The organism is Pseudomonas bubulae, from assembly GCF_037023725.1.
GTDB classification, from domain to species: domain Bacteria; phylum Pseudomonadota; class Gammaproteobacteria; order Pseudomonadales; family Pseudomonadaceae; genus Aquipseudomonas; species Aquipseudomonas bubulae.
The window spans coordinates 4539511-4654853 of record NZ_CP146077.1; the positions used below are offsets into that span (position 1 = coordinate 4539511).

Annotated in this window: 104 protein-coding genes, 1 tRNA gene and 1 pseudogene; 48 read left to right on the plus strand and 58 right to left on the minus strand. The window is 58.6% G+C overall.

What is annotated here, in order from left to right:
* The first annotated feature begins 291 nt into the window (after positions 1-291).
* From arcD to V6L81_RS20925, 12 genes are all read left to right on the plus strand, one after another.
* Positions 292-1719: an arginine-ornithine antiporter gene (arcD, locus tag V6L81_RS20870; RefSeq protein WP_029611554.1), complete on the plus strand. Its 1428-nt coding sequence runs from the start codon at positions 292-294 to the stop codon at positions 1717-1719.
* Positions 1720-1752: 33 nt separating this feature from the next.
* Entirely contained in the window at positions 1753-3009 is a 1257-nt protein-coding gene (arcA, locus tag V6L81_RS20875) for an arginine deiminase (RefSeq protein WP_088377977.1), read from the plus strand.
* Between the two features lie 78 nt (positions 3010-3087).
* Positions 3088-4098, plus strand: coding sequence for an ornithine carbamoyltransferase (locus V6L81_RS20880; protein WP_095001376.1), 1011 nt, complete (start codon positions 3088-3090; stop codon positions 4096-4098).
* 124 nt (positions 4099-4222) lie between these two features.
* Positions 4223-5152 (plus strand): carbamate kinase, encoded by a 930-nt coding sequence (arcC, locus tag V6L81_RS20885; RefSeq protein WP_095001375.1) that lies wholly within the window; start codon positions 4223-4225, stop codon positions 5150-5152.
* Positions 5153-5206: 54 nt separating this feature from the next.
* The gene (locus V6L81_RS20890; RefSeq protein ID WP_095001374.1) at positions 5207-5566 is read left to right on the plus strand and encodes a DUF5064 family protein; all 360 of its coding nucleotides are present in this window, start codon (positions 5207-5209) and stop codon (positions 5564-5566) included.
* Between the two features lie 184 nt (positions 5567-5750).
* Entirely contained in the window at positions 5751-7259 is a 1509-nt protein-coding gene (locus V6L81_RS20895; protein WP_095019742.1) for a sigma-54-dependent transcriptional regulator, read from the plus strand.
* A 464-nt stretch (positions 7260-7723) separates the two neighbouring features.
* Positions 7724-8107 (plus strand): glycine cleavage system protein GcvH, encoded by a 384-nt coding sequence (gene gcvH / locus V6L81_RS20900; RefSeq protein WP_095001372.1) that lies wholly within the window; start codon positions 7724-7726, stop codon positions 8105-8107.
* 10 nt (positions 8108-8117) lie between these two features.
* Positions 8118-10976: an aminomethyl-transferring glycine dehydrogenase gene (gcvP, locus tag V6L81_RS20905; protein ID WP_095024518.1), complete on the plus strand. Its 2859-nt coding sequence runs from the start codon at positions 8118-8120 to the stop codon at positions 10974-10976.
* 154 nt (positions 10977-11130) lie between these two features.
* Complete coding sequence (locus V6L81_RS20910; protein ID WP_338660306.1) at positions 11131-12507, plus strand: L-serine ammonia-lyase; 1377 nt, start codon at positions 11131-11133, stop codon at positions 12505-12507.
* Positions 12508-12524: 17 nt separating this feature from the next.
* Positions 12525-13649, plus strand: a complete 1125-nt coding sequence (gene gcvT / locus V6L81_RS20915; protein ID WP_095001369.1) for a glycine cleavage system aminomethyltransferase GcvT — start codon at positions 12525-12527, stop codon at positions 13647-13649.
* Between the two features lie 380 nt (positions 13650-14029).
* Positions 14030-14242, plus strand: a complete 213-nt coding sequence (locus V6L81_RS20920) for a cold-shock protein (RefSeq protein ID WP_016782052.1) — start codon at positions 14030-14032, stop codon at positions 14240-14242.
* 93 nt (positions 14243-14335) lie between these two features.
* A complete protein-coding gene (locus tag V6L81_RS20925; RefSeq protein WP_338660307.1) occupies positions 14336-14824 on the plus strand; it encodes an RDD family protein in 489 nt (162 codons plus the stop codon).
* 141 nt (positions 14825-14965) lie between these two features.
* On the opposite strand, the gene V6L81_RS20930 is transcribed toward V6L81_RS20925, so the two are convergent.
* From V6L81_RS20930 to rpoE, 4 genes are all read right to left on the minus strand, one after another.
* A complete protein-coding gene (locus tag V6L81_RS20930; protein WP_370688609.1) occupies positions 14966-16387 on the minus strand; it encodes a DegQ family serine endoprotease in 1422 nt (473 codons plus the stop codon).
* A 185-nt stretch (positions 16388-16572) separates the two neighbouring features.
* Positions 16573-17535 carry a MucB/RseB C-terminal domain-containing protein gene (locus tag V6L81_RS20935; protein ID WP_095020847.1) on the minus strand — a complete coding sequence of 321 codons (963 nt, stop codon included), beginning with the start codon at positions 17533-17535 and terminating at the stop codon, positions 16573-16575.
* Between the two features lie 8 nt (positions 17536-17543).
* A complete protein-coding gene (locus tag V6L81_RS20940; RefSeq protein WP_095019735.1) occupies positions 17544-18134 on the minus strand; it encodes a sigma-E factor negative regulatory protein in 591 nt (196 codons plus the stop codon).
* Positions 18135-18165: 31 nt separating this feature from the next.
* The gene (gene rpoE, locus V6L81_RS20945) at positions 18166-18747 is read right to left on the minus strand and encodes an RNA polymerase sigma factor RpoE (RefSeq protein WP_016782046.1); all 582 of its coding nucleotides are present in this window, start codon (positions 18745-18747) and stop codon (positions 18166-18168) included.
* Positions 18748-19271: 524 nt separating this feature from the next.
* On the opposite strand from rpoE, the gene nadB reads away from it, so the two are divergent.
* Positions 19272-20888, plus strand: a complete 1617-nt coding sequence (gene nadB, locus V6L81_RS20950) for an L-aspartate oxidase (RefSeq protein WP_095024516.1) — start codon at positions 19272-19274, stop codon at positions 20886-20888.
* On the opposite strand, the gene V6L81_RS20955 is transcribed toward nadB, so the two are convergent.
* Complete coding sequence (locus V6L81_RS20955) at positions 20857-21309, minus strand: protein YgfX (protein ID WP_338660308.1); 453 nt, start codon at positions 21307-21309, stop codon at positions 20857-20859. The genes nadB and V6L81_RS20955 overlap by 32 nt on opposite strands.
* A complete protein-coding gene (locus tag V6L81_RS20960) occupies positions 21293-21547 on the minus strand; it encodes a succinate dehydrogenase assembly factor 2 (protein ID WP_048363403.1) in 255 nt (84 codons plus the stop codon). Before V6L81_RS20960 ends, V6L81_RS20955 begins: the two co-directional genes overlap by 17 nt.
* A gap of 148 nt (positions 21548-21695) precedes the next feature.
* On the opposite strand from V6L81_RS20960, the gene V6L81_RS20965 reads away from it, so the two are divergent.
* A complete protein-coding gene (locus tag V6L81_RS20965; protein ID WP_095001355.1) occupies positions 21696-22640 on the plus strand; it encodes a folate-binding protein YgfZ in 945 nt (314 codons plus the stop codon).
* A 32-nt stretch (positions 22641-22672) separates the two neighbouring features.
* Complete coding sequence (locus tag V6L81_RS20970) at positions 22673-23476, plus strand: HDOD domain-containing protein (protein ID WP_095001354.1); 804 nt, start codon at positions 22673-22675, stop codon at positions 23474-23476.
* A 153-nt stretch (positions 23477-23629) separates the two neighbouring features.
* Here V6L81_RS20970 and V6L81_RS20975 read toward each other — a convergent pair whose 3' ends face one another.
* On the minus strand, positions 23630-25024 hold the full coding sequence (locus V6L81_RS20975) for a sensor histidine kinase (protein WP_095001353.1): 1395 nt from the start codon (positions 25022-25024) through the stop codon (positions 23630-23632).
* A complete protein-coding gene (locus V6L81_RS20980; protein WP_095001352.1) occupies positions 25017-25688 on the minus strand; it encodes a response regulator in 672 nt (223 codons plus the stop codon). Before V6L81_RS20980 ends, V6L81_RS20975 begins: the two co-directional genes overlap by 8 nt.
* Positions 25689-26112: 424 nt before the next feature.
* Between V6L81_RS20980 and V6L81_RS20985 the strand changes: the two genes are divergently transcribed.
* From V6L81_RS20985 to V6L81_RS21000, 4 genes are read left to right on the plus strand one after another with little or no spacing between them, the layout of a single operon-like run.
* Entirely contained in the window at positions 26113-27090 is a 978-nt protein-coding gene (locus V6L81_RS20985; protein WP_095001351.1) for a tripartite tricarboxylate transporter substrate binding protein, read from the plus strand.
* A gap of 57 nt (positions 27091-27147) precedes the next feature.
* Positions 27148-27606 (plus strand): tripartite tricarboxylate transporter TctB family protein, encoded by a 459-nt coding sequence (locus tag V6L81_RS20990; protein WP_095019724.1) that lies wholly within the window; start codon positions 27148-27150, stop codon positions 27604-27606.
* 1 nt (position 27607) lies between these two features.
* Positions 27608-29122, plus strand: coding sequence for a tripartite tricarboxylate transporter permease (locus tag V6L81_RS20995; protein ID WP_095001349.1), 1515 nt, complete (start codon positions 27608-27610; stop codon positions 29120-29122).
* Positions 29115-30158, plus strand: coding sequence for an AbrB family transcriptional regulator (locus V6L81_RS21000; protein WP_095031503.1), 1044 nt, complete (start codon positions 29115-29117; stop codon positions 30156-30158). The genes V6L81_RS20995 and V6L81_RS21000 overlap by 8 nt, the downstream gene beginning before the upstream one ends.
* Positions 30159-30218: 60 nt before the next feature.
* Here the strand turns inward: V6L81_RS21000 and ung are convergent, their stop codons facing one another.
* On the minus strand, positions 30219-30911 hold the full coding sequence (gene ung / locus V6L81_RS21005) for a uracil-DNA glycosylase (RefSeq protein WP_095001347.1): 693 nt from the start codon (positions 30909-30911) through the stop codon (positions 30219-30221).
* Positions 30912-31041: 130 nt separating this feature from the next.
* Between ung and V6L81_RS21010 the strand changes: the two genes are divergently transcribed.
* The gene (locus tag V6L81_RS21010) at positions 31042-31419 is read left to right on the plus strand and encodes a hypothetical protein (RefSeq protein ID WP_133144263.1); all 378 of its coding nucleotides are present in this window, start codon (positions 31042-31044) and stop codon (positions 31417-31419) included.
* Between the two features lie 302 nt (positions 31420-31721).
* Here V6L81_RS21010 and V6L81_RS21015 read toward each other — a convergent pair whose 3' ends face one another.
* Positions 31722-32159: a DUF3757 domain-containing protein gene (locus tag V6L81_RS21015; protein ID WP_095001345.1), complete on the minus strand. Its 438-nt coding sequence runs from the start codon at positions 32157-32159 to the stop codon at positions 31722-31724.
* A 249-nt stretch (positions 32160-32408) separates the two neighbouring features.
* On the opposite strand from V6L81_RS21015, the gene V6L81_RS21020 reads away from it, so the two are divergent.
* From V6L81_RS21020 to V6L81_RS21035, 4 genes are all read left to right on the plus strand, one after another.
* Complete coding sequence (locus V6L81_RS21020) at positions 32409-32630, plus strand: cysteine-rich CWC family protein (protein WP_095019719.1); 222 nt, start codon at positions 32409-32411, stop codon at positions 32628-32630.
* A 33-nt stretch (positions 32631-32663) separates the two neighbouring features.
* A complete protein-coding gene (locus tag V6L81_RS21025) occupies positions 32664-33374 on the plus strand; it encodes a pseudouridine synthase (RefSeq protein ID WP_317757147.1) in 711 nt (236 codons plus the stop codon).
* Between the two features lie 87 nt (positions 33375-33461).
* Positions 33462-34316: an alpha/beta hydrolase gene (locus V6L81_RS21030; protein WP_338660702.1), complete on the plus strand. Its 855-nt coding sequence runs from the start codon at positions 33462-33464 to the stop codon at positions 34314-34316.
* Positions 34317-34422: 106 nt separating this feature from the next.
* Positions 34423-34496, plus strand: a tRNA-Gly gene (locus V6L81_RS21035).
* Between the two features lie 137 nt (positions 34497-34633).
* Here V6L81_RS21035 and V6L81_RS21040 read toward each other — a convergent pair.
* The 3 genes from V6L81_RS21040 to V6L81_RS21050 form a co-directional block, all read right to left on the minus strand.
* The gene (locus tag V6L81_RS21040) at positions 34634-35269 is read right to left on the minus strand and encodes a LysE family translocator (protein ID WP_095001341.1); all 636 of its coding nucleotides are present in this window, start codon (positions 35267-35269) and stop codon (positions 34634-34636) included.
* Between the two features lie 102 nt (positions 35270-35371).
* On the minus strand, positions 35372-36529 hold the full coding sequence (locus V6L81_RS21045; RefSeq protein ID WP_095001340.1) for a phosphatidylserine/phosphatidylglycerophosphate/cardiolipin synthase family protein: 1158 nt from the start codon (positions 36527-36529) through the stop codon (positions 35372-35374).
* Position 36530: 1 nt separating this feature from the next.
* Positions 36531-37121: a YceI family protein gene (locus V6L81_RS21050; RefSeq protein WP_095001339.1), complete on the minus strand. Its 591-nt coding sequence runs from the start codon at positions 37119-37121 to the stop codon at positions 36531-36533.
* A gap of 238 nt (positions 37122-37359) precedes the next feature.
* Here V6L81_RS21050 and olsB point away from each other — a divergent pair, with 238 nt between their 5' ends.
* Positions 37360-38115, plus strand: coding sequence for an L-ornithine N(alpha)-acyltransferase (gene olsB, locus V6L81_RS21055; protein WP_095001338.1), 756 nt, complete (start codon positions 37360-37362; stop codon positions 38113-38115).
* Entirely contained in the window at positions 38115-38906 is a 792-nt protein-coding gene (locus V6L81_RS21060) for a lysophospholipid acyltransferase family protein (protein ID WP_338660309.1), read from the plus strand. The genes olsB and V6L81_RS21060 overlap by 1 nt, the downstream gene beginning before the upstream one ends.
* A gap of 530 nt (positions 38907-39436) precedes the next feature.
* Here V6L81_RS21060 and V6L81_RS21065 read toward each other — a convergent pair.
* The 3 genes from V6L81_RS21065 to V6L81_RS21075 all read right to left on the minus strand — a co-directional run bounded on the left by V6L81_RS21065 (position 39437) and on the right by V6L81_RS21075 (position 42798).
* Positions 39437-39706, minus strand: a complete 270-nt coding sequence (locus tag V6L81_RS21065; RefSeq protein WP_338660310.1) for a short-chain dehydrogenase — start codon at positions 39704-39706, stop codon at positions 39437-39439.
* 788 nt (positions 39707-40494) lie between these two features.
* Positions 40495-40764 carry a short-chain dehydrogenase gene (locus V6L81_RS21070; RefSeq protein ID WP_338660311.1) on the minus strand — a complete coding sequence of 90 codons (270 nt, stop codon included), beginning with the start codon at positions 40762-40764 and terminating at the stop codon, positions 40495-40497.
* Positions 40765-42210: 1446 nt separating this feature from the next.
* Positions 42211-42798 carry an ACP phosphodiesterase gene (locus V6L81_RS21075; protein WP_095020574.1) on the minus strand — a complete coding sequence of 196 codons (588 nt, stop codon included), beginning with the start codon at positions 42796-42798 and terminating at the stop codon, positions 42211-42213.
* A gap of 154 nt (positions 42799-42952) precedes the next feature.
* On the opposite strand from V6L81_RS21075, the gene V6L81_RS21080 reads away from it, so the two are divergent.
* The 3 genes from V6L81_RS21080 to V6L81_RS21090 are packed head-to-tail and all read left to right on the plus strand — an operon-like array spanning position 42953 to position 45502.
* Positions 42953-43255, plus strand: a complete 303-nt coding sequence (locus V6L81_RS21080) for a helix-turn-helix transcriptional regulator (protein WP_095001333.1) — start codon at positions 42953-42955, stop codon at positions 43253-43255.
* Between the two features lie 10 nt (positions 43256-43265).
* Positions 43266-44432, plus strand: coding sequence for an MFS transporter (locus V6L81_RS21085; RefSeq protein ID WP_095001332.1), 1167 nt, complete (start codon positions 43266-43268; stop codon positions 44430-44432).
* Positions 44433-44452: 20 nt separating this feature from the next.
* Positions 44453-45502 (plus strand): alkene reductase, encoded by a 1050-nt coding sequence (locus V6L81_RS21090; RefSeq protein WP_338660312.1) that lies wholly within the window; start codon positions 44453-44455, stop codon positions 45500-45502.
* Positions 45503-46131: 629 nt separating this feature from the next.
* Here V6L81_RS21090 and rpoS read toward each other — a convergent pair.
* The 8 genes from rpoS to V6L81_RS21130 form a co-directional block, all read right to left on the minus strand.
* On the minus strand, positions 46132-47136 hold the full coding sequence (gene rpoS, locus V6L81_RS21095; RefSeq protein WP_095001330.1) for an RNA polymerase sigma factor RpoS: 1005 nt from the start codon (positions 47134-47136) through the stop codon (positions 46132-46134).
* A gap of 106 nt (positions 47137-47242) precedes the next feature.
* Positions 47243-48070, minus strand: a complete 828-nt coding sequence (locus V6L81_RS21100) for a peptidoglycan DD-metalloendopeptidase family protein (protein WP_095001329.1) — start codon at positions 48068-48070, stop codon at positions 47243-47245.
* 209 nt (positions 48071-48279) lie between these two features.
* Positions 48280-48915 carry a protein-L-isoaspartate(D-aspartate) O-methyltransferase gene (locus V6L81_RS21105; RefSeq protein ID WP_169916772.1) on the minus strand — a complete coding sequence of 212 codons (636 nt, stop codon included), beginning with the start codon at positions 48913-48915 and terminating at the stop codon, positions 48280-48282.
* A gap of 41 nt (positions 48916-48956) precedes the next feature.
* Positions 48957-49706, minus strand: coding sequence for a 5'/3'-nucleotidase SurE (surE, locus tag V6L81_RS21110; protein ID WP_095001327.1), 750 nt, complete (start codon positions 49704-49706; stop codon positions 48957-48959).
* Positions 49694-50752: a tRNA pseudouridine(13) synthase TruD gene (truD, locus tag V6L81_RS21115; RefSeq protein WP_338660313.1), complete on the minus strand. Its 1059-nt coding sequence runs from the start codon at positions 50750-50752 to the stop codon at positions 49694-49696. Before truD ends, surE begins: the two co-directional genes overlap by 13 nt.
* A complete protein-coding gene (gene ispF / locus V6L81_RS21120; RefSeq protein WP_095001325.1) occupies positions 50749-51222 on the minus strand; it encodes a 2-C-methyl-D-erythritol 2,4-cyclodiphosphate synthase in 474 nt (157 codons plus the stop codon). Before ispF ends, truD begins: the two co-directional genes overlap by 4 nt.
* 43 nt (positions 51223-51265) lie before the next feature.
* On the minus strand, positions 51266-52117 hold the full coding sequence (gene fghA / locus V6L81_RS21125) for an S-formylglutathione hydrolase (protein WP_170943723.1): 852 nt from the start codon (positions 52115-52117) through the stop codon (positions 51266-51268).
* An 84-nt stretch (positions 52118-52201) separates the two neighbouring features.
* Positions 52202-53314 (minus strand): S-(hydroxymethyl)glutathione dehydrogenase/class III alcohol dehydrogenase, encoded by a 1113-nt coding sequence (locus V6L81_RS21130; RefSeq protein ID WP_016782003.1) that lies wholly within the window; start codon positions 53312-53314, stop codon positions 52202-52204.
* A gap of 108 nt (positions 53315-53422) precedes the next feature.
* Between V6L81_RS21130 and V6L81_RS21135 the strand changes: the two genes are divergently transcribed.
* Positions 53423-54328 carry a LysR substrate-binding domain-containing protein gene (locus tag V6L81_RS21135; protein WP_095038748.1) on the plus strand — a complete coding sequence of 302 codons (906 nt, stop codon included), beginning with the start codon at positions 53423-53425 and terminating at the stop codon, positions 54326-54328.
* Positions 54329-54443: 115 nt separating this feature from the next.
* Here V6L81_RS21135 and ispD read toward each other — a convergent pair whose 3' ends face one another.
* The 23 genes and pseudogenes from ispD to rpsB all read right to left on the minus strand — a co-directional run bounded on the left by ispD (position 54444) and on the right by rpsB (position 80568).
* Entirely contained in the window at positions 54444-55148 is a 705-nt protein-coding gene (gene ispD, locus V6L81_RS21140) for a 2-C-methyl-D-erythritol 4-phosphate cytidylyltransferase (RefSeq protein WP_095001322.1), read from the minus strand.
* The gene (ftsB, locus tag V6L81_RS21145) at positions 55145-55423 is read right to left on the minus strand and encodes a cell division protein FtsB (RefSeq protein WP_016782000.1); all 279 of its coding nucleotides are present in this window, start codon (positions 55421-55423) and stop codon (positions 55145-55147) included. Before ftsB ends, ispD begins: the two co-directional genes overlap by 4 nt.
* 168 nt (positions 55424-55591) lie before the next feature.
* Positions 55592-56881: a phosphopyruvate hydratase gene (gene eno, locus V6L81_RS21150; RefSeq protein ID WP_095001321.1), complete on the minus strand. Its 1290-nt coding sequence runs from the start codon at positions 56879-56881 to the stop codon at positions 55592-55594.
* 153 nt (positions 56882-57034) lie between these two features.
* Complete coding sequence (gene kdsA / locus V6L81_RS21155; RefSeq protein ID WP_016781998.1) at positions 57035-57880, minus strand: 3-deoxy-8-phosphooctulonate synthase; 846 nt, start codon at positions 57878-57880, stop codon at positions 57035-57037.
* Between the two features lie 5 nt (positions 57881-57885).
* On the minus strand, positions 57886-59517 hold the full coding sequence (locus tag V6L81_RS21160; RefSeq protein ID WP_029611550.1) for a CTP synthase: 1632 nt from the start codon (positions 59515-59517) through the stop codon (positions 57886-57888).
* 272 nt (positions 59518-59789) lie between these two features.
* The gene (tilS, locus tag V6L81_RS21165; protein WP_095023029.1) at positions 59790-61106 is read right to left on the minus strand and encodes a tRNA lysidine(34) synthetase TilS; all 1317 of its coding nucleotides are present in this window, start codon (positions 61104-61106) and stop codon (positions 59790-59792) included.
* A 130-nt stretch (positions 61107-61236) separates the two neighbouring features.
* A complete protein-coding gene (locus tag V6L81_RS21170; RefSeq protein WP_016781995.1) occupies positions 61237-62184 on the minus strand; it encodes an acetyl-CoA carboxylase carboxyltransferase subunit alpha in 948 nt (315 codons plus the stop codon).
* Between the two features lie 184 nt (positions 62185-62368).
* Complete coding sequence (gene dnaE, locus V6L81_RS21175) at positions 62369-65890, minus strand: DNA polymerase III subunit alpha (protein ID WP_338661109.1); 3522 nt, start codon at positions 65888-65890, stop codon at positions 62369-62371.
* A 78-nt stretch (positions 65891-65968) separates the two neighbouring features.
* Positions 65969-66577 carry a ribonuclease HII gene (gene rnhB, locus V6L81_RS21180; RefSeq protein ID WP_095001317.1) on the minus strand — a complete coding sequence of 203 codons (609 nt, stop codon included), beginning with the start codon at positions 66575-66577 and terminating at the stop codon, positions 65969-65971.
* An 11-nt stretch (positions 66578-66588) separates the two neighbouring features.
* Complete coding sequence (gene lpxB / locus V6L81_RS21185; protein WP_095020568.1) at positions 66589-67719, minus strand: lipid-A-disaccharide synthase; 1131 nt, start codon at positions 67717-67719, stop codon at positions 66589-66591.
* Between the two features lie 2 nt (positions 67720-67721).
* Positions 67722-68498 (minus strand): acyl-ACP--UDP-N-acetylglucosamine O-acyltransferase, encoded by a 777-nt coding sequence (gene lpxA / locus V6L81_RS21190; RefSeq protein WP_095001315.1) that lies wholly within the window; start codon positions 68496-68498, stop codon positions 67722-67724.
* The gene (gene fabZ, locus V6L81_RS21195; protein WP_016781990.1) at positions 68495-68935 is read right to left on the minus strand and encodes a 3-hydroxyacyl-ACP dehydratase FabZ; all 441 of its coding nucleotides are present in this window, start codon (positions 68933-68935) and stop codon (positions 68495-68497) included. Before fabZ ends, lpxA begins: the two co-directional genes overlap by 4 nt.
* Positions 68936-69044: 109 nt before the next feature.
* Positions 69045-70099, minus strand: a pseudogene (gene lpxD, locus V6L81_RS21200) (UDP-3-O-(3-hydroxymyristoyl)glucosamine N-acyltransferase).
* Positions 70100-70101: 2 nt separating this feature from the next.
* Positions 70102-70605 (minus strand): OmpH family outer membrane protein, encoded by a 504-nt coding sequence (locus V6L81_RS21205; RefSeq protein ID WP_003440444.1) that lies wholly within the window; start codon positions 70603-70605, stop codon positions 70102-70104.
* A gap of 44 nt (positions 70606-70649) precedes the next feature.
* A complete protein-coding gene (gene bamA / locus V6L81_RS21210) occupies positions 70650-73010 on the minus strand; it encodes an outer membrane protein assembly factor BamA (RefSeq protein WP_095001313.1) in 2361 nt (786 codons plus the stop codon).
* Between the two features lie 75 nt (positions 73011-73085).
* Complete coding sequence (gene rseP, locus V6L81_RS21215; protein WP_095018172.1) at positions 73086-74438, minus strand: sigma E protease regulator RseP; 1353 nt, start codon at positions 74436-74438, stop codon at positions 73086-73088.
* Between the two features lie 43 nt (positions 74439-74481).
* Positions 74482-75669 carry a 1-deoxy-D-xylulose-5-phosphate reductoisomerase gene (gene ispC / locus V6L81_RS21220; protein WP_095023030.1) on the minus strand — a complete coding sequence of 396 codons (1188 nt, stop codon included), beginning with the start codon at positions 75667-75669 and terminating at the stop codon, positions 74482-74484.
* Positions 75666-76472 carry a phosphatidate cytidylyltransferase gene (locus V6L81_RS21225; RefSeq protein ID WP_130872020.1) on the minus strand — a complete coding sequence of 269 codons (807 nt, stop codon included), beginning with the start codon at positions 76470-76472 and terminating at the stop codon, positions 75666-75668. The genes ispC and V6L81_RS21225 overlap by 4 nt, the downstream gene beginning before the upstream one ends.
* Entirely contained in the window at positions 76472-77227 is a 756-nt protein-coding gene (uppS, locus tag V6L81_RS21230; protein ID WP_095001309.1) for a polyprenyl diphosphate synthase, read from the minus strand. The genes V6L81_RS21225 and uppS overlap by 1 nt, the downstream gene beginning before the upstream one ends.
* Positions 77228-77242: 15 nt before the next feature.
* Positions 77243-77800 (minus strand): ribosome recycling factor, encoded by a 558-nt coding sequence (gene frr / locus V6L81_RS21235; protein WP_016781983.1) that lies wholly within the window; start codon positions 77798-77800, stop codon positions 77243-77245.
* A complete protein-coding gene (gene pyrH / locus V6L81_RS21240) occupies positions 77797-78540 on the minus strand; it encodes a UMP kinase (RefSeq protein ID WP_003440426.1) in 744 nt (247 codons plus the stop codon). The genes frr and pyrH overlap by 4 nt, the downstream gene beginning before the upstream one ends.
* Positions 78541-78748: 208 nt before the next feature.
* On the minus strand, positions 78749-79618 hold the full coding sequence (gene tsf, locus V6L81_RS21245) for a translation elongation factor Ts (RefSeq protein WP_095001308.1): 870 nt from the start codon (positions 79616-79618) through the stop codon (positions 78749-78751).
* A 206-nt stretch (positions 79619-79824) separates the two neighbouring features.
* Positions 79825-80568 carry a 30S ribosomal protein S2 gene (gene rpsB, locus V6L81_RS21250; RefSeq protein ID WP_016781981.1) on the minus strand — a complete coding sequence of 248 codons (744 nt, stop codon included), beginning with the start codon at positions 80566-80568 and terminating at the stop codon, positions 79825-79827.
* Positions 80569-81435: 867 nt separating this feature from the next.
* On the opposite strand from rpsB, the gene map reads away from it, so the two are divergent.
* Genes map through dapC form a run of 3 tightly spaced genes read left to right on the plus strand, consistent with a single transcriptional unit; the run spans position 81436 to position 86274 of the window.
* A complete protein-coding gene (gene map / locus V6L81_RS21255) occupies positions 81436-82290 on the plus strand; it encodes a type I methionyl aminopeptidase (RefSeq protein ID WP_095001307.1) in 855 nt (284 codons plus the stop codon).
* Positions 82291-82345: 55 nt separating this feature from the next.
* A complete protein-coding gene (locus tag V6L81_RS21260; protein ID WP_095001306.1) occupies positions 82346-85048 on the plus strand; it encodes a [protein-PII] uridylyltransferase in 2703 nt (900 codons plus the stop codon).
* A gap of 26 nt (positions 85049-85074) precedes the next feature.
* Complete coding sequence (gene dapC, locus V6L81_RS21265; RefSeq protein ID WP_338660314.1) at positions 85075-86274, plus strand: succinyldiaminopimelate transaminase; 1200 nt, start codon at positions 85075-85077, stop codon at positions 86272-86274.
* Positions 86275-86379: 105 nt separating this feature from the next.
* Here the strand turns inward: dapC and V6L81_RS21270 are convergent, their stop codons facing one another.
* A complete protein-coding gene (locus tag V6L81_RS21270) occupies positions 86380-88026 on the minus strand; it encodes a Na+/H+ antiporter (protein WP_095001304.1) in 1647 nt (548 codons plus the stop codon).
* A 229-nt stretch (positions 88027-88255) separates the two neighbouring features.
* On the opposite strand from V6L81_RS21270, the gene V6L81_RS21275 reads away from it, so the two are divergent.
* Genes V6L81_RS21275 through V6L81_RS21290 form a run of 4 tightly spaced genes read left to right on the plus strand, consistent with a single transcriptional unit; the run spans position 88256 to position 91353 of the window.
* A complete protein-coding gene (locus V6L81_RS21275) occupies positions 88256-88618 on the plus strand; it encodes an ArsC family reductase (protein ID WP_338660315.1) in 363 nt (120 codons plus the stop codon).
* 35 nt (positions 88619-88653) lie between these two features.
* Positions 88654-89688 (plus strand): 2,3,4,5-tetrahydropyridine-2,6-dicarboxylate N-succinyltransferase, encoded by a 1035-nt coding sequence (gene dapD, locus V6L81_RS21280; protein WP_095001303.1) that lies wholly within the window; start codon positions 88654-88656, stop codon positions 89686-89688.
* A 58-nt stretch (positions 89689-89746) separates the two neighbouring features.
* Positions 89747-90952 (plus strand): aminotransferase class V-fold PLP-dependent enzyme, encoded by a 1206-nt coding sequence (locus tag V6L81_RS21285; RefSeq protein WP_095038751.1) that lies wholly within the window; start codon positions 89747-89749, stop codon positions 90950-90952.
* Positions 90949-91353, plus strand: a complete 405-nt coding sequence (locus tag V6L81_RS21290) for a SufE family protein (RefSeq protein ID WP_095001301.1) — start codon at positions 90949-90951, stop codon at positions 91351-91353. The genes V6L81_RS21285 and V6L81_RS21290 overlap by 4 nt, the downstream gene beginning before the upstream one ends.
* A gap of 121 nt (positions 91354-91474) precedes the next feature.
* Here the strand turns inward: V6L81_RS21290 and tcdA are convergent, their stop codons facing one another.
* Positions 91475-92293 (minus strand): tRNA cyclic N6-threonylcarbamoyladenosine(37) synthase TcdA, encoded by an 819-nt coding sequence (gene tcdA / locus V6L81_RS21295; RefSeq protein WP_095001300.1) that lies wholly within the window; start codon positions 92291-92293, stop codon positions 91475-91477.
* A gap of 276 nt (positions 92294-92569) precedes the next feature.
* Between tcdA and V6L81_RS21300 the strand changes: the two genes are divergently transcribed.
* The 4 genes from V6L81_RS21300 (at position 92570) to V6L81_RS21315 (ending at position 97675) form a co-directional block, all read left to right on the plus strand.
* Positions 92570-95161, plus strand: coding sequence for a glycosyltransferase (locus V6L81_RS21300; RefSeq protein WP_095001299.1), 2592 nt, complete (start codon positions 92570-92572; stop codon positions 95159-95161).
* Positions 95162-95256: 95 nt separating this feature from the next.
* Positions 95257-96408 (plus strand): succinyl-diaminopimelate desuccinylase, encoded by a 1152-nt coding sequence (dapE, locus tag V6L81_RS21305; protein WP_095001298.1) that lies wholly within the window; start codon positions 95257-95259, stop codon positions 96406-96408.
* Entirely contained in the window at positions 96408-97217 is an 810-nt protein-coding gene (locus V6L81_RS21310) for a putative RNA methyltransferase (protein ID WP_095018175.1), read from the plus strand. Before dapE ends, V6L81_RS21310 begins: the two co-directional genes overlap by 1 nt.
* A gap of 80 nt (positions 97218-97297) precedes the next feature.
* The gene (locus tag V6L81_RS21315) at positions 97298-97675 is read left to right on the plus strand and encodes a hypothetical protein (protein ID WP_095001296.1); all 378 of its coding nucleotides are present in this window, start codon (positions 97298-97300) and stop codon (positions 97673-97675) included.
* 127 nt (positions 97676-97802) lie between these two features.
* Here V6L81_RS21315 and V6L81_RS21320 read toward each other — a convergent pair whose 3' ends face one another.
* A complete protein-coding gene (locus V6L81_RS21320; RefSeq protein ID WP_095001295.1) occupies positions 97803-98012 on the minus strand; it encodes a cold shock domain-containing protein in 210 nt (69 codons plus the stop codon).
* A gap of 239 nt (positions 98013-98251) precedes the next feature.
* On the opposite strand from V6L81_RS21320, the gene plsB reads away from it, so the two are divergent.
* The 3 genes from plsB (at position 98252) to V6L81_RS21335 (ending at position 101573) form a co-directional block, all read left to right on the plus strand.
* Entirely contained in the window at positions 98252-100750 is a 2499-nt protein-coding gene (gene plsB, locus V6L81_RS21325; RefSeq protein WP_095018176.1) for a glycerol-3-phosphate 1-O-acyltransferase PlsB, read from the plus strand.
* A gap of 123 nt (positions 100751-100873) precedes the next feature.
* Positions 100874-101050 (plus strand): hypothetical protein, encoded by a 177-nt coding sequence (locus tag V6L81_RS21330; protein WP_338660316.1) that lies wholly within the window; start codon positions 100874-100876, stop codon positions 101048-101050.
* Between the two features lie 124 nt (positions 101051-101174).
* Positions 101175-101573 (plus strand): YbaY family lipoprotein, encoded by a 399-nt coding sequence (locus tag V6L81_RS21335; RefSeq protein WP_095001293.1) that lies wholly within the window; start codon positions 101175-101177, stop codon positions 101571-101573.
* Between the two features lie 66 nt (positions 101574-101639).
* On the opposite strand, the gene V6L81_RS21340 is transcribed toward V6L81_RS21335, so the two are convergent.
* Both V6L81_RS21340 and V6L81_RS21345 read right to left on the minus strand, forming a co-directional pair.
* Positions 101640-104705 (minus strand): efflux RND transporter permease subunit, encoded by a 3066-nt coding sequence (locus V6L81_RS21340; RefSeq protein WP_095001292.1) that lies wholly within the window; start codon positions 104703-104705, stop codon positions 101640-101642.
* A 5-nt stretch (positions 104706-104710) separates the two neighbouring features.
* A complete protein-coding gene (locus V6L81_RS21345; RefSeq protein WP_338660317.1) occupies positions 104711-105811 on the minus strand; it encodes an efflux RND transporter periplasmic adaptor subunit in 1101 nt (366 codons plus the stop codon).
* Positions 105812-105900: 89 nt separating this feature from the next.
* Between V6L81_RS21345 and V6L81_RS21350 the strand changes: the two genes are divergently transcribed.
* A complete protein-coding gene (locus tag V6L81_RS21350) occupies positions 105901-106542 on the plus strand; it encodes a TetR/AcrR family transcriptional regulator (protein ID WP_095001290.1) in 642 nt (213 codons plus the stop codon).
* A gap of 131 nt (positions 106543-106673) precedes the next feature.
* Here V6L81_RS21350 and V6L81_RS21355 read toward each other — a convergent pair whose 3' ends face one another.
* Positions 106674-107456, minus strand: coding sequence for a class I SAM-dependent methyltransferase (locus tag V6L81_RS21355; protein ID WP_095001289.1), 783 nt, complete (start codon positions 107454-107456; stop codon positions 106674-106676).
* 93 nt (positions 107457-107549) lie between these two features.
* Between V6L81_RS21355 and V6L81_RS21360 the strand changes: the two genes are divergently transcribed.
* The gene (locus V6L81_RS21360) at positions 107550-108170 is read left to right on the plus strand and encodes an energy transducer TonB (RefSeq protein WP_338660318.1); all 621 of its coding nucleotides are present in this window, start codon (positions 107550-107552) and stop codon (positions 108168-108170) included.
* On the opposite strand, the gene V6L81_RS21365 is transcribed toward V6L81_RS21360, so the two are convergent.
* From V6L81_RS21365 to ppc, 5 genes are all read right to left on the minus strand, one after another.
* Positions 108167-109030, minus strand: a complete 864-nt coding sequence (locus V6L81_RS21365) for a DUF72 domain-containing protein (RefSeq protein ID WP_095018180.1) — start codon at positions 109028-109030, stop codon at positions 108167-108169. The genes V6L81_RS21360 and V6L81_RS21365 overlap by 4 nt on opposite strands.
* 4 nt (positions 109031-109034) lie before the next feature.
* Positions 109035-109322 (minus strand): hypothetical protein, encoded by a 288-nt coding sequence (locus V6L81_RS21370; protein ID WP_095018181.1) that lies wholly within the window; start codon positions 109320-109322, stop codon positions 109035-109037.
* A gap of 116 nt (positions 109323-109438) precedes the next feature.
* A complete protein-coding gene (gene tsaB / locus V6L81_RS21375) occupies positions 109439-110122 on the minus strand; it encodes a tRNA (adenosine(37)-N6)-threonylcarbamoyltransferase complex dimerization subunit type 1 TsaB (protein ID WP_095018182.1) in 684 nt (227 codons plus the stop codon).
* A gap of 95 nt (positions 110123-110217) precedes the next feature.
* Complete coding sequence (gene adk, locus V6L81_RS21380; RefSeq protein WP_095001284.1) at positions 110218-110865, minus strand: adenylate kinase; 648 nt, start codon at positions 110863-110865, stop codon at positions 110218-110220.
* A 286-nt stretch (positions 110866-111151) separates the two neighbouring features.
* Complete coding sequence (gene ppc, locus V6L81_RS21385; RefSeq protein ID WP_095001283.1) at positions 111152-113782, minus strand: phosphoenolpyruvate carboxylase; 2631 nt, start codon at positions 113780-113782, stop codon at positions 111152-111154.
* 270 nt (positions 113783-114052) lie between these two features.
* Between ppc and V6L81_RS21390 the strand changes: the two genes are divergently transcribed.
* Positions 114053-114466 carry a DUF4398 domain-containing protein gene (locus tag V6L81_RS21390; protein WP_019822131.1) on the plus strand — a complete coding sequence of 138 codons (414 nt, stop codon included), beginning with the start codon at positions 114053-114055 and terminating at the stop codon, positions 114464-114466.
* A 66-nt stretch (positions 114467-114532) separates the two neighbouring features.
* Positions 114533-115312, plus strand: a complete 780-nt coding sequence (locus V6L81_RS21395; RefSeq protein WP_095001282.1) for an OmpA family protein — start codon at positions 114533-114535, stop codon at positions 115310-115312.
* The last annotated feature ends 31 nt before the right edge of the window (positions 115313-115343 follow it).

Below are 115343 nucleotides of genomic sequence, written 5' to 3' on the forward strand. Positions count from 1 at the left end.
AGATGACGATTTAATTTCATGGAGGGGTTCATGAAACTTGAAGATGACATTTGCAAATCTGGAAATACTGGCTAGCTTCAATCCCCACGACACCGTGGGTAACGAACGTATTAATACCTGAAAACATCTCTGGAGTAAGGCTTTCAGGAAGCGTCATAAAAATGCGTGATCGCGACCTTCCCCGCTCTATCAACAATGGAATGTAGTAATGCCCTGATCTATGTCAAACGGCTTGAATATCAATGGACTTAACTTTGAAGCCTCACTTCTCCTAGATTGGAGTCACTACAAATGTCTGATACTCCTGGAAAACTGCGACTGGGTGCGTTGGTTGCTCTGGTAGTCGGCTCAATGATTGGCGGCGGGATTTTTTCGCTGCCTCAAAACATGGCCGCCAGCGCTGATGTCGGCGCAATCCTGATCGGTTGGGCAATTACCGCTGTCGGTATGTTGACCCTCGCTTTTGTGTTCCAGACCCTCGCCAATCGCAAACCTGACCTTGACGGCGGCGTGTATGCCTACGCCAAGGCAGGCTTCGGCGATTACATGGGTTTCTCGTCAGCCTGGGGCTACTGGATCAGCGCCTGGCTGGGTAACGTCGGCTACTTCGTGTTGCTGTTCAGCACCCTGGGTTACTTCTTCCCGATCTTCGGCGAAGGCAATACCCCCGCCGCCATCATCGGCGCCTCGATCCTGCTCTGGGCCGTGCATTTCCTGGTACTGCGCGGCATCAAGGAAGCAGCGTTCATCAACCTGGTAACCACCGTTGCCAAGGTCGTACCGCTGGTTCTGTTTATCCTGATTGCCCTCTTCGCGTTCAAACTGGACATCTTTACCAGTGACATCTGGGGCGTAAAAAACCCGGACCTGGGCAGCGTGATGGATCAGGTGCGCAACATGATGCTGGTCACCGTTTGGGTGTTCATCGGTATCGAAGGCGCAAGCATCTTCTCTTCCCGTGCCGAAAAACGTTCGGACGTGGGTCGGGCCACCGTGATCGGCTTTATCACCGTGCTGCTGTTGCTGGTACTGGTGAACGTGCTGTCGCTGGGCATCATGACTCAGCCTGAACTGGCAAAACTGCAAAACCCTTCGATGGCGGCCGTGCTTGAGCATGTGGTCGGTCACTGGGGTGCAGTACTGATCAGCGTCGGCTTGATCATCTCCCTGCTGGGTGCCCTGCTCTCCTGGGTACTGCTGTGCGCAGAGATCATGTTCTCGGCGGCCAAGGACCACACCATGCCGGCCTTCCTGAAAAAGGAAAACGCCAACCATGTACCGGTCAACGCCCTGTGGCTGACCAACGCCATGGTGCAACTGTTCCTGATCATCACCCTGTTCTCGGCCAGTACTTATCTGTCGCTGATCTACCTGGCGACCTCGATGATCCTGGTGCCTTACCTCTGGTCTGCAGCCTACGGCTTCCTGCTGGCGGTACGTGCCGAGACTTACGAGAACGCCCTGGCAGAACGCAAGAAAGATCTGATCATCGGCGGTATCGCGCTGATCTACGCGATCTGGCTGATCTATGCCGGCGGCCTCAAGTACCTGCTGTTGTCGGCCCTGCTCTATGCACCTGGCGCCATTCTGTTCGCCAAGGCCAAGCGTGAAAGCGGCCAGCCCGTGTTCACCAACATCGAGAAAGTGATTTTTGCCGCAGTAGTGATCGGCGCCCTGGTGGCTGCCTATGGTCTCTACGACGGTTTCCTGACCCTGTAACAACCTGTTTGTGTACTTTGGAGGATGACTGTAATGACCACGGAAAAAGTGAAATACGGCGTGCATTCCGAAGCCGGTAAGCTGCATAAGGTTATGGTGTGTTCCCCAGGCCTGGCTCACCAGCGCCTGACCCCAAGCAACTGCGATGAATTGCTGTTCGATGACGTACTGTGGGTCAACCAGGCCAAGCGTGACCACTTCGACTTCGTCACCAAAATGCGCGACCGCGGCATTGATGTGTTGGAAATGCACAACCTGCTGACCGATATCGTTGCCATCCCGGAAGCCCTGGACTGGATTCTGGACCACAAAGTGACCCCCAATCAGGTGGGTGTGGGCCTGGTCAACGAAGTCAAATCCTGGCTTAAAAGCCTTGAGCCACGCCAAATTGCCGAGTACCTGATCGGCGGCGTGTCGGCAGACGATCTGCCAGACAGCTTTGGTGGCAAGACCATCCAGATGTTCCGTGACTTCCTCGGTCACACCAGCTTTATCCTGCCACCGCTGCCCAACACCCAGTTCACCCGTGACACCACTTGCTGGATCTACGGTGGCGTGACGCTGAACCCTATGTACTGGCCGGCGCGTCGTCAGGAAACCCTGCTGACCACCGCGATCTACAAGTTCCACCCTGAGTTCACCAACGCCGACTTCCAGATCTGGTACGGCGACCCGACAGTCGACCATGGCAACGCCAGCCTTGAAGGCGGCGACGTGATGCCAATCGGCAACGGCGTAGTCCTGATCGGTATGGGCGAGCGCACGTCACGTCAGGCCATTGGCCAACTGGCACAAAACCTGTTCAAGAACGGCGCTGTAGAACGAGTGATCGTTGCCGGTATGCCCAAGTCCCGCGCGGCGATGCACCTGGACACCGTGTTCAGCTTCTGCGACCGCGACCTGGTGACCATCTTCCCTGAAGTCGTGAACCAGATCGTTGCGTTCTCGGTGTACCCGGACGACAAGAAACAAGGCGGCGTGGACGTACGACGCGAAGAAGGCCACTTCCTCGACGTAGTGGCCAAGGCCCTGGGCGTGAAAAAACTGCGTGTGGTCGAAACCGGCGGCAACTCGTTCGCAGCAGAACGCGAGCAGTGGGATGACGGTAACAACGTGGTGGCCCTGGAGCCTGGCGTGGTGATCGGTTACGACCGCAACACCTACACCAACACCCTGCTGCGCAAGGCTGGCGTTGAAGTCATCACCATCAGCGCCTCCGAACTGGGCCGCGGCCGTGGCGGCGGTCACTGCATGACCTGCCCGATCGTGCGTGACCCTGTCGACTATTAATCTACCCATTTGATTGCTTGCCCCGGCCCCAACACGGGGCCGGTGCAAGCCGGTTAACCCGAAACCAAGGAGATCACCATGGCTTTTAACATGAAAAACCGCAGCCTTCTGAGCCTGATGCACCACACTCCACGTGAGTTGCATTTCCTGCTCGATCTGTCCCGCGATCTCAAGCGCGCCAAGTACACCGGTACTGAAGAGCCGCACTTGAAAGGCAAAAACATCGCCCTGATCTTCGAAAAAACGTCGACCCGCACCCGTTGCGCATTTGAAGTAGCAGCCCACGACCAGGGCGCGCACGTTACCTACATCGACCCGGTTTCTTCACAGATCGGTCACAAAGAAAGCATGAAAGACACCGCCCGCGTTCTGGGCCGCATGTTTGACGCCATCGAATACCGTGGCTTTGAACAGGCTGTTGTCGAAGAGCTGGCCAAATACGCAGGCGTGCCGGTGTTCAACGGCCTGACCGCTGAGTTCCACCCGACGCAAATGATCGCCGACGTGCTGACCATGCGCGAACACAGCGACAAGCCGCTGCACAACATCAGCTACGCGTACCTGGGCGACGCCCGCAACAACATGGGTAACTCGCTGCTGCTGATCGGTGCCAAACTGGGCATGGACGTGCGTATTGCCGCACCAAAAAGCCTGTGGCCGGAAGAGTCGTTCGTTAAACAGTGCCAGGAATTCGCCAAGGAAAGCGGTGCCAAAATCACCCTGACCGAAGACCCTAAAGCTGCCGTCAAAGGCGTGGACTTTATCCACACCGACGTCTGGGTATCGATGGGCGAGCCGGTTGAAGCCTGGAACGACCGTATCAAGCTGCTGCTGCCTTACCAGGTCAACAGCGACATGATCAAGGCGGCAGAAAATCCACGCGTGAAGTTCATGCACTGTCTGCCTGCGTTCCACAACTGTGAAACCAAGGTCGGCAAAGACGTGGCCGAGCACCATCCAAACCTGAAAAACGGCATTGAAGTGACCGAGGAAGTGTTCGAGTCCCCTGTCAACATCGCCTTTGAGCAAGCTGAAAACCGCATGCACACCATCAAGGCGATTTTGGTCGCGGCATTGGCTGATATCTAAGCCTGGCTCACAGTCGTTATGTGAATGCATAACGACTGTGGGAGCGAGCCTGCTCGCGAACGAGCTTCGCGAGCAGGCTCGCTCCCACACAAGGCGCTCTCATATTTCTAAAAGGACATCTTCTATGCGTATCGTCGTTGCACTGGGCGGTAACGCCCTCTTGCGTCGCGGCCAGCCCATGACCGCCGAGAACCAGCGCGAAAACATCCAGACCGCTACCGCCCAGATTGCCCGCATTGCCCATGGCAACGAGCTGGTAGTGGCCCACGGTAACGGTCCGCAAGTCGGCCTGCTGTCCCTGCAAGCCGCCGCCTACACTGCAGTCGCCCCTTACCCGCTGGACGTGCTCGGTGCTGAAACCGAAGGCATGATCGGCTACATGATCGAGCAGGAACTGGGCAACCTGCTGCCACAGGAGGCCGCGTTTGCCACCCTGCTGACTCAGGTTGAAGTCGACCCCAAGGACCCCGCGTTCCAGAAGCCGACCAAGCCGATCGGCCCGGTCTACACCGAAAGCGAAGCCAAGAGCCTGGCCGCCGAAAAAGGCTGGAGCATTGCTCCGGACGGCGACAAGTTCCGTCGCGTAGTGCCTAGCCCGAAACCCAAACGCATCTTCGAAATTCGCCCGATCAAGTGGCTGCTGGAAAAAGGCACCATCGTGATCTGTGCGGGCGGCGGCGGCATTCCCACCATGTACGGCGAAGACGGCAAGCTGCGCGGCATCGAAGCGGTGATCGACAAGGACCTGGCGTCCTCGCTGCTGGCCCAGCAACTGGACAGCGACCTGCTGGTGATCGCCACTGACGTGAATGCGGCCTTTATCGACTGGGGCAAGCCAACCCAGAAGGGCATTGCTCAGGCCCACCCGGACGAGCTGGAAAAACTCGGCTTTGCCTCGGGCTCCATGGGCCCTAAAGTGGAAGCGGCCTGCGAGTTTGCCCGCAAAACCGGCAAGACTGCCGTGATCGGCGCACTGGCGGATATCGAAGCAATCGTTCAAGGTAAGGCCGGTACTCGGGTCAGCACCGAAAAACCGGGTATCACCTACTTCTGAACCTCGGGGCAGGCCCCGGGGCCTGCCCTTTCCCATAGCCTCAAGGAGTACCCTATGGCCTCGTTCGAACCCGGTCACCTGCATATCCACCGCGAACCGCTGCAACCGAGCGACTTTGGGTATGACATCAAGATCGATTACCAGGTCGTTCAGGATCCCAAGGAAGGCAAGTCGATGCAGTTCGACATGCACGGCCAGATCAACAAGAAGGAGTTCAAGGAGTCCTTCACACTACCCAAGGACATGGCCTACAACTTTGCCCATGACGCTTTCCAGATTGCCGTGAAGCACGGCATTCCCAAAACCGCCGACATCCGCTCGATGCACGGTTACTACGACAAGATGTTCGCCGACGTGATGGCCCAGCTCAACCACAAGCCGGGCGACCCGATCAAGCTCGACCATCTGGACTGATTCAGCCACTGGCCGAGGGCTGCATTTTTGTGGGAGCGGGCTTGCTCGCGATGCAGGCAACACGGTTTAACGACTAGACCGCGCTGATGCCATCGCGAGCAAGCCCGCTCCCACGGAATTTCACCTATCCCCCCCGCCAAGGCATACTGGCCGTCCCTGCTGGCCAGAAGTGTTTGCCGTTCCCATGCGTATCCATGTCAGTTTTATCGACCGAGTTGGCATCACCCAGGAAGTCCTGGCATTGCTGGGCGGGCGCAACCTCAATCTGGATGCGGTGGAAATGGTTCCGCCCAACGTTTACATCGACGCCCCGACCCTCAGCCCGCAAGTGCTCGACGAGCTGCGCGAGGCCCTGTTTGGTGTCCGCGGTGTGCAAACGGTAACGGTCGTCGATATCCTTCCCGGCCAGCGCCGTCACCTGCAACTGGACGCCTTGCTCGCCGCCATGACCGACCCGGTACTGGCGCTCGACAGCGAAGGCCATGTGCTGCTGGCCAACCCGGCGCTGGTTGCACTGTACGGCCACGAGCCGACCGGCGAAAGTATCGGCCAACTGTTCAGCGACCCCGGGCTGCTCGACGTGCTGCTGGAAAACGGCTTTCGCCTGCCACTGCGCGAAGTCACGCTCAACGGCCATCCGCTGATGCTCGACGCTACGCCGATCACCGATGCCGGCGCCCTGCTCACCCTGTACCAGCCAAGCCGCATCGGCGAGCGCCTGGCAGCCCTGCATCACGATCACGCAGAAGGCTTTGACGCCCTGCTCGGCGACTCACCTGCCATCCGCACGCTGAAAGCCCGGGCGCAGCGCGTAGCGGCCCTGGACGCGCCCTTGCTGATCCAGGGGGAGACCGGCACCGGCAAAGAACTGGTGGCCCGCGCCTGCCATGCCATCAGCGATCGGTTTGGCGCACCGTTCCTGGCCCTGAACTGCGCTGCGCTCCCGGAGAACCTGGCTGAAAGCGAACTGTTCGGCTATGCCCCCGGCGCTTTTACCGGCGCCCAGCGTGGCGGCAAACCGGGGCTGATGGAACTGGCCAACAACGGCACGGTATTTCTCGACGAAATCGCCGAAATGTCACCCTACCTGCAAGCCAAGCTGCTGCGCTTTCTCAACGACGGCAGCTTTCGCCGGGTGGGCGGCGAACGCGAGGTCAAGGTCAATGTGCGCATCCTCAGCGCCACACACCGCAACCTCGAAAAAATGGTCAACGAAGGCAGCTTTCGCGAAGACCTGTTCTACCGTCTGAACGTGCTCAATATCGAAGTACCGCCCCTGCGTGAACGTGGCCAGGATATTTTGTTGCTGGCACGCGCGTTCATGCAGCAGGCCTGTACCCAGATCCAGCGTCCGGCGTGTCGCCTGGCACCCGGTACCTACCCGGCCCTGCTGGGCAACCGCTGGCCCGGCAACGTACGCCAGTTGCAGAACGTGATTTTTCGCGCAGCGGCCATCTGCGAGGGTTCGCTGGTGGACATTGGCGACCTGGATATCGCCGGCACCTCGGTGGCACGCCAAAACGACAGCGAGATCGAGACCCTCGAGCACGCTGTCGAAACATTCGAGAAGGCGCTGCTGGAGAAGCTCTACGTCAGTTACCCCTCCACCCGCCAACTGGCCAGCCGCCTGCAAACCAGTCACACCGCCATCGCCCATCGACTGCGCAAATACGGCATCCCGGGCAAGGCCTGACGGACACAGAGCCCTGTAGATACTCTGTTGCCTGTCAACCCTCCCTGTGGGAGCGAGCCTGCTCGCGAAAGTCGTTCGCGAGCAGGCTCGCTCCCACAGTTAAAATTCCCTTCAGACCTTGCAGCTGCCGAAGGCTGAGTTCGGCAGCCGCCACAGAATTTGTGCTCCCGCTCATTGGCAACCCAAGCCTTGTATCGAATTCACTCCACCGGAACGAATTCGATACACACCCTCTCTACCCATGCCACGCAAGGCTTTGATCCCCTTGGATTTTTTTATGGCCTTCAGGCTGTATCGAATTCGCTACAGTCTTGCTCTTCGAATACCTCTTTTAAAATCTTAAGCCATTGATAAATAAGGATATTTTTAAACTGGCAACCATCTTGCAGAGAACTCCTCATAAGCTCGACCTGCACGAGCATTTACCTGTGACCACCAGACCTGTCTGGCCTTGAGGAGTTTCCATGAGCGAATTGCGTTTTACTGAAGACCACGAATGGCTGCGCGCCGAAGCTGACGGCAGCGTAACCGTGGGGATTACCGCGTTTGCGCAAAACGCTCTGGGTGACGTGGTGTTTGTGCAATTGCCCGAGCTGCAGGCCTACGACAAGGGCGCCGAAGCCGCGACTGTCGAGTCGGTCAAGGCGGCCAGCGGCGTGTATATGCCCCTGGACGGCGAAGTGATCGCAGTCAACCCGGCGCTCGACAGCAGCCCGGAACTGGTCAACGAAGACCCGCTGGGCGAAGGCTGGTTCTTCCGCTTCAAGCCCGCCGACGCCAACGCTGTTGGCCAACTGCTCGATCAGGACGCCTATGACCGCCTGATCAAAGCCCAAGACGACAACTGAGAGCCCAGCCATGACCATCAATCTCAGCACCGCCAATGAATTTATCGCGCGCCATATCGGCCCGCGTCAGGCCGATGAACAGGCCATGCTCGCCACCCTGGGCTTTGATTCCCTTGAAGGTCTCAGCGCCAGCGTGATCCCGGAAAGCATCAAGGGCACCAGCGTGCTCAACTTGCCGGCCGGGCAAAGTGAAGCCGACGCCCTGGCCTCGATCAAGGCCATCGCAGCCAGGAACCAGCTGTGCAAAACCTATATCGGCCAAGGCTATTACAACTGCCACACGCCTTCGCCGATCCTGCGCAACCTGCTGGAAAACCCGGCCTGGTACACCGCCTACACACCGTACCAGCCGGAAATCTCCCAGGGCCGTCTCGAAGCGCTGCTCAACTTCCAGACCCTGATCAGCGACCTTAGCGGCCTGCCGATTGCCAACGCTTCGCTGCTCGACGAAGCCACCGCTGCTGCAGAAGCCATGACCTTCTGCAAACGCCTGAGCAAGAACAAAACCAGCCACCGCTTTTTCGCCTCCAGCCACTGCCACCCGCAAACCCTCGACGTGCTGCGCACCCGTGCCGAGCCGCTGGGCATTGAAGTGTTTGTGGCCGACGAGCGCGAACTGACTGACGTGACAGCCTTCTTCGGCGCGTTGCTGCAATACCCGGCCAGCAACGGCGATGTATTCGACTATCGCGAACTGGTCGAGCGTTTCCACGCCGCCAACGCCCTGGTGGCTGTTGCCGCCGACCTGCTGGCGCTGACCCTGCTGACCCCGCCGGGCGAGTTCGGCGCGGACGTCGCCATCGGCAGCGCCCAGCGCTTTGGCGTACCACTGGGCTTCGGCGGCCCGCACGCGGCCTACTTCGCCACCCGCGATGCGTTCAAGCGCGACATGCCGGGCCGCTTGGTCGGTGTTTCGGTTGACCGTCACGGTAAACCGGCGCTGCGCCTGGCCATGCAAACCCGCGAGCAGCATATCCGCCGCGAGAAGGCCACGAGCAACATCTGTACCGCTCAGGTGCTGCTGGCCAACATCGCCAGCATGTATGCCGTTTACCACGGCCCTAAAGGCCTGACGCAAATCGCCCAACGCACTCACCAGTTGACCGCGATCCTGGCCCGTGGCCTCAGCGATCTGGGGCTGAAGGTCGAGCAGGAACAGTTCTTCGACACCCTGACCCTCAACACCGGCACCCACACCGCCGCGCTGCACGCCAAGGCCCATGCGCAGAACATCAATCTGCGCGTGATCGACGACCAGCGCCTGGGCCTGTCGCTGGATGAAACCAGCAGCCAGTCCGACGTCACTGCACTGTGGGCATTGCTCGCCACAGACGGCCAGGCCCTGCCTGACTTCGACGCACTGGCCACCAGCGTAACGGGCACCCTGCCCGCCGCCCTGCTGCGCCAGTCGCCGATCCTCAGCCACCCGGTGTTCAACCGCTACCACTCTGAAACCGAGCTGATGCGCTACCTGCGTCGCCTGGCCGACAAGGACCTGGCGCTGGACCGCACCATGATCCCGCTGGGCTCGTGCACCATGAAGCTCAACGCCGCCAGCGAAATGATCCCGGTTACCTGGGCCGAGTTCGGCAACCTGCACCCGTTTGCACCTGCCGAACAAAGCCTGGGCTACCAGCAATTGACCACCGAACTGGAAGCCATGCTCTGCGCGGCTACCGGCTACGATGCTATTTCCCTTCAACCAAACGCCGGTTCCCAGGGCGAATACGCCGGCTTGCTGGCCATTCGTGCCTACCACCAGAGCCGTGGCGACGAGCGCCGCGATATCTGCCTGATCCCGTCCTCGGCCCACGGCACCAACCCGGCCACCGCCAACATGGCCGGCATGCGCGTGGTGGTCACCGCCTGTGACGCCCGCGGCAACGTTGATATCGAAGACCTGCGTGCCAAGGCCATCGAGCACCGCGACCACCTCGCCGCGCTGATGATCACCTACCCCTCCACCCACGGCGTGTTCGAAGAAGGCATCCGCGAAATCTGCGGCATCATTCATGACAACGGCGGCCAGGTGTACATCGACGGCGCCAACATGAACGCGATGGTGGGCCTGTGCGCTCCGGGCAAGTTCGGCGGCGACGTGTCCCACCTCAACCTGCACAAAACCTTCTGCATCCCTCACGGCGGTGGCGGCCCGGGTGTAGGCCCGATTGGCGTCAAATCGCACCTGACGCCGTTCCTGCCGGGTCACGCGGCCATGGAACGCAAGGAAGGCGCGGTCTGCGCGGCGCCGTTTGGCAGCGCCAGCATCCTGCCGATCACCTGGATGTACATCCGCATGATGGGCGGTGAAGGCCTCAAGCGTGCATCGCAACTGGCCATCCTCAACGCCAACTACATCGCCCGCCGTCTCGAAGAGCACTACCCGGTGCTGTACTCGGGCAGCAACGGCCTGGTCGCCCACGAATGCATCCTCGACCTGCGCCCGCTCAAGGAAACCAGCGGTATCAGCGTCGATGACGTGGCCAAGCGCCTGATCGATTTTGGCTTCCACGCCCCGACCATGTCGTTCCCGGTGGCCGGCACGTTGATGATCGAACCGACCGAAAGCGAGTCCAAGGAAGAGCTGGATCGCTTCTGTGAAGCGATGATCTGCATCCGCGAAGAAATCCGCGAAGTCGAGAGCGGTGGCCTGGACAAGGAAGACAACCCGCTGAAAAACGCCCCGCACACCGCCGCTGAAATGGTCGGCGAATGGACTCACCCCTACAGCCGCGAACAGGCGGTGTACCCGGTGGCGTCCTTGATCGAAGGCAAGTACTGGCCACCGGTCGGTCGTGTCGACAACGTATTTGGCGACCGCAACCTGGTGTGTGCGTGCCCGTCGATCGAGAACTATCAGGAGGCATAAGTCAAAAACTGTAGCCGCTGCCGAAGGCTGCGATGGGCTGCGAGGCGGCCCCGCTTTCGGGCACAACGGCGAAGGCCCTGCGGGCTTTATCGCAGCCTGCGGCAGCGGCTACAGATGATTTGCCTACCCACACAATAAGAAACCGGAGAACCCCATGTCGTTAAGCGTGTTCGACCTGTTCAAGATTGGCATCGGCCCCTCCAGTTCCCATACCGTCGGCCCCATGCGTGCTGCTGCGCGTTTTGTCGAAGGTCTGCGCCGTGATGAGCTGTTGCAACAAACAGCCTGCGTAAAAGTTGAACTCTACGGTTCCCTCGGCGCCACCGGCAAAGGCCACGGCAGCGACAAAGCCGTGCTGCTGGGGCTGGAAGGTGAACATCCGGATACCGTCAACACCGAAACCGTGGCCGAACGACTGGCCGCGATTCGCAGCAGCGGGCGCCTGAACCTGCTGGGCGAACACCCCATCGAATTCATCGAAAAATCACACCTGGCGATGATTCGCAAACCCCTGCCCTATCACCCCAACGGCATGATTTTTCGGGCACTGGATGCCGCCGGCATTCAGATCCGCAGCCGCGAGTATTACTCGATCGGCGGTGGTTTTGTGGTGGACGAAGGCGCGGCAGGTGCCGACCGAATTGTCGAAGACAGTACTGTGCTGCAATACCCCTTCAAAACCGCCAAAGACCTGTTGCGCCAATGCGTAACCCATCACCTGTCGATCAGTGAAGTGATGATGGCCAATGAAGGCGCCTGGCGCCCGGAAGCCGAGACCCGCAGCGGCCTGTTGAAAATCTGGCAGGTCATGCAGGACTGCGTAAGTGCCGGCTGTCGCAATGAAGGGATTTTACCCGGCGGTTTGAAGGTCAAGCGCCGTGCCCCGGCCTTGCACCGTCAGCTCTGTGCCAACCCGGAAGCCGCGCTGCGCGATGCCTTGTCAGTACTGGACTGGGTGAACCTGTACGCCATGGCCGTCAATGAAGAAAACGCCAACGGCGGGCGCGTGGTCACAGCGCCTACCAACGGTGCGGCGGGAATTATCCCGGCCGTTTTGCATTACTACATGCGCTTTATCGGCGGCGCCAATGAAGACGGCGTGGTGCGTTTTCTGCTCACTGCCGCCGCCATCGGCATTCTGTACAAGGAAAACGCCTCGATTTCGGGGGCCGAAGTCGGCTGCCAGGGTGAAGTCGGCGTGGCCTGTTCAATGGCGGCCGGCGCGTTGTGTGAAGTGCTGGGCGGCAGCGTGCAGCAAGTCGAGAACGCCGCCGAGATCGGCATGGAGCACAACCTCGGCCTGACCTGCGATCCGATTGGCGGGCTGGTGCAAGTGCCGTGCATCGAACGTAACGCGATGGGCTCGGTCAAGGCCATCAACGCAGTGCGCATGGCCCTGCGAGGTGATGGTCAGCACTTTGTCTCGCTCGACAAGGTGATCCGCACCATGCGCCAGACCGGCGCCGACATGAAAAGCAAATACAAGGAGACCGCCCGCGGCGGTCTCGCCGTCAACATTATTGAGTGCTGATTTTCAAGGAGTCTCGAATGTCCACCGAACAACTGCTTAAAACCCCGCTGCATGCACTGCACCTTGAACTCGGCGCCCGCATGGTGCCGTTTGCGGGCTACGACATGCCCGTGCAGTACCCGCTAGGGGTGATGAAAGAGCACCAGCACACCCGTGAACAGGCCGGGTTATTCGATGTATCGCACATGGGCCAGATCCGTCTGACCGGTGCTGACGCGGCCAAAGCCCTGGAAGCACTGGTGCCGGTGGATATCATCGACCTGCCGGTGGGTATGCAGCGCTATGCCATGTTCACCAACGAACAGGGCGGCATCCTCGATGACCTGATGGTCGCCAACCTGGGCAATGACGAGCTGTTCCTGGTGGTCAACGCCGCCTGCAAGGATCAGGACCTGGCCCACCTGCGCAAGCATTTGAGCGCCCACTGCCAGATCCAGCCGCTGTTTGAAGAGCGCGCCCTGCTTGCCCTGCAAGGCCCGGCTGCAGTCAGCGTACTGCAACGCCTGGCACCGCAAGTGGCGAACATGACCTTTATGCAATTTGCCCCGGTGACCTTACTGGGCGCGGATTGCTACGTCAGCCGCTCGGGTTATACCGGCGAAGACGGTTTTGAGATTTCAGTGCCGGCCGAGCACGCCGAAGCACTGGCCCGCCGCCTGCTGGCCGAGCCAGAGGTTCAGGCCATCGGCCTGGGCGCACGGGATTCGCTGCGCCTGGAAGCGGGCCTGTGCCTGTACGGCCACGACATGAACGACACCACGACGCCTATCGAAGCCAGCCTGCTCTGGGCCATCTCCAAGGCCCGTCGCGCTGACGGCCCGCGGGCCGGTGGTTTCCCGGGTGCCGAGAGCATCTTTGCCCAGCAGCAAAACGGCGTAGCGCGTAAACGAGTGGGCTTGCTGCCCCAGGAACGTACCCCGGTGCGTGAAGGCGCACAAATCGTCGATGCCGACGGCACCGAGATCGGCACCGTATGCAGCGGCGGCTTTGGGCCAACGTTGGGCGCACCCTTGGCAATGGGTTATCTGGATATCGCATTCACGCCTGTGGACACTGAAGTCTGGGCCATCGTGCGGGGCAAGCGCGTGCCGATGAAAGTGTCGAAAATGCCGTTTGTAGCGCAACGTTATTACAGGGGTTAAACAGTAAGTTATACAGTTGCATGTTCACGGTGCGTACGTGTCATGCAACTGCTACATAACAGTGCAAACTTTCGATAGCGAAAACAGTCTTTATTACACGAAAATAATTGAACACCTCTATAACGATCCGCTCTTTGACTCTGCGTTTAGAGTATTAAAAACAGCGGCCCTGCGGCGTATTTAAAGGGGCTTGTTTTTTCAATTACAGTTTCGTAGAGTTTGCCCACTGTGTTTGCATGGGTCGCTGGAATCGTGACCTGGGCAGTAGCTCAATGCTTGCTACATCCCGTTCTGCGTCTCTTACTTTCCTGCAACCCAGCACCAGTACTCTTTCATGTGAAAGAGGCTGTCATTAATTGTTAGCGTCAAGGAATTAAGAAATGTCTCAACGTCAGAGCGGTACGGTCAAGTGGTTCAACGACGAGAAGGGGTTTGGTTTCATCACCCCTGAAAGCGGCCCGGACCTGTTTGTGCACTTCCGTGCCATCCAGGGCAACGGCTTCAAAAGCCTGAAGGAAGGCCAGAAAGTGACCTTCATCTCGGTACAGGGCCAAAAAGGCCTGCAGGCTGACGAAGTTCAAGCAGAAGCTTAAATCTCGTGCACAAAAGCCTCTGATGGTGACATCAGAGGCTTTTTTATGGCCGTTATTCCGTAAGATGGCTGTTTTCCTTCACGAGACCCTGCCATGTCGAAACAACCGCTTAGCCCTCAAGGCGACTTTCCCGCCGTTGGCCTGGGGCGCCGCCTGTCAGCCATGTTCTACGACTTTCTGCTGTGTACCGCCCTGCTGATCGTCACGACCTTTATCTACAAGCTGATCATGATGGGCTTTATTGGCGAAGCCAAAATGCGCGAACTGTCAGAAGCAGGCGCCCTGGATGGTGACCCGCTGCTGTCGACCCTCCTGTTTTTCGTCCTGTTCGGTTTCTTTGCCAAGTTCTGGACCCACTCCGGGCAAACCCTGGGCATGCAGGTCTGGGGAGTTCGCGTACAGAACGCCGACGGCACGGCAATCAGCCTGTGGCAGGCCCTTCTGCGTTTTATCGTGTCCATAGGCTCGTGGTTGTGCCTGGGGCTGGGGTTTGTCTGGTCGATCTTCGACAAGCAAAAACGCACCTGGCATGACATGTATTCCAATACGCAGTTGGTACGCGTCCCCAAGCAGAAGAAATAAAAAAAAGCCCGTATCTCGCGATACGGGCTTTTTTATTGCCCTTGTGGGAGCGGGCTTGCTCTCGATGAAGGCAACGCGGTTTCGCCGTTGAACCGCGCCGATGCTATCGCAAGCAAGCCCGCTCCCTCACGGCTGTGCGGCTTACTCCGCCAGCTTGAACGTGATAAAGCTGGCACGCCCCTGACGCAGAACCCGCATCGACACCGAACGGTTCTTCGGCAATGCCTTGGCGATCTCGGTGAACTCCTTGCCATTGGTGATGGCCTGATTGTTCAAGTGCGTAATCACGTCGCCAGGCTGCAGGCCGATCAAGGCCGCAGGACCGTCCTGAACGTCAGTAATGATCACACCGCCCTTGATGTCGTTGGCTTTCTTCTGCTCTTCACTCAAGTCCGCTACGGACACGCCCAGGCGGTTGCTGCTTTGTTCAGCGCCGCCACCCGAAGCGATGTCTTTTGCATCATCAGGGATAGCGCCCACAGTCAGCTCCAGATTCTGACGCTTGCCGTTACGAATAACTTCAAGGTTGGCCTTGCTGCCGGCCTTGAGTGCGCCAACCAGGTGCGGCAAATCTGCCGACATGACGATCGGCTGACCATTCATGCTCAGAATCACGTCGCCCACTTGCAGACCGCCTTTGGCAGCCGGGCCGTCATCCAGTACCTGCGCCACCAGTGCACCGGCAGGTTTTTCCAGACCGAAAGACTCGGCCAGGTCCTTGTTGACCTCCTGGATCACCACACCCAACCAGCCACGGCTGACCTTGCCGCCAGCCTTGAGCTGATTGGCAACGTCCATCGCCACATCGATCGGGATTGCAAAGGACACGCCCATGAAACCGCCCGAACGGGTATAGATTTGCGAGTTGATGCCCACGACTTCGCCCGCCAGGTTGAACAGCGGACCACCCGAGTTGCCCGGGTTGATCGGCACGTCAGTCTGGATAAATGGCACATAGCTTTCATTCGGCAGGCTGCGGCCCATGGCGCTGATGATGCCCTGGGTCACGGTGTGGTCGAAACCAAATGGCGAACCGATCGCAACCACCCACTGGCCGGCCTTGAGGTCCTGGGACTTGCCCAGTTTGAGCACCGGCAGGTTCTTGCCATCGATTTTCAGCAAGGCCACGTCAGAGCGCGGGTCAGTGCCCACCAGCTTGGCTTTCATTTCACTGCGATCGGACAGCCGCACAATGATTTCATCGGCATCTGCAACCACGTGGTTGTTGGTCAGGATGTAGCCATCGGGCGAGATGATAAAGCCCGAGCCCAGGGACTGGGCCTCGCGCTGACGCCCGCCTTTGCCACCGGGTGCAGGTGGCAGGCTGCGCTCAAAAAAGTCGCGCAGGCCAGGCGGCAGGCCTTCCAGGTCGGGCATTTGGCCCATGCTGGAAACCCGACGCTCAGGCAGCTTTTGCGTGGTACTGATATTCACTACGGCTGGCGAAGCCTGTTCAACCAGTTGGGTGAAATCAGGCAACTGCGCTTCAGCCATCACCGGCACTGCCTGCCCGAGCATCAGCACGGCTGCAAAAATGGGTAGATAAGATTTCAATCGCGGCATCGACATACAGCTCCCGTTAATAACAGCAGAGTTAAGCGACAGGCACCTAAAAACAAGTCAAAAGCATAGACCGTTTTTCAGACCCCGGAAAACAAACAAGGCCAAAGCCCTTTGGGGCTCTGACCTTTATAAAAAGAGATAAAAATGGCAAATCGAAAATTGTCACCCGCCATGTCGATGCAACCCTATGGTTTGGCCTGAGCATCGTTTTCACCGACACGCATCGACAGGGCAATTCGTTCAGCAGTGCCCATGGGAATTTCACCCACCACCGTGGCCATCATGTCTCCCTGAGGCGTGCTCAGGTGGCGCGTGACCGCAGCTGTGGGCCCGAGCTGGACGCGGGCATCTGGAACAGCAGCGCCCTTGACCGGCTCGATAAACACCGAAAAACGGGCAAGGCCATCGTCATACAGAAGGCTGGTGACTTCGGATTTGCTCCGCGGATCACGGCGCACCGTACTGCTGACCTGCTCAAAACCGGAGGGCAGCCAGTCAGAGTGCCAGGCCTGAACCGAATTGACCTGCCCGGCCCCTTTGTCGGCAGGGGCAACAGCACGGCACTGCCCCGCAGGCGTGAGCTGGCTGTCATCAGGAGGCGTGGTGGCAAAGGTCGTAAACTGGTAGCGCTCAAGCAACTGCCCCTTGTCATTGAGCAACAAGGACTTGAGAGGCAAACCGGTTTCACGGTCCAGATACAGCTCAAAACCGTAGCGATGCTGATCACGCGGAGCAAACGATATGACCACTACCGGGCGACCGGCGACCCTGGAGTTGCCCTCGATTGCCACGGCATACAGGTCATTGAACTTCTGGACATCGAATTGACGCGCCGCGACAGCCGTGACATCGCCCAACCCGGAGGCCTGTTTGCCAGTGACACATTCAGTGCGCCCATCCGAGCGGATCACCTCTTGCGCAGTGCCATCAAGCTGCATCAACCGCTCACGAACCTTGCCATCCTGCACGCGGTGCCAGATGCTGTGGGTAGAAAAACTACCGTTACGCTCGTAAACGAAAGTACCCTGATAGCTATGCTGTTGCTCGGCCTGCCCAAGACGTTTTAACCAGTCCTGGGCTTCATCGGCGTGGGCCGGTACTGCAAACCAGCCACTGAGCAGAAGAGGTAGCAAAGGTAGGACGCGCATGATGGTCCTTAACGGTTTTCGAGGCTCGCAGCACGAGCATAAGGCAGAGGGCTTTCAGCCCCTTTCAGCGCTGCTTGCTCTGCGTGCTGGCGCAGGTAGCCAGGCAAACGCTGATCTTGCCAGCCCGGCTGACCTTGCAGGACACCGTTGGCCATCGGGCCGGTGGCCTGATCGGCACTCTCGCTGTAGTTGGCCAGTACTGCCGGACCTTTGGCCATCGGTGCACTCAGGCTCTGCGCAGGGTTCTGCTGGGCGAGCTGGTTGCCAACGATGTCATCCTGGTTGTACAGCCGCACACCCGCCAGAACAGCGACGGTAACCGACGCGGCTACGGCCAGGCGACCAATGCTGCGCCACGGCCCGCGGACAACCTTGGCCGGGGTTTGCTCTTCAGCCAGCGCGGCCGAAACGGCAGATGCGATGTCCAGGCGCGGAATCAACAGGTCCTTGTGCATCACAGCACGGGCCACCTGATAACGGGACCAGGTGTCACGGGTTTGTGTGTCGTCGAAGGCATTCAATACCCGACGTAGTTCCAGTTCGTCCGCTTCGTTATCCATCACTGCGGACAGCGATTCCTGCAGGGCTTCACGACTCATGGCGGTTCCTCTCTTGGCTGTCGCCGCTGTCTCAGTTTTCCTGCAACAACGGCTGCAGGGCTTTATCTATGGCTTCCCGGGCGCGGAAAATCCGGGAGCGCACGGTACCCACCGGGCATTGCATGACGCTCGCAATGTCCTCGTAACTCAGACCATCAAATTCACGTAAAGTTAAAGCCGTACGCAAATCTTCTGGCAGTAGCTGAATAGTGCGATGAACGGTGCCTTCGATCTCGTCTCGGAGCAAAGCGCGCTCCGGCGACTCGAGGTCCTTGAGACCGTGATCACCATCATAAAACTCGGCATCTTCCGAACTCACATCGCTGTCAGGCGGACGTCGACCGCGTGACACCAGATAGTTTTTCGCCGTGTTAATGGCGATGCGATACAGCCATGTGTAAAAGGCACTGTCGCCGCGAAAATTACCAAGTGCCCGGTACGCCTTGATAAAGGCCTCCTGGGCAACGTCCTGGGCTTCATGGGTGTCGTGCACGAAACGCACGATCAACCCGAGAATTTTGTGTTGATACTTCAACACCAGCAGATCGAACGCGCGCTTGTCGCCACGCTGTACGCGCTCGACCAGCTGCTGATCCTCTTCCTGGGCTAGCATGAATACTCCTCATAAGACCGGGAGGAAGATTGCTGTGCTAATTGATCAGGCTTGCAAACATAGACTCGGGCTTTTCGCAAAAGTTCTCTCCCCCCTGGCAAGTTTCCTGCGTGCCCGGATTTGGCACACACGAAAACGCAGCTCGGGCCTGGCCGGCTGCGTCAATAATCTTGTCGTCAAATTCAGCTGTCGAGTCGAAAAAACAAACCCCGCATCAATCTGGACGCCGTTCCCCTGCATCAAGGGCAGCCCACTATGGAACCCCTGGCTATACGAAAAGTTCAAAAACTTCGTATAAAACAAGCCCTGCAGTACCTTGGAAGCGTATCAGAACCCGCGCCATTCCAGAGCACTGCCCCAGCATGCAGATTAATTGTGCAAATCAACATGCAGACCCTTCGTGTCTGAGGCACACTTTGCGCCCGCTGTAATTTCACAATGCCATAAAGGCCCGGCCATTGTGCCGATCCCCCCCTCTATATACTAGAGATACCAGAGGGCGTTTTTTTGCGGATGTGAGAAGAATGAGCCAACATTTTCAACATGATGTGCTGGTGATTGGCAGCGGCGCTGCCGGCTTGAGCCTTGCGCTCACGTTACCCAGCCATATGCGTATTGCAGTGCTGAGCAAAGGCGATCTGGCCAATGGTTCGACGTTCTGGGCCCAGGGCGGTGTCGCCGCTGTCCTGGATGACACCGACACGGTGCAGTCCCACGTCGAAGACACCCTCAATGCCGGTGGCGGGCTGTGCCACGAAGACGCGGTACGCTTTACCGTCGAGCACAGCCGCGAAGCCATCCAGTGGCTGATCGATCAGGGCGTACCCTTCACCCGCGATGACAGCATCGACCCGGAGCAACAGGGCTTTGAGTTCCACCTCACCCGAGAAGGCGGGCACAGCCACCGGCGCATCATCCATGCGGCCGACGCCACCGGCGCGGCGATTTTCAAGACATTGCTCGAACAGGCCCGCCAGCGCCCCAATATCGAACTGCTCGAACAGCGCGTTGCCGTCGATCTGATTACCGAACGCCGCCTGGGCCTGGAAGGTGATCGCTGCCTCGGTGCCTATGTGCTGGATCGTGCCACGGGTGAAGTCGACACCTTTGGCTCGCGCTTCACCATTCTGGCAACCGGTGGCGCAGCCAAGGTGTACCTCTATACCAGCAACCCGGACGGTGCCTGCGGTGATGGCATTGCCATGGCCTGGCGCTCGGGTTGCCGGGTGGCCAACCTGGAGTTCAACCAGTTCCACCCCACCTGCCTTTATCACCCGCAAGCCAAGAGCTTTTTAATCACTGAAGCCCTGCGGGGCGAAGGCGCGCACCTCAAGCTGCCCAACGGCGAGCGTTTCATGCATCGCTTCGACCCGCGGGGCGAACTGGCCCCGCGGGATATCGTCGCCCGGGCCATCGACCATGAAATGAAGCGTCTGGGCATCGATTGTGTGTACCTGGATATCAGCCATGAGCCCGATAGCTTTATCAAGGCCCACTTCCCGACTGTATATGAGCGCTGCCTGGCATTTGGTATCGACATCACTCAACAGGCCATCCCGGTAGTACCTGCGGCGCATTACACCTGCGGCGGCGTGATGGTCGACGAACATGGCCACACCGATGTGCCGGGCCTGTACGCCATCGGCGAAACCAGCTTCACCGGCCTGCATGGTGCCAACCGCATGGCCAGCAACTCGCTGCTCGAGTGCTTTGTGTACGCCAAGTCGGCAGCGGCAGACATCCTTGCCCAGTCGCCCGAAATCGCCGCCCCCGTCGCACTGCCGAGTTGGGATGCCAGCCAGGTGACCGACTCCGATGAAGACGTAATCATCGCCCACAACTGGGATGAGCTACGGCGCTTTATGTGGGACTACGTGGGCATCGTGCGCACCAACAAGCGCCTGCAGCGGGCCCAGCACCGGGTGCGCCTGCTGCTGGATGAAATTGACGAGTTCTACAGCAACTACAAGGTCAGCCGTGACCTGATCGAGTTGCGCAACCTGGCGCAGGTGGCCGAGTTGATGATCCGCAGTGCCATGACCCGCAAGGAGTCGCGCGGCCTGCACTACACCCTCGACTACCCGCACATGCTGCCCGAAGCGCTGGACACTATTCTGGTGCCAGCCACCTACGCCGACTGAACTTCAGTCGCACGCGCAGGCGCCGGTGCTGATCCGGTGCCAGCGCGGCGGCCGGAATGCACACCGCACGCACCCGCCGCTCACCCAGCAAGCGAAAGCGCACCACTACCACCAGGGGTAGCGCCAGGCTGTCACGGCGCAGTTGCACGGCCTGCCAGCCTTGGTCACGACTCCACAACTGCCAGCCATCAACATCATGACGCAACCGGGTAATGGCACTGCCATGGGTCAGGCGGATATGCCTTGGCAACACCCAGGCCCCGTGAGCCAGACACAGCAATGCGCCGAGCAGGTGTGCCCAGGCAGGGATTGAAAGAAGGCAAATAGATATCAGCGCCAGCGACTGGGCTGCAAGATACGCCGCCAGCAATTGCCCCGAGGCATGCCAGCGGCATTCAAAATAATTACTTGGGCTGGACACGGTCCAGAATCATCCGGACCATGCGCTGCAGCTCAGGGTCCTCGGACTCGCTGCGCTCCATAAACCAGCCAAACATGTCCTGGTCTTCGCACTCCAGCAGCTTGCGATAGCATTCGCGGTCTACGTCATTAAGGGTGGCGTACACCTCCTTGACGAAAGGCACCAGCAACACGTCAAGTTCAAGCATGCCGCGGCGGCTGTGCCAGTAGAGACGATTGAGTTCAACATCTTCGACCATGGAGCGCTCCTCAAATAGAACGCAAGTATACAGGCCGATCCGTCATAGAACAGTCGGCTTTGGTCGGCCCCGTCCATCCTTTGCGAACTACCCATTTGCAGGGCGCACCTCTATGATGTGTTCCAGACTTATTCAACTGCGATGACCCATGGCCGACTCTGCTTTTTTTTGCACCCTGAACCACGAAGGCATCCTTGCTGTGATCGGCAACGACGCCAGCAAGTTTCTGCAAGGGCAGCTGACCTGCAACCTCAACTATTTGAGTGAAACCCGCTCAAGCCTTGGCGCCCGCTGCACGCAAAAAGGCCGTATGCAGTCGAGCTTTCGCATCGTGCTGCAAGACAACGGCTGCCTGCTGGCAATGGCGCGCGAACTGGTTGAACCGCAGTTGGCGGACCTGAAAAAGTACGCGGTGTTCTCCAAGTCCAAACTGACCGATGACAGTGCCAACTGGGTACGCTTTGGCCTGGTAAATGCCGACTCGGTGCTGCAAAGCCTGGGCCTGGACCTGCCAGCTGAAACTGACAGCGTTGCCCGCGCCAGCGACCTGATCGCCATTCGCGCTTCTGAAGGCCGCGCGGAACTCTGGGCCCCTGTCGAACAGACTGAAAGCCTCGTTCAGCACCTCAAGGCACAGCTGCCCGAGGCCGACCTCAACCAATGGCTGCTGGGCCAGGTTCGCGCCGGTATTGGCCAGGTCATGGCCCAAACCCGTGAGTTGTTCATTCCGCAAATGATCAACCTGCAGGCCGTAGGCGGTGTCAGCTTCAAAAAAGGCTGCTACACCGGCCAGGAAATCGTTGCGCGCATGCAATACCTGGGCAAACTCAAACGCCACCTCTACCGCCTGTCCCTTGAGGCGGGGCATGCTGCGCCCGCCCCCGGCACGCCGCTGTTTACCCCGTCCCACGCCAGTTCCGTGGGCGAAGTGGTACTGGCCGCTAACGCCGAAAACGGTGTTGAGCTGCTAGCCGTGCTGACCAGCGATGCTGCGCAAGCCGGAGATATTCACTTGGGTGACCTGCAAGGCCCTGGCCTTTCACTGCTTGAGCTGCCGTATCAACTGGACCGCGATCGCGAAATCCAGCGTTGATTGCCACACATTGAAATGCAGTACCTAGAGAAATGAGCATGCTGGCGCACAGAGTCCAAATGGACTTGCTTAAGGCCATTGATAGAGATGACCTGGTTCTACCCACACTACCGGAAGTAGCGTTAAACATTCGCAAGGCCGCGGAAAACCCTGAAATCAGCGTCAGTAACTTGAGCAAGGTCATAGGTCGTGACACCGCGCTGTCAGCCCGACTGATCAAAGTGGTCAACAGCCCGATGTTGCGTGCCACCCGTGAGGTGACTGACCTGCACACGGCCATCACCCGCCTGGGTGTTAACTACAGCAGCAATCTGGCGATCGGGCTGGTGATGGAGCAGATTTTCCATGCCCGCTCCGAGGTGGTCGAGCAGAAAATGCGCGATGTATGGCGCCAGAGCCTGGAAGTGGCCGGCATCTGCTACACCCTGTGCCGCCGTCATACCTTGCTCAAGCCTGACCAGGCGGCACTGGGCGGCCTGGTGCACCAGATCGGCGTCTTGCCCATCCTGACCTACGCCGAAGAGCACAACGAACTGCTTTCCGATCCGGTTTCGCTTAACCACGTCATCGACAGCATTCACCCGCTGATTGGTGACAAGCTGCTGGCAGGCTGGGAGTTTCCGGAAATGCTGCTAAAGATTCCCGGGCAGTATCAGGATTTTTCCCGACAAACCAAAGCCATCGACTACATCGATCTGGTGCAAATCGCTACCGTGTTTATGGGGCAAGACATGGAAGCACTGGTCGCCCTGCCCGCGCTCAAGAAGTTGAAGGTGCAAGCTGATGACCTGAAGTTTCAGGAGCAACTGCACGAAGCGCGCTGGATGCTTATCTGAACCTCTGAATCTGTGGGAGCGGGCTTGCTCGCGATGCAGACGACGCGGTCTGTCAGTTACACCGAATCGATTCAATCGCGGGCAAGCCCGCTCCCACAGGGGATTTGACGCCGGGTCGACTGGCCAGGGTATTTATCCATCCATGTCACAGGGCTAGCGCCCATTGGCCGGCACAAAACTCACCCGCACTTTCAACCCGCCCTGCACGCCATCATGCAAACTGATATGGGCAAGGTGGGCGCGACAGATTTCACCCACAATCGCCAGCCCCAGCCCCGACCCGGCCACCTGCTGATTACGTCGATAGAAGCGTTCAAATACCCGTTCGCGATCTTCATGGGGAATGCCCGGACCATCATCTTCGACTTCCAGCACGGCAGGCGCTGTCACGCGCAAAATCACATTGCCACCCACCGGTGTGTGAGCCATGGCGTTGTCCACCAGATTGCTCAGCAGTTCATGCAGCAACGTAGGCTCACCGTATAGCCAGACCGGCTGGTCGGCCTCAAGCGCCAGGGCAAACCCGCGGGCATGGGCCAGTGGCGCCATGGCCATGCCCAGCTCACGGGCCAACTGACTCAGGTCGAGCAACTGCGCACCGCCTTCGGCAATAGCCCGGGCGCCGTTTTCGATGCGCGCCAGCGACAGCAACTGATTGGCCAAATGGGTCAACCGGTCCGTACCCTGGGCCGCTTGCTCAAGGGTATGGCGCAAGGTCTGCGGTTCCTTTGCACGCAAGCCCAATTCAAGCTGGGCCTTGAGGACTGCCAGAGGTGTGCGCAACTCATGGGCAGCGTCAGCAATAAACTGCGCCTGACGAGCGAACTGCCCACGCAAACGCTCGGTAAAATGATTGAGTGCCTGCACCAATGGCCGTAGTTCTCGCTGCACCGACACCAGCGGCAAGGGTCGCAGATCATCCATCTCGCGCTCCTCCACGGCGCTGCGCAAACGCTCCAGCGGGCGCAGTGCGGCGCTTACGGCAAACCACACCACCAGTAATGCCCCCAACCCCAGCATGCCCAGGCGCAGCAAGGTGTCCGCCATCAAGCTACGGGCCATGGCCACCCGTGCTTCGTCGGTCTCGGCCACACGAATTTCCGCCATGCCGTTCATGCTGGGTTCGCTCACAGCCTTGAGCAAACTCACAACGCGCACGTTCTGGCCGAGATAAGTGCCATCATAAAAACGCGCCAACGCCGGATAATCATCGGTCCGCGGCGTGCCAGCTGGCGGCGCGGGCAGATTTTCATAACCGGAAATCAGCTTCTGATGAATATCATTGACCTGGTAGTAGATTCGCCCGGCGCTGTCGTAGGCAAAGGTATCAAGGGCAACGTAGGGCACATCCGCACTCAGGCTGCCATCACGCTGCGAGAGCCCGGCGGCAATGGTTCGTGCCGATGCCAGCAGGGTTCGGTCATACGCCGTATCGGCGGCCTCGCGACCGTTGAAGTAAGCGCTCAAGCTGCTCGCCAGCATCAACACAACCAGCAACAGCGTAAGGTGCCACAACAGGCTCCAGCGCAAGCTGTCGAGCTTAAACATCGCGGCCTTCCAGCAAATACCCCAGGCCCCTGAACGTCACGATCGCCACTGCCTGGCCGTCGAGTTTTTTACGCAGTCGGTGAATGTAAATCTCGATGGCGTCCGGGCTTGCCTCCTCATCCAGACCAAACACCTGAGCGGCCAGTTGCTCCTTGCTCATGACCCTGCCAGGGCGCGCTATCAGCGCTTCCAGTACCGCCTGCTCGCGGGAGGTCAGCACCAGCAGCTCATCACCAAGGGTGAAGCGCCGGGTTCCGAGGTCGTACACCAGGGCGCCGCATTGCTGCAGCCGCTCACCACCCAGCACACTGCGCCGCAGCAGCGCCTTGACCCGGGCTTCCAGCTCCGTCAGCTCAAATGGCTTGGCCAGGTAATCATCGGCCCCCAGGTTAAGCCCGTGAACCCGGTCCTTGACGTCACTGCGCGCAGTCAACATCAACACCGGCAAGGTTTTGCCACGGCCTCGCAAACGCGCCAGCACTTCAAAACCATCCATGCGCGGCAAGCCTACATCCAGAATTGCCACGGCATACTCTTCACTGCTCAAGGCCAGGTCGGCGGCTACGCCATCATGCAATACATCCACGGTCAGGCCTGTGCCTTTCAGGGCTTGGGCAACACTCTCGGCCAGCTGTAGCTGATCCTCGACCAAAAGCACACGCATCGGTTTTACCTCGATTTTTTGTCCTGGCCGCAGCCTTTTGTGCGCGGAGTGTACAGACGGCAGGAGTGCTGTGAAGCGCAAAAACAGTGAATCTGTTTTGAAAGGTTAGCGAAAGGTTGGCCGGTTAGCATCGCGAGGCTGACAGTAATGCCTGTCGCCGTCATGCGCTGCATAACGGCCCGAAAAACGCCTCGAAGCGTTTTCGCCAATAAGAACAATAATGGAGCACCTGCATGCTGACTTATCAGCCAAAAGCCCGCCATCTCTATATTTTTCCCGTACTAGCCCCATGCGCCTCTGCGCCTGCGAGCCGCTTTGTGCTGCCTGCACACTGCCCTCATTACGGCCGAGGATCGGCTCTGCAGCGATGAATTTGCACAATCAAAAACTGCTCTATAAAAACAAAAATTCCTGAGGAGACACTATGAAACTGCCCCTGCGCACTCTGGCTATTGCGGCCGGCTGCATGCTCTTCACTGGCCAACTGCTGGCTGAACCCAAACGCCCCGAATGCATTGCCCCGGCGTCCCCTGGCGGTGGCTTTGACCTGACCTGCAAACTGGCGCAAAGCGCACTGGTCAACGAGAAGCTGCTGAGCAAACCCATGCGTGTGACCTACATGCCGGGTGGCGTGGGGGCTGTTGCCTACAACGCCGTGGTCGCCCAGCGCCCGGCCGATGCTGGCACCCTGGTAGCCTGGTCCAGTGGCTCATTGCTTAACCTGGCCCAGGGCAAGTTCGGCCGCTTCGATGAAAGCGCCGTACGCTGGCTGGCAGCGGTCGGCACCAGCTACGGGGCCATTGCGGTGAAGAAGGACTCGCCCTACAAAAATCTCGATGATCTGGTTCAGGCCCTGAAAAAAGACCCGAGCAAAGTGGTCATTGGCTCAGGCGGCACCGTGGGCAGCCAGGACTGGATGCAGACCGCCCTGATCGCCAAGGCCGCCGGGATCAACCCCCGTGACCTGCGTTATGTGGCCCTGGAGGGTGGCGGTGAAATCGCTACCGCGCTGCTGGGTGGCCATATTCAGGTAGGCAGTACAGATATTTCCGACTCCATGCCCCATATCCAGAGCGGTGATATGCGCCTGCTCGCCGTATTCGCCAACGAGCGCCTCGATGAGCCGGAGATGAAGGACATCCCGACGGCCAAGGAACAGGGCTACGACATTGTCTGGCCTGTCGTACGCGGCTTCTACCTGGGGCCAAAAGTCAGCGATGCAGAGTACGCCTGGTGGAAAGAGGCTTTTGACAAGCTGCTGGCCTCCGAAGATTTCGCCACATTGCGTGATCAGCGCGAACTGTTCCCCTTCGCCATGACCGGCCCGGAGCTGGACACCTATGTGAAAAAGCAGGTGGCTGACTACAAAGTCCTGGCCCAGGAATTCGGCCTGATCCAGTAACCGCCGCCGACCACTGGCTGTGCCCCTGCACCCAGGGGCACAGCCCAGGAGTAAACCATGCTTGCACAACGCGTATTTGCTTCGGCCCTGCTGCTTGTCTGCGCCGGTTTGGCGGCGATGGCCTGGCCTTATCAGGCAGCCTTTTCCTACGAACCCGTTGGTCCTCGCGCTTTCCCTTTGCTGATGCTGGCATTAATGGGACTGGGGCTGACCTACATGATCTTTCGCCCCTCCCCCGTGGTGCACAGCGAAGATGACCCCAAACTGGATCGTGAAACCCTGACCAAGATCGGCCTGTGTATCGTGCTGTTGCTGATCTTCGCCGGCACCTTCGAACCTCTCGGTTTTATCCTCAGCAGCATCCTGGTCGGCATCCCGCTGGCGCGTCTGTATGGCGGTCGCTGGCTGCCCAGCAGCGTGATCATCAGCTTGGTGAGCGTTGGCCTTTATTTACTCTTTGATAAAGCCATGGACGTTCCGCTGCCGCTTGGCCTGCTCGACGTTCTGGAGGACTGATATGGATACTTTCGGCTATTTGGGCCAGGGCTTCGGCGTCGCGCTCAGCCCGTACAATCTGGTCACAGCCCTGTGCGGCACCTTGATCGGCACCGTGGTCGGCCTGCTGCCGGGGCTTGGCCCAATCAACGGGGTCGCCCTGCTGATCCCCATCGCATTTGCCTTGGGCCTGCCACCGGAATCGGCGCTGATCCTGCTGGCGGCGGTGTATCTGGGCTGTGAATACGGCGGGCGTATCAGCTCGATCCTGCTGAACATCCCTGGCGAAGCTTCGACCGTGATGACCACCCTCGACGGCTACCCGATGGCGCGTAAAGGCCTGGCTGGCGTGGCGTTGTCGCTGTCGGCCTGGAGCTCATTTATTGGCGCCTTTATCGCCACCTGCGGCATGGTGCTGTTTGCTCCGCTACTGGCCAAGTGGGCGATAGCCTTCGGCCCGGCGGAGTATTTCGTGCTGATGGTGTTTGCCATTGTCTGCCTCGGCGGCATGGCCGGGGACCGTCCGCTCAAAACCTTTATCGCTGCGCTTATCGGCCTGTTTCTGGCCTGCGTGGGGATTGATGCCAACAGTGGCGTATACCGCTTCACCGGCGACAACATCCACCTGACTGACGGCATTCAATTTGTCGTGCTGGTACTGGGTTTGTTCTCCATCAGCGAAATCCTGTTGCTGCTGGAAAAAACCCATCGCGGCCAGGAAGCGGTTAAGGCCACCGGACGCATGATGTTCAATTTCAAGGAAGCGTCTGCGGTATTCGCGGTGAATATCCGTTGCGGGTTGCTCGGTTTTATCATGGGCGTTCTGCCGGGTGCAGGTGCCACACTGGCCAGCGCTGTGTCCTATATGACGGAAAAACGCCTGGCGGGTACTTCCGGAAAATTCGGCGAGGGTGACATGCGCGGTCTGGCGGCCCCCGAAACCGCAATCGGTGCTTCCGCTTGTGGGGCGCTGGTACCCATGCTGACCCTGGGCGTGCCGGGTTCGGGCACCACGGCAGTGATGATCGGCGCCCTCTCGCTGTACAACATCACCCCCGGCCCGCTGTTGTTTCAGCAGCAGCCGGATATCGTCTGGGGTCTGATCGCGTCATTGTTTATCGCCAACGTCATGCTGGTGATCCTCAACATCCCGATGATCCGTATCTTCACCCGGATTCTGTCGGTGCCTAACTGGGCGCTGGTGCCCGCAATCGCCATCATCACGGCCATTGGTGTATACGCCGTGCACGCGACCACCTTCGATCTGTTCCTGATGATCGGTATCGGCATCTTCGGCTATATCCTGCGCAAGCTCGACTTCCCGCTGTCTCCGGTACTGCTGGGGTTCATTCTGGGCGGGCTGATGGAGCAGAACCTGCGTCGCGCACTGTCGATATCCAACGGTGCGCTGGATATCCTGTGGGCGAGCCCGATCACCCTGGGTGTCTGGGTACTGACGACAATCATGTTGTTGCTGCCTGTCATACGTATCTGGCGCAAACGCAGCGCCCAACGTCGCGCTCTGGCCAATGCCTGATTCAGGACTCAAGCACTGGTGGGGCACGCCGCTGATCGGCCTGGCTGGCGGCTACCTCGCCAGCCAGATCGGCTGGCCGTTACCGTGGATGGTCGGCTCTCTGCTGGCGATCATCCTGGTGCGTTGCCTGACACCCTGGCAACTGGCCGAGATTCCCGGCGGGCGTAAATGCGGGCAGTGGATTGTGGGCATCGGTATCGGCCTGCATTTCACACCTGTGGTGATGGAGCAGGTGCTGGCGCATTTCTGGCTGATCCTGGCGGGCGCCCTGCTCACCAGTGTGTCGAGTGTGATCGGTGTATGGCTGATGCGCCGCAGCGGTGAGGATCGCGCCACTGCGTTCTTCTCCAGCATGCCCGGCGGTTCGGGGGAGATGGTCAACCTCGGCGCACGCAATGGCGCCGTATTGAGCCGCGTCGCTGCTGGGCAGAGCCTGCGCGTACTGACCGTTGTGCTGTGCGTTCCGGCAGCCTTCAAGTATTTGTTGGGCGAAGGCACACCCGCCATGCATCCTGCTGCCATTAACCCTTACTGGCTCGCGGTGCTGTTTCCGGCAGGTGCCTTGCTGGCCTGGATCTGGCAACGCCTGCGCCAGCCAAACCCGTGGCTGTTCGGGCCGCTGCTGGTCAGTGCCAGCGTGAGTATTTCATGGGATTTGCATATAGGCCTGCCAGACGGCAGCAGTCAGATGGGGCAGTGGCTGATTGGCAGCGGGCTGGGCTGTCATTTCAATCGGGCATTCTTTCGGCGGGCGCCGTCTTTTATCGGCAAAACCCTGCTGGGCACAGCCCTGACCATGTTGATAGCCAGCCTGTGTGCACTGGGCTTGAGCGCCCTCACCCAACTCGATCTACGCTCCATGACCCTGGGGATGATGCCGGGCGGCATTGCAGAAATGAGCCTCACCGCAGAAACATTGCAACTGTCAGTGCCCTTGGTTACCGCGTTGCAGGTGATGCGCCTGATCTTCGTGCTGTTTTTGGCTGAACCCCTGTTCCGCTATTGGGCTCGCCAGGATGAAGCCAACCCTTCCTGACAACAAGTGCTGGCACACCGGCTATTGCGCTGAGTGTGCCTTGTACCGCTGAGTCATGACTTAAACCGGTGGCAGTTTCCAGTCGATCGCAGCCAGGCCGTTTTGCTCAAGGAACTTGTTGGTTCGGCTGAAGTGGCCGTTGCCTATAAAGCCCCGATACGCCGATAGCGGCGATGGATGCACCGACGTCAGCACCAGGTGTTTGGTCGCATCGATCAGTTTTTGCTTGCTCTGGGCATGGGCGCCCCACAGCAGGAACACCAGCTTGGGTTGCTGCTCGCTGACCACCTGGATAATCCGGTCAGTAAAATGCTCCCAGCCCTTCTTGGCATGGGAGGCGGCATTGGCGCGCTCCACCGTCATCGTGGTATTGAGCAGCAAAACGCCCTGCTCTGCCCAATGTTGCAAGCAGCCGTGAGGGGCGATATCAATATTCAGGTCACGCTTGAGCTCTTTATAGATATTGACCAGCGACGGCGGTGTCGGGATACCGGGCTGTACTGAAAAACACAAACCATGGGCCTGACCGGGGCCGTGATAAGGGTCCTGACCAAGAATGACCACCTTGATCTTGTCCAGCGGCGTCAGGTTAAGGGCATTGAAAATAAGCGGACCCGGTGGGTAAATCTCTTTTCCGGCCGCATGTTCCTGGCGCAGGAACTCGCGCAGCTCGGCCATGTAAGGTTTATCGAACTCCTCACGTAATGCCTGTTTCCAGACAGGTTCAAGTTTTATACGGTCATCCGGGGTCATGGGTAAGTCCTGAGAAACAATGGGGCGGACACTAGAAAACCCCGTCCCTGTTGTCAACATCCCCATCCGTCGCGTCCGGCGCCATGCAAGCGGGTCAGGTGCTTGTGCCCGGGTCATTGCCGGTTCGACCGTGAACGCTGATCTTGCTGAACCTTTAATACTGAATGAGGGGTGCCTGAACCTCTTGCACAAGCACAGGGCTATTAATCCCTTGCTGATTCAGCTGTTCGCGCTGAATAAGCGGCGCCTGAACCTCTCGCACAAGCACAGGACTATTGATCCCTTGCTGATTCAGCTGTTCGCGCTGAATAAGCGGCGCCTGAACCTCTCGCACAAGCACAGGACTATTGACCCCTTGCTTATTCAGCTGTTCGCGCTGAATAAGCGGCGCCTGAACCTCTCGCACAAGCACAGGGCTATTGATCCTTTGCTGATTCAGCTTTTCGCGCCGAATAAGCGGCGCCTTAACTTTTTGCCTGACCACAGGGCTATTTACGCCCTGATTTAACAGTGGGGCGGAACGCACGTCGGCTCGCTGATGGTGCCTGGGATACACAGGATAATTTATACAGGCAGACAGGGATGCACTTATTAAAACAACAGCCATAACTCGAATATACATACAAACCTCTCAAACCAAAGACAGTGCTCCCGCCCCATCGAAAGATATAAAAAACCGCGCACACTTCATTCAATATCTAAGAAACCAACCAAACACTCTCGAATTTACACCCCACAGCCATGCAGAGTAGTCAGCCAGACTCCCTGCCTGGCCGCATCAGCTGGATAAGGCATTACCGGACACGCAAATCAATTCCGTACCGAAAACGAACACCCATTGGTGTCAGATGAGTTGCATTCATAAAAAGCCAGCCCAAACCCGCTGGTATACATCTTCCAGTTTCTAGCCTCCACCAGAGTCATAGCGTCACCGGAAGCATCCGGATTATTATAATGCAAGTTCAGAAGTGACCTGTCCGCCGCCCTGTACTCGCAGTACCCGATCCGCCCCGTAGACCCTGCCTCGTTATTGGCAGGATAAAAAACAGCGGCTTCGAATGTTTTCAACGGTGACGCTGTCGGGGCGCTTGCCACAGCGATCCATTCAGCTGCGGAAGCATTGGCTGGCGCCGTATAGATACCATTTCTGAGCGTCACGGTTTCAGCACGCGGACAACTTTCAACCACACTGGCTAAAGAAACCGAAGAATAAAACAACATCGCACACAACAAGTACACGTATTTCATATACGCCCCCAATCAAATACTGAAAATTGTTCACGACAAGCAACTTGTCGCCCCCCAATCCTAAACGGACATTATTATTTAACAACAGGTTATTATGTAGGGAATTTCCTGAGGATACGTGCGATCTTCTTTATCCTCAGCACCTAATCAAAAAGAGCCAACCTCCACACTGATTATAAATAACGATCGTTTTCCTACCCTTGTAAGGATTATTATCAAGCCATCAACAAATTCCATGGACATGCTGAAATGACCACCCCTGACCTGTGCCCAGCATGCGGCGCTCGAAACGACTGCTCCATGGCCAGCCCGGATATCGCGGCTCAATCCTGCTGGTGCCATACCGTCAATATTGATCCCAAGGTCATACAGGCATTACCACTTGAGCTACGTGACCTCGCCTGCCTGTGCCCACGTTGCGCGAACGTTGCAAGTCAATTGCCGCCTGCAAGGGCGCAGAGCCTCACGTAAGATACGCGCATGAATTCCTTGTGATTGATCGCTATGCGTTTAGACCGTTTTCTGAGCAACCGCCCCCAGTTCAACCGCCAGCAAGTACGCTTGCTCCTGATAGAGAAGCGTATCCAGGTTGATGGGCAGGTTATCTGCGATCCACGTCACGAAATTCGGGCATTCAGCCAGGTTGAGTTCGACGGGCAAATCTTGCAGGCAGGCAAACCGGCGCGTTACTTCATGCTGCACAAGCCACCCGGTTGTGTAAGCGCCACCCAGGATGCGGAACATCCTACGGTGATCGACTTGCTGGATGAGCCGGACAAACACGACCTGCATATCGCAGGTCGGCTGGACTTCAACACCAGCGGGTTGATGCTGATTACCAATGACGGCCAATGGTCGCGTCATGTCACTCAGCCCGAGACCAAGATGCCCAAGGTGTATTACGTCGAGACCGAGCAGGAAATTACCGACGCGTATATCAGCAAATTTCGTGAGGGCGTCTATTTCGCTTTTGAAGACCTGACCACGCAGCCCGCCGGGCTTGAACTGCTTGGCCCTTGCAGTGCCCGCCTGAGCATCGTTGAGGGCCGTTATCATCAGGTCAAACGCATGTTTGGCTTCTTCAACAACAAGGTCGTGCGCCTGCACCGCGAAAGCATCGGCCCCTTGGTGCTCGACAGCCTGCTGGCCCCCGGCGAGTACCGGGCGCTGAGCGAGCAGGAAGTTGTGCAATTCCAACCCACTCCAGCAAGTTAGCCGGCAACGCGGCCCACCCCTTTCTGTAACAATCACAGAGCACCATCAGTCAGACCGACGCTCGATTCACTGGAGTCTGACGCCATGATGAAGCCCGAAATTGCCGTGCTCGACATTCAAGGCCAATACCGTATCCACACCGAGCTTTATTGTTGCGATACGGCGCTAAACACCATCATCCTGGTGAATGGTTCGATGGCCACCACTGCGTCCTTTGGCCAGACCCTGAAAAACCTCCACCCGCATTTAAACGTTGTTCTCTATGACCAGCCCTACGCGGGCAACTCCAGACCTCATAACCCTCATCAGAAGATGCTGACGAGGGAAATAGAAGCTCAAATTTTGCTGGAGCTGATAGAGCATTTTGACGCGAACTACCTGCTGTCATTTTCATGGGGCGGGACAGCGGCACTTACCGCCCTGGCGTGTGTGCCGCGACGCATCGAAAAGGCCGTGATCAGTTCGTTTTCGCCGCTGATCAACGACGCCATGCGCGATTACCTGGAGCGTGGCCGTCATTGCCTGGCAGCTTGCAACCGCACTCAGGTGGGCAACCTGGTCAACGACACACTGGGCAAGCATTTGCCGCCATTGTTCAAGCGTTTCAACTTCAGGCACGTCAGCAGCCTGGCCGAGCATGAATACGCGCAAATGCACTTTCATATAGACCAGGTCCTGAACAACGATCAGCAAGGCTTTCTCAGTGCCACGCAGGGTATCGATATACCGGTGCTGTTTATCAATGGCCAATGGGACGAATACACCGTGGCCAGCGACGCCCGGCACTTTGCCCAGCCGATTGCCAACAGCCGGTTCATCAGCCTGGAAAACACCGGGCATTTTCTCGATATGGAAAACAGGAGCGCCAGCCACAGCAGTAAAAACGCCCTGCTCGAGTTTTTAAAGCCAACCCGACCTCACCCACCCTCACTGTCGTTGTGAGGGTGCCCGAGGCAATCAGCAGAACGAAAAAGCTGCTAAAACAACACATTTCAAGAATAAAACTTCTCATCGCTGCCATCTTCTGGTACAAAGTCAGCCGCTCTGAGCGGGTGTCGTATAATGGTATTACTCCAGCTTCCCAAGCTGATCACGCGGGTTCGATTCCCGCCACCCGCTCCACTTCTTCCTGGCTTTCAATCCACTTGAAAGCTTCGCTACACAGCAAAATCCTGCAACTGCATTGCCATCCAAGCCCTACCCCACCCTTTTTCATCCCCGATGACATTGTCCGCACTGCATCCCCCCTGCCCGTTATTTCAAACGATCGCTTGCAACAACCCGGGCAGCGCATGCATCAGCGCACTGATGGCAAAACCGATAAACATCACCCCGCACAGCCGGGTAATCAGTAACTCATGGCGCTGATAGAGCGCCCTGACATGGCCGGCGCCAACAACACCCACCAGAATCATGTAGGCCAGCGCCCCACCCACAAAGCTCAACGCAATCAACCAGGGCAACATGGCCCAGGTCAGTAACTCTGCGCGGCTGGACAACAGCGCAGTGAACGTCGCCACTGCCACCGGATACGCTTTGGGGTTGGTCAATCCGAAGAAAATCCCGTGGGCAAACGGCTGTCGCGCCGGGCCTTGTTGAGCACTGCTGCTGCCCTGGGCGCGAACGGCACGCAGGCCCAGCCAGAAAAGGTACAAGCCGCTGATCAAGCCCAGCACGTTGAAGGCAGTGCTGCCAAATTCACGTGCGCCGACGATGGCAATCAACGCCGTGCTGCACCAGATCACATCGCCGAGCAAATGCCCGCACAGAAAACCGGCGCCGGCACGTCGCCCACGGGCAGCGCCAATGCCGAAAACAGCCAGCACGCCCGGGCCCGGCGTGATCCCATAGATAAAGCCTGAGGCCAGAACGGCCAATAACAACGAAGGTGTCATGCAAAACGCTCCAGATAATCATGCCTCACGTTCGTCCGCTGCCGTGAAGTGGCTCGATTTTGCACGTTATCAACGCTTAAGTAACCGCGTGCAGGGCGAAATTCAGTGGCGCCGCCCCAAAATATTCACCACCAGCCGGTCAACCCAGCCCCAGATGCGCTGCTTCACCCGTCGCCAGAGGGGGCGTGATTGCCAGTCTTGCAGGCTGACGGGCTGACTTTGGGCGAAGTCGGCGATAAAGCTGGCCGCCACCGCCTGGGTAAGCGCCGGATCCAGCGCCTCAAGGTTGGCTTCAAGGTTGAAACGCAGGTTCCAGTGGTCGAAATTGCATGAGCCAACGCTGACCCAATCGTCGATCAGGACCATTTTCAAATGCAGAAAACAGGGCTGATATTCCAGTATCTGCACTCCGGACTTGAGCAGCCGCGGGTAATAACGGTGCCCGGCGTAGCGCACCGAAGGGTGGTCGGTGCGCGGCCCGGTGAGCAGCAGCCGCACATCGACACCCCGCGCCGCCGCACGGCGCAGCGAACGGCGCACGCTCCAGGTCGGCAGAAAGTAAGGCGTGGCCAGCCAGATACGCTGCTTGGCGCTGTTGATCGCGCGCACCAGCGATTGCAGGATATCGCGATGTTGATGGGCATCGGCGTAGGCCACGCGCCCCATACCCTCAGCCTCGTCGGGCACACCGGGCAAGCGCGCCAGGCCGAAGTGGGTCGCCGGTTTCCAGGCCTTGCGGCTGATATTGGCCCGCCACTGGCGATCAAACAGCATCTGCCAGTCCAGCACCAGCGGACCTTGCATCTGCACCATCACCTCATGCCAGTCGCAGCTGTTTTCAGTGGGGCGCCAGAACTCATCTGTGACGCCGGTGCCACCCACCACAGCCAATTGCTGATCCACCAACAACAGCTTGCGATGATCGCGATACAGATTGTTGAGGCCACGGCGCCAGCTCAGCGGGTTGTAATGCCGCAGCTCAACCCCGGCTTCGATCAGCCTGCGGCGCAACGCCGGGCCCAATCCCAGACTTCCGTAGGCGTCAAACAGGCAACGCACCCGCACCTCGCGCCAGGCCGCCTGTTCCAGGGCTTGGACGATGGTTTCGGCACAGTCACCGGCCTCAACCAGATACAACTCCAGATCGATCTGCTCCTGAGCCTGTTCAATGACGGCCAGCATGCGCGGGAAAAACTGCGGCCCGTCGATCAGCAACTCAAAACTATTGTCACTGCGCCAGCCAAACACTGCGCCGGCCATCTTAACGGGCCGTGAAAATCAGCACCGCATTCACCGGTACTGAAAAGCTGATGGCCGAAAGCCCGGCCAGTTTGCGCAAGGTTTCAAGCTCCGGTTGCAGGCCAAAATCTTCGGCTTGCAGCATCAGCGGCTCCAGGGTCACGACCTGAAAGCGTCGTTCATCCAGACGGGTGGCCAATAGCTCGGCCTGATAGGTGTGCTGTTTGCCGCGCAAGCTGACCGTTACCGGCAAGCGCAATTCCAGTTGCGCACCGGAGGCCAGGTCATTGATCGGTTGCAGGTCGATCTGCGCGCTGATCTGCGCTTCCGGGAAGTGCTTGAAATCAAACAACACGTCACGCATGCGCTCATCACGCAGTGGCACTGAGCTGTTGACCGAGTCCATCTCGATACGCAATTGCGCCAGGCCTTTGCGGTCAACCTTGCCATGCAGGACCAGAAAGCGGTGCACATCGGCGATATTGGCATTTTGCGTGGTAATAAATGACAGCCGTGACGACTCACCGTCCAGGTACCAGTTGGCCTGGGCAGACAGGCTCACACCCAGGGTCAGCAACAAGGCACAGGCAGAAGATAACAGCGCTTTAAGCATAAAAACTCATCAACCAATAAACGTGGGTGAACATTAAACCCGGCGAGCGGTTTTGGCAGGACTTTTTTCACCCTCTTGAGACGCCAGGCGCTACCGACAGTTCCTCCCGCCCCCCCTGTCACACAAGCATCATCCAAACGTCACAGTGGTGACATTGCACCTGCTTAGCCTGAAGTTGCACACCTCAGTCGATTGGCAGATACCCAGAGCGGGCACAGTGCCTGCACGGAGATTCGCAATGTCCCAGATCGCCCGTATCCGCGACACCGCTCCAGAACGTCGCTTGCAGGCTGAGCGCTTGCTCGGCCCCGCGGCATTGCGCGAGGCTCAGACCCTGCGTTTTCGTGTGTTCAGCGACGAGTTGAAGGCCAAACTCAAAAGCGCCGAACACGGGCTGGACGAGGACGGCTATGACGCTTATTGCGAACATATCGGGGTACGCGATCTCAATAGCGGCCAGTTGGTTGCCACCACCCGCCTGCTGGATCACAGCGCGGCACAACGTATCGGCCATTTTTACAGCGAAGAAGAGTTCAACCTTCACGGGTTGGCCAACCTGCAGGGGCCGCTGCTTGAAATCGGGCGCACCTGCGTCGACCCGGCCTACCGCAATGGTGGCACCATCGCCGTGCTGTGGGGTGAACTGGCCGAAGTCCTTAACCAGGGCAATTATCGCTACCTGATGGGCTGCGCCAGCATCCCGATGCAGGATGGTGGCATTCAGGCCCGGGCGATCATGCAGCGTCTGCGCGAGCGTTACTTGTGTACGGAGCATCTACGCGCCGAGCCGAAAAATCCGCTGCCGGCGCAGGAAGTGCCCAGCAACGTCATCACGGAAATGCCGCCGCTGCTCAAGGCCTATATGCGCCTGGGCGCGAGGATTTGCGGCGAGCCCTGCTGGGATGAAGACTTTCAGGTGGCCGACGTCTTCATCCTGCTCAAGCGTGATGAACTGTGCCCGCGCTATGCGCGTCACTTCAAGGCGGCCGTGTGATGCGCCGCTTGCGCCGGTATGCCCGGGTGGCACGGGTGCTCGGGGTGGTCAGTCTGGGGCTGGGCATGGCGGGAATGTTCGGGCTGCTGGAGCGCCTGGGCCTGAACAGCACAATGGATCGCCGCCAGCGCTGGTCGCAGTTTTTTATGACACGCCTGAGCAGCGCCCTGCCCTTTCGCGTCACCGTGGTCGGGGAAATCCCGGCAACGCCGATGCTGTGGGTGAGCAATCACGTGTCCTGGACCGATATTGCATTGCTGGGGCAACTGACCCCGCTGTCATTTCTGTCCAAAGCCGAGGTGCGTGGCTGGCCGGTGGCCGGGTGGTTGGCGGCCAAGGCAGGCAGTTTGTTTATCCGCCGTGGTGCGGGAGACATCCAGGTGATTCGTGAGCAAATGACCCGTCACCTGCAACAGCCGCTACCCCTGCTGATGTTTCCCGAAGGCACCACCACGGATGGGTGCTCGGTGCGTACCTTTCATGGGCGGTTGCTGTCGGCGGCCATTGACAGCCGGGTACCACTGCAACCTGTAGCCATCCGCTATTTGCGCAATGGCGAGGTCGATGCGATAGCGCCGTTTATTGGCAATGACGATTTGCTCTCACATCTGCTGCGACTGTTTAGCCATGAGCAGAGCGACGTTGAGATTCATCTGCTGGAGCCCATTGCCAGCCAGGCACAAGAGCGGGCCGTGCTGGCGTTCAGAGCGCAGGAAGCGATCCGGCGGGTGGTGTCAGCACCGGTGACGCAAACAGATCCGCTGCCGGAGAGAGTGGGGGCGATGATTTGAGCCGGGAGCCATGTAAGGGGATGTTGTGGGAGCGGGCTTGCTCGCGATGCAGGCGACACGGTGCGACGATAAAGTCGCGTTGCAACAGTAAAGGTACGTTGCACATTAACTGGCCCACCGCGTACATATCCGGCATGTGCGTCTAACTGAAATATTGGTTTCGCCCTTACGGCGAGTCCCTTTTTGAAGGACCAAAAAGGAACCAAAAAGTCCTCGCCCCATCGTACGGCCTTCGCTGCGCTCAGGTTCCCTCGCTCCGGCTCTGCTCCGTGGGCCCGCCGCCACGGGCCATCCATGGCCCATCGCGGCTCTCCCGGCATCCATGCCGGTCGACCCACTCCTCAGAACCTCCTCTCGGCCTCCCGGGAGGGCAGGCAGATCAAAAGCACTACGCCGAGGCGGCCGACCGGCCGGCCTGTTTGGTTCACATTTACTGCGCAATCCCCTGTCGTCACTGCCGAAGGAACAAGGCTGCGATTTTTAACGCGAATATCGGTTATGTACTCAATGCATCAGTTATAAAAACGCTATCAAGCAGGCCTCAACCGCCAGCCCAACACATCAAGCAGGTCACAACCATCACGCAGCAATTGCGCCGAAACAGTAGCCATATGCCTAAGATCTACAGAGTCAGCCTCTTGCACTTCCCGACTGGAAAACGATTCCATCAGTTGGGTGACGGCCAGTACGCGAGCGGCGGCGTTGGCATGAAGTACGTCGAGGGGCGCGTTGCGGTCGATCAATAAAGCAGGGATGGTGCAATCGATGGCAGTAAGAGGGATGAACTGGGAATGAGTCATGGATAAACCTCAGATGCTATATGTTTTAGCCAGCCGTTTTCGTCGCCAAACAAAAACAAGTGGCCGCTGTACGCGGGTTGGCGAACCGGTCATTCCCAGAACCCGGCAGACCCGAAGATCTCCCACGCACAGCTGCCATAAAGCACAGCGCGTATAAATACACGCTCTGTCTTATATAGCAATTGCACATATTTCTGAAAATGTTCCAAGTCGCCAAACCCGGCCGCCTTATCGGCGAACACCGACTATAAGCGTCGTCCCCTCGCCCCAGCAATTGGCAAACCTGTGAGAAAAATCCCGAAAAAACGTGAGCTTGTAGTTTCTGTAGTCGCTGCCGAGGAACACTGCAACTGTGGGAGCGAGCCTGCTCGCGAAGGTCGTTCGCGAGCAGGCTCGCTCCCACATTAGGGCTTGACCTGCAACAGAGTATCTACAGAGATTGCGCAGTACACGCGAACCAAACAGGCCGGCCGGTCGGCCGCCTCGGTGCGCAGTGCTTTTGATCTGCCCGCCCCTTCGGGAGGCCGAGAGGAGGTTCTGAGGAGTGGGTCGACCGGCATGGATGCCGGGAGAGCCGCGATGGGCCATGGATGGCCCGTGGCGGCGGGCCCACGGAGCAGGACCGGAGCGAGGGAACCTGAGCGCAGCGAAGGCCGTACGCCGGGGCAAGCCTTTTTGGTTACTTTTTCGGCGTCTGGAAAAAGTGACTCGCTGTAAGAGCGAAACCAATATCTCGGTTAGACACGAATGCCGGATATGTACTCAACGCTCCAGTTAAACAAACAAGATCAAACAGGCCGCAACCGCCAGCCGAGTACATCCATCAGATCGCACCCGTCACGCAGCAATTGCGCCGAAACAATAGCCAGATGTTTGAGATCAACGGAATCAGCCTCTTGCACTTCCCGACTGGAAAACGATTCCATCAGTTGGGTGACGGCCAGTACGCGAGCGGCGGCGTTGGCATGAAGTACGTCGAGGGGCGCGTTGCGGTCGATCAATAAAGCAGGGATGGTGCAATCGATGGCGGTAAGCGGGACAAACGATGAGTCGGTCATTAATCAAACTCCTAAATGTCGAATTTGAGCCGACCGTTTTCGTCGCCAAACAAAAGCAGGTGGCTGCTGTACGCGGGTTGGCGAACCGGTAACATTTAGGAAAACCCGGCAGACCCGAAGATCTCCCACGCACAGCTGCCATAGAGCAACGCGAGCAAAATACACGCTCTGCCATATAGAACAATCGCATGCTAACTAAATGTTAAGCAGGTCGCCAAACCCGGCCGCCTTATCGGCGAACACCGACTATAAGCGTCGTCCCCTCGCCCCAGCAATTGGCAAACCTGTGAGAAAAATCCCGAAAAAACGTGAGCTTGTAGTTTCTGTAGCCGCTGCCGAGGAACACTGCAACTGTGGGAGCGAGCCTGCTCGCGAAGGTCGTTCGCGAGCAGGCTCGCTCCCACAAATAGGGCTTGACCTGCAACAGAGTATCTACAGAGATTGCGCAGTACACGCGAACCGAACAGGCCGGCCGGTCGGCCGCCTCGGGACGCAGTGCTTTTGATCTGCCCGCCCCTTCGGGAGGCCGAGAGGAGGTTCTGAGGAGTGGGTCGACCGGCATGGATGCCGGGAGAGCCGCGATGGGCCAAGGATGGCCCGTGGCGGCGGGCCCACGGAGCAGAGCCGGAGCGAGGGAACCTGAGCGCAGCGAAGGCCGTACGCCGGGGCAAGCCTTTTTGGTTACTTTTTCGGCGTCTGGAAAAAGTGACTCGCTGTAAGAGCGAAACCAATATCTCGGTTAGACACGAATGCCGGATATGTACTCAACGTTCCAGTGAAACAAACAAGATCAAACAGCCGTAAACCCTGAAAACCTGGTGTAACTGACACAACCCATTGCCTGATTTTGCGACGACTTCGTCGGAGTGCCGCATCACGCCGAACGCAGCCTTCGTTCCTCGGCAGCTGCTACAGGAACACTGCAACTGTGGGAGCGAGCCTGCTCGCGAAGGTCGTTCGCGAGCAGGCTCGCTCCCACAAATAGGGCTTGACCTGCAACAGAGTATCTACAGAGATTGCGCAGTACACGCGAACGGAACAGGCCGGCCGGTCGGCCGCCTCGGGGCGTTGTGCACTTGATCTGCCCGCCCCTTCGGGAGGCCGAGAGGAGGTTATGGGGAGTGGGTCGACCGGCATGGATGCCGGGAGAGCCGCGATGGGCCATGGATGGCCCGTGGCGGCGGGCCCACGGAGCAGGACCGGAGCGAGGGAACCTGAGCGCAGCGAAGGCCGTACGCCGGGGCAAGCCTTTTTGGTTACTTTTTCGGCGTCTGGAAAAAGTGACTCGCTGTAAGAGCGAAACCAATATCTCGGTTAGACACGAATGCCGGATATGTACTCAACACACCAGTCAAACAAGATCAAACAGCCGTAAACCCTGAGAACCTGGTGTAACTGACACAACCCATTGCCTGATTTTGCGACGACTTCGCCCCTCGTCAGCGGCTACGGACATCCCTTCCGGTAACAACCCGCCGCAAATACCTGCAACTGCGGATAAAACGCCCGAAAATCCTCGCTCAGAGGTTCATACAACGCCTTCAAGTCCTGCATCGCCCCGGCCAGTTCCTCGGGGCGCGACAAGCGCCGGGCTATACCATTGAACACCTGCTCCAGCACGGCAAAATCCCGATACGAACCCAACCAGTCATGGGCCGCCATGTGCGGCGCAATCGTGGCAAGCCGCCGTGGCAGCTGTTGTTCGGCCACCAGCACCCGGTAAAAATCCGAGGTAAAACGCTCCAGCGGCCCTTCAGCATACTGCCCCCAGTCCCGCGCCAGGCAATGGTCAAAAAACACGTCCAGCACAATGCCCGCATACCGCCGGCGAGTATGGGCAAATCGCGACAACGACTGATCAACCAGGGGGTGGTTGTCAGTAAAGACATCAATGCTGCGGTGCAGCGCTATACCGTGTTCAATGTCCGCGCTGTATTGGCCATGCAGCCGCCCTTTGACAAAATCGCCATAAAGACTGCCCAGCATTTCTTCCGGGCGCTGACCGCCAAGGTGCAGATGTGCGAGATAATTCATGGGCGCAGTTTAGCACTGCCACACCAATATCGTTATAACCCGATATATCGATTTGAGCTGATCTAAGATCGAAATCATATTTGTATATCGCGATATAACGATTTAAAGTTCGCCTCATCGCGATATAACGTTGTACCCAATGAGCACTGCAACCATGACGATCGACCTCGACGAAATAATAAAAGCCCTGGCACACCCAGTACGCCGAGAAATTCTCAACGCTCTGAAAAACCCTGATGCCTCGTTCCCTGACCAGGTCCACTCCACCGAACATGGTGTGTGTGCCGGGCAGTTTGATCAGCTCTGCGGCCTTTCGCAGTCCACGGTTTCTGCCCATCTCGCAACGCTGCAGCGAGCGGGCCTGATTACCAGCCAAAAACACGGTCAGTGGCACTTTTTCAAACGTAATGAGGAAACCATCAAGGTCTTCCTCGAAAAAATCAGCCAAGAGCTTTAAAAGGACTTCCATGCCCCTCTCGCTACTCATTCTGGCGCTCAGCGCTTTCGCCATCGGGACCACCGAGTTTGTGATCATGGGCTTGCTGCCTGATGTCGCAACCGACCTTGGTGTATCCATTCCCGGTGCCGGCTGGCTGGTAACCGGCTACGCGCTGGGCGTGGCCATCGGTGCGCCGTTTATGGCGCTGGCCACGGCCAGGTTGCCGCGCAAGGCCGCCCTGGTAGCGTTGATGGTGATATTCATCATCGGCAACCTGCTCTGTGCCCTGGCCAGTGATTACAACGTGCTGATGTTTGCCCGTGTTGTCACTGCCCTGTGCCACGGCGCGTTCTTCGGTATTGGTTCGGTCGTGGCCGCAGGCCTGGTACCTGCCAACAAGCGCGCGTCTGCCGTGGCCCTGATGTTTACCGGCCTGACCCTGGCCAACGTGCTCGGCGTTCCCCTGGGCACTGCTCTGGGCCAGGCAGCTGGATGGCGCTCGACGTTTTTTGCCGTCACCGTGATCGGTGTCGTGGCATTGATCGGCCTGATCCGCTTTCTGCCAGCCAAGCGTGACGAGGAAAAACTCGACATGCGTGCCGAACTGGCCGCGCTCAAAGGCGCAGGCATCTGGCTGTCGCTGAGCATGACTGCGCTGTTTTCCGCGTCGATGTTCACCCTGTTCACTTATGTCGCGCCCCTGCTCGGTGATGTCACCGGCGTTTCGCCAAGCGGCGTGACCTGGACTCTGCTGCTGATCGGCCTTGGCCTGACGGTGGGCAATATCATCGGTGGCAAGCTGGCGGACAAACGCCTGGCCGCAACGCTGATCGGTGTGTTTATCGCGATGGCGGTGATGTCCACCGTACTGACCTGGACCAGCGTCGCGGTGATCCCGACTGAAATCACCCTGTTTTTGTGGGCTGCGGCTTCATTCGCTGCCGTACCGGCGCTGCAAATCAATGTCGTGACCTTCGGCAAGGCTGCCCCGAACCTGGTTTCAACCCTGAATATCGGCGCATTCAACGTCGGCAATGCACTCGGCGCCTGGGTTGGCGGCAGTGTCATCGCCCACGGCTTCGGCCTCACCAGCGTTCCACTGGCCGCTGCCGCACTGGCAATACTGGCACTGCTGGTGACGCTGATCACTTTCCGCCAGGGCGGCAATTCCGAACTGGCTACTGCTACTAACTGATCCTTGAGAGGGCTGCATAAATGACGACGATTTTCGATCCGATCAAGTTGGGCGACCTCGAACTGCCCAACCGCATCATCATGGCTCCGCTGACCCGCTGCCGCGCCAGCGAAGGTCGGGTACCTAATGCCCTGATGGCTGAATACTACGTTCAACGCGCCTCTGCCGGCCTGATCCTGAGCGAGGCCACATCGGTCACGCCTATGGGCGTCGGCTACCCTGACACTCCGGGCATCTGGGCCGACGACCAGGTACGCGGCTGGACCAACATCACCCGGGCCGTACACGCCGCCGGTGGCCGGATTGCGCTGCAGTTGTGGCATGTAGGCCGCATCTCGCATCCGATGTACCTGAACGGTGAAACGCCGGTTGCACCCAGCGCCATTGCGGCCAAGGGCCATGTTAGCCTGGTGCGCCCGAAGGTTGATTTCCCGACGCCTCGCGCGCTGGAAACTGCCGAGATCGCCGATATTGTCGAGGCCTACCGCACAGGCGCAGAAAACGCCAAGGCTGCCGGTTTTGATGGCGTCGAGATCCATGGTGCAAATGGCTACCTGCTCGACCAGTTCCTGCAAAGCAGCACCAACAAACGTACCGACCAGTACGGCGGCGGCATAGAGAACCGTGCGCGCCTGTTGCTGGAAGTTACCGACGCCGCCATTGAAGTCTGGGGTGCCGGCCGGGTTGGCGTGCATTTGTCGCCACGGGCCGACCTGCACGACATGGGCGATGAAAACCTGGCCGAAACCTTTGGTTATGTCGCCCGCGAACTGGGCAAACGCGGTATTGCCTACATCTGTGCGCGCGAGCATGAAGCTGCCGACAGCCTGGGCCCGCAACTCAAGCAAGCCTTCGGTGGCCCGTACATCGTCAATGAGAGCTTCACCAAAGACAGTGCCAATGCCTGGCTGGCAGCAGGCAAGGCCGATGCCGTCGCATTCGGCGTGCCGTTTATCGCCAACCCTGATCTGCCCGCACGCTTGAAGGCCGATGCGCCGCTCAATGAGGCGCACCCGGAAACCTTCTACGTCAATGGCGCAGTGGGCTATATCGACTATCCAGTACTCTGAGTACTGAGCCTGGCACGGCCAGGTGACTGCACCACGCAAAACGCCCGAGACCAATGGCCTTGGGCGTTTTGCTATAACCGTTTAAACATCACCGCCCGGACCTTTTTTGCGGGCAAAAAAAAGGGGCGGTTTGACCCGCCCACATTTTTTCCCTAGTCCCTTTTGTTCCTTCTCATCATCCTGATGAATCGCTTCCCGCGATGTCCGTCTGCGTTCTTCCTTGAGCGCCGTATCGATCCGTCGATACAGTTCAAATACTAGAGTTTTATAGGATTGCTGCAAGCGCGGATGTTATGAGTATTTATTACACAAACTGCCCAACTAAAAATATAAATACGTTATATTTCAATGACTTATGAGTTAAGCACTGTTACACAAAGGCGTTTGCCCTTTATTGCCAAGCCCTTGGCTTACGTAAAAAGTAAGTAAAGGCTTACAGCAAGCCACAGGCAATAACCTATCTCGTCCGTGACATTCCATTTCAAAGCCGATTAAATAAACAATTAGTTCAAGTTTGTATAACAACAAGGTCCATATTGTTGTCAAATTCGCACTACCGGGCATCACTCAAAACAAACACCCACAAAAAACCCCGATTAGTTCGGGGTTTTTTGTCAGCCGTTCGCGGATTACTGGAACAGCGACTCGCTCGACAGGCCGTTGCGTTCAAGAATTTCTCGCAAGCGCTTGAGCCCTTCAACCTGGATCTGGCGCACACGCTCACGGGTCAGGCCAATTTCCAGCCCTACATCCTCAAGAGTGCTGCTCTCATGGCCACGCAGCCCGAAACGGCGAATCACCACTTCACGCTGCTTGTCTGTGAGCTCGGACAACCACTGATCGATACTTTGCGACAAGTCATCGTCCTGAAGCAGCTCACAAGGGTCTGTGGGCCTGTCATCCGTCAGGGTATCAAGCAGGGTTTTGTCAGAGTCCGGCCCCAAAGACACGTCTACCGAAGACACGCGTTCATTAAGCCCAAGCATGCGCTTGACCTCGGCGACCGGTTTTTCGAGCAGATTGGCGATTTCTTCAGGAGAGGGTTCGTGATCGAGCTTTTGCGTGAGTTCGCGCGCGGCTCGCAGGTAGACGTTCAGCTCTTTTACAACGTGGATCGGCAAACGGATGGTGCGGGTCTGGTTCATGATCGCCCGTTCAATCGTTTGGCGGATCCACCAGGTGGCGTAGGTCGAGAAGCGAAACCCTCGTTCGGGATCGAATTTCTCGACAGCCCGGATCAGGCCCAGGTTGCCTTCTTCGATCAGGTCAAGCAATGACAAACCACGGTTGACGTAACGTCGGGCAATTTTCACCACCAGCCGCAGGTTGCTTTCTATCATTCGCTTGCGCCCGGCCGGGTCGCCGCTTTGCGACAAACGCGCAAAATGGACTTCTTCTGCCGGAGAGAGTAACGGGGAAAAGCCGATTTCATTGAGGTACAACTGGGTCGCATCAAGGGCCCGCGTGTAGTCAATGTACTTGTGCTGTTTTGTAGCAGCTGCTTTTTTGGACTTGGTTCTAGCTGTAGGGGGCGAATCGTCTTCTTCTGACATCAAGTCGCTATCGATGCTGGAGTCCATAAGGAGCACCTCATCGTCGATGTCAAACCCCGGCGCTTCTTTGTTGAGAGCCATTGCAATAGTCCTTTGTTGAGTTCGACCTCAAGCTCAAGCCTCGCCTTAATCCCTGGCAACGCTGGAGCCTGTTCCTTATCCACATCAGGAACAGGCTGGTAACCGATCAACGGCGAGGAAGGAATTGCAATGGATCTACAGGTTTACCTTGGCGGCGAATCTCAAAGTGAAGTTTCACCCGGTCTGTACCAGTTGACCCCATTTCGGCAATTGTCTGTCCGACCTTGACCTGCTGCCCCTCCCGAACCAAAAGCCTGCGGTTGTGACCGTAGGCACTGACGTAGGTATCACTGTGTTTGATGATGATCAGTTCGCCGTAGCCCCTCAATCCACTGCCAGCGTATACAACCGAACCATCAGACGCAGCTAAAACAGGCTGTCCCAAATCGCCGGCGATATCAATACCTTTATTCAAACTACCGTTTGAAGAGAATTTTCCGATCAAAATGCCATTTGAGGGCCATCCCCACCCCTTGGGAGCAGGGCCTGCCGGCATCGGGGCAACCGCTGCGGGGGCACTTGCAGCCGTGGCGGAACGCTTGATAACCGTGGTTTTGCTGCCCGAAGAGGATGACACAACGGTGGTGGTCGAGCCGCCTGCAGGCTGGGTGCCTGAGCGCCCGTCAAAGCGGATGACCTGGCCCGGGACGATGGTGAACGGGGCGGCAATATTGTTGCGTGCAGCCAGGGCCTTCCAGTCCCACCCATAACGAAAGGCAATCGAGAACAAAGTGTCGCCGCGACGCACCGCGTATTGCCCGGTGGTCACGGCCGGGCGCTGGGCCACGCCGTTACGGTCAACGACATTCACGCCATTTTTGGGGGTGCTGGAGCACGCTGCCAACAAAGCCAGTGTGGTACTCAGAAATAGACCAACCACCAGTCTCTGAAAGCTTTTGCTGCTCTTACGCTGCGCAATGACTGTGAGACTCACCCGCCGCTCCCTTTGAAGATGGCTAAATAGTAAAACGCCAGTACTGGCCATGGTTTGCAGCAAGTATAACTGGCTATAGGGCTTTTACAGACTGTAAAGCCGATTGATAAACACAGCGTATAAAACATACACACATACCGGGCAGAGCCCGGGTGATGGGCTTTATGACCCGTACCCTGCCCCAAAATTCACCCGATACGTACAAAGACTCAGGCCAGCGGCCCGTTGAGCAGCGGCACAAAGCGTACATTACCGATCACCCGCCGGGCGAAACCGTGCTCTTCGCGCACGATCAACATCAACTGCTGCATCTCGCCGGCACCCACCGGGATCACCAGGCGCCCGCCAGGGGCCAGTTGGTCGAGCAGTGCCTGCGGCACATCAGTGGCTACAGCGGTGACGATAATGCCGTTGTAAGGCGCCAGCGCAGGCCAGCCCTCCCACCCATCGCCCCAGCGGAACACCACATTGCGCAGGTTGAGCTCAAGCAATCGCTCCTTGGCCCGGTCCTGCAGCACCTTGATGCGCTCGACCGAAAAAATCCGCTCGACCAGCTGCGACAGCACGGCGGTCTGGTACCCCGAACCGGTGCCGATCTCCATGACCTTGTCCAGCGGCCCGTCCTCAAGCAACAGCTCGCTCATGCGCGCCACCATGTAAGGCTGGGAGATGGTCTGGTTATTGCCGATCGGCAGCGCCGTATCTTCGTACGCCCTGTGCGCCAGGGCTTCATCCACAAACAGATGACGTGGCGTGCGGCGAATGACCTCGAGCACGTTCTGGTTAACGATGCCCTCTTCACGCAGGCGCTGAATCAGCCGCTCACGGGTGCGCTCAGAGGTCATGCCAATGCCGCGGTGCATCATGCCATCCTGCTCGCGCGCCATCAGCCCATGCCCTCCAGCCAGTCATTGAGGCTGTTGAAACCATCACCAAAGGTGCGATCCAGTTGCAGCGGCGTGATCGATACATAACCCTGCATCACGGCATGGAAGTCCGTGCCCGGGCCACCGTCTTCGACATCGCCTGCCGCAGCAATCCAGTAACCTGCCTTGCCGCGCGGATCAACCACCCGTACCGGTGCAGCAGCACGGGCACGATGGCCGAGACGGGTGAGTTGAATGCCACGAATCTTCGCCAACGGCAGGTTGGGAATGTTCACATTGAGGACCGTACGCGGCGGCAAGTTCAGCGATGCGTGGGCTTCAAGCAGCTTGCGGGCAAAAAACGCCGCCGTCGGCAGGTTGTCCACCTGGCGGGAGACCAACGAAAAGGCAAAAGAAGGACGATCCAGGAAGCGGCCCTCGAGTGCCGCCGCCACAGTGCCCGAGTACAACACGTCATCACCCAGGTTGGCACCCAGGTTGATGCCCGACACCACCATGTCCGGCTGCTGCTCGAGCAAGCCGTGAATAGCCAGGTGCACGCAATCGGTAGGTGTACCGTTGATGCTGATAAAGCCATTGGCCAGGGTATGAGGATGCAGGGGACGGTCCAGCGTCAGCGAACTGCTGGCGCCACTTTTGTCCTGCTCGGGGGCAACTACCACGCACTCGGCGTAGTCGGCCAGCGCACCATAAAGCGCGGCCAGGCCCGGAGCTGTTACCCCGTCATCGTTTGAAATCAGAATACGCATAAGGTGCCCGCTTGATCCAACGTCACCAGATCAACAAGCTCGCGCACCAGAACAGTGGCGAAGCATCCTGGCGGCAGAACAAATTCCAGTTGCAGAATGTCAGGCTGAGGATAATGCCACGTCAACCGGCCAATGGGCAGTCGCAGGATGCGTCGCTCATGGCTCATGCCGGCGCGTACCAGCCAGTCACGCAAGTCGGCTTCACGCTCTGCAATTGACTGCTCCAGCGCGTGGGTGGCGCCAGTGGTCGGTGATTCGCCCTCGCCCCACTGCGGGCCGGTGGGGTGCAGATCGAGAATGGCCAGGCGCGGGTCGCTGCATTCAGCCTCGCCCGCCGGGAAAAAGCTGCGGCTGTCGGTAAAAGCCAGTAAATCGCCAACCTGCGCCCGTTGCCAGCTGCCATCGGCCACCCGTGCGGCCAGCACCTGATTGAACAGATAGCTGCGCGCGGTGGACAGCAGCCGCGAACGAACGTTGCGCTGCTCAGGCAAGGCCTTGCGCGCCGCATAATCACGGGCTTCGCCCAGATTGCCGCCCTGCCAGCCAAAGCGCTGGCTACCGAAATAGTTCGGTACACCCTGCTTGGCGATCAGTTGCAGGCGTTGCTCCAGCGCGTCCTTGTCAGCGTTCAGTTGCGTCAGGCGCAAGGTGAAACCATTGGCCGCATGGGCTCCACGCTGCAATTTGCGCTTGTGTCGCGAGGTCTTGAGAATCTTCAGCGTGTCGTTTTCGGCGCCCGACAGATCAGGGTCTGCCTTGCCCGGCAGTTGCACGCTGAACCACTGGCGGGTCAATGCCTGGCGGTCCTTGAGGCCTGCATAGCTGACGGTGCGCAGTGGCACGCCTGCAGCCTTGGCAAGGCGCCGGGCCGCCTCCTCGGTATTCAGGCCGCGCTTCTCGACCCACAACCACAGGTGTTCACCATCTCCGGACAGCGGTATATCAAGCACTTCGTCGACTTGAAAATCTTCAGCCGTGGCCTTGAGCACAGCCGTGCCCAATGCCTCGCCATAAGCGAGCGGGCCCAGCAGATCGAACTCGTTCATGAGCGAACCAACAAGGCAATGGAATGCACTGCGATGCCTTCTTCACGCCCAACGAAGCCGAGCTTCTCGGTGGTCGTGGCCTTTACGTTTACCTGGTCCAAATCAACCTCTAGATCCGCGGCAATCAGCGCACGCATCGTTTCAATATGCGGCGCCATTTTTGGCGCCTGGGCAATGATGGTGTTGTCGACATTGCCGACTTTCCAGCCCTTGGCATGGATCAGACCGACGACATGACGCAACAGAACGCGACTGTCAGCGCCCTTGAAGGTCGGATCGGTGTCCGGGAAATGCTTGCCGATATCGCCAAGCGCTGCAGCGCCCAGCAAGGCGTCGCTCAGGGCGTGTAACAGCACATCGCCATCAGAGTGGGCCAACAGCCCGAATTTATGGGAGATCCGCACGCCGCCCAACGTAATGAAATCGCCTTCAGCGAAACAGTGCACATCATAGCCGTGGCCAATACGCATAAAAAAACGCCCCGATTAAGTCAGGGCGTGATTCTACCTACTATTAAGCACTTAGTGCGCTTGCGTGGTGACGCAAGTGGTCGTCAATAAAGCTGGCGATGAAGAAATAGCTATGGTCGTAGCCCGGTTGCAAACGCAAGGTCAGCGGGTAATCGGCTAGCCTGGCGGCCTGTTGCAGCACTTCAGGCTTGAGCTGAACAGCCAGGAAGTCATCGCGATCTCCCTGATCGACCAGCAACGGCAGCCTTTCACTGGCCTCGCCAATCAGCACACTGGCATCCCACTCACGCCAGCGCGCCCGCTCTTCTCCCAGGTAATGGGAGAATGCCTTTTGCCCCCACGGGCAATCCATCGGATTGCTGATGGGCGCAAACGCCGACACCGACTGGTAACGCCCCGGATTACGCAACGCGCAAACCAACGCCCCGTGCCCACCCATCGAATGTCCGCTGATGCCACGCTTTTGCGAAGCCGGGAAATGCGCTTCGACCAGAGCCGGCAATTCCTGCACCACATAATCGTGCATCTGATAGTGCTGGGCCCACGGCTGCTGAGTGGCATTCAGATAGAACCCTGCACCCAGGCCGAAATCCCACGCCCCCTGCGGGTCATCGGGCACGCCTTCGCCACGGGGGCTGGTGTCCGGTGCGACGATGATAAGGCCCAATTCGGCAGCCATCTTCATAGCCCCGGCCTTGTGCATGAAGTTTTCGTCGGTACAGGTCAAACCCGACAACCAATACACTACAGGCAGCTTTGCGCCCTGCTCCGCCTGCGGCGGCAAGTACACGGCAAACACCATGTCGCAGCCCAGCACTTCGGACCGGTGCTTGTAACGCTTGTGCCAACCGCCAAAGCTCTTCTGGCAGGAAATGTTCTCAAGAGACATGGGCAACTCCAGACCACAAGACAAACACCCCCCTGTGGGAGCAAGCCCGCTCCCACAGGTGTTTTATGGCGTTCGACTTGCCGCAGTTATTTAGAAATGGATGACAGTGCGGATGCTTTTGCCTTCATGCATCAGGTCAAAAGCCTTATTGATATCTTCCAGGCCCATGGTGTGGGTGATGAAAGTATCCAGCGGGATCTCGCCGCTTTGTGCCATATCCACATAGCTCGGCAATTCGCTGCGGCCGCGCACGCCACCAAATGCCGAACCGCGCCAGACGCGACCGGTCACCAGCTGGAACGGACGGGTGGAAATTTCCTGCCCCGCACCTGCCACGCCAATAATCACCGACTCGCCCCATCCCTTGTGGCAGCACTCCAGTGCCGCACGCATCAACTGCACATTGCCGATGCACTCAAAGGAAAAATCGACACCGCCATCGGTCATGTCGACTATCACTTCCTGAATCGGGCGATCGAAGTCTTTCGGGTTCACGCAATCAGTAGCACCCAGCTGTCGGGCGATTTCAAACTTGGCCGGGTTGATATCAATGGCAATGATCCGCGCCGCCTTCGCTTTCACCGCACCGATTACCGCAGACAGGCCAATACCGCCCAGACCGAAGATGGCCACGGTGTCGCCCGGCTTGACCTTGGCCGTGTTCAGCACCGCGCCGATCCCGGTCGTCACGCCGCAACCCAGTAGACACACTTTCTCCAGAGGAGCGTCCTTCTGAATTTTTGCGACCGAAATCTCAGGGAGCACGGTGTATTCGGAAAAGGTCGAAGTGCCCATGTAGTGGAAAATCGGCTGACCTTTGTAGGAGAAGCGCGTAGTGCCATCAGGCATCAAGCCCTTGCCCTGGGTGGCACGAATGGCCTGACACAGGTTGGTCTTGCCCGACAGGCAGAATTTGCACTTGCCACATTCAGGGGTGTACAGCGGGATGACATGATCGCCGACCGCAACCGAGGTCACGCCTTCGCCGATGGCTTCAACGATGGCACCGCCTTCATGGCCCAGGATCGACGGGAAGATGCCTTCCGGGTCTGCGCCCGACAAGGTGTAGGCATCGGTATGGCAAACACCCGAGGCCACAACCCGCAGCAGCACTTCGCCAGCCTTGGGCATGGCAACGTCTACTTCCACGATTTCCAGCGGCTTTTTGGCTTCGAACGCAACGGCGGCACGTGACTTGATCATCGATCGTCTCCAGCAAAGTAAAAACAAGACGCAGAGTGTAAATCAGCGCCAGGTGATTAATAATCCAGGCAAAAGCAAAACATTATTGCTATGCAGGGATAATCAACCATGAATGAGAACCGCTGGGAAGGTATAGACGAATTTGTCGCTGTGGCCGAATGCGGCCAATTCACGGCGGCGGCCGAACGTCTTGGCGTCTCTTCATCCCATATCAGCCGCCAGGTAGCGCGACTTGAAGAGCGATTGCAGACCCGCCTGTTTTATCGCAGTACCCGCAAGGTGACGCTGACCGAAGCCGGGCAGACTTTTTTGCAGCATTGCCAGCGCCTGCAAGACGGACGTGAAGAAGCACTGCGTGCCATCGGTGATCTGGCCAGCGAGCCCAAGGGCATGTTGCGCATGACCTGTGCCGTGGCCTATGGCGAACGCTTTATCGTGCCGCTGGTTACGCGCTTTATGGGGCTGTACCCGCAATTGCGGGTGGACATCGAACTGAGCAACCGGCCATTGGACCTGGTGCATGAAAGCCTGGATCTGGCGATCCGCCTGGGGCGCTTGCAGGATTCAAGACTGGTAGCCACGCGCCTGGCTCCCAGGCGCATGTATATGTGCGCCTCGCCCTCCTACCTGGAACGTTACGGGCGCCCCCATAGCCTGTCGGAATTGAGCCGGCACAATTGTCTGATTGGCAGTTCAGATCTATGGCAATTGCAGCAGGACGGCCGCGAATTTTCGCAACGGGTGCAAGGGAACTGGCGATGCAACAGTGGGCAGGCTGTACTGGATGCTGCGTTACAGGGTGTAGGGATTTGTCAGTTGCCGGACTATTACGTGCTGGAGCACTTGAAGACCGGGACGCTGGTGTCGTTGCTCGACACCCACCAGCCCCCCAACACCGCAGTATGGGCGCTGTACCCGCAACAGCGGCACTTGTCGCCCAAGGTCAGAAAGCTGGTTGATTACTTGAAGGAGGGGTTGGCCAAGCGGGAGGAATACCAGGAGAGGGAGCAGTAGTTGTTAACAGTGGGAGCGGGCTTGCTCGTGATGCAGACGACTCGGTCTGTCAGGCAAACTCAGCTGATACCATCGCGAGCAAGCCCGCTCCCACAAGAACCTCCGCAGGTTCTGATCAGCGCTTGGCCCAACGCAAACGCAACCACTCAAGGTCTTCGGGGCGGGTGACCTTGATATTGTCCGAACGCCCTTCGATCAAACGCGGCGCCAGGCCTGCCCACTCCATCGCTGAAGATTCATCGGTGATGGTTGCATCGGCCACCAGGCTGTCAGCCAAAGCACGATGCAACGCCCCCAAGCGGAACATCTGCGGCGTATAGGCCTGCCAGATCAAGCTGCGATCCACGGTTTCAACCGCACGCCCCTGCTTGTCCACCCGCTTGAGCGTGTCCCGCGCTGGAACGGCTAACAAACCACCTACAGGGTCGTCAGCCAATTCACTCAGCAGCTTGTTAAGGTCTTCCCGAGACAGGTTGGGCCTCGCGGCATCATGCACCAACACCCAATCGTCATCTGCCGCGCCCTGCGCATGCAGGTGCAACAACGCGTTGAGTACCGAGTCGGCGCGCTCACGCCCGCCGTCTACCCGCACAACCCGAGGGTCGGCAGCACAAGGCAAGGACGGCCAGAAAGGATCATCAAAAGCGACACTGACCACCAGCCCCTTCAGGCCCGGGTGGTCGAGGAAACAGCTGATGCTGTGTTCCAGAATACTGCGTCCACCCAACTGCAAATATTGTTTGGGACGGTCCGCGGCCATACGGGCACCTACACCCGCGGCAGGAATCACGGCCCAGAAGGCCGGTGACAAATGACTCATTGGGCCAACTGATAGAGGGTTTCACCCTCTTTGATCATGCCCAACTCATGGCGAGCACGTTCTTCAACGGTCTCCATGCCTTTTTTCAGCTCCAGCACTTCCGCATCCAGCACACGGTTGCGCTCAAGCAGGATTTCGTTTTCAGCACGTTGATCGGCTATTTGCTGGGTCAGGTCAGTAACCTGCGCCAAACTGCCATTACCCACCCACAGGCGATACTGCAGGCCTGCCAGCAGCAAGAGCAAGATTAGAAACAACCAATTGGGACTGCGCATCGAATATCAGGTATCCAGTGAAAAGACAGCCATGCCGACAAACGTAAACAACGAATAATACAAAGCCTGGACGAACCAGGCTTGTATACAGAAGCATCAGATTAGTGTCAAAAGACCCGACTTGGCGAGCTTTCCGACACTACCTGCTGACTTTTTACCATTAAGTACTCAGCCGCGAAACTCGCCACGGCCGTTGTACTTGGCTTTTGCACCCAGTTGCTCTTCGATACGCAGCAATTGGTTGTACTTGGAAACGCGATCGGAACGGCACAGCGAGCCGGTCTTGATCTGGCCAGCGGCGGTACCCACGGCCAGGTCGGCAATGGTGGAATCTTCGGTTTCGCCGGAGCGGTGCGAGATCACAGCCGTGTAACCTGCAGCCTTGGCCATCTGGATGGCTTCCAGGGTTTCGGTCAGGGTGCCGATCTGGTTGAACTTGATCAGGATCGAGTTAGCGATGCTCTTGTCGATGCCTTCTTTCAGGATCTTGGTGTTGGTGACGAACAGGTCGTCGCCTACCAGCTGCACCTTCTCACCGATTTTGTCGGTCAGGATTTTCCAGCCATCCCAGTCAGACTCGTCCAGACCGTCTTCGATGGAGATGATCGGGTAACGCTGGGTCAGACCTTTGAGGTATTCAGCAAAACCTTCGGAGCTGAACACTTGGCCTTCGCCCGACAGGTTGTACTTGCCGTCTTCGTAGAATTCGCTGGCCGCGCAGTCCAGCGCCAGGGTCACGTCGGTGCCCAGGGTGTAACCGGCATTGGCGATGGCTTCGGAAATGACTTTCAGAGCATCTTCGTTGGACGCCAGGTTAGGTGCGAAACCGCCTTCGTCGCCCACTGCGGTGTTCAGGCCACGGGCCTTGAGCACTGCTTTGAGGTGATGGAAGATTTCGGTGCCCATGCGCAGCGCGTCGGAAAAGGTCTTGGCGCCAACCGGCTGAACCATGAACTCTTGAATGTCGACGTTGTTATCGGCGTGCTCGCCACCGTTGATGATGTTCATCATCGGAACCGGCATCGAGTAAACACCCGGAGTGCCGTTCAGGTTGGCGATGTGTGCATACAGCGGCAGGTCCTGGTCCTGTGCAGCAGCCTTGGCCGCAGCCAGGGATACAGCCAGGATGGCGTTGGCGCCCAGGGAGCCTTTGTTCTCAGTACCGTCCAGCGCGATCATCGCGTGGTCCAGCGCCTTTTGGTCAACCGGGTCTTTACCCAGCAGCAAATCACGAATCGGGCCGTTGATGTTGGCAACGGCTTTCAGCACGCCTTTGCCCAGGTAACGGCTTTTGTCGCCATCACGCAGTTCCAGCGCTTCACGGGAACCGGTGGAAGCACCGGACGGCGCGCAAGCGCTGCCGATGATGCCGTTGTCGAGAAGCACGTCCGCTTCCACAGTGGGATTGCCACGGGAGTCGAGAACTTCACGACCTTTGATGTCGACGATCTTTGCCATTGTTGTAAATACTCCAAAGTTGACGAAAACGACGCAGCTGAGGGAAATATTGTTATCGGCGGCAAGGGTCAAATAGCGGGCAGCCTTGCGGGCGATAAGGCTCGGGCCCTGAGGCCCGAGAAATCGTGCGGTACTTTACCGGAGAAACGAGGGTTACGCGGTTTCTATTGTCGGAAAACTTTTAACCAACTCATCCAGCGACTTCAGCTGAGCCAGGAATGGCTCCAGCTTGTCCAGGCGCAAGGCACAAGGGCCGTCGCACTTGGCGTTGTCAGGATCCGGGTGTGCTTCCAGGAACAGACCGGCCAGGCTCTGGCTGATACCAGCCTTGGCCAGGTCGGTTACCTGGGCACGACGACCACCGGCAGAGTCCGAGCGACCGCCAGGCATTTGCAGCGCATGGGTCACGTCGAAAAACACCGGGTATTCGAACTGCTTCATGATGCCGAAGCCCAGCATGTCGACAACAAGGTTGTTGTAGCCAAAGCTGGAGCCACGTTCGCAGAGGATCAACTGATCATTGCCCGCTTCTTCGCATTTGCTCAGGATGTGTTTCATTTCCTGAGGCGCAAGGAACTGGGCTTTTTTGATGTTGATCACGGCGCCGGTCTTGGCCATGGCCACGACCAGGTCAGTTTGACGCGACAGGAAAGCCGGCAACTGGATGATGTCGCAGACCTCGGCGACCACGGCCGCTTGCGCAGGCTCGTGGACGTCGGTAATCAGCGGCACACCGAAGGCGGCCTTGATGTCCTGAAAAATCCGCATGCCTTCTTCGAGGCCTGGGCCACGGTAAGAGCTGACAGATGAACGATTGGCCTTGTCGAAACTGGCCTTGAACACGTAAGGAATACCAAGCTTTTCGGTGACCCGTACGTACTCTTCGCACACCTGCATGGCCATATCACGGCTTTCCAGCACGTTCATGCCACCGAACAAGACCATTGGCTTGTCGTTGGCAATTTCGATATTGCCTACACGGATAATCTTTTGCGCCATTCTGATTACGCCTTCTTCTCGTGTTGCGCCAGTGCAGCTTTGACGAAACCGGTGAACAATGGATGGCCATCACGTGGCGTGGAGGTGAACTCCGGGTGGAACTGGCAAGCGACAAACCAAGGATGATCCGGAGCTTCAACCACTTCTACCAACGCGCCGTCACCGGAACGACCGGTCACTTTCAGGCCTGCTTCGGTCAGTTGCGGCAGCAGGTTATTGTTCACTTCATAGCGATGACGATGACGTTCAACAATCACGTCCTTGGCATAGCAATCGTGAACCAGGGAACCGGCTTGCAGCTGGCAATCCTGCGCGCCCAGACGCATGGTGCCGCCCAGGTCGGAAGTTTCGGTACGGGTTTCGACTGCACCGGTGGCGTCTTCCCACTCGGTGATCAGACCGACAACCGGATGGCCGCTGCTGCGATCGAATTCGGTGGAGTTGGCGTCTTTCCAGCCCAGCACATTACGTGCGAACTCGATAACCGCTACTTGCATGCCCAGGCAGATACCCAGGTATGGCACCTTGTTCTCGCGTGCATATTGAACGGCAGTGATCTTGCCTTCGACGCCGCGCAGACCGAAGCCGCCCGGAACCAGAATGGCATCACAGCCTTCAAGCAGCTCGGTGCCTTTGTTTTCGATGTCTTCGGAGTCGATATAGCGCAGGTTGACCTTGGTACGGTTGGAAATACCGGCGTGGCTCATCGCTTCGATCAGCGACTTGTACGCGTCCAGCAGTTCCATGTACTTGCCGACCATCGCGATGGTGACTTCGTGCTCCGGGTTCAGCTTGGCGTCGACGACCTTGTCCCACTCGGACAGGTCGGCGCTGTTGCATTCCAGGCCAAAGCGCTCAACGACGAAATCATCCAGGCCCTGAGCGTGCAGCATGCCCGGGATCTTGTAGATGGTGTCGGCGTCTTCCAGCGAAATGACAGCACGTTCCTCAACGTTGGTGAACAGCGCGATCTTGCGACGCGAAGACACATCAACGTGGTGATCGGAGCGGCAGATCAGTACGTCTGGCTGCAGGCCGATGGAACGCAGCTCTTTAACCGAGTGCTGTGTAGGTTTGGTTTTCGTTTCGCCAGCGGTGGCAATGTACGGAACCAGAGTCAGGTGCATCAGCATGGCGCGCTTGGCGCCCACTTCGATGCGCAGCTGACGGATAGCTTCGAGGAACGGTTGCGACTCAATGTCACCCACAGTGCCGCCAATCTCAACCATCGCTACGTCGGCATCGCCGGCGCCCTTGATGATCCGACGTTTGATTTCGTCGGTGATGTGCGGAATTACCTGAATGGTTGCACCCAGGTAATCACCACGGCGCTCCTTGCGCAGGACGTGTTCGTAAACGCGGCCCGTGGTGAAGTTGTTGTTCTGGGTCATGGTCGTGCGGATAAACCGCTCGTAATGGCCCAAGTCCAGGTCGGTTTCGGCGCCGTCGTGCGTGACGAACACTTCACCGTGCTGGAACGGGCTCATGGTGCCCGGATCAACGTTGATGTAGGGGTCCAGCTTCAGCATGGTGACCTTAAGTCCCCGCGCCTCCAGGATGGCTGCCAATGAAGCCGAGGCAATGCCTTTCCCCAATGAAGAAACAACACCGCCCGTGACGAAGATGTAGCGCGTCATGAAAAACCCTAGAAGTCTGCGTTAAAGCGGTCAGAGCCGCCGGGGAAAGCGAAGGAAGGCCGAAGCCCCCAATCACCAGCATTAGTCACAGTGCACCTTTCGAAAAACTGCTGCGTTGAAACAGACCGATGGAAACCACCGGTTCGATGCAAGCCACACATTTTTTTAAAATCGCCCAGCAAAGACTGCTTGGTAATCGGCAACATCTGCAATTCTGGTGAATCCACAGAAGTTGTATCAAGAAGGGAGCGTAGTCTACCGGAAACCCCCTTTCAGCTCAAACCTTGATCGCTCGAAGTTGGCAGCCACTGCAATTTCCAGTGCCCACAGGGGCTGGAGTCCAGTCCAGGGAGGTTTGCCACGGCCAATAACTGCTCATTGCGGTACAGAAGCGGCAATCTGCCACGGGCAAACAACGGAACACCTCGCTCGTTGAGCAGCCGCTTGAGATCACGATGACCGCGCTGTGCCTGCGCCATCACTTCGCCCCCTAGACGATAGCTCACTTGCAAAGGGCCATCCGGGATATCCCCGACAAAATGCACACGACCATTACCCGGCAGCGCCAGGGCCTGATCAGGACAGGGCCACAACACCGGGGCGATCGGTTGGTGCAACCATTCGCCGGCCAGCCACCAAATACGTCCACCGGCACGATGCAACTCGCCGTCTGCGAGCTTCCACACCGGCTGCGCATCGATGCGGGCATCCCGCAGGGCATCCCACCCCGCCCAATGGTCGGTGTCCGGCAATGACGTGAAGGCTGACAGCCAGTGACGCAAGGCATTGCGCTGACGGGCAGGTGACAGGCTGGCGATGGCGGTCAGTTCCAGGGAGGGCAAGCCAAGCCAGGCAAACTCGCTGGTAGAGCCCGCAGCGTGCAAATCCTGCTGGGCCAGTTCATCCAGCAAACCCTGCGCCTCGGCACAGTGCGCTGCGCTGCGGGCCATGCTGGCAGCCGCCTGGGGCCAGCGCCGAGCGAGGATCGGAAGGACTTCATGGCGCAGGAAATTGCGGGAAAAATCTGTCTGGGTGTTAGACGGGTCCTCAATCCAGCTCAGACCCTGTGTTCGGGCATATGACTCAAGCTGGGCGCGGGACACGTCCAGCAAAGGCCGGCACAGATGTCCTGCGCCCAGGCGACGCTGGCGCGGCATGCCCGCCAGGCCGCCGACCCCCGCCCCGCGCAACAGGCGAAACAACAGGGTTTCAGCCTGGTCATCGCGATGCTGCCCGAGCAGCAGCACCTCCCCGGCACCGCTGATCGCCGCAAACGCCTGATAGCGCGCATCCCGCGCTGCACGCTCGACACTTGCGCCCGCCTGCACCTGCACGGCAATCACCTGCAAGGGCACTCCAAGCCCCTTACACAGTGCCTGACAATGGGCTGGCCACGCATCGGCCGCCGCCTGTAGGCCATGATGCACATGGACAGCGGTGATAGGCGGTAATGAGTGGGTTTTACGTAATTGAACGAGAAGGTGCAGCAGAACGGTGGAATCGAGTCCGCCGGAGAGCGCGACGTGCCAGGCCTTGGCGTTGCGCCAGGGGCCGAGGGCTTGCAGAAGTAGAGTTGACATGTCAGCCATTAAAAGCCCCTCACCCTAGCCCTCTCCCGGAGGGAGAGGGGACTGACCGCACGCGGTAGCGAGAACACCACCAATCAGCTCCCTCTCCCTCCGGGAGAGGGTTGGGGTGAGGGCCGGTTTTAATCAGGTATCAGAGACCGTAGCTCATCAAACGATCATAACGACGTTTGAGCAGGGCTTCGTGATCCAGCTTCTTGAGCATGTCGAGCTGGGAAATCAGATCGGCACGAATGCTCGCAGAAGCCGCAGCCGGGTCACGGTGCGCGCCGCCCAATGGCTCGCCAATCACCTTGTCGACGATGCCCAGGCCTTTCAGACGTTCTGCAGTGATACCCATGGCTTCAGCTGCGTCCGGCGCTTTTTCGGCGGTTTTCCACAGAATCGAGGCGCAACCTTCCGGCGAGATCACCGCGTAGGTCGAGTACTGCAGCATGTTCAACTGGTCGCACACGCCAATGGCCAATGCACCGCCCGAACCGCCTTCGCCGATAACGGTGGCGATGATAGGGGTTTTCAGGCGCGACATGACGCGCAGGTTCCAGGCAATGGCTTCGCTCTGGTTGCGCTCTTCGGCGTCGATACCCGGGTAAGCACCCGGCGTGTCGATAAAGGTCAGGATCGGCATCTTGAAGCGCTCGGCCATTTCCATCAGACGGCAGGCCTTGCGGTAGCCTTCAGGGCGCGGCATACCGAAGTTGCGTCGTACCTTTTCACGCACTTCACGGCCTTTCTGATGACCAATCACCATCACTGGCTGATCGTCCAGACGGGCAATACCGCCAACAATGGCAGCGTCATCGGCAAAGTGGCGGTCGCCATGCAGCTCATCGAACTCGGTGAAGATGTGATCGATGTAGTCCAGCGTGTAGGGACGACGCGGGTGACGGGCCAAACGGGCAATCTGCCAGCTGGTCAGCTTGCCGAAAATATCTTCAGTCAGCGTTTTGCTTTTGTCTTGCAGACGAGAGATTTCATCACTGATATTCAGCGAATTGTCATTACCAACCAAGCGCAACTCTTCGATTTTGGCTTGCAGGTCAGCAATCGGCTGTTCGAAATCAAGAAAATTCGGGTTCATAAGCATCCGTCTTGGGTCGGCGGCAAAGCATGCCAGAGGGTCTGAAACCCAGCAATTGCTGGCGTTTCTAACCGAGCTGGGGCAGCCGGTTGATCTGTATCGCGCCTACCTTAAGGGACAGGCGCTCTCAGGTCGAGATTAAAAATTCAGGTCGAGGTCAGGGCGCAGCTATGGCCCCTGACCGTCAACGGTATTGGAGGAAGACGTTGTCTCGCCCGAACTGGTCACGCAGGGCTTGAATCAAGCTGTCTGCCGGATCGATCCGCCAGGTCTCGCCAAACTGCAGCATGGCCTTGGCCTCTTCGCCCGTGTACTCCATGGTGACAGGGCAGGCTCCGCGATGTTTTTTCAGCAACTCGCCCAGATTACGCAACTGATCACCCTTGAGCGCGTCCCGGTTCACTTTCAGGCGCAAGCTCTCGGCCAGACTGGTGCGTGCATCTTCCATGCTCATCACCCGTTTGACCCGCAGGCGCAGGCCACCGGAGAAGTCGTCATTGCTGACTTCACCTTCGACCACCACCATCGCATCAGTCTGCAACAGCGACTGCGCCGAATGAAACGCCTCGGCAAACAACGACGCTTCAATGCGCGCCGAACGGTCATCGAGAGTGATAAAGCCCATCTTGTCGCCTTTTTTGTTCTTCATCACCCGCAACGCGATAATCATCCCGGCAACGGTCTGGGTATCACGGGCTGGCTTGAGATCAATAATGCGCTGGCGGGCAAAGCGGCGGATCTCGCCCTCGTACTCGTCAATCGGATGGCCGGTCAGGTACAGGCCCAGAGTGTCCTTCTCGCCTTTGAGTCGCTCCTTGAGCGTCAGTTCCCTGGCCTTGCGGTGGTGGGCATAGACGTCCGCATCAGCCTCGACAAACAACCCGCCAAACAGGTCGGCGTGCCCGCTGTCATGGGTGCGCGCAGTTTGTTCGGCTGCCTTGATCGCTTCTTCCAGCGCCGACAGCAACACCGCACGGTTCTGGTCGATGTTGGCTTGCCAGGCCTTGGGCTCGTCATGGAAAAACGGCCCCAGGCGGTCAAGGGCACCGCTGCGGATCAGGCCATCAAGAGTACGCTTGTTGATACGTTTGAGGTCAACCCGGGCGCAGAAATCGAACAAATCCTTGAACGGGCCGTCCTGACGCGCCTCGGTAATGGCCTCGACAGGCCCCTCGCCCACCCCCTTGATCGCTCCCAGGCCATAAATGATCCGGCCTTCATCGTTCACCGTGAACTTGAACTCCGAGGCATTCACATCCGGCGCATCGAGACGCAGCTTCATGCTGCGAATCTCTTCGATCAGGATCACCACCTTGTCGGTGTTGTGCATATCCGCCGACAGTACCGCGGCCATAAATGGCGCCGGGTAGTGGGTTTTCAGCCAGGCGGTCTGGTACGACACCAGGCCGTAGGCAGCGGAGTGGGATTTGTTGAAACCGTAACCGGCGAATTTTTCCACCAGGTCGAAAATGTTACCGGCCAGGTCAGCGTCAATATTGTTATTGGCGCAACCTTCAATAAAGCCACCGCGCTGCTTGGCCATTTCTTCAGGTTTTTTCTTACCCATGGCCCGACGCAGCATGTCAGCGCCGCCGAGGGTATACCCGGCCATGACCTGGGCAATCTGCATCACCTGTTCCTGATACAGGATGATGCCGTAAGTGGGTGCCAATACCGGCTTGAGGCCTTCGTACTGATAATCGGAGTGCGGGTACGCCAGTTCGGCACGGCCGTGCTTACGGTTGATAAAGTCATCAACCATGCCTGACTGCAGCGGCCCCGGACGGAACAGGGCCACCAGTGCGATCAAGTCTTCCAGGCAGTCGGGTTTGAGCTTTTTGATCAGCTCTTTCATACCGCGCGACTCGAGCTGGAACACCGCGGTGGTTTCGGCCTTTTGCAGCAACTGGTAGGTCGGCTCGTCGTCCAGCGGGATAAAGGCGATATCCAGCGGCGGCTCGTCGACCTTGGCGCGATCGCGGTTGATGGTCTTCAACGCCCAGTCGATCACTGTCAGGGTCCGCAGACCGAGGAAGTCGAACTTCACCAGGCCAGCAGACTCAACGTCATCCTTGTCGAACTGGGTAACCAGACCACCACCCTCTTCGTCGCAGTAAATCGGCGAGAAGTCAGTCAGTTTGGTCGGTGCGATCACCACACCACCGGCGTGCTTGCCGACGTTACGTACAACGCCTTCAAGCTTGCGGGCCATTTCCCAGATTTCGGCCGCTTCTTCGTCGACCTTGATAAAGTCGCGCAGGATTTCCTCCTGCTCGAAGGCTTTTTCCAGGGTCATACCGACTTCAAACGGAATCATCTTCGACAGACGATCCGCCAGGCCGTAGGACTTGCCCTGCACCCGCGCCACGTCACGGATTACCGCCTTGGCGGCCATCGAACCGAAAGTGATGATCTGGCTTACCGCGTTGCGTCCGTATTTTTCGGCCACATACTCGATTACCCGGTCGCGACCATCCATGCAGAAGTCGACGTCGAAGTCGGGCATCGATACCCGTTCCGGGTTAAGGAATCGTTCGAACAGGAGGTCGTATTCCAGCGGATCAAGGTCGGTGATCTTCTGTACATAGGCCACCAGCGAGCCGGCACCCGACCCCCGGCCCGGTCCTACCGGTACGCCATTGCTCTTGGCCCACTGAATAAAGTCCATCACGATCAGGAAGTAACCCGGGAACCCCATCTGGATGATGATATCCAGTTCGAAATTCAGCCGGTCGACATACACCTGACGCTTGGTGTCGTAATCCTCGGTGGTGTCTTTGGGCAGCAGAACGCTCAGGCGCTCTTCCAGGCCGTCAAATGACACCTTGCGGAAATATTCATCGATGGTCATGCCATCAGGGATCGGGAAGTTGGGCAAAAAGTGAGTGCCCAGCTTTACTTCGATATTGCAGCGTTTGGCAATTTCAACCGTGTTTGCCAAAGCATCAGGCAAGTCACTGAACAGCTCGGCCATTTCCTCGGCGCTTTTCAGATACTGCTGATCGCTGTAATTCTTGGAGCGACGCGGGTCGTCCAGTGCCCGGCCCTCACCAATGCAGACGCGGGTTTCGTGAGCCTCAAAGTCCTGTTGCCTGATAAAGCGCACATCGTTGGTTGCCACCAGCGGCGCGCCGATCTTGTCTGCCAGGGCCACAGCCGCATGCAGATGCTCTTCGTCATTGGGACGCTTGGTACGCTGCACTTCGATATAGAAGCGGTCAGGGAACACCGTCATCCATTCTCGGGCCAGGGTCTCGGCTTCTTCAGTGTTGCCACTGATCAGCGCGACACCGATCTCGCCCTCTTTCGCAGCCGACAGCATGATCAGGCCATCGGCGGCCTCGGCTACCCACTCGCGCTCGATGATGACCTGGCCATTGCGCTGGCCATCGATGTAACCACGGGAGATCAGCTCGGTCAGGTTGCGATAGCCCAACGGGTTCATCGCCAACAGGCTGATACGGCTGAGGGGGTTTTCAGGGTCCTTGTTCGACAGCCACAGGTCTGCACCACTGATCGGCTTGATGCCGCCGCCCATGGCCGCCTTGTAGAACTTGACCAGGGAGCACATGTTGTTCTGATCGGTCACCGCGACAGCGGGCATATTCATGCCGGCCAGAGTTTTGATCAGCGGTTTGATCCGCACCAGGCCATCGACCAGGGAGTATTCAGTGTGCAGGCGCAGGTGAACGAATGAAGCCGGCATGGTGATCCTGTCTATAAGCTTTGAGAAACAACAAGGCCCGGATTGTACCGGGCCTTGGCAAAAACATCAGCCTTATGGCTAAAGGCCTTCAAGGGCCTCGTAAGCACGACGCACCGGACCAAACGAACGGCGATGTATCGGTGTAGGCCCCAGGCGCTCGAGGGCTGCAAGATGAACGGCCGTTGGGTAACCCTTGTGCCCGCCAATGCCATAGCCAGGGTACTGCAGCTCGAATGCAGCCATTTCGCGGTCACGGCTGACCTTGGCCAGAATCGATGCCGCGGCAATTGCCGGTACCTTGCTATCGCCCTTGACCACGGCCTCGGCTGGCATGGCCAGCTTGGGGCAACGATTACCGTCGATCATGGCCAGTTTCGGGGTAATGCTCAGTCCTTCAACAGCGCGCTGCATGGCCAGCATGGTGGCGTGCAGAATGTTCAGCTCGTCGATTTCTTCGACTTCGGCCCGGGCAATGCACCAGCTCAGTGCTTTTTCACGAATTTCGTCGAAGAGCTTTTCGCGACGGGCTTCAGTGAGCTTTTTCGAATCATTGAGCCCGGCGATAGGCCGATTGGGGTCGAGAATCACGGCGGCCGTTACCACAGCACCGCACAAGGGGCCACGACCCACTTCATCGACACCCGCCACGAGGTCTTCGACCAGATTGAAGTCCAAGCCGATTTGCATGGTTACTTTACTCATTTGGATTGTGCAATCAGGTCCAATACCGCTTTGGCGGCCTGATTGGAAGCGTCGAGACGCAAGGTGCGATGAATTTCGTCAAAGCCGCGGGTCTGCTCTTCACCACCCTCAAGCAAAGGCAGCAAGGTGCGGGCCAGTGCCTCAGGCGTGGCTGCATCCTGCAACAGCTCGGGCACCAGCATGCGCTGGGCCAGCAAGTTGGGCAGCGACACATACGGGCTTTTGACCAGACGCTTGAGAATCCAGAACGTGAGACGCGCAAGACGATAAGCCACCACCATCGGCCGCTTGTACAGCAAGGCTTCAAGAGTGGCCGTGCCCGATGCGATCAGGACCGCATCACAGGCCGCTAGCGCGAGGTGCGACTGGCCGTCGAGCAAGGTCAGCGGCAAGTCGCGCCCCACCAGCAACTGTTCGATCTGCTCACGACGCGCTGCGCTCGCGCAAGGCAACACAAAGCGCACATCAGGGCGAGCTTGGCGGATTATTTGCGCGGCATCGAGAAACAACCCGCCAAGCTTGCCAACTTCACCACCACGACTACCCGGCATCAAGGCGACCAACGGCCCGTCAGGCAGGCCCAACTCGGCGCGCGCACCGGCCTTGTCGGCCTCAAGAGGAATGGTGTCTGCCAGCGAATGCCCGACAAAACGCACGGGCACACCGTGCTCTTCGTAAAAGCGCGCCTCGAATGGCAGCAACGTCAGCATCAAATCGCAACCTTCGCGGATTTTCAGCACGCGCTTCTGCCGCCACGCCCACACGGACGGGCTCACATAATGCACGGTCTTGATCCCGGCACGACGCAATTGAAGTTCGATATTGAGGGTGAAATCGGGGGCGTCGATGCCGATAAACACGTCGGGCTTTTCGGCGATCAGGGTCTGAACCAACAGCTTGCGGCGCTTGAGCAATTCACGCAGGCGACCCAGCACTTCAACCAGGCCCATCACCGACAGACGTTCCATCGGGAAGTAGGAGCTCATGCCCTCTGCTTCCATCAATGGACCACCCACGCCGATAAATTCGATATCAGAATGCTGGGCCTTGAGTGCCCGCATCAACCCCGAACCCAATATGTCGCCCGAGGCCTCACCCGCTACCAGCGCGATACGCAATCTGGCCATGACTAGCGCGTGATGCCGCGAGTGGAAGAGCGAATGGACTCTACAAACATGGCAACTTCCGGGAACTGAGCAGCAGGCTCGGCCAATTCTGCAAGCGCCTGATCAACAGTCAACCCCTGGCGGTAAACCACCTTGTAGGCACGACGCAAGGCATGGATGGCATCGTCACTGAAGCCGCGACGACGCATGCCTTCGAAGTTCATGCTGCGTGCTTCGGCAGGGCTGCCAAACACGGTTACAAATGCAGGAACGTCCTTGCCAATGGCAGTGCCCATGCCCGAAAAGCTGTGCGCACCGATGTGGCAGAACTGATGGACCAGGGTAAAACCGGACAGGATGGCCCAGTCACCCATGTGCACATGGCCTGCCAACGCAGAGTTATTGACCAGGATGCAATGGTTGCCAATAACGCTGTCATGGCCGATATGGGCATAGGCCATTACCAGGTTGTGATCACCCAGCGTGGTTTCAGAGCGGTCCTGAATGGTGCCGCGATGAATGGTGACACCTTCACGAATCACGTTGTGGTCACCGATCACCAGGCGAGTTTCCTCACCCTTGTACTTCAGATCAGGGGTGTCCTCACCTACCGAAGAAAACTGGTAGATGCGATTGTGCTTACCGATCCTGGTTGGGCCCTTGAGAATCACATGCGGCCCAATCACAGTCCCCTCGCCGATTTCCACACCAGCGCCGATGATCGACCAAGGGCCGACCTCGACGTCGTCGGCCAAAATGGCCGTCGGATCGATGATTGCGCGAGGGTCAATCAAACTCATAGTTTGCGTTCCGCACAAATGATTTCAGCCGAGCATACCGGCTTGCCGTCAACCGTTGCCTGGCACTCGAACTTCCAGATGGAACGCTTGCAGCTCAAGAACTTGGCCTCAAGGATCAGTTGATCACCTGGCAGCACAGGCTGACGAAAGCGTAGCTTGTCGGAACCTACGAAGTAATAAAGTGTACCGTCAGCCGGCTTGAGGTCCATCATCTTGAAACCAAGGATGCCGGCTGCCTGAGCCATGGCCTCGATGATCAACACGCCCGGCATGATCGGGTGGGCCGGGAAGTGACCGTTGAAAAAAGGCTCATTGATGCTGACATTCTTGTAGGCACGAATGCGCTTGTTCTCGACATCCAGATCCACCACTCGGTCCACCAGCAGGAACGGGTAACGGTGGGGCAGATATTCGCGAATCTCGTTGATGTCCATCATTTCGTGGGGAAGCCTGTAATAAAGATTGGGCGCGCGCGACTAAGGCGCGCTCCTCTAGCAAATCAAGGAAGCAAACCAATGGCTCTGCACGCTTGATATGGAAATTGTATTAACCTTTTGAAGAAGCTTTACCGCCGGGGGTCACTTACCGACGTGCTTTTCCAGTTGTTTCAATCGCCGGGCGATATCGTCCAGCTGACGAATACGTGCCGCACTTTTGCGCCACTCGGCGGCCGGCTGCATCGCGGTACCGGAAGAGTAGGCGCCAGGCTCGGTAATCGAGTGGGTCACCATTGTCATGCCAGTCAAGAATACATTGTCACAAATTTCAATGTGCCCCACCAAACCGACACCACCTGCCAGCATGCAGTGCTTGCCGATCTTGGTGCTGCCCGAGATCCCGACACATGCGGCCATGGCCGTATGGTCACCGACCTGAACGTTGTGCGCGATCTGGATCTGGTTATCCAGCTTGACCCCATTACCGATTACGGTATCGGCCAGGGCGCCGCGGTCGATGGCCGTGTTGACACCGATTTCGACATCATCACCAATGGTCACACCACCGATTTGCGCGATTTTTTGCCACACGCCTTTTTCGTTGGCAAAACCAAAGCCTTCACCGCCCAGCACTGCGCCCGACTGAATAACCACGCGCTTGCCGATGCGAACATCGTGATAAAGCGTCACGCGTGGAGCCAGCCAGCCGCCTTCACCGATTTCGCAACGCGCCCCGATAAAGCAATGAGGGCCCACCGTGACACCGGCAGCGATGCGCGCACCGCTTTCGATGACGGCAAACGCACCAATGCTCGCCGCAGGGTCAACCACCGCGTCAGCAGCAATCACTGCCGATGGATGAACGCCGGCAGTGGCTTTGGGTTTGGGATCAAACAGATGGGAAATCCGCGCATAAGCCAGGTAAGGATCCGGCACAACCAGGGCATCACCGGGATACTCTTCGGCGTCAGCAGCCTTGAGCAATACAGCTCCGGCCTGGCAGTCGACAAGGAATTTTCGGTACTGGGGGTTGGCCAGAAAGCTCAACTGAGCTGGGCCAGCCTCTTGTAAAGTGGCTAGCCCAGTGATTTCTTTCTCCGCAGAGCCACGCAAGGTGGCCCCGAGGAACTCGGCCAATTGGCCGAGTTTTATAGTCGCAGTCATAATTACTTCAGCTGATTCATGCGCTCGATAACTTGGCGAGTGATGTCGTACTGAGGTTTAACATCAATCACAGCACCACGCTCGAACACCAGGTCAAAGGCGCCTTTTTTGATGACTTCTTCAACAGCGCTGTCCAGTTTCGGCTTCAGCTGTTTCAGCATTTCACGGTCAGCAACGGCTTTGGCTTCGTTCAGTTCCTTGGACTGGAACTGGAAGTCACGGGCCTTTTGCTTGAATTCAAGCTCCAGACGCTCACGCTCGCCCTGCTGCATCTTATCGCCGCCTTTTACCAGACGGTCCTGAATACCCTTGGCGCTGCTTTCCAGGCTTTTGAGCTTGGTCAGTTGCGGGCCAAATTTCTTCTCGGCATCTACGGCGTAACGCTTGGCGGCGTCCGATTCAAGCAATGCCATCTGATAGTTCAGCACGGCAATTTTCATGTCGGCGAAAGCCGGGCCAGCCACTAGAACCGAAGCCAGGAGAACCAATTGAGTCAACTTACGCACGATGCACTCCTAAAAAATCCGTTGTCTGTATCTGAAGTCAGGCTTTAGAAAGTCTGGCCGAGGGAGAATTGGAACACTTGAGTGTCGGCATCATCCGGTTTCTTGATCGGCATGGCCAAGCTGAAACTCAGCGGGCCAAGCGCAGTCACCCAGGTCACACCAACACCCACAGAGCTGGCCAGGTTGCTGAAGCCGATATCGCAATCCTTGGTATCGCCCTTGCAGTTGGTGTCGAACACGTTACCCACATCCCAGAACACGGAGGTGCGCAGGGAACGCTGGTCTTTGACGAACGGCATAGGGAACAACACTTCCACACCACCCTGGATCAGCACGTTACCACCGAATGGCAGCGGATCCTGGTCCGGGTCGGCAATGGTGCCTACGTTACCGGTTACACCAGCACCACGGCTTGGGGTGCTGCGTGGGCCCAGAGCGCTGTCCTTGAAGCCACGTACCGAGTTGAAGCCACCCGCGTAGTAGTTTTCATAGAACGGCAGGCCTTCGGTGGAACCATAGCCATCACCATAGCCCAACTCGGTGTGCAGGCGCATGGTGTAGGTGTCGGTCAACGGCTGGAACAGCTGGGCACGGTAGTCCAGCTTGTAGAACTGCAGGTCGCTGCCTGGAATGGTGGTTTCAAACACCAGGCTTTGCGAGCTGCCGCGAGTCGGCAATACGCCTTTGTTCAGGGTCGATTCAGACCAGCCGACCGATGCCTTGAAGTTGAGGTACTTGTCGCCTTCACGGTTTACGAAGTCGAAAATCTCGTCAACGGTGTACTGGCCGGTGCTGATTTCATCCTGCTGCACAGTCAGGCCATAGGTCAGGCGCGATGTGTCGCTGATCGGGTAGCCCATGGTGATACCAGCACCCAGGCTGTCCACCGAGTAGTTTGCTACGTCAACGTCCAGGTCTTTGTAGTCGGTAGTGCGGTAGAAAGCGTTGTAACCCAGGCTCACACCATCAGCTGTCCAGTACGGATCGACATAGCTGAAGTTGTAGCGGCTCTGGTATTCGCTGCGGGTCAGGCCAATGCTGACCTTGTTGCCCGTACCCAGGAAGTTGTTCTGGGTAATCGAACCGCCCAGGATCAAACCTGCGCTCTGGGCAAAACCGACGCTGGCGGTAATGGAACCCGACGCCTGCTCTTCTACTGCATAGTTCACGTCAACCTGATCGTCAGTGCCTGGCACTGCCGGAGTCTCGACGTTGACTTCCTTGAAGAAGCCCAGACGCTCAAGGCGGACCTTGGACTGGTCAATCAGGTAAGTCGATGCCCAGCCACCTTCCATCTGGCGCATTTCGCGACGCAGCACTTCGTCAGCCGACTTGGTGTTGCCGCGGTAGTTGATGCGGTTGACGTAAGCACGCTTGCCCGGATCGACCACAAAGGTGATGGCCACGGTGTGATCTTCAGGGTTTGGCTGAGGTACGCCGTTGACGTTGGCGAAGGTATAGCCCTCGTTACCCAGACGACGGGTGATCAGCTCCGAGGTGGTGGTCATCAGCTTGCGCGAGAACACCTGGCCCGGCTGAACCAGCAGCAGCGACTTGATCTGATCTTCCGGAACCTTGAGGTCACCGCTCAGTTTCACTTCGCCAACATTGTATTTTTCGCCTTCATTCACGTTAACGGTGATGTAGACGCTTTTCTTGTCAGGCGTGATCGATACCTGGGTCGAAGCAATATCCATATTGATATAGCCGCGATCGAGATAGTAGGAGCGCAGACGCTCAAGGTCACCCGACAGTTTTTCACGTGCGTACTTGTCGTCGTTCTTGAAGAACGACAGCCAGTTCGTGGTCTTGAGTTCAAACAGGTCAACCAGGTCGGACTCAGGGAAAACCGTGTTGCCCACCACGTTGATGTGCTGGATCGCGGCAACCGTGCCCTCGTTGATATTGACCTTCAAGGCAACCCGGTTACGCGGCTCGGGCACCACTTCGGTGTCTACCGTCGCCGAGTAGCGGCCCTGGGCAACATACTGGCGTTGCAGTTCGTTGCGCACGCCTTCAAGGGTGGCGCGCTGGAAGATTTCACCTTCGGCCAGGCCCGACTGTTTAAGACCTTTCATAAGGTCATCAGTGGAGATCGCCTTGTTGCCGTCAATGGTGATGCTGGAGACGGAAGGACGTTCGACAACCGTGATAACAAGCACATTGCCATCACGACCCAGTTGGATGTCCTGAAAGAACCCGGTTTTGAACAACGCACGAGTGGATTCCACCAGACGGCGGTCATCCGCTACTTCACCCACGTTCAGAGGCAACGCGCCAAACACGCTACCGGCGGAAACCCGCTGGAGGCCGTTGACACGGATATCAGAGATAGTGAAGGACTCGGCGTGAACTTCGGCGATCATCAGTACGGCGAGAACCGCAGTTAGCAGCAGACGTTTCATGAAGTCCTTTCTTATTCCAACTGGCAATAAACAAACTGCCGCAAAATGCGGCAGATTCGCAATTCAGCGAAGCGTTTACAGACGGCCCAGATCGTTGATCAAGGCAAGTAACATCACCCCGACCACCAAGCTGATACCGATCTGCATTCCCCAACCCTGCACCCGATCCGACAAGGGGCGACCACGCACCCACTCGATCAGATAAAACAACAAATGTCCCCCATCCAGTACAGGTATGGGCAACAAATTCAGAACCCCGAGGCTGATACTCAGATAAGCCAGGAAATTCAGGAAATCAGCAACACCCGACTGGGCAGAAGCGCCCGCCACTTTAGCAATGGTTATCGGTCCACTCAAGTTTTTTACCGAGAGCTCGCCGAACAACATTTTCTTGAGTGAGTCGAGCGTCAATATGCTCATGGTCCAGGTGCGTTTGGCCCCCTCCCCGATTGCCGCGAGCGGGCCATAGCTGACTTCACGGATCATCGATGGTGGCCAGTCGACACCTTTGACGCCGGCCCCCAGATAACCGGTTGCTGCCTTGCCTTCGCCACGCGCAGCCAGCGTGACCGGAATCTCTACCGGCACACCGTCGCGCTCGACATGCAAAACAATACGGGCTTGCGGATGTACCCGCACCCAGTCCACGACCTGCTGCCAGTCCTTGACCGGCTGATCGTCGATGGCCAGCAGCTTGTCACCGGTTTTAAGCCCGGCAGCCTGGGCAGGGCCTTTAGGGTCGAGTTCTGCCAGAACGGCTGGCAACTCGGGACGCCATGGGCGAATCCCCAACGACTTGATCGGATCCGGCTCATCAGCGCCCTTGAGCCAGTCTTTCAATACCAACTGACGGGACGTTTCAGCCGTTGTACCCGGCTCACGCACCACCACCTGCAACGAACCGCTTTCGCCCAGACGGCGAACCAGCTGCAGGTTGACGTTTGACCAGCCCGTGGTTGGCTCGCCATCGATGGAGACGATTTCCTGACCGGCAGTCAGCCCGGCCTGAGCCGCCAGGCTGCCGCTTTCCACTGCACCGATGACCGGCCGCACCTGCTGGCTGCCCATCATTGCCAGCACCCAGAAGAACGCCATGGCCAACATGAAGTTGGCAATTGGCCCGGCCGCAACGATGGCAATGCGCTGCCCTACGGTCTTGCGGTTGAACGATTGATCGCGCTGCTCGGCGGGCACTTCGCCTTCGCGCTCATCGAGCATCTTGACGTAGCCACCCAACGGAATGGCAGCAACTACAAACTCGGTGCCCTGGCGGTCATGCCAGCGAAGCAGAGGCGTACCGAAGCCCACGGAGAAGCGCAGAACCTTGACGCCACAACGGCGCGCCACCCAAAAGTGACCGAATTCATGAAAAGTGACCAGCACACCCAATGCCACCAGGGTGCCAACAATCATATAGAGCGCACTCATCTACTTTCTCCGCGATTCTGTCCGGTTCCGGCTCACATCACTTTCAGCCGTTACGACTCAACCACTGTTCAGCCAGCATCCGGGCTTTGCTATCTGCGGCAAATACCGCTTCCAATTCGTCGACGGCCACAACGGGCTCGCTGTTCAATACGTCTTCGATAATACGCGCGATCTGCGGATAACGGATTCGCCCGTCCAAAAAGGCGGCCACGGCAACTTCGTTTGCCGCATTGAGCATCGCTGGCGCGCTATTGCCCGCCATGGCAGCCTCGCGAGCCAGACGCAAACAAGGGAAGCGTTGCTCGTCAGGGCGCTGGAAGTCCAGCCGCGCCACTGCAAACAGGTCCAACGGCGCAACACCCGAGTCAATCCGCTCAGGCCAGGCCAGGGCATTGGCAATCGGCGTACGCATATCGGGGTTGCCCAACTGGGCCAGCACCGAGCCATCCACATAATCGACCAGCGAGTGAATCACGCTTTGCGGATGGATCACCACCTCGACCTGTTCCGGGCGCGCATCAAACAGCCAGCAGGCCTCGATCAGCTCCAGGCCTTTGTTCATCATGCTGGCCGAATCTACCGAAATCTTGCGCCCCATCGACCAATTGGGATGAGCACAGGCTTGATCCGGCGTGACATGCTCAAGCTCTGCCAGCGGCGTCTCACGGAATGGACCACCAGAGGCTGTCAGCAAAATCCGACGAACACCGACATTACCCAGGCCACGGGAAAAGTCCCGGGGCAAGCACTGGAAAATCGCGTTGTGTTCGCTGTCGATGGGCAGCAATACCGAACCGCTGCGACGCACGGCCTGCATAAACAGGTCGCCGGTCATCACCAACGCTTCTTTGTTGGCCAGCAGGATCTTCTTGCCGGCATTGACCGCCGCCAGTGTCGGGCGCAGGCCTGCGGCACCGACAATTGCCGCCATCACCGAATCCACTTCAGGAGCCGACGAAACCTGACACAAGCCCTCCTCACCTACCAACACCTCGGTATTGAGCCCGGCTGCGCGCAAATCCGCCTGTAACTGGCTGGCAGCACGCTCATCCGGCACCACGGCAACCTGCGGCCGGTGCTTGATGCACAAGGCCAGCAGTTCGGCGAGACGGCTGTAGCCTGTCAGGGCAAAGGCCTGATAGCGGTCAGGGTGACGCGCAATAACATCCAGGGTGCTCAGGCCAATGGAACCCGTAGCCCCCAGAACAGTAATCTGTTGTGGACGGTTCATGAAGCCGCCATCCACAGCAATACAGCAAATACCGGGATCGCCGCCGTCAGGCTGTCGATACGATCCAGTACACCACCATGGCCCGGCAGCAGGTTACTGCTGTCTTTGACCCCGGCCTGGCGTTTGAACATGCTTTCCGTGAGGTCGCCCACCACCGAAATCAGGACGATCACAGCAGCGCCCAGCAGTGCAACAAACATCTGCGAAGCGCTCCAGTCACGCACTATACCCACGACCGCGGTGATCAGCAGGCTGAGCAACAGACCGCCAAATACACCTTCCCAGCTTTTGCCCGGGCTGACCTTGGGGGCAAGCTTGCGCTTGCCGAATTTGCGCCCGGAAAAATAGGCACCAATATCTGCGCCCCATACCAGAACCATCACCGCCATGATCAGCCAGTTGCCCAGCGGCATCGCCTTGATCAGGACCAGCCCTTGCCAGGCCGGCAGCAGGATCAACAGACCGATCACCAGCCTGGCCGCCATACTCGACCAGTGCGCAGCCGATTGCGGAAAGGTCAGCACCAGAAAGGTCGCTGTCGCCCACCACAACACCGCCGCGCCCAGCACCCAGGGCGCCAGATCGGGGAATATATGCAGCCCCAACAGCAGCGCGGCCACTACTACAGCAAACAGCACCCGTGCACCTTGCGCCTCAAAGCCGGCAAGACGCGCCCACTCCCAGGCACCCAGGGTCACGACCAGGCCAATAAACAGCGCAAAGCCGCTGCCCTCGAGCAGGAAAAAGCCACACAAGGCAATTGGCAGCAAGATAAGTGCAGTGATGATTCTTTGTTTAAGCATTAAATCCGGGCTCCAGCCTCAACCTGCTCGCTCGTTTTACCGAAGCGGCGCTGGCGAGAAGCGAAATCAGCCAATGCGTGCTGCATGGCCTCGTGTTTGAAGTCCGGCCAGAACAGGTCGGAGAAGTACAACTCGGAATAGGCCAGCTGCCACAGCAAGAAATTGCTGATGCGGTGCTCGCCACCGGTGCGGATACACAGATCGGGCAATGGCAGATCACCCGTTACCAAACAGGTTTGCAGCAAACCCGGAGTGATATCCTCCGGCTGCAAGTGCCCTGTCTGGACTTGACGCGCCAACTGCTGCGCGGCCTGCGCGATATCCCACTGGCCACCGTAATTGGCGGCAATCTGCAAGACAAAGCGGCCTTCGCCCACTGTCATTGCTTCCGCTTCACGCATCGCCTTTTGCAAATCGGGATGAAAGCGCGAGCGGTCGCCAATGATCCGCAGGCTGATCTCGTTTTCGTTGAGGCGCTTGGCCTCACGACGCAGCGCCCTGAAAAACAGGTCCATCAAGGCACTGACTTCAGCGGCGGGCCGCTGCCAGTTTTCACTGGAAAACGCGAACAGGGTCAGTACCTCGACCCCGGCTCCGGCACACACTTCAATGACCGCGCGAACTGCATCCACACCCGCTTTATGCCCGGCAACACCTGGCAGAAAGCGTTTTTTTGCCCAGCGATTATTACCGTCCATGATGATCGCGACATGTCGCGGAACAGATGACGGGTCAGCCTGCTTCGTCTTTTCCATAAAACGCCCTGACCCTTATACGGCCATCAGGTCCGCTTCTTTCTGCTTGGTGGCAACTTCGATATCCGCCACGGCCTTGTCGGTCAGCTTCTGGATATCATCAGCAGCACGACGCTCTTCGTCTTCGCTGATTTCCTTTTCCTTGACCAGGTCTTTCAATTGGCTCAAGGCGTCGCGACGGATATTGCGCACGGCAATACGGGCATCTTCAGCTGCATCACGGGCCTGCTTGGCGAAAACCTTGCGGGTTTCTTCAGTCAGGGCCGGCATGGAGATCAGCAGCAGCTCACCCAGGTTGGTCGGGTTCAGGTTCAGACCGGCGCTCTGGATGGCCTTGTCGACTGCGCCCAGCATGTTGCGCTCGAACGCTACAACTTGAAGGGTGCGAGAGTCTTTAACGGTGATGTTGGCGACCTGGCTGATCGGAGTATCCGAGCCATAGTAAGGCACCATCACGCTGCCCAGAATGCTCGGGTGAGCCTTGCCGGTACGGATCTGGCCAAATGCATGGGCCAGGGATTCCAGCGACTTCTGCATACGCGTTTGAGCGTCTTTCTTGATTTCGTTGATCATTGTTGACCTTCCTCGATCAGAGTACCTTCAGCGCCGCCATGGACAATATTAAGCAGGGCGCCGGGCTTGTTCATATTAAATACACGCAATGGCATTTTGTGGTCGCGGCACAGACAGATGGCCGTCAGGTCCATAACACCCAGTTTGCGATCCAGTACTTCATCGTAAGTCAGATGATCGAACTTCTCGGCATGCGGGTCTTTGAATGGATCTGCGGTGTACACGCCGTCAACCTTGGTTGCCTTGAGCACGACATCAGCGTCGATTTCAATGGCACGCAAGCATGCTGCCGAATCCGTCGTGAAGAAAGGATTACCGGTGCCTGCAGCGAAAATCACCACATCCTTGGCATTCAGGTGGCGCATGGCCTTGCGACGATCGTAATGATCGGTCACACCAACCATGGAAATGGCCGACATAACGATGGCGGAGATATTCGCACGTTCCAGCGCATCGCGCATGGCCAGGGCGTTCATCACGGTAGCCAGCATGCCCATATGGTCGCCAGTCACACGATCCATACCGGCGGCGCTCAATGCAGCACCACGGAACAGGTTGCCACCACCAATCACCAGTCCTACCTGAACGCCGATGCCGACCAGTTGGCCCACTTCCAGCGCCATGCGGTCGAGCACCTTGGGATCGATCCCGAACTCTTCAGAGCCCATCAGGGCTTCGCCGCTTAGCTTGAGTAGAATGCGTTTATAGCGAGCTTGATAACCACTGCCCTGCTGAGCCATTGCGAATCTCTCCTGCCGCGTTTTATAGATAATCTGTGCGAGGTCATTTTTCAACCCGCGCTTGTTCTAGCTGTGGCACTGCACAGCAGCACCATCGGAACACGATTTTGCAAACCGGTTCCGCCGAGAAGGAAAAATCCCCTCCCATTTGAAAAGAGGCTGCGCGCGTGAGCGGGCAGCCTCTTCGGGTCGACAGTTTAGAACCGTCTTATTGCTTGCTTGCAGCCACTTGAGCAGCAACTTCAGCAGCGAAGTCGTCAACTGGCTTCTCGATGCCATCACCTACTTTGAAGTAAGTGAAGGAAACGATTTCAGCGCCGGCTTTCTTGGCCAGATCGCCGACCTTGATTTCCGGGTTCTTGACGAACGCTTGCTCAACCAGGCTGGCTTCAGCCAGGAACTTGCTGATACGACCGGCAACCATTTTTTCAACGATTTCGGCTGGCTTGCCTTTGATCTTGTCTTCGTTGAGGCTCATGAACACGGTTTTTTCGCGTTCGATGGCATCAGCGGAAACTTGCGAAGGCAGCAGGAACTCAGGGTTGCTTGCAGCTACGTGCATGGCGATGTCACGAGCCAGCTCAGCGTTGCCGCCTTTCAGAGCTACAACAACACCGATCTTGTTGCCGTGCAGGTAAGCATCAACAACGTCACCTTCGATGCGGGCCAGACGACGGATGTTGACGTTCTCGCCTACTTTACCAACCAGAACCAGACGATCAGCTTCTTGAGCAGCGATCAGCGGAGCTGCGTCGGTCAGTTTGTCAGCGAACGCTTTTTCAACGCTGTCAGCAACGAATTTTTTGAAGTCGTCTTGCAGAGCCAGGAAGTCGGTTTGCGAGTTGACTTCAAGAATTACAGCCGACTTGTTGTCGTCTGCAACTTTAACTGCGATAGCGCCTTCAGCAGCAACGTTACCTGCTTTTTTGGCTGCCTTGATGGCGCCCGAAGCACGCATGTCATCAATGGCTTTTTCGATGTCGCCGCCAGCCTTGGTCAAGGCTTTCTTGCAGTCCATCATGCCTTCGCCAGTACGCTCACGCAGTTCTTTAACCAACGCTGCAGTAATCTCTGCCATTTCAAAATTCCTCTTGGATAGGTTTTCAACCATTCCACCCGACCGAACGGGCGTTCAATTCGTTTGAAGCGCACCCCGAATCAACCGTGCAGGTCGCCATCTGATACAGATACAACAAACAGGGTTACAACAAATGGATTTCGAGGTGGCAAAAAGGGGGCCAAGCCCCCTTTTTGCGTACTGAGTAAACGCTAGGCGTTAATTACTCAGCCTTCAACTACCGCTGCAGCTGGAGCTTCTTCGACGAAAACGTCGGTGCCGCCAGCAACGTGGTTACGGCCTTTGATCACAGCATCAGCCATCGCACCCATGTACAGCTGGATAGCGCGGATTGCGTCATCGTTACCCGGGATGATGTAGTCAACACCTTCTGGGCTGCTGTTGGTATCGACAACGCCGATTACCGGGATACCCAACTTGTTAGCTTCGGTGATCGCGATACGCTCGTGGTCAACGTCGATAACGAACAGAGCGTCTGGCAGACCGCCCATGTCCTTGATACCACCCAGGCTACGATCCAGCTTCTGCAGATCGCGAGTGCGCATCAGCGCCTCTTTCTTGGTCAGCTTGGCGAAAGTACCGTCTTCTGCCTGGATTTCAAGGTCACGCAGACGCTTGATCGAAGCACGAATGGTTTTGAAGTTGGTGAGCATGCCGCCCAACCAGCGGTGATCCACGTACGGCGAACCGCAACGTGCTGCTTCTTCAGCAACGATCTTGCCAGCGGAACGCTTGGTGCCGACGAACAGAATCTTGTTTTTGCCCTGGGCCAGGCGCTCAACGAAAGTCAGAGCTTCGTTGAACATTGGCAGGGTTTTTTCAAGGTTGATGATGTGGATCTTGTTACGCGCGCCAAAGATGTATTTACCCATCTTCGGGTTCCAGTAACGGGTTTGGTGACCGAAGTGCACACCGGCCTTCAGCATATCGCGCATGTTGACTTGGGACATGATAGTTCCTTAATAAGTCGGGTTAGGCCTCCACGTATCCCAACGACCAACCAGCAGCTTCAAAGCTGAAGGCACCCAGGTCATCGTGTCGACACGTGTGTGGGTTTGTGCTCTGCGGGCTATACCCGCAAAGCGGCGCATTTTATACCACAAGATGCATTAAAAACGAAGTGTGAATTCAGACTTTATTGCTAAAGCGTTGCCCTGCAAGGGCTTACGCCTGGCTTGCTCTTGCTTCTTGTCCAACAATACCACTTCCACCAGCAAAATATTCCAAACACCGAGCAAGCCCATAACAGCGTCGGAGCCAGACGGCCGCACAACACAACAAGTCTGACACCTGGGCCAGGGCCGCTTCTGAATTGACCGAACAGGCCGGCCGGTCGGCCGCCTCGGGGCGCTGTGCACTTGATCTGCCCGCCCCTTCGGGAGGCCGAGAGGAGGTTATGGGGAGTGGGTCGACCGGCATGGATGCCGGGAGAGCCGCGATGGGCCATGGATGGCCCGTGGCGGCGGGCCCACGGAGCAGAGCCGGAGCGAGGGAACCTGAGCGCAGCGAAGGCCGTACGATGGGGCGAGGACCTTTTGGTTCCTTTTGGGTCCTTCCAAAAGGGACTCGACGTAAGGTCGAAACCATAGTCTCAGTTAGACACAAATGCTGGATATGTACGCGCAATGCCATTTAAAACTACCGAGTACATACCTATTCGGCCTCACGAAGGGCGAAAAAATCAAAAGCGCGGGCTTCGGCCGCTTACCTTATTCGCGCGGGGCCTTGGAATAGAACCAGGATGCTCCTATCTATTAAGAGAAGCGATGGCTACAGGCCCACGACTAACGCCGACCGTCTGTTAGAATCGTACTTTTATGACGGCGTGCCGCGATTCACAGCACGCCCGCAATCCTGATGATGAGCGCCAACGCGCGAAGAGAGCCCGAATGACCGTCACCCTCAAAACCCCAGAGGACATCGCAAAAATGCGTATCGCCGGCAAACTGGCCGCCGAAGTCCTGGAAATGATCGCCGAGTACGTAAAACCCGGCGTCACCACTGAAGAGCTGGATCGCATCTGCCATGACTATATCGTCAATGTGCAAAAGGCCATCCCTGCCCCGCTCAACTATAAAGGCTTTCCCAAGTCGATCTGCACCTCGATCAATCACGTGGTATGCCACGGCATCCCGGGCGACAAGGTGTTGAAGGACGGCGACACCCTGAACATCGACGTCACCGTGATCAAGGACGGCTACCACGGCGACACCAGCCGCATGTTCCACGTCGGCAAGGTTCCGGTATGGGCCGAGCGCCTGTCGCAAGTGACCCAGGAATGCATGTACAAGGCTATCGAAATCGTTAAACCGGGCTGCCGCCTGGGCGATATCGGCGAAGTGATCCAGAAGCACGCTGAAAAGAACGGTTTTTCTGTAGTACGCGAGTTCTGCGGCCACGGTATCGGCAAGGTATTCCACGAAGAGCCGCAGATCCTGCACTACGGCCGCGCTGGCACCGGTATGGAGCTCAAGGCCGGCATGACTTTCACCATCGAGCCGATGATCAATCAGGGCAAGGCCGACACCAAGGTGCTGGGCGACGGCTGGACCGCCATCACCAAGGACCGCAAGCTGTCTGCCCAGTGGGAACACACCCTGCTGGTCACCGACACCGGTTACGAAATTTTCACCCTGCGCAGCGATGACACCATCCCCCGCGTTTCGGCCTGAAACTTGCGTGTTTTCACCGTTTAGCCCGTAAAACCCAGCACAGGAATGCCAATCGATGCCGCAGGTGGATCCAGAACTTTTTGACCGCGGCCAGTTCCAGGCCGAGCTGGCATTAAAGGCGAGCCCCATTGCCGCTTTCAAAAAGGCGATCCGCCAGGCTCGGGAGGTACTCGACGAACGCTTCAAAAAGGGGCGTGATATTCGCCGCCTGATCGAAGACCGTGCATGGTTCGTCGACAACATCCTGCAACAGGCGTGGGACCAGTTCAGCTGGAGCGCTGAGGCCGACATCGCGCTGGTCGCCGTCGGCGGCTATGGCCGCGGCGAGTTGCACCCTTATTCCGATATCGATTTGCTGATACTGCTGGACAACGCAGATCACGAAGTTTTCCGTGATTCCATTGAGCGTTTTCTGACACTTCTATGGGACATAGGCCTAGAAGTAGGTCAGAGCGTGCGCTCGGTGGATGAGTGCGCAGAGCAGGCCCGCGCCGACCTGACCATCATCACCAACTTGATGGAAAGCCGCACCGTGGCGGGCCCCGAGCATTTGCGTCAGCGCATGCTGGACGTCACCAGCACCGCCCACATGTGGCCCAGCAAGGAGTTTTTCCTGGCCAAGCGCGCCGAGCAAAAGGCCCGCCACCACAAGTACAACGACACCGAGTACAACCTGGAGCCTAACGTCAAGGGTTCGCCCGGCGGCCTGCGTGATATCCAGACCATTTTGTGGGTAGCCCGCCGCCAGTACGGCACCCTGAATTTGCGCGCCCTTGCCGGCGAAGGCTTTCTGGTAGAAAGCGAGCACGCCCTGCTGGCCTCGTCCCAGGAATTTTTGTGGAAGGTGCGCTACGCCCTGCACATGCTTGCCGGGCGTGCCGAAGACCGTCTGCTGTTCGACCACCAGCGCAGCATCGGCGAACTGCTCGGCTTTGCCGGCGAAGACGCCAAGCAGACCATCGAAAATTTCATGCAGCAGTACTACCGGGTGGTCATGAGCATTGCCCAGCTCAGCGACCTGATCATCCAGCACTTCGAAGAGGTGATCCTCGCTCCCGAGGACGAAGCGCCGCCAACCCCGTTGAACTCGCGCTTCCAGTTGCACGATGGCTATATCGAAGCCACCAGCGACCACGTGTTCAAGCGCACCCCCTTCGCCATGCTGGAAATCTTCCTGCTGATGGCACAGCACCCCGAGATCAAGGGCGTGCGGGCCGACACCATCCGCCTGCTACGCGAACATCGCTACCTGATCGACGAAGATTTCCGCAAAGACATCCGCAACACCAGCCTGTTTATCGAACTGTTCAAGTGCAAGATCGGCATCCACCGCAACCTGCGCCGGATGAACCGTTACGGCATCCTGGGCCGTTACCTGCCCGAGTTTGGTTTTATCGTCGGGCAAATGCAGCATGACCTGTTCCACATTTATACGGTCGATGCCCACACCCTGAACCTGATCAAACACCTGCGTAAGCTGCAATACACCCAGGTATCGGAGAAATTCCCGCTCGCCAGCAAGTTGATGGCCAAGCTGCCCAAGCCCGAGCTGATCTACCTGGCCGGGCTGTACCACGATATCGGCAAGGGCCGCCACGGCGACCATTCCGAAATCGGTGCCGTGGATGCAGAAGCGTTCTGCATCCGTCATCAGTTGCCGCAGTGGGACACGCGCCTGATCGTGTGGCTGGTACAAAACCACCTGGTGATGTCCACCACCGCCCAGCGCAAGGACCTGTCCGACCCGCAGGTCATCCATGATTTTGCCCAGATTGTGGTGGACGAAACCCACCTCGACTACCTCTATGTGCTGACTGTCGCCGATATCAACGCCACCAACCCGACGCTGTGGAATTCCTGGCGCGCCAGCCTGTTGCGCCAGCTCTACACCGAGACCAAGCGTGCCTTGCGTAGAGGCCTGGAAAACCCGGTGGACCGCGAAGAACAGATCCGCCAGACGCAAAGTGCGGCGCTGGATATTCTGGTGCGCGGGGGTACCGACCAGGATGACGTGGAACAGCTCTGGTCACAGCTGGGCGACGACTATTTCCTGCGACACTCCTCTGCCGACGTGGCCCTGCATACCGAAGCCATCCTGCAGCAGCCTGCCGATGGCGGCCCGCTGGTGCTGATCAAGGAAACCACCCAGCGGGAGTTCGAGGGCGGCACGCAGATCTTCATCTATGCACCCGACCAGCACGACTTCTTCGCCGTGACAGTGGCCGCCATGGACCAGCTCAACCTGAACATCCATGACGCACGCATTATCACCTCCAGCAGCCAGTTCACCCTCGACACCTATATCGTGCTCGACAACGATGGCGGCTCGATTGGTAACAACCCGGCGCGTATCGAAAAAATCCGCAAGGGGCTGACCGAAGCCCTGCGCAACCCGGACGACTACCCGACCATCATCCAGCGCCGCGTGCCGCGCCAGCTCAAGCACTTTGCCTTTGCGCCCCAGGTCACGATCCATAACGACGCCCAGCGCCCGGTGACCGTGCTGGAGCTCAGCGCCCCCGACCGCCCGGGCCTGCTGGCTCGCATCGGAATGATCTTTCTGGAGTTTGATCTGTCGCTGCAGAACGCCAAGATTGCCACCCTGGGTGAACGCGTCGAAGACGTCTTTTTCATTACCGATGCAAACAACCAGCCGCTGTCCGACCCGCAGCTGTGCATGCGTTTGCAGGAAGCGATCGTCGAGCAACTGACGGTCAATCAGGATTCAACCCCAGAACCGTGGCGCCTGAGCATTTAACCGCCGCCGAGTGAGACCCGCACCCCATGAACAACGCTCTAAACCAGCTGCAGCCTTACCCGTTCGAAAAATTGCGCGCCCTGCTTGGCAGCGTGCAGCCCAACGCCGACAAGCGCCCGATCGCGCTGTCGATTGGCGAACCCAAGCACCGCTCGCCGGACTTCGTGGCCAAGGCACTGGCTGACAACCTCGACCAGATGGCGGTCTACCCGACCACCCTGGGCATCCCGGCGCTGCGCGAAGCTATCGCCGACTGGGCCGAGCGTCGTTTCAACGTGCCAAAAGGCTGGCTTGACCCGGCGCGCAATATCCTGCCGGTCAACGGCACCCGTGAAGCCCTGTTTGCCTTCACCCAGACCGTGGTCAACCGTGGTGACGACGCTCTGGTGGTGAGCCCGAACCCGTTCTACCAGATCTATGAAGGGGCCGCCTTCCTGGCAGGCGCTCAGCCGTACTACCTGCCGTGCCTGGCCGAGCATGGGTTCAACCCGGATTTCGACGCCGTATCCGTCGACACCTGGAAACGCTGCCAGATCCTGTTCCTGTGCTCGCCGGGTAACCCGACCGGTGCGCTGATCCCGCTTGAAACCCTGAAAAAATTGATCGCACTGGCCGACGAACACGACTTCGTGATCGCCGCAGACGAGTGCTACAGCGAGCTGTACTTCGACGAGAAGACACCACCGGTCGGCCTGCTCAGCGCCTGTGTGGCCCTGGGCCGTGAAGACTTCAAGCGTTGCGTGGTGTTCCACAGCCTGTCCAAGCGCTCCAACCTGCCAGGTTTGCGTTCCGGTTTTGTGGCCGGCGATGCCGACATCCTCAAGGCGTTCCTGCTGTACCGCACGTACCATGGCTGCGCCATGCCGGTACAAACTCAGCTGGCAAGCATTGCCGCCTGGAACGACGAAGACCACGTACGTAGCAACCGTGACCTGTATCGCGAGAAGTTTGATGCGGTGTTGGAGATTTTAACCCCGGTACTGGATGTGCAGCGCCCGGATGGCGGCTTCTACCTGTGGCCCAGGGTTGAAGGCGACGACGCCGAATTCTGCCGCGACCTGTTTGCCCAAGAGCACGTCACCGTAGTGCCGGGCTCTTATCTGTCCCGCGAAGTAGACGGTTTCAACCCCGGCGCTGGTCGCGTACGCATGGCCCTGGTTGCGCCACTGGCTGAGTGCGTGGAAGCCGCCGGGCGGATCCGCGACTTTATTCAGCGTCGCGGCTAAACCGCCCCTGTGGGAGCGGGCTTGCTCGCGATGCAAGCGATGCGGTCTGCCAGACGAACCGCTGCGATGCCATCGCGAGCAAGCCCGTTCCCACATAAAGCTGGGTTATTTCACCGTTCCCAGGTTGGCCTCGCTCAAGTCCAGGTCCTTGAGGATTTCGCTCAGGGCGTCGTCGCCGATTTCGTGATGGCGGCGCAAGCTGTACAGTTCCAGCCGCTGCGCCCGCAGTGCCTTGAGCCGCAAACGGCTTTCCAGCTGGTCCATTTGCGAAGCCAGTGCCTGGGCCTCCGCCGAGTCGTTGTACACCTCAAGCTGATGCCGGTACTCAGACATGATCCGCGCCTTTAGCTCAGCCGCCAGAGCCGCCTGGGCCGCATCCTGCTGACCATCGGCCTCCACCACCTCTTCTGCTTCCAGCGCGTGAATCGCCGCTTCTGCGGTGCGCCGCCAGGCTTCGCGCACTTCTTTGCGCATGGCATCGTCCGGGCTTTTTGGAATACCGCGCAACAACACCGGCAAGGCGATGCAGGCCGCCACCAGCGATAGCAAGATCACCCCGGCAGCAATAAAGATCAGCAAATCACGCTCAGGAAAATTCAAACCCTCGCTGACCAGCAGCGGTACCGACATCACGCCCGCCAGGGTCACCGCACCGCGTACCCCGCCCACGGTCAGCAGCCAGCAGGAGCGGGCTGTCGGCACCATCGTCAGCTCGCCCTTGCCACGCCAGCGGCGCAACAGGCCGGACAGCCGCCAGATGCTCTGCACCCAGATGAAGCGCAGCGCCAGCAGCACCAGGAAAATCGCCACCACATCCAGGCAGCGATACATCAAGGTCGGCCACAGAGTCGTTTCGTGGCTGACCACCGCCTTGATGATGTCCGGCAATTGCAGGCCCAACAGCAAAAAGATCAACCCGTTGAAGGCAAACTCCAGCAGCGACCACACACTGCGATTAAGCAGGCGGGTGCTGGTCTGACGCGGCAACAGGTCCAGCCAGCTCTGCATCATCCCCGCCGCCACCGCCGACAGGATGCCCGAAGCCCCCAAGCGTTCGGCCAGTACATAGGCGGCAAAAGGCAGCAGCAACATAAACACCACATGGGTGGCCGGGTCATCCCAGCCACGGGCGATCATCCACGCGCGCAAACGCCCCACCAGCCAGCTCAGGGCGACGCCAATGGCCAGCCCGCCACAGGCCACCAAGATGAAGGTCAGGCTGGCATTGGCCAGGGAAAACACCCCGGTAATGGCAGCCACCAGGGCGAACTTGAAGGTCACCAGGCCCGTGGCGTCATTCATCAGCGCCTCGCCTTGCAGCATGTGCATCAAGGGTGCGGGCAAGCGATTCTGTGCAATGGCCGATACCGCCACCGCATCAGTGGGTGACAGTACTGCTGCCAGGGCAAATGCCACCGGCAAGGGGATGGTCGGCAACAGCCAATGGATGAAATAACCCGCACCCACCACCGTAAACAAAACCAGCCCTACTGCCAGGGTCAGAATCGGCCCGCGCAGGCGCCAGAACTCACGCTTGGGCATGCGCCAGCCATCCGAGAACAGCAGCGGCGGCAAGAACAGAAACAGGAACAGCTCAGGTTCCAGCGCCACATGCAGGCCCAGTGTCGGCCAGGCCAGTACGGCACCGGCGGCAATCTGCACCAGCGGCAAAGGCAGAGGTATGACACGCCCCAACAGACGCGAAATCCCCACCAGCATCAGCAGGATAAGGACGGTATAGGCGGTTTGCATATCAGCAGAGTTCCCGAACGATCAGTTTTAAACTAAATAAATAGCAACAATTTCCCATTGCGCTCCATAGTAGCGTCTAACCGTAAAAGCCGAGCCTGAACAAAAGTAGCAGTGCGACGACATGTCACAAGTCTGTGCCAAGCTCGCAGCCAATCACGCCCAAGGGCGCTGCGCATGGCATAATCCGCGACTGCTCATTTACCGCATCTCCAAAGGGGGGGCAATTTCCGTGACCGATTCAAGCAAGACGTTGCACCTTTTCGGCATCAAAGCCTGCGACACCATGAAAAAGGCTCGCACCTGGCTCGATGAACATGCAGTGCACTACGATTTCCATGACTACAAAAGCAGCGGCATTGACCGTGAACACCTTACCCGCTGGTGCAATGAGCACGGCTGGGAAGTGGTGCTCAACCGCGCCGGTACAACCTTTCGCAAGCTCGACGACGAATGCAAAGCCGATCTCGACCAAGCCAAAGCCATTGAACTGATGCTCGCCCAACCCTCGATGATCAAGCGCCCGGTGCTCGATCTCGGTGACAAAACCCTGATTGGCTTCAAGCCAGATCTTTATGCGGCGGCCCTTCTGTAAGCGCCCGCCCATTTATTTTTGTAAGAGGTAATTGCATGTCTACTACCCTGTTCAGCGCAGCCTTCGGCGTCGGCACCCAAAACCGCCAAGGCGCATGGCTGGAAGTGTTCTACGCACAACCCCTGGTCAATCCATCGGCCGAGCTGATTGCAGCCATCGCACCGATTCTGGGCTACACCGGTGGCAATCAGGCAATCACCTTTACTACCGCCCAAGCCGCACAGATGGCTGAAGCCGCCAAACCGGTCGACGCCGCCCAGGCTGCCCTGCTGACCCGCCTGGCCGAAAGCCACAAGCCGCTGGTTGCCACCCTGCTGGCCGAAGACGCCACTCTGACCTCGACACCAGAGGCCTACCTCAAGCTGCACCTGCTGTCCCATCGCCTGGTCAAGCCCCACGGCCTGAGCCTGGCGGGCGTGTTCCCGCTGCTGCCAAACGTGGCATGGACCAGCCAGGGCGCCATCGATCTGGGCGAACTGGCCGAGCGTCAACTCGAAGCGCGCCTGCGTGGCGATCTGCTGGAAGTGTTCTCGGTCGACAAGTTCCCGAAAATGACCGACTACGTGGTTCCGGCCGGTGTGCGCATCGCTGATGCGGCGCGTATTCGCCTGGGCGCCTACGTCGGCGAAGGCACCACCGTGATGCACGAAGGTTTCGTCAACTTCAACGCTGGTACCGAAGGCCCGGGCATGATCGAAGGCCGTGTATCGGCAGGCGTGTTTGTCGGCAAAGGTTCGGACCTGGGCGGCGGTTGCTCGACCATGGGCACCCTGTCGGGTGGTGGCAACATCGTGATCAAGGTCGGCGAAGGCTGCCTGATCGGCGCCAACGCCGGTATCGGCATCCCGCTGGGTGACCGCAACACCGTCGAGTCCGGCCTGTACGTGACCGCAGGTACCAAAGTGGCCCTGCTGGACGAAAACAACCAGTTGGTCAAAGTGGTCAAGGCCCGTGACCTGGCTGGCCAGCCTGACCTGTTGTTCCGCCGCAACTCGGAAACCGGCGCTGTGGAATGCAAAACCCACAAGTCGGCCATCGAGCTGAACGAAGCACTGCACGCTCACAACTAAGCGTCTGTCTGCAACTGACGGGGCCGGCTTCCGGCCTCGTCAACAGAGCCCGAACACCATGCTTTTGCCTTCTCCCTGGCGCGCTGACTTTCCCGCCATCGCCGCCTTGCAACGTCAGGACCAGACGTATCTGGACAGCGCTGCTACCACGCAAAAACCCCAAGCCCTGCTCGACGCACTGACGCATTACTACGCCAACGGCGCAGCCAATGTACACAGGGCCCAACATCTGCCGGGCGCCCACGCGACCCAGGCATTCGAAAACACCCGCCACAAAGTGACGCAATGGCTCAATGCCGGCGAGTGCGGGCAAATCGTGTTCAGCCACGGCGCCACGTCAGCGCTGAACCTTCTGGCCTACGGCCTGGAGCACCAATTCAATACGGGCGATGACATTGTTATCAGCGCCCTGGAACACCACGCCAATCTGCTGCCATGGCAGCAGCTCGCACAGCGTAAAAAGCTGAATCTGGTGATCTTGCCTCTGGATGCCGACGGCGTGATCGACCTCGTGGCCGCCGCACGCCTGATCACCCCGCGCACCCGCCTGTTGGCCGTAAGCCAGCTATCCAACGTCCTTGGTGTGTGGCAGCCCCTGCCCGAACTGTTGGCGCTGGCCAGGGCACAGAATGCACTGACCGTGGTTGACGGCGCCCAGGGTGTTGTCCACGGTCGCCAGGACGTTCAGGCGCTGGGTTGTGACTTCTATGTGTTTTCCGCCCACAAGCTCTATGGCCCCGACGGGCTGGGCGTGCTGTTTGGCCGTCATGAAGCCCTGGCCCGCTTGCAACACTGGCAGTTTGGCGGCGAGATGGTGCAGGACGCCGACTATCAGCACGCCACCTTTCGCCCGGCACCGCTGGGATTTGAGGCTGGTACCCCGCCGATTGCCAGCGTGATCGGACTGGGGGCAACCCTCAACTATCTGGCCAACCTCAACCAGGGCGCAGTCCAGGCCCACGAAACAGCACTGCACCGATTGCTCGTCGAGGGTTTGCAGCAGCGCCAGGGCATTCGTCTGCTGGGCGCCCCGCAACTGGCCCTGGTCAGTTTTGTAGTCGAGGGCGTCCACAACGCCGATCTGGCCCATCTGCTGACCGAACAGGGGATTGCCGTTCGCGCCGGGCATCATTGCGCCATGCCACTGCTTAAAAGCCTTGGCCTGGCTGGTGCCATCCGTGTTTCGCTGGCGCTGTACAATGACTCAGAAGATCTGGAGCGTTTTTTCCTCGCCCTCGATCAGGCGCTGGAGTTGCTGCAATGACCCTGCCCGCCGACGCCCAGGCGGCGCTCGACAGCTTTGAGCATTGCACCGGCTGGGAACAGCGTGCACGCCTGCTGATGCAATGGGGCCAGCGATTGCCGGAACTCAGCGAGGCCGACAAAACCGACGCCAACCGGGTGCATGGCTGTGAAAGCCAGATGTGGCTGGTGGGCAAACAGGTCGATGGCCAATGGCAGTTTGCGGCCAGCAGTGAAGCGCGACTGATTCGCGGGCTGGTGGCGTTGCTGCTGGTGCGGGTGAACGGCTTGACCACGCAAGAGCTGCTGCAGGTCGATTTGCCAGGATGGTTCGAGCAATTGGGGCTTAGCCGGCAGTTGTCGCCATCGCGCAGCAATGGGCTCAATGCGGTGCTGGTGCGGATGCGGGAATTGGCAGCCTGACCATTGCCGCCCCCTGGGGAAGCGGGCTTGCTCGCGATGCGGGCGATTCGGTTCATCTGAAACACCGCGCCGGTGCTATCGCGAGCAAGGCCGCTCCCACAGGCCAGGTCCGAGGCGAGCCTTATTCCTGTGGTGCAGGCTTTACCTTCTCCGAAGGCCGGCGCACGCCCGCCACGATCTTGTCCACCGCCTTGGTCGCCGCCACCATGCCGAAGGTGGCCGTCACCATCATCACTGCGCCAAACCCGCCAGCACAGTCCAGCTTCACCCCGTCACCGACAAAACTCTTCTGCAGGCAAATGCTGCCGTCCGGCTTTGGGTAGCGCAGCTGCTCGGTGGAGAACACACACGGCACGCTGTAGTGACGGGTCATGGTGCGCGAAAATCCATAATCGCGACGCAAGGTCGAACGCACCTTGGAGGCCAGAGGGTCATTGAAGGTACGGTTCAAGTCACAGACCTGAATCAGCGTCGGGTCAATTTGCCCGCCCGCGCCACCGGTGGTGATGATCTGTATCTTGCGCCGCTTGCACCAGGCAATCAGCGCCGCCTTGGCATTCACACTGTCGATGCAGTCGATCACGCAATCAATATCGGGGGTGATGTAGTCGGCCATGGTTTCGCGCGTCACGAAATCGGCCACCTCATGAACCTTGCAGTCAGGATTGATCTGACGCAGGCGTTCGGCCATCACCTCAACCTTGTCCCGACCAATGGTCGTACTCAAGGCGTGTAACTGGCGGTTGCTGTTGCTAACGCACACGTCATCCAGATCAAACAGCGAAATTTCGCCGACGCCGCAGCGCGCAATCGCTTCCGCTGCCCACGACCCGACGCCGCCTACACCGACGATCGCCACATGCGCCGCCTTCAGTCGCTCAAGGCCTTCCAGCCCATATAACCGGGCTACACCGGCAAAACGTGGATCTTCTGTACTCATGACCAACACCCCAAAAACCGGCGCGCATTATAGGGTTCTTACATTGCATTGAGTATCTTTCCTACAAGCTATGCGACCAAGCCTGCTTTAATAGCCTGCTACGGAAGAAGATAAGAGCTACAACTAATAAAGAAAGAACTTAAGTCGGCTGTAAGTGCCAAACGCCCGACTCAATTCCGTCCGCTATACGATTGGTCAAAGCACAGTGTAGGATGCGCGCCGTTTGGCACCCGCCGACCGATCTTCGTTCCACTCCCTTTGGAACCCGAAATAGTTATGTCATCGCGTAAATTTGGACTCAATCTGGTGGTGGTCCTGGCCATCGCCGCGCTCTTCACAGGCTTCTGGGCGCTGATCAATCGCCCGGTCTCTGCGCCCAACTGGCCCGAGCAAATCTCCGGTTTTTCGTACTCGCCGTTCCAGCAAGGGCAGTACCCACAGAAAGACCAGTACCCGACCGACGACGAAATGCGTCGCGACCTGGAAATCATCAGCAAGCTGACCGACAACATCCGGACTTACTCGGTTGACGGCACCCTGGGCGACATTCCCAAGCTGGCCGAAGAATTCGGCCTGCGCGTGACCATCGGGATCTGGATCAGCCCTGATCTGGAGCGCAACGAGCGGGAAATCCAGAAAGCCATCGAGCTGGCCAACAACTCACGCAGCGTGGTGCGGGTTGTGGTGGGCAACGAAGCCCTGTTCCGCGAAGAAATCACGCCCGAAGACCTGATCGTGCTGCTGGATCGGGTGCGCGCCGCGGTCAAGGTGCCGGTCACCACGTCCGAGCAATGGCATATTTGGGAAAAGTACCCGCAACTGGCCAAGCACGTTGACCTGATCGCCGCGCACATCCTGCCCTACTGGGAATTTATCCCGGTGGATAAGGCCGGCGAATTCGTCCTGGACCGTGCCCGCGACCTGAAAAAAATGTTCCCGAAAAAACCGCTGCTGCTGTCGGAAGTTGGCTGGCCGAGCAATGGCCGCATGCGCGGTGGCGCTGACGCTACCCCGGCCGACCAGGCGATTTATCTGCGTACGTTGGTCAATACCCTCAACCGCCGGGGCTACAACTATTTTGTGATCGAAGCCTTCGACCAGCCGTGGAAGGCCAGCGACGAAGGTTCAGTGGGCGCGTACTGGGGCGTGTACAACGCTGCCCGCCAGCAAAAATTCAATTTTGAAGGGCCGGTGGTGGCGATTCCACAGTGGCGCGTACTGGCCATCGGCTCGGTGGTCATGGGCCTGCTGTCACTGGCACTGCTGCTGATCGACGGTTCCGCCCTGCGCCAGCGTGGCCGCACCTTCCTGACCTTTACCGCTTTCCTCTGCGGCTCGGTGCTGGTGTGGATCGCCTATGACTACAGCCAGCAATACAGCACCTGGTTCAGCCTGACTGTGGGCTTTCTGCTTGGCTTAGGTGCGCTCGGGGTGTTTATCGTGCTGCTCACCGAGGCCCATGAACTGGCCGAAGCAGTATGGATTCGCAAGCGGCGAAGGGAGTTTTTACCGGTAGAAGCCGACGATGCCTACCGTCCGAAAGTCTCGATCCATGTGCCGTGCTACAACGAGCCGCCGGAGATGGTCAAACAGACCCTCGACGCCCTGGCCAACCTCGACTACCCCGATTTCGAAGTGTTGATCATCGACAACAACACCAAGGACCCGGCAGTCTGGGAGCCGGTGCGCGATTACTGCGCCACCCTCGGCCCGCGCTTCAAGTTCTTCCACGTCGCGCCCCTGGCCGGTTTCAAGGGCGGCGCGCTGAACTACCTGATCCCGCATACCGCGCCGGATGCCGAAGTGATTGCCGTGATCGACTCTGATTACTGCGTGGACCGCAACTGGCTCAAGCATATGGTGCCGCACTTTGCCGACCCGAAAATCGCCATCGTGCAATCGCCACAGGACTACCGCGACCAGAACGAAAGCACCTTCAAAAAGCTCTGCTACTCCGAATACAAGGGCTTTTTCCATATCGGCATGGTCACCCGTAACGACCGCGATGCGATCATTCAGCACGGCACCATGACCATGACCCGCCGTTCAGTGCTCGAAGAACTGGGCTGGGCAGACTGGTGCATCTGTGAAGACGCCGAACTGGGCCTGCGGGTATTTGAAAAAGGGTATTCCGCCGCGTATTCCCACAACAGCTATGGCAAGGGCCTGATGCCCGATACCTTTATCGACTTCAAGAAACAGCGATTCCGCTGGGCCTACGGTGCGATTCAGATTATCAAGCGTCACACCTCCAGCCTGTTGCTGGGCAAAGACACGGAGCTGACCCGTGGCCAGCGCTATCACTTCCTCGCAGGCTGGCTGCCATGGGTGGCCGACGGCATGAATATTTTCTTCACTGTCGGTGCCCTGTTGTGGTCGGCGGCGATGATCATCGTGCCAACGCGGGTCGACCCGCCACTGTTGATTTTCGCCATTCCGCCACTGGCGCTATTTGTGTTCAAGGTGGGCAAGATCATTTTCCTGTACCGCCGTGCAGTGGGGGTCAACCTCAAGGACGCCTTCGCCGCGGCACTGGCCGGGCTGGCGTTGTCCCACACCATCGCCAAAGCCGTGCTGTACGGGTTCTTCACCACCAGCATCCCGTTCTTCCGGACGCCTAAAAACGCCGATAACCACGGCTTTTGGGTAGCGATCTCGGAAGCCCGCGAAGAGGTGTTCATCATGCTGCTGCTCTGGGGCGCGGCTGTGGGGATTTTCTTCGTACAAGGCCTGCCGAGCAACGACATGCGTTTCTGGGTGGTGATGCTGCTGGTGCAATCGTTGCCGTATCTGGCAGCGCTGATCATGGCCTTTATGTCTTCGTTGCCTAAACCGGTCGAAGAAGCACAAGAGCAACCCGCTGCATAAATCGACTGCAACCACTAAACGGCGGCCTCTGGCCGCCGTTTTGCTTTAAGATAACCGCCCTTTTGTGCCTTGTGTCCCGCTTCGGAGTCCCTACCATGACGGCCCACGCCGACCTTTCGCCGACCCTGCAACTCGCCTGCGATCTGATCCGTCGCCCTTCCGTGACGCCGATCGACGCTGACTGCCAGAAGCTGATGATGCAGCGCCTGGGCGATGCCGGCTTCATGCTTGAGCCGATGCGCATCGAAGACGTCGACAACTTCTGGGCCACCCACGGCAAACACGAAGGCCCGGTGCTGTGCTTCGCCGGCCACACTGACGTGGTACCGACCGGCCCGGTACAGGCCTGGCAGAACGACCCGTTCGACGCGCTGATCGATGAGCACGGCATGCTCTGCGGCCGTGGCGCGGCCGACATGAAAGGCAGCCTGGCAGCCATGCTGGTGGCCGCTGAACGCTTTGTCTGCGACTACCCGGACCACAAGGGCAAGGTCGCATTTTTGATCACCAGTGACGAAGAAGGCCCGGCCCATCACGGCACCAAGGCCGTGATCGAACGTTTCGCCGCACGTAACGAGCGTCTGGACTGGTGCATCGTCGGCGAGCCGTCGAGCACTTCCCTGGTGGGTGATGTGGTCAAGAACGGCCGTCGCGGTTCTCTGGGGGCCAAGCTCACCGTTCGCGGCGTTCAAGGCCATGTGGCCTACCCGCATCTGGCCAAGAACCCGATTCATCTGGCCGTGCCTGCGCTGACCGAGCTGGCCGCCGAGCATTGGGACAACGGCAATGCCTTTTTCCCGCCAACCAGCTTCCAGATTTCCAACCTCAACTCAGGCACAGGCGCGACCAACGTCATCCCGGGTGATCTGGTTGCAGTGTTCAACTTCCGCTTCTCCACCGAGTCCACCGTTGAGGGCCTGCAAAAGCGCGTCGCGGACATCCTGGACAAGCACGGCCTGGACTGGCACATCGACTGGGCGCTGTCCGGCCTGCCGTTCCTGACCGAGCCGGGGGCGCTGCTGGATGCCGTGTCGTCGAGCATCAAGCAGGTGACCGGTCGCGAAACCAAGGCTTCCACCAGCGGTGGCACATCCGACGGTCGCTTTATCGCGACCCTGGGCACCCAGGTGGTAGAACTGGGGCCGGTCAACGCGACCATTCACCAGGTCAACGAACGGGTGCTGGCCAGCGATCTCGACGTGCTGACCGAAATCTACTACCAGACCCTGATCAAGTTGCTCGCCTGATGCTCGCCTGCCCGATCTGCTCCGAGCCGCTCAACGCGGCAGACAATGGTGTGGTGTGCCCTGCCGGCCATCGCTTTGACCGTGCCCGCCAGGGCTACCTGAACCTGCTGCCGGTGCAACACAAGAACAGCCGTGACCCAGGCGACAACCAGGCTATGGTTGAAGCCCGCCGCGACTTTCTTAACGCCGGGCATTACGCCCCTGTGGCCAAACGCCTGGCCGAACTGGCCGCCGAACGCGCGCCGCAGCGCTGGCTCGACATCGGCTGTGGCGAGGGTTACTACACCGCGCAAATCGCCGACGCGCTGCCCAACGCCGATGGCTACGCGCTGGATATCTCCCGCGAAGCGGTCAAGCGTGCCTGTAAACGCAGCCCGCAACTGACCTGGTTGATCGCCAGCATGGCCCGCGTGCCACTGGCTGACGCCAGCTGCCAGTTCCTGGCCAGTGTGTTCAGCCCGCTGGACTGGCTCGAAGCCAAGCGCCTGCTCACCCCCGGTGGCGGCCTGATGCGTGTAGGCCCGACCCGCGGTCACTTGATGGAATTGCGCGAACGCCTGTACGACGAAGTCCGGGATTACGCCGACGACAAGCATCTGGCCCTGGTGCCCGAAGGCATGTCGCTACAGCACAGTGAAACACTGGAGTTCACCCTCAGCCTGAGCGAACCCCAGGATCGCGCCAACCTGCTGGCCATGACCCCTCACGGCTGGCGTGCCAGTGCCGAGCGGCGCGCCGAGGTCATCGAGCACCCCGAGCCTTTAGTGGTGACCGTGTCGATGCGCTACGATTACTTCGTACTTCAATAACCCATTTTACGGCCAGGGGCACATGCCCTTGGCCCGACTAATCCGCGAATGGATTTTTCAGACACGCAGTGAGGACATCCATGCGCCAACCCGATATCGAGATTTACCTGAAAGAAGCCGTCACTTACAAAGACGTCGAAGCCTGGCTGGCAAACGTGCTGGGACCGTGCACGGAATGGAAAAAGAAAGGCGAAACCTGGAAGTGCATGGCCGGCAACGTGCCCGTAACCTGGATGCCAAAAGCTGTAGGCAAATGGAATAGCCTGTACCTGGACAGTGACCAGACGCCGTGGGAAGACGACATCGCCTGCGCCAAGGCTGCTTTTGAGGCATTGCACATCGAAGTGCGCTGCGCGCCGGGCAGCTGGGTTGAAGAACAGGGCGAGGCAGACGCCGACCGCTGGATCCGCATCAGCGAAGACGGCCAGGAAGAAATCACCTGGAAAACCGGTTCCTGATTCGGACCGGCCATAGATCCCTTGTGGGAGCTGGCTTGCCTGCGATGCGACCGACGCGGTGTCTATGTGCACATGCGCTGATGCAATCGCGAGCAAGCCCGCTCCCACAGGGAGGGCAAGCAGTGCCTTACAACCCCACTACATCCTCGGCCTGCAGGCCCTTGGCGCCCGAGACCTGGGTGTATTCGACCTGCTGACCTTCGGCCAGGCTGCGATGGCCTTCACCGCGAATGGCACGGTAATGCACAAACACATCAGCCCCGTCTTCGCACTGGATAAAGCCGTAGCCCTTTGCGTCGTTAAACCACTTCACATTGCCCGTTACACGTGCAGTCATGGAACTTCCCCCCTTTTTATTATTGATCGGGCTCGTTAACTGGCCCTTTGAGAACTATCGTTTGAACCTGACTCTGCAAAACTCTGTCTGACGCAGTATCGCGAAAGACCACCGAGTATAGGTCAGGCAAAAAAACACTCAATCAATATTAGTTCAGCGCTTTTTTGCCGATTTTGCGCTGATACTGCAAACTACCCGACCGAGTAAACGCTCGTTTAATTCACTAACGCAGAAGCCGTATGACCCCCTCCCCATTCCGCCGCCTTGTATTTGGCGCCCTGCGTCGCTTGCTGTACCTGTGGGTGCGCTCGGAGACCATCAACCAGTCTTCGCTGACCCTGAACCTGGATCGCAGCCGACCGGTGTTCTATGTACTGCAATCGCCCTCGCTGACCGAGCTGGCCGTTGTCGACGCCGAGTGCTCCAAAGCCGGCCTGCCGCGCCCGGTGCTGCCAGTTGCCGTAGGCGAGATGATAGAGCCAGCTGCCTTCTTCTACCTGACCCCCGAGCCGGACTGGCTGGGGCGTCAGGACAAGCGTGGCGCACCGCCGGTATTGACCCGACTGGTTGACGGCTTGAGCCAGCACCCGGGGGAAGACGCGCAAATCATCCCGGTCAGCGTATTCTGGGGCCAGTCCCCCGACAGCGAGTCCAGCCCCTGGAAACTGCTGTTCGCCGACAGCTGGGCCGTGACCGGGCGTTTGCGGCGCATGCTGCGCATCCTGATTCTGGGCCGTAAAACCCGCGTGCAGTTCTCGGCCCCTATCCATATGCGAGAGCTGGTCGACCTCAACAAGGGCCACGAACGCACCGTGCGCATGGCCCAGCGCATTTTACGGGTGCACTTTCGCAACCTGAAAATCTCGACCATCGGCCCCGACCTGTCGCACCGGCGTACGCTGGTAAAGGGCCTGGTCAACGAGCCTTCCGTGCGCCAGGCGATCCTCGATGAAGCCGAGCGCGAGAATATTTCACCCGACAAGGCCCGTGCCCTTGCGCTGCGCTACGCCAATGAAATCGCCTCGGACTACACCTACACCGCGATCCGTTTTTTTGAAGTACTGCTGAGCTGGTTCTGGAACAAGATTTACGATGGGGTCAAGGTCAACCAGATCGAGAGCGTGCAAAAGGTCGCCCAGGGCCATGAGATCATTTATGTGCCGTGCCACCGCAGCCATATCGACTACCTGCTGCTGTCCTATCTGCTGTTTCGCAACGGCCTGACCCCGCCGCACATTGCCGCCGGGATCAACCTGAACATGCCGGTGCTGGGCCCGCTGCTACGCCGTGGCGGGGCATTTTTCATGCGCCGCACCTTCAAGGGCAACCCGTTGTACACCTCGGTGTTCAACGAATACATGCACACCCTGTTCACCAAGGGTTTCCCGGTTGAGTACTTCGTCGAAGGTGGCCGCTCGCGCACCGGACGCATGCTGCAACCGAAAACCGGGATGCTGGCCATCACCGTGCGCAGTTTCCTGCGTTCATCACGCACGCCGATCGTGTTCGTACCCGTATACATCGGTTACGAACGCGTTCTTGAAGGCCGTACCTACCTGGGTGAGCTGCGCGGCGCCAGCAAGAAAAAAGAGTCGATTTTTGACATTTTCAAAGTGATCGGTGCGCTGAAAAAACAGAAGTTCGGTCAGGTCGCAGTCAACTTCGGCGAGCCGATCAAGCTGGCCGAGTTTCTTGAGCAGGAGCAGCCGGGCTGGCGTCAGCAGGAGCTTGCACCGTCCTACCGCCCTGAATGGCTGAGCCAGACCACCAACCGCCTGGGAGAAAAGGTTGCCCGGCATCTGAATGAAGCGGCGGCCATCAACCCGGTAAACCTGGTGGCACTGGCCTTGCTGTCCACTACCCGCCTGGCCCTGGATGAGCAAGCCATGGCCCGGGTACTGGACCTCTATCTGGCCCTGCTGCGCCGTGTGCCTTACTCGCCGTACACCACCTTGCCCGAAGGCGATGGCCCGGCGCTGATCAAGCATGTCAAAGACATGAATCTGCTGGCCGAGCAAAGCGATGCGCTGGGCAAGATCCTCTATCTGGATGAGCAGAACGCGGTACTGATGACTTATTACCGCAACAACGTGATGCATATCTTTGCCTTGCCATCATTGCTCGCCAGCTTCTTCCAGAGCACTTCGCGCATGAGCCGCGAACAGATCCTGCGCTACACCCATGCGCTGTATCCGTACCTGCAATCGGAACTGTTTATCCGCTGGTCCGAGCAAGAACTCGACGGAGTGGTCGATCAATGGCTTGAAGCCTTTGTCGAGCAAGGGTTGCTACGGTTCGAAAAAGACGTGTACCTGCGCCCTGCGCCAAGCTCGCGACACTTTGTATTGCTGACGCTGCTGTCCAAAAGCATTGCGCAAACCCTGCAGCGCTTTTACATGGCCATATCCCTGCTGCTCAACAGCGGCCAGAACACCCTGAGCGCCGAAGAACTGGAAGACCTGTGCACCATGATGGCCCAGCGCCTGTCGATTCTGCATGGGCTCAACGCCCCGGAATTCTTCGACAAGAGCCTGTTCCGGCACTTTATCCAGACCTTGCTTGAAGAGGACGTGTTGCGCCGCGATAGCAATGGCAAGCTGAGCTACCACGAATTGCTCGGTGAACTGGCTGAAGGGGCCGCCAAGCGCGTGTTGCCTGCGGAAATCCGCCTGTCCATTCGCCAGGTGGCATTGCACCGCAGTGAAGATGCCGCGGATATTTCCGAGAGCGTGGGATAATCCTGCAAAGTTGAGTTGAAACGTCTCAACCGGTTTCAGCCTTCCAATCCGCGACTAGCCTTGGATGTGTGCCGAAGATTTCGGCACACATCCAAAGCAAACCAACGATAAGGAAGTCTGGAAATGACCCAAGACAACAAAACCCCCTCCGAACACCCCTTTCCTGAAACCAGGGGTAATGCTGGCACGCCCTGGCATGTTCAGAATCCCGATGGCAGCGTCCACGGTGGCAACGGCATCCAACCCGCCAGCCACAACAACCCCCCTGACGAATCCCAGGATGAACCTCTGACTGAATAACCCACTGAAACAGCAGCGGTTGTCAGGCACAGGTTTGCCGCTTCAAAGGCAAGTTCATTGCTAGAATCCCTTCCATTCTCCAGTGTGAAATGTCTTACACAGGAAAAGAAACGGAGTCTGCCCTATGAAAAAGTTACTTTTACTGAGCCTGACCGCCCTGCTGGGAGCCTGTAGTTCCATGACCTCGACCCCGCAAGCGTCCCTCGACGGTGAAGTGTTCTACCTGCAACGTATCGCCCTGCCACCTACCGCTACACTGGAAGTGAGCCTGCAGGATGTGTCTCTGGCCGACGCGCCAGCGGTAACGCTGGCCAAGCAGAGCGGCCCGGTAAAAGGCCAGGTGCCACTGCCTTTCCACCTGACCTATGACCCGGCGCAAATCAAACCTGGCCACACCTACGCAATCAGCGCGCGGATTGAAGAGAACGGCCAGTTGCTGTTTATCAACACCGAGCGCAACAGTGTCGACCTGACGGCCAAGACCCAGCAGCCGATCCGTGTGCGCGTGGATCAGATTCGCTAATCCGCAGGCTCGCCCTCACCCCAACCCTCTCCCGAAGGGAGAGGGTTGGGGTGAGGGCTTTGGCTCCTAGACCTTCTTCACCTTGAACCAAGCCGCATACAACGCAGGCAAGAACAGCAACGTCAGCACAGTCGCCACGATCAACCCGCCCATAATGGCCACCGCCATCGGACCGAAGAACACGCTGCGTGACAGTGGAATCATCGCCAGTACCGCCGCCAGCGCGGTCAGCACAATCGGCCGGAACCGCCGCACCGTCGCTTCAATCACCGCCCGCCACGGATCCAGCCCCGCCGCCTTGTCCTGCTCGATCTGATCCACCAGGATCACCGAGTTGCGCATGATCATCCCCGACAACGCAATGGTGCCCAGCATCGCCACAAAACCGAACGGTTTGCCAAACAACAACAGGAACAATGTCACCCCGATCAAACCCAAAGGCGCCGTCAGGAATACCATCACCATGCGCGAGAAACTGCGCAGCTGCACCATCAGCAACGTCAGCACTACCACGATAAACAGAGGTACACCGGCCTTCACCGAGTCCTGGCCGCGGGTGGAGTCTTCCACCGTGCCACCCACTTCCAGCAGATAGCCATCTGGCAGCTCGGCACGCACACCTTCCAGGGTCGGCAGAATCTGCTGCACCAGGGTCGCCGGTTGCTCCTTGCCGTAAATATCCGCCCGCACCGTCACGGTCGGCAGACGATTGCGGTGCCAGATAATGCCTTCTTCAAAGCCGTACTCCAGGGTCGCAATCTGCGACAGGGCAACGCTCTGGCCATTATCGGTCGGTACCGCCAGGCTCGGCAGCAGCGCCAGTTCGGTACGTTCCTGGGCTGTGCCGCGCAGCAGAATTTCGATCAACTCGTTATCTTCGCGGTACTGGCTGACCGTCGAGCCCAGCAAGGTACTTTGCAAGAAGCGCGACAGGTTGGCCGTACTCACCCCCAGGGCACGCGCCCGGTCCTGATCGATATTGAGGTTGACCACCTTGCTCGGCTCTTCCCAGTCCAGGTGCACGTTAACCACATGGGGGTTGCCCCGCACCTGGGCTGCGACCTTGCGCGCCAGCGCCCGTACCTCTTCGATATGCTCGCCGGTCACCCGAAACTGCACCGGATAGCCCACAGGCGGGCCGTTTTCCAGACGCGTCACCCGCGAGCGTATCGTCGGGAACTGTTCATTGAGCGTGTCGATCAACCAGGTGCGCAGGCTTTCCCGGTCCTCGATGGTCTTGGCCAACACCACAAACTGGGCAAAGCTCGCCGCGGGCAGTTGCTGATCCAGTGGCAGGTAATAGCGGGGCGAACCGGTGCCTGCGTAAGCCACATAGTTCTCGATGCCCGGGTGATCCTTGAGCAGTGCCTCGAGCTGCTTGACCTGGTCGGTGGTGTTGCTCAACGAAGCACCCTCGGCCAGCTTCATATCGACCATCAGCTCCAGTCGGCTGGACGCCGGGAAGAACTGCTGCGGAACAAACTTGAACAGCACCACCGAGCCTATAAACACCAACGCGGTCAGGGCAATCACGGTTTTGCGCCGGGTCACGCACCACTCCACCAACCGACGTACGCGCTGGTAAAATGGCGTTGCATAGGGGTCAGGCACGCCAGCCCCTGTGCCGTGTTTGGCCGCATGAATCTTCGCCAGGTCCGGTAACAACAGCGCGCCCAAATACGGCACAAACACCACCGCAGCCACCCACGACGCCAGCAGGGCAATGGTCACCACCTGGAAAATCGAGCGGGTGTATTCGCCGGTGCTCGACTGCGCCATGGCAATCGGCAAAAAGCCCGCAGCCGTTATCAGCGTACCGGTGAGCATCGGGAACGCGGTGCTGGTCCAGGCAAAGCTGGCGGCCTTGAGCCGGTCGTAGCCCTGCTCCATTTTGATCGCCATCATTTCCACGGCGATGATCGCGTCGTCGACCAGCAGGCCCAGCGCCAGCACCAACGCGCCCAGCGAGATCTTGTGCAGGCCGATGCCAAAGTAATGCATGGCGGCAAAAGTCATGGCCAGCACCAGCGGAATGGTCAGCGCCACCACCATGCCGGTACGCACACCCAGGGAGAAAAAACTCACCAGCAAAACGATGACCAGTGCTTCGACCAGCACCTGCACAAACTCACCAACGCTGGTTTTCACCGCCGCAGGCTGGTCTGACACTTTGCCCAGTTGCATCCCCGCCGGAAGGTTTTTCTGGATCCGCTCAAACTCGGTGTCCAGTGCCTTGCCCAGCACCAGAATATCGCCACCGTCCTTCATCGCCACGGCCAGGCCAATCGCGTCCTGGCCCATAAAGCGCATGCGCGGTGCCGGAGGATCATTAAAACCGCGACGCACATCCGCCACGTCGCTGATGCGCAAGGTGCGCTCGCCTACGCGAATGGGGAAGCGCTCGATCTCTTCGACCGTCTTGAAGTTACCGCTCACACGCAATTGCACGCGCTCGGTCGGGGTTTCGAAGAAGCCCGCCGTCGATACTGCGTTTTGCTCTTCAAGGGCTTTTTGCACGGCAGCCAGCGGCAAACCCAGGGTCGCCAGCTTGAGGTTGGACAGTTCGATCCAGATTTTTTCGTCCTGCAGGCCCAGCAACTCGACCTTGCCCACATCCTTGACCCGCTGTAGCTGGATCTGGATACGGTCAGCGTAGTCCTTGAGTACCGCGTAGTCGTAACCTTCGCCGCTCAGGCTGTAGATATTGCCAAAGGTCGTGCCAAATTCATCGTTGAAGAACGGCCCCTGAACATCCGGTGGCAAGGTGTAGCGGATATCACTGATCTTTTTGCGTACCTGATACCACAGCTCGGGGATCTGGTCGGAATGCATCGAATCGCGGGCCATAAAGGTCACTTGCGATTCACCCGGGCGCGAGAACGAGACAATGCGCTCGTACTCGCCGGTTTCCATCAGTTTCTTCTCGATTCGCTCGGTGACCTGACGCGAGACTTCTTCAGCCGTGGCGCCCGGCCACAGGGTGCGGATTACCATCGCCTTGAAGGTAAACGGCGGGTCTTCGCTCTGCCCTAATTTGGTGTAAGAAAGCCCGCCAACGATTGCCAGCAACAGCATCAGAAACAGGACGATCTGGCGATTACGCAATGCCCATGCGGACAGGTTGAAACCCATGGGGATCACTCCTTGGCCGCAATATTGATTGCCCGATTGGAGCGATCAATCGGCCGCACCTCCTGGCCGGGATGCAACACATGCACACCGGCGGCGACAATCCAGTCCTCGGCCGTAAGGCCTTCGAGCACCGGCACGCTGCTTTCGCCAAACGGCCCCACGCGCACGGGCACCTGCTCCAGCTTGTTGCCCTGGCCCACCCGCCACACATAGGACGCACCATTTTCCGCCGTCAGGGCCGACAACGGCACCGACAGCGAGCTGACACCTTCACTCTGAATAAACACCCGGGCACTTTGTCCCAGTTCGGCAGGCACTTTGCCAGCGGTGAAAGCGATACGGGCAGCAAAGGTGCGCGATTTAGGATCAGCTGAAGGCGACAGTTCGCGGATGCGACCGCTGAAGCGCTGGCCAGGCTGCGACCACAACTCGACCGCTACCGGCATGCCTATCTTGAAACGGCCAAAATCCTGTTCCGGCAAGCTGATCAACACCTCACGCTCGCCATCGGCAGCCAGGGTAAACACCGTTTGCCCGGCATTGACCACCTGCCCCACTTCGACCTGACGCTGGGCAATCACACCGTCTTGCGGCGCACGCAACACCGCATAACTCGCCTGATTGCTGGCCACGTCCTGCTCGGCCTTGAGCTGTTGCAGCCTGGCTTCGCCTGAGTGGAAGAGGTTTTCGGCGTTGTCGAACTGCGAACGGCTGACCATCTGCCGGTCCAGCAGGGTCTTGTAGCGGTCGCGCTCGGCACGCACCAGGTTCAGGTTGGCCTGCCCGGCGGCGACCTGGGCGCGGGTGGCGTCCAGTTGCAGGCGCACGTCCTGCGGGTCCAGCTCGGCCAGCGGCTGATTAGCCTTGACCCGCTCCCCCTCGTCCACCAGACGCTTGGTAACTTTGCCGCCAATGCGAAACGCCAACTGCGGGTCAAAGCGTGCCCGCACTTCGCCGGGGTAACTCTGGCTGGCCAGTGCCGAAGGCTGCGGTTGCACCACCATCGCCGGGCTGATGCTGATTTTTGCGGGCTCCTGCTGCCCACACCCAGACAATAAAAACAGCAGACACACAGGCACAGCGCGGGGCAAGGCATGGCGCAACATGGTGATGACCTTTCGCTAATGGGGCTTGGAATATTTATACTGGCAGCATGTTATTAATACTAAACTCACCAGTCCAGTAATAAACGGATATGTCTGACAATCCTTTACCCCCCAATGCCCTCGGGCGCCCCAAGGACCTGGCAAAACGCCAGTCGATCCTCGACGCCGCCAAAACCCTGTTTTTGACCAAGGGCTATGCCAACACCAGCATGGATGCGGTTGCGGGTCTGGCAGGTGTGTCAAAACTGACGGTCTACAGTCACTTCACCGACAAGGAGACCCTGTTTTCCTCGGCCATCATGTCCAAATGCACCGAACAGTTGCCGGTACTGTTCTTTGAATTGCCTGCAGGCAAGCCGATCAAGGATGTATTGCTGAACATTGCCCGTGGTTTTCAGGTGCTGATCAACAGTGAAGAGTCGCTGAACCTGCATCGCCTGATGGTTGCTCTGGGCAGCCAGGACCCGAAGCTGTCGCAGATTTTTCTGGAGGCCGGGCCGGAGCGCGTGGTGCACGAGATGGAGGGGCTACTGCGCAAGATGGATCAAAGTGGCGCGCTGCAGATCGACAACCCCCATTATGCGGCGGAGCACTTCTTCTGCATGCTCAAGGGCGCGCCGAACTTTCGCCTGCTGTTTGCTGGCGGTGAACCGCCGGGGCCTGAGGAAAGCGAGGCCCATGTGCAGGAAGTGGTGGGGATATTTATGCGGGCGTATCAGCCATTGTCGTGAGACCGCGGCGCCTTTTAGCCTCACCCCAACCCTCTCCCGGAGGGTGAGAGGGCTGATCTGTGGTGTTACGCAGATTTGCTTTTACCTTTTAGGCCCCTCTCCCTCCGGGAGAGGGCTAGGGCTAGGGGCTTTTAAGGTTTCAACGCTTTTTTCGGATAAATATCGTAACGGCTCGACTTACCATCCAGCGCATGGCTCGGCTTGGGCCCGGCAATGCACGGTGCCTTGCGCGGGCGCTTGACCACCACCCGGTGGCTGGCCAACGCCAGCGCAGCTTCCAGCAACGCCGGGGCATCGTTGTCATCACCCACCAATGGCCGGAACAAGCGCATTTCCTTTTTCACCAGGGCGGTTTTTTCGCGATGGGGGAACATCGGGTCCAGGTAAATCACCTGCGGCGGTTCGCCTTGCCAATTGCGCATCACTTCGATCGAATTGCCCTTGAGCAAGTGCATACGCGACACGATCGGCGCCACCTCAAAGTCATCCAGACCACGGGCCAGCCCGTCTTCGAGCAAGGCACCGATCAGCGGCTGGCGCTCGATCAGGCTCATTTCACAGCCCAGGCTCGCCAGCACAAATGCATCCTTGCCCAGGCCCGCCGTGGCATCCAGCACCCGCGGGCGCACACCCTGCTGGATGCCCACGGCCTTGGCGATCATCTGCCCCGTGCCGCCGCCAAACAAACGGCGGTGGGCCGCGCCACCTTCGACAAAGTCGACCCGCACCGGGCCCGGCGCATCTGCGCCCAACTGCTGCAGCTGCAAACCCTGGGCGCTCAATTGCAAGGCGAACTCGGCGTCCGGTTCGTCCAACGACAAACCCAGACGCTCGGCCCATTGCTCGGCCAGGGCCTGATAAGCCTCGTCCAGTGCCTCGACTTTGATACGACAGCCCGCTGTTTGCTCAATCATCTAAAAACACGCTCAAAAATTTAATGATCGGCAAAGACTGCCGATAAATGAAATATCCGGCATTTTGCCAGAGCTGAGCGCCAACCGAGAGTTATGTCAGACATTCAATCCGCATCTATCGGCTTTATTGCGCCCATTGGTGACTTTGGCCGACACAATTCCCAGATCACAGGAAGCGTCAACCACCTGTGGAAGGACTTCTACGCCCAGGCATTGGCCGAGCAGTCCGGTACTGAAGGCTATGCGACGGTTGATACAGCGCCGACAGCCAAAAATGAAAATGCCGAGCCCCGTGGCGGCAGTGAGGTTTTGGGCACTATCGTGACCCAGCGCCACTGCGACGTTCAGGACACTGAACTGCGCCCGCCTGAAGCCCTGTTTTTGCCCATTGCCGAATTTGAACTGGACCTGCTGCCACCGCCCGCCGTGCCCTACCCGCCTGAGGTCATTGTCGAGCAACAACACCAGCAGGATTTCAACACTACGTGGGTGCGCCCAGTAGTCATGGCTCAGGGTCATCCGCTGCCTGAGCCGGGCCCTGCGCCTGAACCTCGCGCGTTGCATCTGCCCATTGCCGAGTTTGAGTCTGACTTGCTGCCGCCGCCTGCCGAGCCCTTCGATGCCATGACCCTGATCGAGCAACAACGGGCCATGGATTTCGATCTGGGCTGGGCACGCCCGCTGGTGGTCAACAACTTGCGCCTGGCGGCTTAAAGCAGGCCTAGTTGTTCGCGACTCTGGGGGGGATGCAGCTCGGGCAATGCCGGCAACCCAGGTAACCTTTCACTCAGTTGAAGATGAAAACGCCGTGCCAGTTCCGGAGCACGGTGATTGTCCGGCGTGTGCAAAAAAACATAGGGAGTGCGCCCTTCTTCGATCCAGCCCGCGACTTTTTCAACCCAGGGCACCAGGTAAGGATCGTTGGCCTCAAGCTCCGGACGGCCAATAAAACGCACCTGCGGACATTGCGTGAAAGCCGCCGGACGTGGGGGCACCCTGGGCTTTTTCGATTGTGCGTGAAGCACGGCAGGGTCGCCCGAATCACAACTGAACAGTGCCCGCGAATCAAGGCAGATACGCTCAACCCCTCGATCCATCAGCAGACGATTGAGCAGGCGCTCGGCATCGCCCTTGGCGAAGAACTCCGGATGCCGCACCTCAACGGCCAACGGCCTCTGCAAGGCGTCCACAAAGCTCACCAGCTCCGCCAGGCGCTGTGGCCCGAAGCTTGCCGGGAGTTGTAGCCAAAATGGCGCTACACGCGCTCCCAAGGGCTGCAACAGTTGCAGGAAGTCTTCGGCTGCATGCAATTGCTCGCGCAAATCACCGCCGTGACTGATATCCCGAGGGAACTTGGCCGTCAGCCGAAAGTGTTCAGGCAGGCTTTGTGCCCATCGGACCACCGTGGTCGGTGCAGGCCTGGCGTAAAACGTGGTGTTGCCCTCGACCGCATTGAACACCTGCGCATACAGGCTCAGAAAATCCGCCGGGCGGGCGTTTTGCGGATACAGCCCTTCGCGCCAGGCGTTTTCACTCCAGGACGGACAACCGAGGTAGTAAGGAAGGTCAGTCATGTACTCAGATGTAAAGATCCAGGCCCAGCACTTCCTGTTCCCAGTCGACGAAGCCTGCGGTGGTCAGGTAGCTGGCAAGGGCACTGGCCGCGCTTTTGCTCATGGCGCGCTGGAAGATCATGTCTTGCGAGCGCACCGGCAACTGGCTGATGCGCTCGGCGCCGGAGGATGTGCGGGGGGTGTTTTCGGGCGCAGCCTCAGTGTCTTCAACCGACTCATCAACCACCGCCTGACCATTACGCGGCTTGCGCTTGATGGGGTATGACCGGGGAGAAAAGCTGTCAATGCGCATGGCTGCATGCTCTGTAACGATAGATACAATTTAGCGGCGCAGGGCAGACTAAGCAAATGGGCCGGCCATTTTGTAGCAGCAGCCTCGCTCCGCTCGGCAGCTGCTACAAAAGTGGATCAAACGCCACGTTCGGCTTTTGTAGCCGCTACCTTGTCGCGCAGGTACACAGGCTGGGCGTCATCGGCACGGATGGCTTCGCCGCGGGCCCAGGCAAAGCGGGCCAGGGTCAGCAGGTCTTCGGCGTGGGGCAACATGCCTGCGTCCATTGCATACGGCTTGACGTTCAAGCGCTCGGCATAGCCCCAGCCAGTGCCCGCGCCATACCAGTCGCCTGTAGCACCATCGGGCAAGGCCGCAGCCTCAGGCGCCAATACCGCTTCAGCGCCTTGCAGGCGCATCTCACCCGCTTCTTCGCGGTAGCAGCCCCAATACACCTCGTCCATGCGTGCATCGATCGCCGACACCACCTGGGTTGCGCCGTGCTCACGGTGAGCACGCTGGGCCAGGACCGCCAGGTTGGAGATCGGCAACACCGGGCGCTCCAGTGCAAAGGCCAGGCCCTGAACCACGCCAATGGCAATACGCACACCGGTAAAGGCACCAGGCCCGCGACCGAAGGCAATGGCCTCAACCGCCGACAGCTCGACACCGGCCGCGGCCAGCAGCGCCTTGATCATCGGTAACAGCTTTTGCGCATGCAGGCGCGGGATCACCTCGTAGTGGCTAGTAACCTTGCCATCGTGCAACAAGGCAACTGAGCAAGCTTCAGTCGCGGTATCCAGGGCCAGCAAGGTGGTCATCGGTGTTCCCGTCAGAATCAGAATTGAAAAAAGTGCAGCAGTATAAACAACAACAGCCCGCAAGCGGGCTGTTGTCATGACGCAAAATCGACTTATCAGCTCAGTGCTTCAAGCACCTTGGCCGTGATCGATTCGACCGAGCCAACGCCTTCAACGTGGCTGTACTTGGGCTTGCCCTGAGCAGCGGCCAGCTTCTGGTAGAAGTCCACCAGCGGCTTGGTTTGCGAATGGTAAACAGACAGGCGGTGACGAACGGTTTCTTCGGTGTCGTCCTTGCGCTGTACCAGATCTTCGCCGGTCACATCGTCCTTGCCTTCAACCTTTGGCGGGTTGTAGACGGTGTGGTACACACGGCCCGAGGCTTCGTGTACACGACGGCCAGCAATACGCTGGACGATCTCTTCGTCTTCAACGGCGATTTCCAGCACGTGGTCCAGCTCGACACCGGCTTTAACCAGCGCTTCAGCTTGCGGAATGGTGCGCGGGAAACCGTCGAACAGGAAACCGTTTACGCAATCCGGCTGAGCAATGCGCTCTTTGACCAGATTGATGATCAGGTCGTCGGAAACCAGGCCACCGCTGTCCATCACGCCTTTGGCGATCAGGCCCAGCTCGGTGCCGGCTTTTACGGCTGCACGCAACATGTCGCCGGTGGAGATTTGCGGGATGCCAAATTTTTCAGTGATGAACTTTGCCTGAGTACCTTTACCGGCCCCGGGAGCTCCCAGCAGAATTACGCGCATCGATGTGCTCCTCAAATTTTTTATTTAAATGACAACAAACTCGCCTCTTTGGGCCAGTCTCAAAATCGGGTTATGGCCATCAAAACGGCCAAGGGCTGATCAAGATACACAGCAGGCCCGGCCCACACAAGCCGCCCAAAGTAGGAAAAATTACAGCCAAACGGGCCTGTGCGGCCGGGTGTCACAGGTCGCAACCCCACAATAAAGTGTCGCGCCCGCGCAGCGATCGGCATCCAGTCTGCCGTGTCCCCGCCCGCTCTGGCGCGACATTTGCCGCTGTTTTGCCTTAGCCGGTGTTGCGCAAGCCGGCCGCGATCCCGGCCACAGTCACCAGCAACGCTTGTTCCAGAGGGCTGTCCTGCGCCGCTTGCTGGCGACGCGAGCGTGCCAGCAGCTCGGCCTGCAATAGATGAAGAGGATCAAGGTAAGTGTTGCGCAAACGGATGAACTCGAGCGTCTCCGGGCTATGTGCCATCAACTGCGCCTGCCCGGTCAAGCCCAGCACCACTGCGCACGCCTGCGACAATAAGTCGCGTAAGTGCGCACCCAATGGCAGCAGTTCCGGGCTCACCAGGCGCTCGTCGTAAAGCCGGGCGATATCGGCATCGGCCTTGGCCAGGACCATTTCCAGCATGTCGATACGGGTGCGAAAGAAGGGCCACTGCTCACGCATTTGTGCCAGTTGATCACCTTCACCGCGTTCCAGCGCACGACGCAATGCAGTTTCCCAACCCAGCCAGGCGGGCAACATCAGGCGGGTCTGGGTCCAGCCAAAAATCCAGGGGATGGCCCGCAGGCTTTCAATGCCCCCTGCCCGGCGCTTGGCCGGCCGACTGCCCAGAGGCAAGCGGCCCAGCTCCTGCTCCGGGGTGGACTGGCGAAAGTACTCGACGAACTGCGGATTATCCCGCACTACGCCACGGTAGGCAGCGACCCCGTCTGCCGCCAGCTCATCCATCAGTACCCGCCAGCCCGGCTCCGGCAGGGGCGGTGGCAGCAAAGTGGCCTCCAGCACGGCGGCCAGGTACAGGTTGAGATTTTGCTCGGCAATGTCCGGCAGGCCGAATTTGAAGCGAATCATTTCGCCCTGTTCAGTGGTGCGGAAACGCCCCGCCACCGAGCCCGGCGGCTGCGACAGGATGGCCGCGTGAGCCGGGCCACCGCCGCGCCCCACGGTACCGCCGCGACCATGAAACAACAGCAGCTCGACGCCTTGCTCACGGCAGATATTGACCAGGGCTTCCTGCGCCCGGTACTGCGCCCAGGCGGCCGCGGTGGTGCCCGCATCCTTGGCCGAATCGGAATAGCCGATCATCACTTCCTGCGGGCCCTGCAGGTGCGCGCGATAACCCGGCAACAGCAGCAGGCGCTCGATCACCGGCCCCGCATTGTCGAGGTCGGCGAGGGTTTCGAACAGCGGTACAACCCGCATCGGCCGCTCCAGCCCAGCCTCCTTGAGCAACAGTTGCACCGCCAGTACATCCGAGGCAGCACCGGCCATCGAGATCACGTAGGAGCCCAGCGAGGCGCCCGGTGCGGCAGCGACTTCGCGGCAGGTCGCCAGCACTTCGGCGGTGTCGGCACCCGGCTTGAAATAACCGGGCAACAACGGCCGACGGTTGTTCAATTCGCGCATCAGAAAGCTAAGACGCGCATCTTCGTCCCAGTCCTCATAGCGGCCCAGGCCCAGGTAATCGGTGATTTCAGTCATGGCCGAGGCATGGCGTGCAGCATCCTGGCGCACATCGAGGCGCACCAGGAACAGGCCGAAGGTTACAGCCCGACGCAGGAAATCGAGCAGCGGGCCATCGGCAATTACGCCCATGCCACAGGCATGCAGGGACTGATAACACAGCTGCAACGGCGCCAGCAGTTCGCGATTGTCCTGCAGCACTTCAGGCGGCGCGGCCTGGGTGCTGTGCAAGGCTGTATGCGCCCAATTGCGGGTGGCCCGCAGGCGTTCACGCAATTGTTTGAGTACGGCGCGATACGGCTCGGCGCTGTCGCCTGCGGCGGCCAGCAGTTGCGCCGAGGCCTGTTGCATCGACAGATCGGCCGCCAGTTTGTCGATATCGCGCAGGTACAGGTCCGCCGCCATCCAGCGCGCCAGCAGCAGTACTTCACGGGTAACGCTGGCCGTGACATTGGGATTGCCATCACGGTCGCCGCCCATCCAGGAAGCAAAGCGGACCGGTGCGGCCTCAAGCGGCAAATGCAGGCCGGTCGCGGCATGCAGAGCTTTGTCAGCCTTACGCAGCATATGCGGCACGGCGTGCCATAACGAATGCTCGATCACCGCAAAACCCCACTTGGCCTCATCCACAGGGGTAGGTCGGGTGCGACGGATTTCTTCGGTGTGCCAGGCCTCGGCGATCAACCGCTGCAAGCGCTGATGAATCTCGGATTTTTCCGCGAGGGTCAGGTCACGATGGTCCTGGGCCGCCAGTTGCTCGGCAATGGCATCGTACTTCTGGATCAGGGTGCGGCGAGTCACTTCAGTGGGGTGTGCGGTGAGTACCAGTTCAATTTCAAGACGGCTGACCTGGCGCGCCAGCGACTCGGGGTCATGGCCTTCGGCGAGCAGGCGCGCAAGCAGTTGCGGCAACACCAGCGCCTCGAACGGCTGGGGCTGGCCTTCTTCACGGCGGTGGATCAGCTCGTACTGCTCGGCAATATTGGCCAGGTTCAAAAACTGGTTGAAGGCTCGCGCAACGGGCAGCACTTCGTCATCGCCCAGGGCGTCCAGAATGGCGCTTAACTCCTCGCCGGTGGTGCCGCGCCGGTCGGCTTTGGCCCCCTGGCGAATGCGCTCGATCTTGGCGAGAAAAGCTTCGCCGTATTGGTCACGAATCGTATTACCCAACAGCTCACCCAGCAGGTGAACATCATCGCGCAAGCGTGCATCAATATCGGTCATCAGCAGTTTCTCCAGCAGGATCCGGGGACAGCTCGTGCCCCAAGAGTGCGTTGCAAAGGCAGTTGGAGGCAAGCCATGGGAAGCACAGATTTAAAAAAATGCGCTGACCAATCGGTCAGAAAATCTTTTAGGCCAAATGCCATCTTTTTTTGAACTATTCAAAAAACGCTTCGGTCACAGCCATTAACCATCACCGCTGGAACTCGTGTTCCAACACTCCGGGTGACGTCGCCAGTCGTGATGGAATTTGCTTTTTTAAGGAGCTTCCCAATGGAGTTGAAGACCATGATGACCCGCACTGTCAAAACCACCTCACCTCGCCTGCGCGGGCTAAAACTGGCTGCGCTGGCAATCGGCACCAGCTTCGTTCTGGCCGGTTGTGCTGGCAATCCACCTTCAGAGCAGTACGCCGTGACGCAATCGGCGGTGAACAACGCCGTGAGCGCAGGTGCCACTGAATATGCACCGGTGGAAATGAAGTCAGCCCAGGACAAGCTCAAGCAGGCCGAGCTGGCCATGCATGACAAAAAATATGACGAGGCCCGCCGCCTGTCCGAACAGGCTGAGTGGGATGCTCGCGTAGCAGAGCGCAAGGCCCAGGCAGCTAAAGCAGAGAAGGCTGTTCAGGATGCTCAGAATGCCGTTCAGCAATTGCGTCAGGAAGGCATGCGCAGCGTTCAGTAAACGCTGCCCTTTTTTGACTGCATCTGACGACACAGCATTCCTAATCGATAGAAAGGACGACATATCATGCGCAATACAGTAATGATCCCTGCCCTGTTGGCCCTGAGCGTTGGCCTGGCGGCGTGCTCGCACCAGCCCAACGTCAACCTGGAAAACGCCAAGACCAACTTCTCGGCCCTGCAAACCAACCCTGAAGCGACCAAGGTTGCAGCGCTCGAAACCAAGGACGCCAGCGAATGGCTGGACAAGGCTGAAAAGGCTTACCTGAACAAGGAAGACGAGTCCAAGGTTGACCAGCTGGCTTACCTGACCAACCAGCGTGTGGAAGTGGCCAAGCAGACCATCGCGTTGCGAACCGCTGAAAACAATCTGAAAAACGCCGGTGCGGCGCGCAACCAGGCCTTGCTCGATGCCCGTGATGCGCAGATCCAGCAACTCAAAGGCATGAACGCCAAGCAAACCGAACGCGGCACACTGGTGACCTTTGGTGATGTGCTGTTCCAGTTCGGCAAATCCGAGCTGCAACCCAACGGCATGCGCAATATCAACACCCTGGCCGAATACCTGCTGCAGAACCCGGACCGCAAGGTGATTGTCGAGGGTTACACCGACAGTGTCGGTTCGGCGGCTTTCAACCAGACCCTGTCCGAGCGCCGTGCCGAGTCGGTGCGTAATGCACTGGTGCGCAAAGGCGTAGACCCTACCCGCATCGTGGCGCAGGGCTATGGCAAAGAATACCCGGTGGCCAGCAACAGCACCGATTCTGGCCGCGCCCAGAACCGCCGCGTTGAAGTGACCATCTCCAACGACAACCAGCCGGTTGCTCCGCGTTCAACCATGAAGTAAGACATGAAAAAGCCCCGCCTGAGTAATCAGG

Bases quoted from the DNA above. Each gene is read 5' to 3' on its own strand.
- pyrH (WP_003440426.1), bottom strand. From the start codon at position 78,540: ATGGCTCAGCAGGGCAGTGGTTATCAAGCTCGCTATAAACGCATTCTA.
- V6L81_RS21395 (WP_095001282.1), top strand. From the start codon at position 114,533: ATGCGCAATACAGTAATGATCCCTGCCCTGTTGGCCCTGAGCGTTGGC.
- V6L81_RS21065 (WP_338660310.1), bottom strand. From the start codon at position 39,706: ATGACTCATTCCCAGTTCATCCCTCTTACTGCCATCGATTGCACCATC.
- V6L81_RS21330 (WP_338660316.1), top strand. From the start codon at position 100,874: ATGACCCAAGACAACAAAACCCCCTCCGAACACCCCTTTCCTGAAACC.
- V6L81_RS21090 (WP_338660312.1), top strand. From the start codon at position 44,453: ATGACGACGATTTTCGATCCGATCAAGTTGGGCGACCTCGAACTGCCC.
- V6L81_RS21000 (WP_095031503.1), top strand. From the start codon at position 29,115: ATGCCTGATTCAGGACTCAAGCACTGGTGGGGCACGCCGCTGATCGGC.
- V6L81_RS20925 (WP_338660307.1), top strand. From the start codon at position 14,336: ATGTCGAAACAACCGCTTAGCCCTCAAGGCGACTTTCCCGCCGTTGGC.
- V6L81_RS21290 (WP_095001301.1), top strand. From the start codon at position 90,949: ATGACCCTGCCCGCCGACGCCCAGGCGGCGCTCGACAGCTTTGAGCAT.
- V6L81_RS20975 (WP_095001353.1), bottom strand. From the start codon at position 25,024: ATGTTTAAGCTCGACAGCTTGCGCTGGAGCCTGTTGTGGCACCTTACG.
- dapE (WP_095001298.1), top strand. From the start codon at position 95,257: ATGACGGCCCACGCCGACCTTTCGCCGACCCTGCAACTCGCCTGCGAT.
- V6L81_RS21320 (WP_095001295.1), bottom strand. From the start codon at position 98,012: ATGACTGCACGTGTAACGGGCAATGTGAAGTGGTTTAACGACGCAAAG.
- V6L81_RS21030 (WP_338660702.1), top strand. From the start codon at position 33,462: ATGAAGCCCGAAATTGCCGTGCTCGACATTCAAGGCCAATACCGTATC.
- dapD (WP_095001303.1), top strand. From the start codon at position 88,654: ATGTCTACTACCCTGTTCAGCGCAGCCTTCGGCGTCGGCACCCAAAAC.
- eno (WP_095001321.1), bottom strand. From the start codon at position 56,881: ATGGCAAAGATCGTCGACATCAAAGGTCGTGAAGTTCTCGACTCCCGT.
- ispD (WP_095001322.1), bottom strand. From the start codon at position 55,148: ATGAGTCATTTGTCACCGGCCTTCTGGGCCGTGATTCCTGCCGCGGGT.
- arcD (WP_029611554.1), top strand. From the start codon at position 292: ATGTCTGATACTCCTGGAAAACTGCGACTGGGTGCGTTGGTTGCTCTG.
- V6L81_RS21045 (WP_095001340.1), bottom strand. From the start codon at position 36,529: ATGGCCGGCGCAGTGTTTGGCTGGCGCAGTGACAATAGTTTTGAGTTG.
- V6L81_RS21355 (WP_095001289.1), bottom strand. From the start codon at position 107,456: ATGATTGAGCAAACAGCGGGCTGTCGTATCAAAGTCGAGGCACTGGAC.
- olsB (WP_095001338.1), top strand. From the start codon at position 37,360: ATGTCCCAGATCGCCCGTATCCGCGACACCGCTCCAGAACGTCGCTTG.
- truD (WP_338660313.1), bottom strand. From the start codon at position 50,752: ATGAACGAGTTCGATCTGCTGGGCCCGCTCGCTTATGGCGAGGCATTG.
- plsB (WP_095018176.1), top strand. From the start codon at position 98,252: ATGACCCCCTCCCCATTCCGCCGCCTTGTATTTGGCGCCCTGCGTCGC.
- V6L81_RS21015 (WP_095001345.1), bottom strand. From the start codon at position 32,159: ATGAAATACGTGTACTTGTTGTGTGCGATGTTGTTTTATTCTTCGGTT.
- V6L81_RS20910 (WP_338660306.1), top strand. From the start codon at position 11,131: ATGTCGTTAAGCGTGTTCGACCTGTTCAAGATTGGCATCGGCCCCTCC.
- V6L81_RS20940 (WP_095019735.1), bottom strand. From the start codon at position 18,134: ATGAGTCGTGAAGCCCTGCAGGAATCGCTGTCCGCAGTGATGGATAAC.
- V6L81_RS21225 (WP_130872020.1), bottom strand. From the start codon at position 76,472: ATGCTTAAACAAAGAATCATCACTGCACTTATCTTGCTGCCAATTGCC.
- V6L81_RS20920 (WP_016782052.1), top strand. From the start codon at position 14,030: ATGTCTCAACGTCAGAGCGGTACGGTCAAGTGGTTCAACGACGAGAAG.
- V6L81_RS21170 (WP_016781995.1), bottom strand. From the start codon at position 62,184: ATGAACCCGAATTTTCTTGATTTCGAACAGCCGATTGCTGACCTGCAA.
- tilS (WP_095023029.1), bottom strand. From the start codon at position 61,106: ATGGCTGACATGTCAACTCTACTTCTGCAAGCCCTCGGCCCCTGGCGC.
- V6L81_RS20995 (WP_095001349.1), top strand. From the start codon at position 27,608: ATGGATACTTTCGGCTATTTGGGCCAGGGCTTCGGCGTCGCGCTCAGC.
- dnaE (WP_338661109.1), bottom strand. From the start codon at position 65,890: ATGCCGGCTTCATTCGTTCACCTGCGCCTGCACACTGAATACTCCCTG.
- fabZ (WP_016781990.1), bottom strand. From the start codon at position 68,935: ATGATGGACATCAACGAGATTCGCGAATATCTGCCCCACCGTTACCCG.
- lpxB (WP_095020568.1), bottom strand. From the start codon at position 67,719: ATGGCCAGATTGCGTATCGCGCTGGTAGCGGGTGAGGCCTCGGGCGAC.
- V6L81_RS20960 (WP_048363403.1), bottom strand. From the start codon at position 21,547: ATGGTCGAAGATGTTGAACTCAATCGTCTCTACTGGCACAGCCGCCGC.
- lpxA (WP_095001315.1), bottom strand. From the start codon at position 68,498: ATGAGTTTGATTGACCCTCGCGCAATCATCGATCCGACGGCCATTTTG.
- tsaB (WP_095018182.1), bottom strand. From the start codon at position 110,122: ATGACCACCTTGCTGGCCCTGGATACCGCGACTGAAGCTTGCTCAGTT.
- adk (WP_095001284.1), bottom strand. From the start codon at position 110,865: ATGCGCGTAATTCTGCTGGGAGCTCCCGGGGCCGGTAAAGGTACTCAG.
- ftsB (WP_016782000.1), bottom strand. From the start codon at position 55,423: ATGCGCAGTCCCAATTGGTTGTTTCTAATCTTGCTCTTGCTGCTGGCA.
- ispC (WP_095023030.1), bottom strand. From the start codon at position 75,669: ATGAACCGTCCACAACAGATTACTGTTCTGGGGGCTACGGGTTCCATT.
- V6L81_RS20880 (WP_095001376.1), top strand. From the start codon at position 3,088: ATGGCTTTTAACATGAAAAACCGCAGCCTTCTGAGCCTGATGCACCAC.
- gcvH (WP_095001372.1), top strand. From the start codon at position 7,724: ATGAGCGAATTGCGTTTTACTGAAGACCACGAATGGCTGCGCGCCGAA.
- V6L81_RS20890 (WP_095001374.1), top strand. From the start codon at position 5,207: ATGGCCTCGTTCGAACCCGGTCACCTGCATATCCACCGCGAACCGCTG.
- V6L81_RS21315 (WP_095001296.1), top strand. From the start codon at position 97,298: ATGCGCCAACCCGATATCGAGATTTACCTGAAAGAAGCCGTCACTTAC.
- V6L81_RS21160 (WP_029611550.1), bottom strand. From the start codon at position 59,517: ATGACGCGCTACATCTTCGTCACGGGCGGTGTTGTTTCTTCATTGGGG.
- V6L81_RS21300 (WP_095001299.1), top strand. From the start codon at position 92,570: ATGTCATCGCGTAAATTTGGACTCAATCTGGTGGTGGTCCTGGCCATC.
- V6L81_RS21260 (WP_095001306.1), top strand. From the start codon at position 82,346: ATGCCGCAGGTGGATCCAGAACTTTTTGACCGCGGCCAGTTCCAGGCC.
- arcC (WP_095001375.1), top strand. From the start codon at position 4,223: ATGCGTATCGTCGTTGCACTGGGCGGTAACGCCCTCTTGCGTCGCGGC.
- V6L81_RS20935 (WP_095020847.1), bottom strand. From the start codon at position 17,535: ATGCGCGTCCTACCTTTGCTACCTCTTCTGCTCAGTGGCTGGTTTGCA.
- map (WP_095001307.1), top strand. From the start codon at position 81,436: ATGACGGCGTGCCGCGATTCACAGCACGCCCGCAATCCTGATGATGAG.
- gcvP (WP_095024518.1), top strand. From the start codon at position 8,118: ATGACCATCAATCTCAGCACCGCCAATGAATTTATCGCGCGCCATATC.
- rpsB (WP_016781981.1), bottom strand. From the start codon at position 80,568: ATGTCCCAAGTCAACATGCGCGATATGCTGAAGGCCGGTGTGCACTTC.
- V6L81_RS21025 (WP_317757147.1), top strand. From the start codon at position 32,664: ATGCGTTTAGACCGTTTTCTGAGCAACCGCCCCCAGTTCAACCGCCAG.
- V6L81_RS21080 (WP_095001333.1), top strand. From the start codon at position 42,953: ATGACGATCGACCTCGACGAAATAATAAAAGCCCTGGCACACCCAGTA.
- frr (WP_016781983.1), bottom strand. From the start codon at position 77,800: ATGATCAACGAAATCAAGAAAGACGCTCAAACGCGTATGCAGAAGTCG.
- surE (WP_095001327.1), bottom strand. From the start codon at position 49,706: ATGCGTATTCTGATTTCAAACGATGACGGGGTAACAGCTCCGGGCCTG.
- V6L81_RS20980 (WP_095001352.1), bottom strand. From the start codon at position 25,688: ATGCGTGTGCTTTTGGTCGAGGATCAGCTACAGCTGGCCGAGAGTGTT.
- V6L81_RS21365 (WP_095018180.1), bottom strand. From the start codon at position 109,030: ATGACTGACCTTCCTTACTACCTCGGTTGTCCGTCCTGGAGTGAAAAC.
- V6L81_RS21085 (WP_095001332.1), top strand. From the start codon at position 43,266: ATGCCCCTCTCGCTACTCATTCTGGCGCTCAGCGCTTTCGCCATCGGG.
- bamA (WP_095001313.1), bottom strand. From the start codon at position 73,010: ATGAAACGTCTGCTGCTAACTGCGGTTCTCGCCGTACTGATGATCGCC.
- V6L81_RS21335 (WP_095001293.1), top strand. From the start codon at position 101,175: ATGAAAAAGTTACTTTTACTGAGCCTGACCGCCCTGCTGGGAGCCTGT.
- V6L81_RS21370 (WP_095018181.1), bottom strand. From the start codon at position 109,322: ATGCGCATTGACAGCTTTTCTCCCCGGTCATACCCCATCAAGCGCAAG.
- V6L81_RS20990 (WP_095019724.1), top strand. From the start codon at position 27,148: ATGCTTGCACAACGCGTATTTGCTTCGGCCCTGCTGCTTGTCTGCGCC.
- V6L81_RS21050 (WP_095001339.1), bottom strand. From the start codon at position 37,121: ATGCTTAAAGCGCTGTTATCTTCTGCCTGTGCCTTGTTGCTGACCCTG.
- V6L81_RS20970 (WP_095001354.1), top strand. From the start codon at position 22,673: ATGAGCATGCTGGCGCACAGAGTCCAAATGGACTTGCTTAAGGCCATT.
- V6L81_RS21040 (WP_095001341.1), bottom strand. From the start codon at position 35,269: ATGACACCTTCGTTGTTATTGGCCGTTCTGGCCTCAGGCTTTATCTAT.
- V6L81_RS21020 (WP_095019719.1), top strand. From the start codon at position 32,409: ATGACCACCCCTGACCTGTGCCCAGCATGCGGCGCTCGAAACGACTGC.
- V6L81_RS21285 (WP_095038751.1), top strand. From the start codon at position 89,747: ATGCTTTTGCCTTCTCCCTGGCGCGCTGACTTTCCCGCCATCGCCGCC.
- V6L81_RS20930 (WP_370688609.1), bottom strand. From the start codon at position 16,387: ATGCCGCGATTGAAATCTTATCTACCCATTTTTGCAGCCGTGCTGATG.
- nadB (WP_095024516.1), top strand. From the start codon at position 19,272: ATGAGCCAACATTTTCAACATGATGTGCTGGTGATTGGCAGCGGCGCT.
- uppS (WP_095001309.1), bottom strand. From the start codon at position 77,227: ATGGAAAAGACGAAGCAGGCTGACCCGTCATCTGTTCCGCGACATGTC.
- V6L81_RS21270 (WP_095001304.1), bottom strand. From the start codon at position 88,026: ATGCAAACCGCCTATACCGTCCTTATCCTGCTGATGCTGGTGGGGATT.
- arcA (WP_088377977.1), top strand. From the start codon at position 1,753: ATGACCACGGAAAAAGTGAAATACGGCGTGCATTCCGAAGCCGGTAAG.
- V6L81_RS20895 (WP_095019742.1), top strand. From the start codon at position 5,751: ATGCGTATCCATGTCAGTTTTATCGACCGAGTTGGCATCACCCAGGAA.
- V6L81_RS21060 (WP_338660309.1), top strand. From the start codon at position 38,115: ATGCGCCGCTTGCGCCGGTATGCCCGGGTGGCACGGGTGCTCGGGGTG.
- V6L81_RS21105 (WP_169916772.1), bottom strand. From the start codon at position 48,915: ATGACCTCTGAGCGCACCCGTGAGCGGCTGATTCAGCGCCTGCGTGAA.
- dapC (WP_338660314.1), top strand. From the start codon at position 85,075: ATGAACAACGCTCTAAACCAGCTGCAGCCTTACCCGTTCGAAAAATTG.
- gcvT (WP_095001369.1), top strand. From the start codon at position 12,525: ATGTCCACCGAACAACTGCTTAAAACCCCGCTGCATGCACTGCACCTT.
- rnhB (WP_095001317.1), bottom strand. From the start codon at position 66,577: ATGCAAATCGGCTTGGACTTCAATCTGGTCGAAGACCTCGTGGCGGGT.
- ispF (WP_095001325.1), bottom strand. From the start codon at position 51,222: ATGCGTATTGGCCACGGCTATGATGTGCACTGTTTCGCTGAAGGCGAT.
- V6L81_RS21130 (WP_016782003.1), bottom strand. From the start codon at position 53,314: ATGATCAAGTCACGTGCCGCCGTTGCGTTCGAAGCCAAAAAGCCGCTG.
- tsf (WP_095001308.1), bottom strand. From the start codon at position 79,618: ATGGCAGAGATTACTGCAGCGTTGGTTAAAGAACTGCGTGAGCGTACT.
- V6L81_RS21310 (WP_095018175.1), top strand. From the start codon at position 96,408: ATGCTCGCCTGCCCGATCTGCTCCGAGCCGCTCAACGCGGCAGACAAT.
- ppc (WP_095001283.1), bottom strand. From the start codon at position 113,782: ATGACCGATATTGATGCACGCTTGCGCGATGATGTTCACCTGCTGGGT.
- ung (WP_095001347.1), bottom strand. From the start codon at position 30,911: ATGACCCCGGATGACCGTATAAAACTTGAACCTGTCTGGAAACAGGCA.
- V6L81_RS21340 (WP_095001292.1), bottom strand. From the start codon at position 104,705: ATGGGTTTCAACCTGTCCGCATGGGCATTGCGTAATCGCCAGATCGTC.
- V6L81_RS21075 (WP_095020574.1), bottom strand. From the start codon at position 42,798: ATGAATTATCTCGCACATCTGCACCTTGGCGGTCAGCGCCCGGAAGAA.
- V6L81_RS21350 (WP_095001290.1), top strand. From the start codon at position 105,901: ATGTCTGACAATCCTTTACCCCCCAATGCCCTCGGGCGCCCCAAGGAC.
- rpoE (WP_016782046.1), bottom strand. From the start codon at position 18,747: ATGCTAGCCCAGGAAGAGGATCAGCAGCTGGTCGAGCGCGTACAGCGT.
- tcdA (WP_095001300.1), bottom strand. From the start codon at position 92,293: ATGAGTACAGAAGATCCACGTTTTGCCGGTGTAGCCCGGTTATATGGG.
- V6L81_RS21135 (WP_095038748.1), top strand. From the start codon at position 53,423: ATGAATGAGAACCGCTGGGAAGGTATAGACGAATTTGTCGCTGTGGCC.
- rseP (WP_095018172.1), bottom strand. From the start codon at position 74,438: ATGAGTGCGCTCTATATGATTGTTGGCACCCTGGTGGCATTGGGTGTG.
- V6L81_RS21390 (WP_019822131.1), top strand. From the start codon at position 114,053: ATGGAGTTGAAGACCATGATGACCCGCACTGTCAAAACCACCTCACCT.
- kdsA (WP_016781998.1), bottom strand. From the start codon at position 57,880: ATGGCGCAAAAGATTATCCGTGTAGGCAATATCGAAATTGCCAACGAC.
- V6L81_RS20985 (WP_095001351.1), top strand. From the start codon at position 26,113: ATGAAACTGCCCCTGCGCACTCTGGCTATTGCGGCCGGCTGCATGCTC.
- V6L81_RS21345 (WP_338660317.1), bottom strand. From the start codon at position 105,811: ATGTTGCGCCATGCCTTGCCCCGCGCTGTGCCTGTGTGTCTGCTGTTT.
- rpoS (WP_095001330.1), bottom strand. From the start codon at position 47,136: ATGGCTCTCAACAAAGAAGCGCCGGGGTTTGACATCGACGATGAGGTG.
- V6L81_RS21360 (WP_338660318.1), top strand. From the start codon at position 107,550: ATGTCAGACATTCAATCCGCATCTATCGGCTTTATTGCGCCCATTGGT.
- V6L81_RS21070 (WP_338660311.1), bottom strand. From the start codon at position 40,764: ATGACCGACTCATCGTTTGTCCCGCTTACCGCCATCGATTGCACCATC.
- V6L81_RS20965 (WP_095001355.1), top strand. From the start codon at position 21,696: ATGGCCGACTCTGCTTTTTTTTGCACCCTGAACCACGAAGGCATCCTT.